The 115343-nt window shown below is 41.4% G+C and carries 101 protein-coding genes, 2 tRNA genes and 3 pseudogenes (1 of these 106 running past the window's edge); 52 read left to right on the top strand and 54 right to left on the bottom strand.

Going from position 1 to position 115343, the window contains the following annotated elements; translation table 11 throughout:
* From groL to V7K35_RS20295, 9 genes and pseudogenes are all read left to right on the top strand, one after another.
* Positions 1 to 150, top strand: partial view of a chaperonin GroEL gene (gene groL / locus V7K35_RS20335; RefSeq protein WP_335081025.1) — the end only. The gene continues 1485 nt to the left of window position 1, outside the view; 150 of the gene's 1635 nt are visible here — the last part of the coding sequence; the start codon falls outside the window, past its left edge; the stop codon is at positions 148 to 150.
* Between the two features lie 77 nt (positions 151 to 227).
* Positions 228 to 545, top strand: a pseudogene (locus V7K35_RS20330) (DUF4351 domain-containing protein); the annotation flags it as partial.
* A gap of 178 nt (positions 546 to 723) precedes the next feature.
* Positions 724 to 1377 (top strand): ParA family protein, encoded by a 654-nt coding sequence (locus tag V7K35_RS20325; protein ID WP_335081023.1) that lies wholly within the window; start codon positions 724 to 726, stop codon positions 1375 to 1377.
* Between the two features lie 111 nt (positions 1378 to 1488).
* Positions 1489 to 1797 (top strand): hypothetical protein, encoded by a 309-nt coding sequence (locus V7K35_RS20320; RefSeq protein WP_335081021.1) that lies wholly within the window; start codon positions 1489 to 1491, stop codon positions 1795 to 1797.
* 315 nt (positions 1798 to 2112) lie between these two features.
* Positions 2113 to 3051 (top strand): SPL family radical SAM protein, encoded by a 939-nt coding sequence (locus tag V7K35_RS20315; RefSeq protein WP_335081019.1) that lies wholly within the window; start codon positions 2113 to 2115, stop codon positions 3049 to 3051.
* Positions 3044 to 4147, top strand: coding sequence for a photosystem II assembly protein (locus V7K35_RS20310; RefSeq protein WP_335081017.1), 1104 nt, complete (start codon positions 3044 to 3046; stop codon positions 4145 to 4147). Before V7K35_RS20315 ends, V7K35_RS20310 begins: the two co-directional genes overlap by 8 nt.
* A 257-nt stretch (positions 4148 to 4404) precedes the next feature.
* Positions 4405 to 5241 carry an urease accessory protein UreD gene (locus V7K35_RS20305; RefSeq protein WP_335081015.1) on the top strand — a complete coding sequence of 279 codons (837 nt, stop codon included), beginning with the start codon at positions 4405 to 4407 and terminating at the stop codon, positions 5239 to 5241.
* A gap of 42 nt (positions 5242 to 5283) precedes the next feature.
* The gene (ureA, locus tag V7K35_RS20300) at positions 5284 to 5586 is read left to right on the top strand and encodes an urease subunit gamma (protein ID WP_196520369.1); all 303 of its coding nucleotides are present in this window, start codon (positions 5284 to 5286) and stop codon (positions 5584 to 5586) included.
* Between the two features lie 14 nt (positions 5587 to 5600).
* The gene (locus tag V7K35_RS20295) at positions 5601 to 5906 is read left to right on the top strand and encodes an urease subunit beta (protein ID WP_335081013.1); all 306 of its coding nucleotides are present in this window, start codon (positions 5601 to 5603) and stop codon (positions 5904 to 5906) included.
* Positions 5907 to 5951: 45 nt separating this feature from the next.
* Here the strand turns inward: V7K35_RS20295 and V7K35_RS20290 are convergent, their stop codons facing one another.
* Positions 5952 to 6365, bottom strand: a complete 414-nt coding sequence (locus tag V7K35_RS20290) for a hypothetical protein (protein WP_335081011.1) — start codon at positions 6363 to 6365, stop codon at positions 5952 to 5954.
* Positions 6366 to 6370: 5 nt separating this feature from the next.
* Positions 6371 to 6583 (bottom strand): hypothetical protein, encoded by a 213-nt coding sequence (locus V7K35_RS20285; RefSeq protein WP_335081009.1) that lies wholly within the window; start codon positions 6581 to 6583, stop codon positions 6371 to 6373.
* A 229-nt stretch (positions 6584 to 6812) separates the two neighbouring features.
* Here V7K35_RS20285 and ureC point away from each other — a divergent pair, with 229 nt between their 5' ends.
* Both ureC and V7K35_RS20275 read left to right on the top strand, forming a co-directional pair.
* Positions 6813 to 8528 (top strand): urease subunit alpha, encoded by a 1716-nt coding sequence (gene ureC / locus V7K35_RS20280; protein ID WP_335081007.1) that lies wholly within the window; start codon positions 6813 to 6815, stop codon positions 8526 to 8528.
* 35 nt (positions 8529 to 8563) lie between these two features.
* Positions 8564 to 8740: a hypothetical protein gene (locus V7K35_RS20275; RefSeq protein ID WP_335081005.1), complete on the top strand. Its 177-nt coding sequence runs from the start codon at positions 8564 to 8566 to the stop codon at positions 8738 to 8740.
* 37 nt (positions 8741 to 8777) lie between these two features.
* On the opposite strand, the gene V7K35_RS20270 is transcribed toward V7K35_RS20275, so the two are convergent.
* The 3 genes from V7K35_RS20270 to V7K35_RS20260 form a co-directional block, all read right to left on the bottom strand.
* Entirely contained in the window at positions 8778 to 11465 is a 2688-nt protein-coding gene (locus tag V7K35_RS20270) for an ABC transporter substrate-binding protein (RefSeq protein WP_335081003.1), read from the bottom strand.
* Positions 11466 to 11564: 99 nt separating this feature from the next.
* A complete protein-coding gene (locus tag V7K35_RS20265) occupies positions 11565 to 13130 on the bottom strand; it encodes an AAA-like domain-containing protein (RefSeq protein ID WP_335081001.1) in 1566 nt (521 codons plus the stop codon).
* A 9-nt stretch (positions 13131 to 13139) separates the two neighbouring features.
* A complete protein-coding gene (locus V7K35_RS20260) occupies positions 13140 to 13484 on the bottom strand; it encodes a CU044_2847 family protein (RefSeq protein WP_335080999.1) in 345 nt (114 codons plus the stop codon).
* 187 nt (positions 13485 to 13671) lie between these two features.
* Here V7K35_RS20260 and V7K35_RS20255 point away from each other — a divergent pair, with 187 nt between their 5' ends.
* Positions 13672 to 14811, top strand: coding sequence for a hybrid sensor histidine kinase/response regulator (locus tag V7K35_RS20255; RefSeq protein WP_335080997.1), 1140 nt, complete (start codon positions 13672 to 13674; stop codon positions 14809 to 14811).
* 192 nt (positions 14812 to 15003) lie between these two features.
* Positions 15004 to 16383 carry an aldehyde dehydrogenase gene (locus tag V7K35_RS20250; RefSeq protein WP_335080995.1) on the top strand — a complete coding sequence of 460 codons (1380 nt, stop codon included), beginning with the start codon at positions 15004 to 15006 and terminating at the stop codon, positions 16381 to 16383.
* A 69-nt stretch (positions 16384 to 16452) separates the two neighbouring features.
* Here the strand turns inward: V7K35_RS20250 and V7K35_RS20245 are convergent, their stop codons facing one another.
* The 3 genes from V7K35_RS20245 to V7K35_RS20235 all read right to left on the bottom strand — a co-directional run bounded on the left by V7K35_RS20245 (position 16453) and on the right by V7K35_RS20235 (position 18204).
* Positions 16453 to 17058, bottom strand: a complete 606-nt coding sequence (locus V7K35_RS20245; RefSeq protein WP_335080993.1) for a sulfite oxidase-like oxidoreductase — start codon at positions 17056 to 17058, stop codon at positions 16453 to 16455.
* A gap of 312 nt (positions 17059 to 17370) precedes the next feature.
* A complete protein-coding gene (rpmF, locus tag V7K35_RS20240; protein ID WP_334797080.1) occupies positions 17371 to 17544 on the bottom strand; it encodes a 50S ribosomal protein L32 in 174 nt (57 codons plus the stop codon).
* Positions 17545 to 17712: 168 nt separating this feature from the next.
* Positions 17713 to 18204 carry a hypothetical protein gene (locus tag V7K35_RS20235; protein WP_335080991.1) on the bottom strand — a complete coding sequence of 164 codons (492 nt, stop codon included), beginning with the start codon at positions 18202 to 18204 and terminating at the stop codon, positions 17713 to 17715.
* Between the two features lie 198 nt (positions 18205 to 18402).
* On the opposite strand from V7K35_RS20235, the gene V7K35_RS20230 reads away from it, so the two are divergent.
* Positions 18403 to 20283, top strand: a complete 1881-nt coding sequence (locus V7K35_RS20230; protein WP_335080989.1) for a caspase family protein — start codon at positions 18403 to 18405, stop codon at positions 20281 to 20283.
* Between the two features lie 95 nt (positions 20284 to 20378).
* Here the strand turns inward: V7K35_RS20230 and V7K35_RS20225 are convergent, their stop codons facing one another.
* A complete protein-coding gene (locus V7K35_RS20225; RefSeq protein ID WP_335080987.1) occupies positions 20379 to 20756 on the bottom strand; it encodes a Mo-dependent nitrogenase C-terminal domain-containing protein in 378 nt (125 codons plus the stop codon).
* A 527-nt stretch (positions 20757 to 21283) separates the two neighbouring features.
* Here V7K35_RS20225 and V7K35_RS20220 point away from each other — a divergent pair.
* Positions 21284 to 22480 carry an anion transporter gene (locus V7K35_RS20220; protein ID WP_335080985.1) on the top strand — a complete coding sequence of 399 codons (1197 nt, stop codon included), beginning with the start codon at positions 21284 to 21286 and terminating at the stop codon, positions 22478 to 22480.
* Positions 22481 to 22498: 18 nt separating this feature from the next.
* Here the strand turns inward: V7K35_RS20220 and V7K35_RS20215 are convergent, their stop codons facing one another.
* From V7K35_RS20215 to V7K35_RS20200, 4 genes are all read right to left on the bottom strand, one after another.
* Positions 22499 to 23059 (bottom strand): Uma2 family endonuclease, encoded by a 561-nt coding sequence (locus V7K35_RS20215; protein WP_335080983.1) that lies wholly within the window; start codon positions 23057 to 23059, stop codon positions 22499 to 22501.
* A gap of 148 nt (positions 23060 to 23207) precedes the next feature.
* The gene (locus V7K35_RS20210; protein ID WP_335080981.1) at positions 23208 to 24980 is read right to left on the bottom strand and encodes a ribonuclease J; all 1773 of its coding nucleotides are present in this window, start codon (positions 24978 to 24980) and stop codon (positions 23208 to 23210) included.
* A gap of 232 nt (positions 24981 to 25212) precedes the next feature.
* Positions 25213 to 26097, bottom strand: coding sequence for a 4-hydroxy-tetrahydrodipicolinate synthase (gene dapA / locus V7K35_RS20205; protein ID WP_335080979.1), 885 nt, complete (start codon positions 26095 to 26097; stop codon positions 25213 to 25215).
* A gap of 132 nt (positions 26098 to 26229) precedes the next feature.
* Entirely contained in the window at positions 26230 to 27273 is a 1044-nt protein-coding gene (locus V7K35_RS20200; RefSeq protein ID WP_334796985.1) for an aspartate-semialdehyde dehydrogenase, read from the bottom strand.
* Positions 27274 to 28129: 856 nt separating this feature from the next.
* Between V7K35_RS20200 and tig the strand changes: the two genes are divergently transcribed.
* From tig to V7K35_RS20180, 4 genes are all read left to right on the top strand, one after another.
* The gene (gene tig, locus V7K35_RS20195; protein WP_335080977.1) at positions 28130 to 29566 is read left to right on the top strand and encodes a trigger factor; all 1437 of its coding nucleotides are present in this window, start codon (positions 28130 to 28132) and stop codon (positions 29564 to 29566) included.
* A gap of 336 nt (positions 29567 to 29902) precedes the next feature.
* Positions 29903 to 30601: an ATP-dependent Clp endopeptidase proteolytic subunit ClpP gene (clpP, locus tag V7K35_RS20190; RefSeq protein ID WP_334796988.1), complete on the top strand. Its 699-nt coding sequence runs from the start codon at positions 29903 to 29905 to the stop codon at positions 30599 to 30601.
* 9 nt (positions 30602 to 30610) lie between these two features.
* Entirely contained in the window at positions 30611 to 31951 is a 1341-nt protein-coding gene (clpX, locus tag V7K35_RS20185; RefSeq protein WP_298911523.1) for an ATP-dependent protease ATP-binding subunit ClpX, read from the top strand.
* 138 nt (positions 31952 to 32089) lie between these two features.
* Complete coding sequence (locus V7K35_RS20180; RefSeq protein WP_335080975.1) at positions 32090 to 33007, top strand: alpha/beta fold hydrolase; 918 nt, start codon at positions 32090 to 32092, stop codon at positions 33005 to 33007.
* Positions 33008 to 33022: 15 nt separating this feature from the next.
* Here V7K35_RS20180 and V7K35_RS20175 read toward each other — a convergent pair whose 3' ends face one another.
* Both V7K35_RS20175 and V7K35_RS20170 read right to left on the bottom strand, forming a co-directional pair.
* Entirely contained in the window at positions 33023 to 34222 is a 1200-nt protein-coding gene (locus V7K35_RS20175; protein WP_335080973.1) for an FAD-dependent monooxygenase, read from the bottom strand.
* Between the two features lie 54 nt (positions 34223 to 34276).
* Positions 34277 to 35260, bottom strand: coding sequence for a GntR family transcriptional regulator (locus tag V7K35_RS20170; RefSeq protein ID WP_335080971.1), 984 nt, complete (start codon positions 35258 to 35260; stop codon positions 34277 to 34279).
* 269 nt (positions 35261 to 35529) lie between these two features.
* Here V7K35_RS20170 and V7K35_RS20165 point away from each other — a divergent pair, with 269 nt between their 5' ends.
* The 4 genes from V7K35_RS20165 (at position 35530) to V7K35_RS20150 (ending at position 40563) form a co-directional block, all read left to right on the top strand.
* Positions 35530 to 36270 carry a dienelactone hydrolase family protein gene (locus V7K35_RS20165; RefSeq protein WP_335080969.1) on the top strand — a complete coding sequence of 247 codons (741 nt, stop codon included), beginning with the start codon at positions 35530 to 35532 and terminating at the stop codon, positions 36268 to 36270.
* A 194-nt stretch (positions 36271 to 36464) separates the two neighbouring features.
* Entirely contained in the window at positions 36465 to 37367 is a 903-nt protein-coding gene (locus tag V7K35_RS20160) for a S1 RNA-binding domain-containing protein (RefSeq protein ID WP_335080967.1), read from the top strand.
* A gap of 628 nt (positions 37368 to 37995) precedes the next feature.
* On the top strand, positions 37996 to 38871 hold the full coding sequence (locus V7K35_RS20155) for an SDR family oxidoreductase (protein WP_335080965.1): 876 nt from the start codon (positions 37996 to 37998) through the stop codon (positions 38869 to 38871).
* 195 nt (positions 38872 to 39066) lie between these two features.
* A complete protein-coding gene (locus tag V7K35_RS20150) occupies positions 39067 to 40563 on the top strand; it encodes an HlyD family efflux transporter periplasmic adaptor subunit (protein WP_335080962.1) in 1497 nt (498 codons plus the stop codon).
* A 273-nt stretch (positions 40564 to 40836) separates the two neighbouring features.
* On the opposite strand, the gene V7K35_RS20145 is transcribed toward V7K35_RS20150, so the two are convergent.
* The 4 genes from V7K35_RS20145 to V7K35_RS20130 all read right to left on the bottom strand — a co-directional run bounded on the left by V7K35_RS20145 (position 40837) and on the right by V7K35_RS20130 (position 48059).
* Positions 40837 to 42552, bottom strand: a complete 1716-nt coding sequence (locus V7K35_RS20145) for a S8 family peptidase (RefSeq protein ID WP_335080960.1) — start codon at positions 42550 to 42552, stop codon at positions 40837 to 40839.
* 785 nt (positions 42553 to 43337) lie between these two features.
* The gene (locus tag V7K35_RS20140) at positions 43338 to 46085 is read right to left on the bottom strand and encodes a peptidase domain-containing ABC transporter (RefSeq protein WP_335080958.1); all 2748 of its coding nucleotides are present in this window, start codon (positions 46083 to 46085) and stop codon (positions 43338 to 43340) included.
* Positions 46034 to 46816, bottom strand: a complete 783-nt coding sequence (locus V7K35_RS20135; protein WP_335080956.1) for a peptidylprolyl isomerase — start codon at positions 46814 to 46816, stop codon at positions 46034 to 46036. The genes V7K35_RS20140 and V7K35_RS20135 overlap by 52 nt, the downstream gene beginning before the upstream one ends.
* Positions 46817 to 47261: 445 nt before the next feature.
* On the bottom strand, positions 47262 to 48059 hold the full coding sequence (locus tag V7K35_RS20130; protein ID WP_335080954.1) for a TIGR00297 family protein: 798 nt from the start codon (positions 48057 to 48059) through the stop codon (positions 47262 to 47264).
* A gap of 506 nt (positions 48060 to 48565) precedes the next feature.
* On the opposite strand from V7K35_RS20130, the gene V7K35_RS20125 reads away from it, so the two are divergent.
* Entirely contained in the window at positions 48566 to 48997 is a 432-nt protein-coding gene (locus tag V7K35_RS20125) for a VOC family protein (RefSeq protein WP_335080952.1), read from the top strand.
* Between the two features lie 124 nt (positions 48998 to 49121).
* Here the strand turns inward: V7K35_RS20125 and V7K35_RS20120 are convergent, their stop codons facing one another.
* Positions 49122 to 49826, bottom strand: a complete 705-nt coding sequence (locus V7K35_RS20120) for an esterase/lipase family protein (RefSeq protein ID WP_335080950.1) — start codon at positions 49824 to 49826, stop codon at positions 49122 to 49124.
* A gap of 404 nt (positions 49827 to 50230) precedes the next feature.
* Here V7K35_RS20120 and V7K35_RS20115 point away from each other — a divergent pair, with 404 nt between their 5' ends.
* On the top strand, positions 50231 to 50776 hold the full coding sequence (locus V7K35_RS20115) for a hypothetical protein (protein ID WP_335080948.1): 546 nt from the start codon (positions 50231 to 50233) through the stop codon (positions 50774 to 50776).
* A gap of 54 nt (positions 50777 to 50830) precedes the next feature.
* Here V7K35_RS20115 and V7K35_RS20110 read toward each other — a convergent pair whose 3' ends face one another.
* The 6 genes from V7K35_RS20110 to V7K35_RS20085 all read right to left on the bottom strand — a co-directional run bounded on the left by V7K35_RS20110 (position 50831) and on the right by V7K35_RS20085 (position 56496).
* Positions 50831 to 51124, bottom strand: coding sequence for an after-VIT domain-containing protein (locus V7K35_RS20110; RefSeq protein ID WP_335080946.1), 294 nt, complete (start codon positions 51122 to 51124; stop codon positions 50831 to 50833).
* Positions 51125 to 51493: 369 nt separating this feature from the next.
* Positions 51494 to 52558, bottom strand: a complete 1065-nt coding sequence (locus V7K35_RS20105; protein WP_335080944.1) for a tetratricopeptide repeat protein — start codon at positions 52556 to 52558, stop codon at positions 51494 to 51496.
* Positions 52559 to 52622: 64 nt separating this feature from the next.
* Positions 52623 to 53330 (bottom strand): 16S rRNA (uracil(1498)-N(3))-methyltransferase, encoded by a 708-nt coding sequence (locus V7K35_RS20100; protein ID WP_335080942.1) that lies wholly within the window; start codon positions 53328 to 53330, stop codon positions 52623 to 52625.
* Between the two features lie 13 nt (positions 53331 to 53343).
* Complete coding sequence (locus V7K35_RS20095; protein ID WP_335080940.1) at positions 53344 to 53988, bottom strand: Uma2 family endonuclease; 645 nt, start codon at positions 53986 to 53988, stop codon at positions 53344 to 53346.
* A gap of 112 nt (positions 53989 to 54100) precedes the next feature.
* A complete protein-coding gene (sir, locus tag V7K35_RS20090; protein ID WP_335080938.1) occupies positions 54101 to 56017 on the bottom strand; it encodes a sulfite reductase, ferredoxin dependent in 1917 nt (638 codons plus the stop codon).
* A 59-nt stretch (positions 56018 to 56076) separates the two neighbouring features.
* Positions 56077 to 56496 (bottom strand): hypothetical protein, encoded by a 420-nt coding sequence (locus V7K35_RS20085; protein ID WP_335080935.1) that lies wholly within the window; start codon positions 56494 to 56496, stop codon positions 56077 to 56079.
* Positions 56497 to 56943: 447 nt separating this feature from the next.
* On the opposite strand from V7K35_RS20085, the gene V7K35_RS20080 reads away from it, so the two are divergent.
* The gene (locus V7K35_RS20080) at positions 56944 to 57885 is read left to right on the top strand and encodes an ADP-ribosylglycohydrolase family protein (RefSeq protein ID WP_335080933.1); all 942 of its coding nucleotides are present in this window, start codon (positions 56944 to 56946) and stop codon (positions 57883 to 57885) included.
* 55 nt (positions 57886 to 57940) lie between these two features.
* On the opposite strand, the gene V7K35_RS20075 is transcribed toward V7K35_RS20080, so the two are convergent.
* The 3 genes from V7K35_RS20075 to V7K35_RS20065 all read right to left on the bottom strand — a co-directional run bounded on the left by V7K35_RS20075 (position 57941) and on the right by V7K35_RS20065 (position 60618).
* Positions 57941 to 58945, bottom strand: coding sequence for a transposase (locus V7K35_RS20075; protein WP_335080931.1), 1005 nt, complete (start codon positions 58943 to 58945; stop codon positions 57941 to 57943).
* A 21-nt stretch (positions 58946 to 58966) separates the two neighbouring features.
* Positions 58967 to 59818, bottom strand: coding sequence for a hypothetical protein (locus tag V7K35_RS20070; RefSeq protein ID WP_335080930.1), 852 nt, complete (start codon positions 59816 to 59818; stop codon positions 58967 to 58969).
* Between the two features lie 140 nt (positions 59819 to 59958).
* Complete coding sequence (locus V7K35_RS20065) at positions 59959 to 60618, bottom strand: Npun_F0813 family protein (protein ID WP_335080928.1); 660 nt, start codon at positions 60616 to 60618, stop codon at positions 59959 to 59961.
* A 358-nt stretch (positions 60619 to 60976) separates the two neighbouring features.
* Here V7K35_RS20065 and V7K35_RS20060 point away from each other — a divergent pair.
* Positions 60977 to 61049, top strand: a tRNA-Arg gene (locus tag V7K35_RS20060).
* A 375-nt stretch (positions 61050 to 61424) separates the two neighbouring features.
* On the opposite strand, the gene V7K35_RS20055 is transcribed toward V7K35_RS20060, so the two are convergent.
* The gene (locus V7K35_RS20055) at positions 61425 to 62726 is read right to left on the bottom strand and encodes a dihydrolipoamide acetyltransferase family protein (protein ID WP_335080927.1); all 1302 of its coding nucleotides are present in this window, start codon (positions 62724 to 62726) and stop codon (positions 61425 to 61427) included.
* Between the two features lie 564 nt (positions 62727 to 63290).
* Between V7K35_RS20055 and V7K35_RS20050 the strand changes: the two genes are divergently transcribed.
* On the top strand, positions 63291 to 63812 hold the full coding sequence (locus tag V7K35_RS20050) for a hypothetical protein (RefSeq protein WP_335080926.1): 522 nt from the start codon (positions 63291 to 63293) through the stop codon (positions 63810 to 63812).
* Positions 63813 to 63982: 170 nt separating this feature from the next.
* On the opposite strand, the gene V7K35_RS20045 is transcribed toward V7K35_RS20050, so the two are convergent.
* Both V7K35_RS20045 and V7K35_RS20040 read right to left on the bottom strand, forming a co-directional pair.
* The gene (locus tag V7K35_RS20045) at positions 63983 to 64432 is read right to left on the bottom strand and encodes a YlqD family protein (protein ID WP_012412623.1); all 450 of its coding nucleotides are present in this window, start codon (positions 64430 to 64432) and stop codon (positions 63983 to 63985) included.
* A gap of 42 nt (positions 64433 to 64474) precedes the next feature.
* Positions 64475 to 66451: an AMP-dependent synthetase/ligase gene (locus V7K35_RS20040; RefSeq protein WP_335080925.1), complete on the bottom strand. Its 1977-nt coding sequence runs from the start codon at positions 66449 to 66451 to the stop codon at positions 64475 to 64477.
* Between the two features lie 256 nt (positions 66452 to 66707).
* Between V7K35_RS20040 and V7K35_RS20035 the strand changes: the two genes are divergently transcribed.
* The gene (locus tag V7K35_RS20035; RefSeq protein ID WP_335080924.1) at positions 66708 to 66953 is read left to right on the top strand and encodes a hypothetical protein; all 246 of its coding nucleotides are present in this window, start codon (positions 66708 to 66710) and stop codon (positions 66951 to 66953) included.
* Between the two features lie 572 nt (positions 66954 to 67525).
* On the opposite strand, the gene V7K35_RS20030 is transcribed toward V7K35_RS20035, so the two are convergent.
* The 4 genes from V7K35_RS20030 to V7K35_RS20015 form a co-directional block, all read right to left on the bottom strand.
* The gene (locus tag V7K35_RS20030) at positions 67526 to 68716 is read right to left on the bottom strand and encodes an MFS transporter (protein ID WP_335080923.1); all 1191 of its coding nucleotides are present in this window, start codon (positions 68714 to 68716) and stop codon (positions 67526 to 67528) included.
* An 11-nt stretch (positions 68717 to 68727) separates the two neighbouring features.
* The gene (locus V7K35_RS20025; RefSeq protein WP_335080922.1) at positions 68728 to 69300 is read right to left on the bottom strand and encodes a Uma2 family endonuclease; all 573 of its coding nucleotides are present in this window, start codon (positions 69298 to 69300) and stop codon (positions 68728 to 68730) included.
* A gap of 416 nt (positions 69301 to 69716) precedes the next feature.
* The gene (gene recQ / locus V7K35_RS20020) at positions 69717 to 71876 is read right to left on the bottom strand and encodes a DNA helicase RecQ (protein ID WP_335080921.1); all 2160 of its coding nucleotides are present in this window, start codon (positions 71874 to 71876) and stop codon (positions 69717 to 69719) included.
* A gap of 461 nt (positions 71877 to 72337) precedes the next feature.
* On the bottom strand, positions 72338 to 72583 hold the full coding sequence (locus V7K35_RS20015; RefSeq protein WP_335080919.1) for a hypothetical protein: 246 nt from the start codon (positions 72581 to 72583) through the stop codon (positions 72338 to 72340).
* 356 nt (positions 72584 to 72939) lie between these two features.
* On the opposite strand from V7K35_RS20015, the gene V7K35_RS20010 reads away from it, so the two are divergent.
* Entirely contained in the window at positions 72940 to 73161 is a 222-nt protein-coding gene (locus V7K35_RS20010; RefSeq protein ID WP_335080918.1) for a type II toxin-antitoxin system HicB family antitoxin, read from the top strand.
* Positions 73162 to 73263: 102 nt separating this feature from the next.
* Positions 73264 to 73404: pseudogene (locus V7K35_RS20005) on the top strand (type II toxin-antitoxin system HicA family toxin); the annotation flags it as partial.
* A 32-nt stretch (positions 73405 to 73436) separates the two neighbouring features.
* Here the strand turns inward: V7K35_RS20005 and V7K35_RS20000 are convergent.
* The 5 genes from V7K35_RS20000 to V7K35_RS19980 form a co-directional block, all read right to left on the bottom strand.
* Entirely contained in the window at positions 73437 to 73577 is a 141-nt protein-coding gene (locus tag V7K35_RS20000; RefSeq protein WP_335080917.1) for a hypothetical protein, read from the bottom strand.
* 394 nt (positions 73578 to 73971) lie between these two features.
* On the bottom strand, positions 73972 to 75588 hold the full coding sequence (locus V7K35_RS19995; RefSeq protein ID WP_335080916.1) for an eCIS core domain-containing protein: 1617 nt from the start codon (positions 75586 to 75588) through the stop codon (positions 73972 to 73974).
* Between the two features lie 214 nt (positions 75589 to 75802).
* Positions 75803 to 77365, bottom strand: coding sequence for an AAA-like domain-containing protein (locus tag V7K35_RS19990; RefSeq protein WP_335080915.1), 1563 nt, complete (start codon positions 77363 to 77365; stop codon positions 75803 to 75805).
* Positions 77366 to 77495: 130 nt separating this feature from the next.
* Positions 77496 to 78878, bottom strand: a complete 1383-nt coding sequence (locus V7K35_RS19985) for an AAA-like domain-containing protein (protein WP_442939749.1) — start codon at positions 78876 to 78878, stop codon at positions 77496 to 77498.
* A 319-nt stretch (positions 78879 to 79197) separates the two neighbouring features.
* On the bottom strand, positions 79198 to 79860 hold the full coding sequence (locus tag V7K35_RS19980) for a class I SAM-dependent methyltransferase (protein ID WP_335080913.1): 663 nt from the start codon (positions 79858 to 79860) through the stop codon (positions 79198 to 79200).
* A 716-nt stretch (positions 79861 to 80576) separates the two neighbouring features.
* Here V7K35_RS19980 and V7K35_RS19975 point away from each other — a divergent pair.
* Positions 80577 to 82589 carry an alpha-amylase family glycosyl hydrolase gene (locus V7K35_RS19975; RefSeq protein ID WP_335080912.1) on the top strand — a complete coding sequence of 671 codons (2013 nt, stop codon included), beginning with the start codon at positions 80577 to 80579 and terminating at the stop codon, positions 82587 to 82589.
* A gap of 109 nt (positions 82590 to 82698) precedes the next feature.
* Here the strand turns inward: V7K35_RS19975 and V7K35_RS19970 are convergent, their stop codons facing one another.
* On the bottom strand, positions 82699 to 82932 hold the full coding sequence (locus V7K35_RS19970) for a hypothetical protein (protein ID WP_335080911.1): 234 nt from the start codon (positions 82930 to 82932) through the stop codon (positions 82699 to 82701).
* Between the two features lie 276 nt (positions 82933 to 83208).
* Here V7K35_RS19970 and V7K35_RS19965 point away from each other — a divergent pair, with 276 nt between their 5' ends.
* Together V7K35_RS19965 and radC are read left to right on the top strand one after the other, a co-directional pair.
* Positions 83209 to 84147, top strand: a complete 939-nt coding sequence (locus tag V7K35_RS19965; protein WP_335081198.1) for a phosphoribulokinase — start codon at positions 83209 to 83211, stop codon at positions 84145 to 84147.
* A 353-nt stretch (positions 84148 to 84500) separates the two neighbouring features.
* Positions 84501 to 85232: a RadC family protein gene (gene radC / locus V7K35_RS19960; RefSeq protein WP_334797051.1), complete on the top strand. Its 732-nt coding sequence runs from the start codon at positions 84501 to 84503 to the stop codon at positions 85230 to 85232.
* 561 nt (positions 85233 to 85793) lie between these two features.
* On the opposite strand, the gene V7K35_RS19955 is transcribed toward radC, so the two are convergent.
* Positions 85794 to 85866: transfer RNA gene (locus tag V7K35_RS19955), tRNA-His, on the bottom strand.
* A gap of 124 nt (positions 85867 to 85990) precedes the next feature.
* Here V7K35_RS19955 and V7K35_RS19950 point away from each other — a divergent pair.
* The 3 genes from V7K35_RS19950 to cobA (V7K35_RS19940) all read left to right on the top strand — a co-directional run bounded on the left by V7K35_RS19950 (position 85991) and on the right by cobA (V7K35_RS19940) (position 88069).
* On the top strand, positions 85991 to 86374 hold the full coding sequence (locus V7K35_RS19950) for a DUF4359 domain-containing protein (RefSeq protein ID WP_335080910.1): 384 nt from the start codon (positions 85991 to 85993) through the stop codon (positions 86372 to 86374).
* 151 nt (positions 86375 to 86525) lie between these two features.
* A complete protein-coding gene (locus V7K35_RS19945) occupies positions 86526 to 87293 on the top strand; it encodes a sirohydrochlorin chelatase (RefSeq protein ID WP_335080909.1) in 768 nt (255 codons plus the stop codon).
* Positions 87290 to 88069 carry a uroporphyrinogen-III C-methyltransferase gene (gene cobA, locus V7K35_RS19940; RefSeq protein WP_335080908.1) on the top strand — a complete coding sequence of 260 codons (780 nt, stop codon included), beginning with the start codon at positions 87290 to 87292 and terminating at the stop codon, positions 88067 to 88069. Before V7K35_RS19945 ends, cobA (V7K35_RS19940) begins: the two co-directional genes overlap by 4 nt.
* Before the next feature lie 76 nt (positions 88070 to 88145).
* Here cobA (V7K35_RS19940) and V7K35_RS19935 read toward each other — a convergent pair whose 3' ends face one another.
* Positions 88146 to 88766, bottom strand: a complete 621-nt coding sequence (locus V7K35_RS19935) for a hypothetical protein (protein WP_335080907.1) — start codon at positions 88764 to 88766, stop codon at positions 88146 to 88148.
* Positions 88767 to 89043: 277 nt separating this feature from the next.
* On the opposite strand from V7K35_RS19935, the gene V7K35_RS19930 reads away from it, so the two are divergent.
* The 6 genes from V7K35_RS19930 to V7K35_RS19905 all read left to right on the top strand — a co-directional run bounded on the left by V7K35_RS19930 (position 89044) and on the right by V7K35_RS19905 (position 95221).
* Entirely contained in the window at positions 89044 to 90000 is a 957-nt protein-coding gene (locus tag V7K35_RS19930; protein ID WP_335080906.1) for a homogentisate phytyltransferase, read from the top strand.
* 3 nt (positions 90001 to 90003) lie between these two features.
* On the top strand, positions 90004 to 90480 hold the full coding sequence (locus V7K35_RS19925; RefSeq protein WP_335080905.1) for a tetratricopeptide repeat protein: 477 nt from the start codon (positions 90004 to 90006) through the stop codon (positions 90478 to 90480).
* A gap of 248 nt (positions 90481 to 90728) precedes the next feature.
* Positions 90729 to 91811 (top strand): tetratricopeptide repeat protein, encoded by a 1083-nt coding sequence (locus tag V7K35_RS19920; protein WP_335080904.1) that lies wholly within the window; start codon positions 90729 to 90731, stop codon positions 91809 to 91811.
* Between the two features lie 26 nt (positions 91812 to 91837).
* Positions 91838 to 93478 carry a uroporphyrinogen-III C-methyltransferase gene (gene cobA, locus V7K35_RS19915; protein ID WP_335080903.1) on the top strand — a complete coding sequence of 547 codons (1641 nt, stop codon included), beginning with the start codon at positions 91838 to 91840 and terminating at the stop codon, positions 93476 to 93478.
* Positions 93479 to 93491: 13 nt separating this feature from the next.
* A complete protein-coding gene (gene coaE / locus V7K35_RS19910) occupies positions 93492 to 94088 on the top strand; it encodes a dephospho-CoA kinase (RefSeq protein ID WP_335080902.1) in 597 nt (198 codons plus the stop codon).
* A gap of 830 nt (positions 94089 to 94918) precedes the next feature.
* Positions 94919 to 95221: a hypothetical protein gene (locus tag V7K35_RS19905; protein ID WP_334797064.1), complete on the top strand. Its 303-nt coding sequence runs from the start codon at positions 94919 to 94921 to the stop codon at positions 95219 to 95221.
* Positions 95222 to 95415: 194 nt separating this feature from the next.
* On the opposite strand, the gene V7K35_RS19900 is transcribed toward V7K35_RS19905, so the two are convergent.
* The 8 genes from V7K35_RS19900 to V7K35_RS19865 all read right to left on the bottom strand — a co-directional run bounded on the left by V7K35_RS19900 (position 95416) and on the right by V7K35_RS19865 (position 104522).
* On the bottom strand, positions 95416 to 95781 hold the full coding sequence (locus V7K35_RS19900) for a DOPA 4,5-dioxygenase family protein (RefSeq protein WP_335080901.1): 366 nt from the start codon (positions 95779 to 95781) through the stop codon (positions 95416 to 95418).
* A gap of 230 nt (positions 95782 to 96011) precedes the next feature.
* Positions 96012 to 96545: a universal stress protein gene (locus V7K35_RS19895; protein WP_335081196.1), complete on the bottom strand. Its 534-nt coding sequence runs from the start codon at positions 96543 to 96545 to the stop codon at positions 96012 to 96014.
* A gap of 704 nt (positions 96546 to 97249) precedes the next feature.
* Positions 97250 to 97522 carry a type II toxin-antitoxin system RelE family toxin gene (locus V7K35_RS19890; protein WP_335080900.1) on the bottom strand — a complete coding sequence of 91 codons (273 nt, stop codon included), beginning with the start codon at positions 97520 to 97522 and terminating at the stop codon, positions 97250 to 97252.
* Entirely contained in the window at positions 97489 to 97716 is a 228-nt protein-coding gene (locus tag V7K35_RS19885; protein WP_335080899.1) for a hypothetical protein, read from the bottom strand. Before V7K35_RS19885 ends, V7K35_RS19890 begins: the two co-directional genes overlap by 34 nt.
* Positions 97717 to 97967: 251 nt before the next feature.
* Positions 97968 to 99701 carry a DUF262 domain-containing protein gene (locus V7K35_RS19880; RefSeq protein WP_335080898.1) on the bottom strand — a complete coding sequence of 578 codons (1734 nt, stop codon included), beginning with the start codon at positions 99699 to 99701 and terminating at the stop codon, positions 97968 to 97970.
* A 158-nt stretch (positions 99702 to 99859) separates the two neighbouring features.
* Positions 99860 to 102520 carry a bifunctional aconitate hydratase 2/2-methylisocitrate dehydratase gene (gene acnB, locus V7K35_RS19875; protein WP_335081193.1) on the bottom strand — a complete coding sequence of 887 codons (2661 nt, stop codon included), beginning with the start codon at positions 102518 to 102520 and terminating at the stop codon, positions 99860 to 99862.
* 361 nt (positions 102521 to 102881) lie between these two features.
* Positions 102882 to 103790 carry a DUF4351 domain-containing protein gene (locus tag V7K35_RS19870; RefSeq protein ID WP_335080897.1) on the bottom strand — a complete coding sequence of 303 codons (909 nt, stop codon included), beginning with the start codon at positions 103788 to 103790 and terminating at the stop codon, positions 102882 to 102884.
* A 336-nt stretch (positions 103791 to 104126) separates the two neighbouring features.
* Positions 104127 to 104522 (bottom strand): hypothetical protein, encoded by a 396-nt coding sequence (locus tag V7K35_RS19865; protein ID WP_334797074.1) that lies wholly within the window; start codon positions 104520 to 104522, stop codon positions 104127 to 104129.
* Positions 104523 to 105580: 1058 nt separating this feature from the next.
* Here V7K35_RS19865 and V7K35_RS19860 point away from each other — a divergent pair.
* From V7K35_RS19860 to V7K35_RS19830, 7 genes and pseudogenes are all read left to right on the top strand, one after another.
* Complete coding sequence (locus V7K35_RS19860) at positions 105581 to 106291, top strand: Uma2 family endonuclease (protein WP_335080895.1); 711 nt, start codon at positions 105581 to 105583, stop codon at positions 106289 to 106291.
* 288 nt (positions 106292 to 106579) lie between these two features.
* The gene (locus tag V7K35_RS19855) at positions 106580 to 106900 is read left to right on the top strand and encodes a 2Fe-2S iron-sulfur cluster-binding protein (RefSeq protein WP_335080894.1); all 321 of its coding nucleotides are present in this window, start codon (positions 106580 to 106582) and stop codon (positions 106898 to 106900) included.
* A 443-nt stretch (positions 106901 to 107343) separates the two neighbouring features.
* A complete protein-coding gene (locus V7K35_RS19850; protein ID WP_335080893.1) occupies positions 107344 to 107532 on the top strand; it encodes a hypothetical protein in 189 nt (62 codons plus the stop codon).
* 255 nt (positions 107533 to 107787) lie between these two features.
* The gene (locus tag V7K35_RS19845; RefSeq protein WP_335080892.1) at positions 107788 to 108858 is read left to right on the top strand and encodes a DUF3326 domain-containing protein; all 1071 of its coding nucleotides are present in this window, start codon (positions 107788 to 107790) and stop codon (positions 108856 to 108858) included.
* A gap of 111 nt (positions 108859 to 108969) precedes the next feature.
* The gene (locus tag V7K35_RS19840) at positions 108970 to 109566 is read left to right on the top strand and encodes a CPBP family intramembrane glutamic endopeptidase (protein ID WP_335080891.1); all 597 of its coding nucleotides are present in this window, start codon (positions 108970 to 108972) and stop codon (positions 109564 to 109566) included.
* A gap of 632 nt (positions 109567 to 110198) precedes the next feature.
* On the top strand, positions 110199 to 112775 hold the full coding sequence (locus tag V7K35_RS19835) for a GAF domain-containing protein (RefSeq protein ID WP_335080890.1): 2577 nt from the start codon (positions 110199 to 110201) through the stop codon (positions 112773 to 112775).
* A 47-nt stretch (positions 112776 to 112822) separates the two neighbouring features.
* Positions 112823 to 112972 (top strand): annotated as a pseudogene (locus V7K35_RS19830) (carboxyvinyl-carboxyphosphonate phosphorylmutase); the annotation flags it as partial.
* A gap of 6 nt (positions 112973 to 112978) precedes the next feature.
* Here V7K35_RS19830 and purN read toward each other — a convergent pair.
* Positions 112979 to 113638, bottom strand: a complete 660-nt coding sequence (purN, locus tag V7K35_RS19825; protein ID WP_335080889.1) for a phosphoribosylglycinamide formyltransferase — start codon at positions 113636 to 113638, stop codon at positions 112979 to 112981.
* An 804-nt stretch (positions 113639 to 114442) separates the two neighbouring features.
* Between purN and V7K35_RS19820 the strand changes: the two genes are divergently transcribed.
* Both V7K35_RS19820 and V7K35_RS19815 read left to right on the top strand, forming a co-directional pair.
* Entirely contained in the window at positions 114443 to 114667 is a 225-nt protein-coding gene (locus V7K35_RS19820; RefSeq protein WP_096541670.1) for a ribbon-helix-helix domain-containing protein, read from the top strand.
* Complete coding sequence (locus tag V7K35_RS19815; RefSeq protein WP_335080887.1) at positions 114654 to 114992, top strand: type II toxin-antitoxin system PemK/MazF family toxin; 339 nt, start codon at positions 114654 to 114656, stop codon at positions 114990 to 114992. The genes V7K35_RS19820 and V7K35_RS19815 overlap by 14 nt, the downstream gene beginning before the upstream one ends.
* A 130-nt stretch (positions 114993 to 115122) precedes the next feature.
* Here V7K35_RS19815 and V7K35_RS19810 read toward each other — a convergent pair.
* A partial coding sequence (locus V7K35_RS19810; RefSeq protein WP_335080886.1) for a hypothetical protein occupies positions 115123 to 115343 on the bottom strand: 221 nt, incomplete at its 5' end.

The following is a 115343-nucleotide window of genomic DNA, read 5'->3' as shown; positions in this document are numbered from 1 at the left end:
CCTGCAAAAGTGACTCGTTCTGCTCTGCAAAACGCTGCTTCCATCGCTGGTATGGTGTTGACAACCGAATGTATCATAGTTGACAAGCCTGAGCCTAAGGATGGCGCTCCTGCTGGCGCTGGCGCTGGCGGCGGAGACTTCGATTACTAATACTTTGTAATCACATAATTTGTGAGAACAGCTGCTTCCTGATGGAGGCGGCTGTTTTTTCGTTTGAACTGCCTTTAGATAGCGAGGAGCGACAAAATATTGCGGGTTGTGTGGAAATTCTGGCGGGTTTGCGATTTGAAAAAGATTTGGCTCGGCAATTTTTACGGGAGGATATTATGAAAGAGTCTGTAATTTATCAAGATATCGTTCAAAAAGAAGCGTTTAAATTAATAAGTCGTCTACTTAAACGGCGTTTTGGTAATATTGATGGATCATTAGTTGAGCAGGTTCGGAATTTATCTGCTGAACAGTTAGAGGAGTTGGGAGAGGCATTGTTGGATTTTTCGGAAGTTGATGATTTAGTAGCTTGGTTAGAGCAGCAGAAGAGAGACTAAAATTTTTCCAGAAGGATATTATTAAATAGTCTGTAATTTATCAAGATATTTTGCAGCAATAAAACTAGGTTAATAAACTATAACCCGATATCGACTAAATCAGCATTTTGGAGAAATTGACGCATCTTTAATATAACAAGTATAATCAGGTACAAAACACTAGATTAGAGTAGAAAATATGACTAGCAATAAAACTAAAGTGATTTCAATTTTTAACAATAAAGGCGGTGTTGGGAAAACTATAATTACATGGAATTTAGGAGATGCGCTTGCACGAAGAGGCAAAAAAGTGCTGTTAATAGATTTTGATCCCCAATCAAATCTTTCAATAGCAATGTTAGGTGATCGATTTACAAATATTTTACCAAGCCCAGAAAATCCTTATGGAACTACTAGAAGAGCATATTTACAAAGGTTTTTACAAAATGAAGGTACATTACAGTTATATAAACATAAAGGACACAGAACTAGCAATAATGTTGATTTAATTGCTAGTGATGCTTGGTTGAATGTCTATTCAGAATCACTAAGTGTTGGGTCGGATTTACTCACTGGTAATGGGCTTGAAAAATATTCAATAATAAGCAGGCTAATACAAGAAGCTAATAGTACCGAAAGTAAGGAGTATGATTACGTATTAATTGACTTACCACCCTCATTTAATAATTTGGTTAGAACTGCACTATATTCTTCTAACTATTTTATTGTTCCTTGTACATCTGATATTTTTTGTTCGTATTGTGTTGGACTAATAGGAGAAACATTACCAAGGTTTATTAAGGAATGGCAAATAGGATGTCAACTACATGACACTAATAACCCTCATACTTAAAAATATATAAATCTTGGTAAACCTGTATTTGCAGGTTGGGTTTTCAATGGATATGACACAAGAAAGCCTAAAGATGAGACAAATAAGAAAATAATTGCAGCAGATAACGCAATGGGACTACAGATTATACAGAAGGTTAAAGAACTTGTAGAAACACTAGAAAATAAAATAAAGGAACATCCTTCTGTTTTGAAAAACACCTCCTTTAAATATTTCCAGCTAGGTGGAATAGAAGATATGAACATTCTTGTACAAAATAGTATGTGGCTAAACTGCCCTATCGCAACACTAGATCGAATGGAACCAGTAAGAAATCTTCAAGATCGAGTGCAATGGTCGCCAAACCAATTAGATCAAATCCAGGCATTAAAGAATAGCTTTCTAACAATAGCTGATAGAGTAATTAAGCACTGTATTTAAAAAAATAAATTTACATCTATATTTATTTGCAGGCTTTGTATCAACGTTTTCATAAGGACTGTGATTTTGTCTACATGGTTTATTGATTTGGCATAGACTTTGAGAGGTGATCGCGTACCACTTTAATTCTTATTGTATCGCTTTTCTGAACTACAGCGATCGCACGATATTCTACTTTTACATAAAAACCTATGAGCCAAATTAATCCTGAAATAACTCCCTTACCCTATTTTCTGACAGAGCATTTAGAAATAAAAATGGGAATTATAAGAAGTAGGGTGTGTTAATTGACTCTCAATAAATATCAAGATTCACATGGCACAACCAAAATATGAAGGTTATTGCGAATGCACTCCTACCAAATTAGTCCGAGAAAAGTTTGGAGATGTCAATGTTTTTGCACAAAATGCTAAATCACTCTTAACAAAAGCTACTGGTTTTATTGGTAATTATGATTTTACTTTAAATCCTTACAGAGGATGTCAATACGGTTGTAGTTATTGCTATGCTGCTGCATTTACCCCTAATGCTCAAATGCGCCAAGACTGGGGTAAATGGGTAATTTTTAAAGAAAATGCTGCTGAGATTTTAGCCAAAGAATTAAAAAAATGGTATGAAAAAAATCCCCAGATTCCTCCTAGTATATACATGAGTAGTGTTACTGATCCTTATCAACCACTTGAGTCTAAACATCAACTGACTCGTCGGTTGTTGGAGGTAATGCTAGATGTGGGGATTGATGGTTATCCAACTCCAACTTTGGTGATTCAAACTCGTAGCCCAATTATTACTAGAGATATTGATTATTTACAACGATTTAAGCGATTGCGAATTAATATGAGCATTCCCACTGGTAGCGAATTAGTGAGAAAAGATTTTGAACCGCGATCGCCCAGTATTAAAGCCAGATTAAATGCTATCACTAAAATTAAACAAAGTATTGATTATTTCAAAGGTTTTCTTCCCAAAATTTCTATCACTATTACCCCTCTACTTCCTACTTTAGCAACTGATGAAGCTACTTTTATTGACAAATTAGCCATCGCTGATAGAGTTGTAATTCAAGCTTTTCATCCAAGCCAGAGTCGTTCTCTTATGGCATCAACTCGCCAAGAAGCTGAAAAAATTAAGCAAAAATACGCTTGGTGGTATGAAGATGAGAAATTAAGCTATATGAAATTTAAGGAAAAATTAGTTTCTCGGCTTCCAGGTGTAGAAATTATGGAAGGGAAAGAGGGATTTGGTTATGAATAATCCTATCGTAAATTGGTGGGGAAGTCAGCAGTTAAAATTATCTTTAAAACGCGGGGATATCCCACGTGCAGTCCAACTATTGCAAGAGATTCAAAAATCAGGTGCAACATTCTCATGGTTAGAAAAACTATTTAGGGATAAACTTCAACTTGAACGTTATTCCCAAGAATACAAACGACAAACAGAAATTTTAGGTAAACAACTAACAGAAGTATCCCAGGAAAAAGCTAATCTCATATTAATGCCAGATGAGGAATTTGTTAAATATATCTATAAAGTTTTTAATTTAATACAACACGATGAATATAAACTGCAATCTACTAATATTGATCAACGTATTTTTGATAATTTTGAATCAACGCTAGTTGAATATCTCAAAGAAGAATTTAGTAAGATTCATGATAAAAAGTTATTTATTAAGCTTGAAGATGCTCTTGAAGATATTAATAACTTAAAAATTGGACAAGACCCAGACTACCGTTTTAGTCTAACCCCTCATGTCTACTTTATGAAGTATTTTTTAGAAAATGTATATTGCATATATTTAGCTTGGTTTCTCATTTATCAGGATGCTTTACTACCAAGTAAGGTTAATATCCTTGATATTGCAGCAGGGCCAGGAACAGTTGCTTATGGTTTAGCTTTATTTCTCCAAAGTAGTAGCGGTTTTTTTAATATCCCGCAAATGCACATATCTTACTACTCTTTAGAAAAACAAGATGCTTTCCAGTTTCGTGGACTTCAGTTTTGGCGACGATATATAGAGTCGCGTCTAACCACAGTAAATGCTTACTTTCGCTTTGTTACTACTGATATTTTTAGTTGGGAAACTCAATCGAATAATCTACCCAAAGAGTTTTTCGACTTTATCGTAATTTTCCACTGCTTCTTTATAGATAAAGCAAAAAGGGTTGAAGCAAATAATACTTACAAACAAATATTTGCCACTAGCTTAAAAAATTCAGGCTATATTTTACTAATTTTGCAAGATAAGAAGTTATTCAAAATATACGATGTTCATCAACTTGAAAATCAAGAACACGAAAAAAATGTAGTGGAGAAATTTCTGGCAGAATTGGGATTAAAGTTAGTCTGATATAGATATCTTACCTCAACAGGTTCAAGAACATCTTTGCCCAGTGCTGAATTTGCTAAGTTTGCTCAAGACAAATTACCAAAAAAAGTGTATATGAGTCCAATACTGCAACAGTATTTTGGTCAGAAGCATCAGTAAAATTATGCATTAGATGATTATGTAATCTTGGCGAAAAAATCATGATAAATTGCAGGAAAAGTAGCAGAGAATGTATTAAATAAATATAAAGTATGTGAACTTTAAAGTTGAATTTATAAATGACCTGCAATCCGCAAATAGCAGAAGGTTGGCATGGCAAACTTAATTTAGTCTATGCCGATCGCCAGGGTAAAACCCAGTTAATTTACAATCACCAACAAGCGCCCCTGAAGGTACAACGCCCATTTTACCCAGAAGGGGAAATTTGTCATAGCGTCATTTTACACACGGCTGGGGGAATGGTGGGAGGCGATCGCTTATCGTCTAACATCCACCTCCAACCCCAAGCCCAAGCTTTAATCACTACAGCTGCTGCAAGCAAGATATATCGCAGTAACGGCTTACAAGCTAGACAAACCATCCAAATGCAAGTTGACGTTGGTGCTTGTTTAGAATGGTTGCCGCAAGAGACAATTTTATTTAACGGTGCGATTTATCGGCAAGATTTACGGGTAGAATTAGCAACCGGGGCTAGTTGGTTGGGGTGGGAAATTACCCGATTTGGTCGCAGTGCTAGAGGAGAAAAATTCTTGCAAGGAGAATGGCGATCGCATACGGAAATTTGGCAACAAGGTATTCCCTTATGGATTGATCGGCAATGGTTACGGGGTAGCGAAGATATTTTTCACAGTCCCCACGGCTTGGCTGGAAAACCAATCGTCGGTAGTCTAGTTTGGGTTGGTGGTGTAGTTTCAGCAGAAATTGTCGAAAAAATGCGAAATTTATGGGATGGGGAGGGAGAAGTGGGTGTTAGCAGGTTACAACATGGATTATTGTGTCGATATCGCGGTGCTTCTACATCTGAAGTGAGAAACTGGTTTATTGATGTTTGGCAGTTGCTGCGAGTTTCTTTTTTGAATCGTGGTAATTGTATACCAAGAGTTTGGCAGGTTTGAACGAACCGCCAAGACGCCAAGAACGCCAAGAGGAAAATAAGAATGCAACTTACGCCGCAGGAAAAAGATAAGCTACTAATTTTTACTGCTGCTTTATTAGCAGAAAGACGTAAAGGAAGGGGTTTAAAACTGAATTATCCTGAAGCGATCGCTTATATTTCTGCTGCTATTTTAGAAGGGGCGAGAGATGGACAAACTGTAGCTGAATTAATGAGTTATGGTACAACACTATTAACGCGAGATGATGTCATGGAAGGGATATCAGAAATGGTACATGAAGTACAGGTAGAAGCAACTTTTCCTGATGGTACAAAGTTAGTTACAGTACATAATCCAATTCGTTAACTTTTAAATTTATTATGATTCCTGGGGAAATTATCACACCAGAAGGTGAAATTGAGCTAAATGTTGGTCGTCCAACTATAAAATTGCAAGTATCAAATACAGGCGATCGCCCCATACAAGTAGGTTCCCATTATCACTTTTATGAAGTCAACGCTGCCTTAAACTTTGACAGAGAACAAGCGCGAGGAATGCGCCTCGATATCCCCGCAGGAACCGCAGTTCGCTTTGAACCAGGCGACGAAAAAGAAATAACTCTAATCCCCCTCGTTGGTACTCGCCAAGTCTACGGCTTCAACGCCAAAATTAACGGAAACCTCTAAAAACCCTCCGCGAACCTCTGCGCTTCCCTTAGCGTCCCTTTGCGTTTAAAAAAGCTTATTGAATAGGTTTAATTTCCAACTCCAATTTGGAACGATAAAAACAAACATCGAATTCCAAAAAAAATTAGTTTGTCCAAGAATTAAGGGAGCATAAAGACTACCCACCCACGCAAATACTAACTCTACTGGTGTAAAATCACTGATTTCAGCCCTTGCGAAAAAAGGCATCGCAGGTTGAGTGCTAAGATTTCCTGCCAATTGAATGATAGCTTTAGGCTCATCCCAAATCCCACCCAACTGAAGCCCTAGCTCATAGGGCATAACATTGACAGTAGCACCGCTATCAACTAAACCATTTGCTTCTATCCTGTGATTTTCTCGAATTAAAACTAGGGGGATTCTAGGTAAGCTATCAAATTTGTTTTGGGTGGAACTTGTAGTGGAATAATTGAACCGCATACAGCTTAATCACTGGAATCCTTTTGTTGGACTGCTTCCATTAGAACTGCACCAGCCCCGAAGCTATTATAAGGAGTAGGTAAATCGTAGGTTTTAAAGGGTTCCAATGGAGAAATATCCTCAACTGTATCTAAATCTTCTGCAAGGACGTGAATCAGCTTGAGTTTTTCTGACGGAGAAAGCTTTCGAGCTATAGGAATTATGTCTGCTAGGGTCATTTTGTCTAAGCCTCCAAGAATCCTCATTCACAGCATAAACCTAAATTATTCGAGTTGTGGAGAAAATACGAACACTTAGCTTTAAAAGCAGTCACTACGAAACTAGCTGATTTTAAATATGAAATTTCAGGCAAAATTTTAAAGACGCACAGTGATTCCCAGCGCCTTTATATTTTTGCGTCACTTTGCGTTTAAACTCGATTTTAACCTCGATTACTAAAAGTGCATTATGAGTTACAGAATGGATCGCCGCGCCTACGCCGAAACCTATGGCCCAACAGTAGGCGATCGCATCCGACTTGCAGACACAGAATTATTTATTGAAGTTGAACAAGATTTCACTACCTACGGCGATGAAGTAAAATTCGGCGGCGGTAAAGTCATCCGAGATGGGATGGGACAATCCCCCATTTCTAACGCCGATGGTGCTGTAGATTTAGTAATTACTAATGCTTTAATCCTCGATTGGTGGGGTATTGTCAAAGCAGATATTGCCATTAAAGATGGCAAAATTTTCAAAATTGGTAAAGCCGGAAATCCTTATATTCAAAATAATGTAGATATTATTATTGGCCCCGGAACTGAAGCCTTAGCTGGTGAAGGAATGATTCTCACTGCTGGCGGTATTGATGCCCATATTCATTTTATTTGCCCCCAACAGATTGAAGTGGCGATCGCTTCTGGTATTACCACCATGATCGGCGGCGGTACTGGCCCCGCCACAGGTACAAACGCCACTACCTGTACCCCAGGCCCTTGGAATATTTACCGAATGCTGCAAGCTGCTGATGCTTTTCCCGTCAACTTAGGATTTTTGGGTAAAGGTAACGCCAGTCAACCCCAAGGACTTGTAGAACAAGTAGCCGCAGGTGCAATGGGGTTGAAACTACATGAAGACTGGGGAACCACACCCGCAGCAATTGATACTTGCCTCAGCGTTGCCGATGCTTATGATGTGCAAGTAGCGATTCATACTGATACCTTGAACGAAGCCGGATTCGTTGAAGATACGATCGCTGCTTTCAAGAATCGTACCATCCACACCTACCACACTGAAGGCGCAGGCGGAGGACACGCACCAGATATCATCAAAGTTTGCGGCCAAGCCAATGTTCTGCCATCTTCTACTAATCCCACACGTCCTTACACCCTCAACACCTTAGACGAACACCTGGATATGTTGATGGTATGCCATCACCTCGACCCAGCGATCGCTGAAGATGTCGCTTTTGCCGAATCTCGCATCCGTCGGGAAACCATTGCTGCTGAAGACATTTTGCACGACTTAGGCGCATTTAGCATGATTTCTTCTGATTCCCAGGCAATGGGAAGAGTAGGCGAAGTGATAATTCGTACTTGGCAGACATCTCACAAAATGAAGGTGCAACGGGGAACTCTTAACCCACAAGGAACTGAGCAACAGGCAGACAACTTTAGGGCAAAAAGATATGTTGCTAAGTATACTATCAACCCAGCGATCGCTCACGGAATTGCTCAATATGTGGGTTCAGTGGAAGAGGGAAAATTAGCAGATTTATGTTTGTGGCGTCCCGCATTTTTTGGCGTGAAGCCAGAGATAGTAATTAAAGGCGGAATGATTGCATGGTCGCAAATGGGCGATGCCAACGCCAGTATTCCCACACCGCAACCAGTGCATATGCGACCGATGTTTGGTAGCTTTGCAGGTGCGCGTCATGCCACATCATTAACTTTTGTTTCCCAAGCAGCTTTAGAGAAAGAAATTCCCAGCCAGCTAGGTTTACAAAAGGCAGCTGTTGCAGTTTCTGGGACACGCCAATTGAGTAAGCGGGATATGAAGCTGAATGATGCACTACCCCACATTGAAGTTGATCCAGAAACCTATGAAGTCAGGGCAGATAGTGAGTTGCTGATTTGTGAACCTGCGACAGTTTTACCAATGGCACAAAGGTACTTTTTGTTTTAATTTATAACCGAGCAATCTACTGATTACGATAGTCCTTGAAAAGAATTGCAGTTCTCGAAACACGATTTGGAGAAGTGCCAAGCTTTATTGTGAAAGTTATCAATGGGATAGAAGAACCATCTGTACTCAAAATACTTCTCAAAAGCGCGATCGCAATTCCTTCCACAGCAGAATTCCAGCAAGTTTTAGATAATATCACATCTGGAGAATGAGCGATCGCTTATTTTTGAGTTACGATAAATTTCTTCGTTACTTAACTTGTTCAAATTTAAACAGACCGTCGTTGCCTTCAACTACTTTGACAAGAACAGGTTCTTGTTGGCGATCGCCTTTATCATTAAAACGAAGTGTATACCCTGAAGTTTCGTTTGGTGGAAGAGAAAAATCTCGATATTTGAGATTTTTTAAAACCGTTTGATGTGTGGGATTGTTAGACATAGATATAGCTTTAATAAAAGCCTGAGTTGCATCATAAGCTGTAGCTGTGCGCCAGCTAATCCGTCCTCCCCACATTCCCTTAGCGTCCTCTGCAAATTTTGTTGATTTTGTTGAGTTTTGCTCTTCTGCAAACCAATCTACAGATATAACCAAACCTTCAAAAGCGCCTCCACCTGATTTCAAAGTGTCTGGATTGTACAAAGAATTTCCTCCTAGCAGAGGCAATTTTTTGCTACCTTGAGCGCTGGCAATTGCAAGTGCCACAGAAGTTAACTCTGTATTCGGAAACAGAACAATTGCATCTGCTTTATCTTCTTGATTAATTTTTTGAATTTCGGCAGATGTATCCAATGAAGCATTAGCCAAATCTATAGTACGTATAACTTCCTCATTCTTATCTTTAAATAAGCTTTCAAACTGTTCTTTTACGTTCTTACTATAACTATCATTAGGATTGTAAAAAATAACTACTCTTTTATAGCCCTGATTCCTAGCATAACCTGCTAACTTCCCAGCATTTACATTAGTAGAAAGTACTGTTCTAAAAAATACTTTGCTATTTAGCGAGGTAATTGTACTCCCAGGAGATATCATTGCTATATCAGCGCTTTCATATTTAGATAGTGCCGCTTGACTACTTGGACTAGTATAGTGTCCAATAACTCCTAGAACATTTTGGTTTTTAATTAGCTCTCCAGCAACTTTTTGAGCTTGAGTTTGATCGTTGCCATCATTAGCAATTACTATATTTAAAAATCGCTGATTTACTCCACCTAAACTGTAAAATTTATCTTGTGCCTGTGCAACTCCTCGCAATAGTTCTTGAGAAATATTTGATTCTTTATTAGTATTTGGTAAAACCACTGCCAGAGTAAGTGGATTACCTTGTTGATATGCTTTAGCATTGTTGTAATAAATTCGCAACTCTGGGTCAAAAGGAAAGGCTTGTCTAGCTTTTTGAAAATAATTAACAGCATCAGTATATATTTTGTCTTGAAAAGCTTTAAAACCCTGAGCGCGACTTGGATTTTCACTTCCACTAAACAAAGTACGTTCGCCTTCACTAAGGAATGGTGATACTAGATGTTGTTCTGGTAGTTTCGTTATTGACGGTGTTGGGACTGGCTCATTGTTAACAAACTGAGGTTTTTGTAGCGATTTCCAGTATAACCACCCAAGTAATGAAATTGAAACTAGTATTATTGGAGCAAGCATTGAGACAAGGCGCTGCTGCTTTCGTGTTGCCGATTCTTGGCTAGCATATAAAAACTGATAATCTTCTACAAGCAACTGTTTATTTTCTGCCCATGCTTGAGCTTGTCGTAATTTCTGCCCGTGTAAGAGATGCGATTTATTCTGACGATTAGACTCTAGCCATGCTTCTAATTCCTTTGCATAAGGTCTCAAATTTGCTAACGCCTCATTAACCCACTTGTTATTAAAAACACACTCATAAATGCGATTATAAACTCTTAACTTGCCATTTTGTTTAACTACCAATCCCGATAAGCGCAATTCTATTTGCCCCGGACTGTTATCTTCTTCAATTTCTCCTTTTCGTAAAATTTGGTCACATAATTCAAGCAACAGATCCGCAGGTTGCTTATTACTGAAAATCCGATCGCGTATTGTCCTCAAATGCTCTGGATCATCCTGAGATTGCCAATTTTGGATAATCCGCGATCGCATTAATTCTTCTACAGATAATCTTTGCTCATCATCTAAAATAAATTGACAAAGCTTTTGGGTAAGAAAAGGTTGCCCACCAGTCCATTCCAAAACCTCTTTTAGCTTTTCTTGGGTATTACTGACTTTACCTACTAATCCTTTAGCTAAAGGCTCTGCTTCATCTAGATCAAAACCTTTGAGTTCAATTGCTTGACCAATATTAAAAGGTGTACGCTGTTTATCTTGAATCAAATCAGAGGGAGTTGCTACTCCTAAAAGACAAAATGTCAGGCGTTTATATTCTGGTTTATCAGCACGTTGGTTATGGCAGGCTCGAATCAAAGCGAAAAAATCCTCAGTTGAAAAATTCAGGCTGAGAACGCTATCGATTTCATCAACAAAAATGACAATTTTTTTAGGAATAGCAGCTAGCATCTCTTCTTCAAGAAACTTGCCCAATCGCCGCAATGGAGGCAGTAATCTTTGCACCCTCCACCAACTTTCTAAATCAAAATTATCGTTTAGTTTTAGACTCTTAACCAGACTGTCAATTACACCTGCATACCATTGATCGGGGGTGACATCCTGAGTGCCGATCGCAGTAATATCAATCTCAGCACAAGCAATTCCTTCTTGCTGCAACCTTTGCATGGTTCTTACCCGCAAACTCGATTTACCCATCTGCCGCGAATTCAGGACATAACAGAATTCCCCCGCCTTCAACTTTTTGTATAAGTCGTCATCTGCCTGCCGGGTAACGTAGGTAAGAGAATCTGAAGGTAAAGTACCCCCAACTTGGTATTCGTAGTTTGGGTTAGGCGATGGATTCATGAGTTATGTCCAATGCAGTTGCACACTAATCATTCTCCGTCTCCTCTGTCAACTTGCAAATAGGTACTGGGGCAAATTTCGGGGAATTTGAAATCATCACTATACATTTAAGCGATCGCAAAAATATAGGCGATACAAATTACACAAAGGCAGAACATTATTGCCTGTGTATTTCACAAGTCTCATATTGCGTAACTTAGATGCTTTCTCAGCGTCTATTCTAACTGGGCTATTGGCAGCAACTACTTGCTTCATGGCTTTCAGAAGTTCTGGATTATCCTGCAAGATTGACCAATGGCACAGCAGGTAGTCGCTGTATAAACCTTCTTCAGTGGGAGCAATTTCCAATAGTTCTTCTAACGCCAGTTCGCGTCGTGCAATTTTATACAGTGCCTCTTTCACCAGCCAAGGATGCCCACCAACCATCGCCATTAATCGAGTAACTTCTTCTCCATTCCAAGGGAGTTGGAGGCGTTGTGCTAAATTTTGCACCTGTAGCTGATTTAACTCTGGTATTTCGATACCCTTCCCCACATTGAAGGGCGATTTATGTTTATCTATAGGAATAAAATCTTCTTTGGAGTAAGCAATAATTAACCGTAATTTTTGCCAAATAGTGTTATTTCTGCCCTTCTCATACCAAGAGCGTAATAAGGGAAGAAAGTCACGAGCGATCTGATGGGAGAAAATTACATCAACGTTATCTAATCCTAAAATTAGGGGACTATTGATTGCTGGCAACAAATATTGTTCAAAGTAGTTTGTACAGTCTTTGTTCGCACTTAGTGTACCTTTCCAATTCTCAGCCAGGTTATCTGGTATCTTCAATTCCTCGGCTATGCTGCTAGAAAGCCACTGTAAGAAATGTTTCAGCGAACTGAACACTGTTGTTTCTGGCTCTTGAAAATCAACACGTACTGCTTTATAGTCTTGCTTCTTCCCATAATCCAGAATCTGGTACATTAAGTAGGTTTTGCCCCATTGCAAAGGCGCTCTCAACCGAATTAATCCCCCTGGACTCTTTACCACCTTGTAGCAATCATCATAAAAAGCCTGCTCGAAAAACGGAAATTCCAGTTCTGGGGATGGTTCTGGATCTAGCAACCCTGTCAAATCAGACCAATATTCTTGAACTGTCGTCAGTGGTACAGCCAGTCCCCCTTGGGTATTGTCGTAAGCAGCAATCATCCCAACTACCGCTTGAACTTGAATATCAAATACAGGGGAACCACTATAGCCACCGATGATTTGTTGCGAGTCTGCCATTACCCGCAACCGCAACATTAATAAGTTACTAAAACCTGAATGACGGTTAGCATCAGTGATATTGCCCTCAATTGTCCCTCCTTCTGGAAAGTCCAAACGCCCATAGCCAATAGACAGGAATTGATTCTTTGGCTCAAAGATTAGCGATAGAGGTACAGCGTTGCCTTGATAACCGGATAATTGCAATATGGCGAAATCATCGCGGGTGCGATCGCCTAAATAAACCAACTCAACCTCTTGCCCATTGACTCGCACTTCTTCCCAACCCCCTACCGACTCAACTACATGGGCGCAGGTGAGTAAATGTCCTTTGGGTGAGATAAAAAAGCCCGTGCCTTGGATGCAACCTTCTGAAGTAGCGATCGCCACGGTACAAGCTTTAACTAATTCCCAATTCATGAAAATTTATTACTTGTTTTCTTCGAGTGCCAGTTTCCAAGTTATTTTCACCTTCAGTGATGCCTGCCCAGTGGATTCAACCACATAAACCGAGCCTTTGGCGGTAAAATTTACTCCAAACTCAACTTCTCCGCTTACAGGTTGCGATTCTTGCTGCAAGGTACGAAACGCCTTTGTAATTGGGCGACACCCGCGAACAATCAATTCCTTAACTGCATCGAAGTTAGCCTCTACTTTTTCTATAGGTAACTCACCAGTGAGCGATACACGACCTACTGATGCATCTGGTAGCTCAACTGCTACCAAAATCGTGCCGCCATCTTCTGTATTCAGTTCTAGAAGTTTACGAACCATAATTTAATTAACTAGTGGCTATATCTGAAAAAGGTAAGTAAAGTTGTTTTGAAAGTAAATTTATATAAATTTCTAGGTAAACAATTTTTCTTCAAAGAAAGTATATCTAAGGGTGATATCTAAAAAAACTATACCAAATAAACCAGTTTTCCTAAAAATTTACTTTTATCCCGTACCTTGCATCTATATGACTTCTCAATCTTCTCGCTCTGACAAAATTCTGGTTGTTGATGACTCTCCTGATAACGTATTTTTGATCAAAACTATTTTGGAGGAAGAGGGTTACACGATCAGCACCGCAGAAAATGGGATTTCGGCCTTGGCAGAATTAAAAGCTTCTCCTTGTGACTTGGTTCTGCTGGATCTGATGATGCCAGGTATGGATGGGTACGAAGTCACCAAGCACATTCGGGGAGAGATGAAATTGCCGCAATACATCCCCATATTGCTGATCACTGCCCACGATGCGCCTAACGTCGCCCACGGTTTAGACTTGGGTGCTGATGATTTTATCCGCAAACCTGTAACTGTAGATGAATTGCTGGCACGAGTGCGATCGCTCCTGCGCTTGAAGCATAGTATGGATGAACGTGATGAAATTGCCCGTCAGCGAGAAGATTTTGTCTCCCGTCTCACCCACGATTTACGTACTCCCTTAGTGGCAGCCGATCGCATGTTAATCCTATTTCAGCAAGGCGCTTTAGGAGCATTATCATCACAAATGCAGGAAGTAATCGCCATCATGGCCCGTAGCAATATCAACCTGCTTTCTATGGTCAATACCTTATTGGAAGTTTATCGTTTTGAAGCCGGTCGCAAAACTTTGGCGTTTCAACCAGTTAATCTGAGCGGATTGCTAGAGGAAGTGACTGGAGAATTAGCACCTCTAGCTCAAGACAAAACACTGTCGCTAAATTTAGATTTTACTGAAGAGTCAAATACAGTGATGGGCGATCGCTTAGAATTGCATCGTCTATTCACAAATCTTATCGGGAATGCGATCAAATTTACCGACTCTGGGTCTGTGACTATTCGTCTTACTTCTCAACGCCAGTTAGACAAAAGTAGCCAATCTCAATTTTCGGAAAAATCTAATTCCGTTGAATATATTAGTATTGAGATAGCGGATACTGGCCCAGGTATTCCCCTTGAAGAACAAGCCACCATATTTGAACGATTTCGCCAAGGCAACCATAAGACTTCTGGTAGTGGCTTAGGACTATACCTTGCTCGGAGAATTGTTGAAGCACATCAAGGCATCATTCTGCTTAATTCGGAGTTAGCGAAAGGTAGTGTATTTATTGTCCTTCTACCCACCAAAGCATGAAAAAATTAGCAATTATAAATTATGAATTCTCAAATTTTTACCATGATAATTCATAATTTATAACTTTACTACTCTCTACCAATAATTTAAATTAATTATTCCAATTAGAAATCAAATCCTTAAATCTGATGAATCAAATATGCTGATCTAGCAGCGCTAACATTAAACAAATACTTTTTGACAGTAAAAAAAATGATTACCACTGAATTATCTAACGTTGGCAATATTATCCAGAATCAACGAGAGTTTTTTCAAACTGGCAAAACTAAAGATGTCACTTTTCGCATTGAACAACTTAAAAATCTCAAACAAGCAATTATTGAGCATGAACAGTCAATAGTCGAGGCATTACAAGCGGATTTACGTAAACCAGAAGTGGAGAGTTACCTAGAAATCGGCGTAATTAAGGAAATAGATTACGCCATAAAACATCTTCAAAACTGGAGTAAGCCCAAAAAAGCAGCGGTTTCCTGGGATTTTTTTTCCTACTCAGCCCGAATTTATCCAGAACCGTTAGGGGTTGTCTTAATTATCGGCCCTTGGAACTATCCATTTAACTTAATTATCTCACCGTTAATAGGTGCGATCGCAGCTGGTAATTGTGCAATTATCAAACCTTCAGAAATTGCTTCTCATACCTCCCATATCATCACTGAAATTTTTGCCCAACATTTTGACCAAGCTTATATTGCAGTAGTTGAAGGAGGCGTTGAAAAAAGTCAAAAACTACTAGCAGAAAAGTTTGATCATATCTTTTTTACTGGTGGCACAGCCATCGGCAAAATCATCATGGCAGCAGCGGCCAAATATCTCACACCAGTTACTTTAGAATTGGGTGGTAAAAGTCCTTGTATTGTAGATACTGACATTAATCTTGAACACACTGTTAGACGAATTACTTGGGGTAAATTTATTAATGCTGGACAAACTTGTATCGCTCCTGACTATCTTTTAGTTGATAAAAAAATCAAAAAAGATTTAATAGATGGGATGAAAAAATGCCTAAAAGAATTTTATGGCGATAATCCTGTAACCAGTCCTGATTACGCTAGAATTATTAGTCAAAAACACTTTGATAGATTGGTTAACTTTCTCAAAGATGGGGAAGTTATCATTGGTGGAGAAAATCAACCTTCAGAGCGTTATATCGCTCCCACAGTGATTGATAATGTCGCTTTAGAAGATTCTTTAATGCAGGAAGAAATTTTTGGCCCCATTCTACCCATTATTGAATATACTGATATTACCGAAGCGATTGCCTTGATTAACTCTAGACCTAAACCCTTGGCGCTATACTTATTTTCTCAAAACAAAAACCTGCAAAAGCGAGTTTTGCAGGAAACCTCATCTGGTGGAGTCTGTATCAATGACACAATAATGCAGTTTGGTGTCTCGTCTTTACCATTTGGTGGTGTGGGAGATAGCGGTATTGGCAACTATCACGGCAAAGCTAGTTTTGACACCTTTTCCCATCACAAAAGTGTGTTGCAAAACTCATTTTGGCTAGATTTAAAATGGCGATATGCTCCCTATGAGGGCAAATTGCCGCTAATCAAGAAACTTCTGGGTTAAAAGTTATGAGTTATTTGAATTTTGGATTGAAGGAAAATCTAAAATTCAAAATTGAATAACTCCTAACTCTTAAAACCCAAAAGCGTTACTGTAACGCTCCTCAGCCCAAGGTTCACCACGGCGATGGTAGCCATTACGCTCCCAAAAACCAAGTTCTTCACCAGCTAAAAACTCTAAACCATTAATCCATTTAGCACTTTTCCAAGCGTAGAGGTGGGGCACAACTAGCCGCATCGGCCCACCATGTTCAGCTGGAAGGTCTTCACCAAAGACTTTAAAGGCAAAGAAGTTTTCTTCGCGCATAAAATCTTCTACAGAAATATTGGTAGTGTAGCCGCCGTAGCAGTGTTCCATAACGTGGGCTACTTTGGGGTCTAGCTCAATCAGACCCATAAAATCTGTCATTTTTATGCCAGTCCATTTGACATCGAGTTTAGACCAGCGCGTTACACAGTGGAAGTCTGCTGTGAATTCGTGTTGAGGTAGCGCCATAAAATCTGACCAACTAAAGGTAGCAGATTTTGCTAAACCCCAAACTCGAAACTCCCATTCCTCAATGCTGACTTGGGGAGTTGCACCGTAAGTTAATACGGGAAAACCTTTAGCTAAGTGTTGACCAGGAGGGACACGTTCCCCCTCTTCCTTTCCTGGTTTCTGAAAAAATTTTCCTAGCATAGTTGGAGAGAAATAAGTTTTCTCAAGGTATTTACAAGCTTTTTTGCTGAGTTGCCAACAGCACCAGATGTTTTACTCTTTATATAATTACTTGATCATTACTCATGAATGATCGGTAATGGGTAATGGATGTTCCCAATTACTCACTACCAACTTTTCTCGATTCAATCAGCTTGTGTAGAGGATCTATAATCCATAATGCAATCAGAAAAGCTAAGAAAAAGCGTTTATCCAGTGGTAAGAAGCTTGATTGGTTATTTAATTGCCAATCATAATCTTTGGGTGCTGTTCATGCTTTTCCTGACTGGGGAATTATGATTCTTCTTCCTCTTCTTCAGCAGTTGGATACACAAATGTAGAACGTCCAGTCAAAATTGACTTGCCCATAGATAGGGCTTTCTGAGCTTCGACGACGGCTTTGTGCCTCCAGGTAGCTCGACGTTTATCTCGTTTTGATTTGGAAGTTTTCTTCTTAGGAACAGCCATGTCAGCAGATATCGCGATTCTTGACAACCTTCTTATTCTAGGCCATCCACTGACGACAAGGACAACAGGTAAGTTGAATTGAGAGGTTGAGACTGAAGTAGAACACAAAGACGCTGGCACAGACAGAGGAAATTCTAAGAGTGACCTCTTTGTGTCTAACTCAATCCGTCATTTTTGGGTTGACACACCGCTAGCTGCTGGAACTGGATTAGAGCTATTTTCAAAGAAAAGTAATGATCGCGCAGTTTTGAAGTAAGTGGCCCAATTTTGAGCATCGGGGCGCGATCGCCATTGAGGACGACTGACTTCTAATGTCAGGACTGGTGCGATCGCGCCATAATTTTGTACGGTCACAATGATTGAAACATCTGTCACCAAGATATCTTGGTCGAAACTTCGTTGAGCAGCTGCCCTAGCGGCTGCTTCCGCTTTCCGGAGAACGGTTTCATAGTTTTCTTCCGGCAGGCGGTCAATAGTTAGATCAACTCTAGCGGTGTAAGCTCGCACAACCTGAGGTGCGATCGCTTCCATTAAAAACCACGCAGGAACGGTAGATATGAGCAAAACTATTAAAGGAACTATCCGGATTCTTCTGGCAATTTGACTAATAACTGAAAAGGGAGTGATCGATGATGGTAGGTGAGCAGAAATCTTGCTCATGACCTTCTATCTCCTTAGTGATGATCTGTTATTGAAATTAGGTGAAAGTATTTTCCGGTCTATTGACGTAATAAAAATTACATTTTAACTTAAGATTCGATCAGAATCACCTAGACAGAAAACATCGGTTAGCTTTGTTTTTTTGGCAAAGCTGACCGCAATTTTAAGACCAGCAAACAATAACTGACAAAGAGCGGGATGGCAAATTACTGGGCGATCGCGATTGGCATCAATCAATATCAGTTATTTCAACCTTTAAGTTGTGCCCAAGCAGATGCTGAGGCACTAGAGGATTTTTTGGTGACAGAAGGAGGTTTTGTCTCCAAACACTGTCTAGTCATGACAGATACTTCGCCGCCTATTGAGGATAGGTCAACTTACCCAACTAAGGAGAATATTTTGCTGCTGCTTGAGGATTTGGCAGCGACAAGTTGGCAACCAGAAGATTATCTATGGTTATTTTTTAGCGGTTATGGGGTCAACTACAAGGGCAAAGATTATTTAATGCCAGTGGAAGGTAACCCCGAACTCGTACAAGAGACTGGCATAGAATTGCGATCGCTAATGCAAAGTCTCCAACTTGTTGAGATGAATGTATTGTTACTGCTCGATATCAACCGCGCTTTTGGTACCCAAGCAGATGCTCCCGTTGGCGAAGAAACAATAGAACTAGCCCAAGAACTACAACTCGCTACAATTCTTTCTTGCCAACCAGAGCAATTTTCCCATGAAAGTAGCGAACTAGGTCACGGATTCTTTACAGCAGCTTTATTAGAAGCTTTGCGTTCTGGTAATGGCAGCAACTTGGCAGATTTAGAAAGCTACCTAAGTCTGCTGATGCCAAAATTATGTCAACACCACTGGCGTCCTGTCCAAAACCCTGCCACGATCATTCCATCAAGACCGCAGGTAATCTTGCCACAATTGGCAATGGAAAGCGACTTTGAAGCAAATCCGGTGATTTATCCAGAAGAATCCTTTGCTGTTGCCCTTGCGGCTCCTCCCCTGGACGATTACCCTAAAACTTCCGCAGAGCGGGGCAGATGGGGAGAAGCTACTGTGAACTCCTCCCAACAGGTGAAGGCTCACAAGGTGGAGAAGTCTAAGAATCAACCAGTCCAGGAGTCAGCTACTAGCTTAGTTTCCCAGCCAATGCCGGAAACTTCTTTAGGAGTGAATACAAGGGGAAGATTTATCCCCAATTCCTCCAAAGGTTACGTCTCTCGATTGCCATCGAATCAGCCAAGTATCCCTTTTTGGAAACAGTTTATCTTGTGGGGCGGAGGTAGCCTGCTGGTAGCAGGTTTAATGGCCGTAGTTTTTCTCCGTAATCAAGAAACTTTTAGAATTAAGCAAATATCAAACACATCACCTAATGCTACTGCTAGCGATCGCCAGGTTATCCAGAATTTACCAAACGCTCGCACTCCAACAGTTAGACTCAAAAACCAATCTAGCGCCCAAATAATTTCTAGTTCCGAGTCGAAAAAGCGAAATCAAGCAGTATTAGACTTGGCCAAAATGTCGCTCAGACAAACTCAGGCTAGCGATTTGAGCTTGGCGATAGCTACAGCCCAAAAAATTCAACCCGGTGAACCACTGTACGAGCAAGCTCAGGAGAATATTAAGATTTGGAGTCGGATGATTCTAGATTTAGCAGAGGGTCGTGCTAAACAAAGACAGTATGCTAGTGCTATTGCTGCTGCACGATTAATCACCAAAGATGAAGCCCTCTATGCCAAAGCACAAGCATCAATCAACCTGTGGCGGCTAGAGGGTAAGCAGTATGTGACTAACAAAACTCTTTTAGATGCAGCTAATGCCTTAATTAAGTCTGAACAGGCATCTACCTACAATCGGGCGATCGAAGTTGCTAAGAAAGTACCATCAGATCAACCAGGCTTCGATACTGCCCAAAAATCGATCAATAAATGGAGTGAGAAAATTTTAGACCTGGCCAAGCGTCGCGCCGCCGAAGGAGACAGCAATGCCGCAATTGCGACCGCTGCTTTAGTACCAGAGGAGACAGCCACTTACGAAGATGCTCAGGATGTCATCCAAAAATGGCAAAAAAAATAGTAAAAAAATAGTTAAAAGTTAGAAGTTAGAAGTTAGGAGTTATAAGTTTTAATTCCTCACTCATCACTCCTGACTCCTCACTTTTCCCCCAGCATTCAGCAGTACTGCGACACATCTTCGCCGCATTCGTCCGCTAGATAGCACATTGCTCGGAAACGTAAACCAACCACTTCTTCATATAAGGGGTTGAGCTTACACATGGGCGGAATGTGAAACAGGGTTTTCCCAAATAATTTCACATCTCGCTCAAATGGACATTGAGATGGAATCAGTTTGCACAAGCGGTGAGCTAGTTGGCGATCGCGGACTTGAATGCTATCTACACGCTGCCGTAGGGGTTGGAGAATATTCCAGTAAGATTTGGAAGCAGAGCGGGCTAGCTGGGTTACTTTATGGTCACTAGTCTCTGCTTGATTGACTGATATCCAGCTTGCAAGAAAAATCTTTTTTGTGGTATTATCAGATACCTTCATGGTTAATCCCCTGTGTTATTGAGGCTGTTCGTCTTTTTGATGAATATATACAACGTGGCAACGAACTTTACCGGAAAAATCGCGTTCTGACTGCGATATAATGTAATACCTAATTAGCCACTTAAGTCAGAACCTAATTTATTACTACGTCAAGTTAATCGCAAATTTTTGGGGATCGGTAGTGTAATATGATCATCTTGTTCATAACTTGATATAGTTTAAATTTTAATAAAGACATCCGTCATTGGATAGGTTTTAGTGTAACATTTACAGAACTTAATATAAGCTCTTCTTAAAAGTATTTTTGCTAAGTATAAATATTGGTAATATCCAAGTAGGCGTGTTTCCTCTGAGTATTCCCACTTCCCCACGTCAAAGCGTCCTGTTCATTGCTGGCTGAATGCCGTAGAAGTAAAGAGAAGCCTGTAGACGCGGCTGCGGCTTAAAGCCAGGTGGGTTGGCTTTGTCAGTAGATGCAGAGCGGCTAGTCATGAAACATCGGTCGTGGCAAAGTCTCGGTAAAGAAAGTGATTCTTCTCCAATTTGCAATCTATAGCGTCTTAGGGCTAACTTATCTGGGATTAGCATTGGGCTACATTCCTGGTTTACGCATGAACCGCGCCACCATCGCTTTAGTTGGTTCTGCCTTTTTAATTGCTTTAGGTGTTCTGAATTTACAGGAGGCATGGCAGGCCATTGATGCCAATACCATCGTATTTCTCTTGAGCATGATGGTAGTTAATGCCAACCTATCCTATGCAGGGTTTTTTAGGCGATCAATCTCAGTGATATTGAGTATCACTCGCAGTCCTCTAGGTTTGTTGATTGCTTTAACTTTTGGTAGTGGTATCCTCTCCGCCTTTTTTCTCAATGACACTATAGCGTTGATTTTCACACCCTTAACTTTGAGCCTGACACTAGCTTTGGGCTTAAATCCGATTCCTTATTTACTAGCGATCGCAGGTGCAACTAATATAGGCTCGGTAGCAACTTTGAGCGGTAATCCTCAAAATATCCTGATTGGCTCCTTTTCAGGCATTTCCTATTTAGATTTTCTGCGTATATTGGCCCCAGTTGCCCTAATAGGTTTAGTAATTCAGGTAGGATTACTGTGGCTACTTTATCCAGATGTGCGCTTAGTCAAACCTTGCGAACAGGTAATAGTTGGCAACCAACGGATTTTTAAACCCTTATTTAAAAAAACATTAGTCATTACAATTGGGCTGCTAATTGCATTTACTGTCGGCTTACCCTTAGCGGAGTCTGCTCTAGTTGCTGCTAGCTTGTTGCTAATCACTCGGCGGATTAAACCCCAGCGCATTTTGCAAAAGGTGGATTGGAATCTGCTGGTAATGTTTTCTGGATTGTTTATTCTGACGCGAGTCACGCAAAAGTTGAATTTGCTTCAGCCATTTACCCATGCAATCAACTCTGCTGCGAGTTTTTTGGGTGTAACTGTTGTTTTATCTAACTTAATTTCTAATGTGCCTGCTGTACTTCTGCTGCATCCCCTGGTTCCTCCAGGTGACACTAAGTATTGGCTATTGTTGGCAGCCGGATCAACTTTGGCTGGTAATTTGACTTTGTTTGGTTCAGTCGCCAACTTGATAGTTGTAGAAGCTGCTGCTGATTTAGGCTACAAGCTAACTTTTTGGGAACACCTGCGTTTTGGAGCGCCTTTAACAGTGTGTACTTTATTTCTAGTATACCTCTGGGTTCATTGAGGATATGTAGCAACAACCCTAAGCTGAAAACACCTGCTGGGCTGTCAGGGTTAGTTCTGCGAATGTTTGAGAAATAATTTGCTGGTTTCCAGTAAACATAGTTTGCTTGTAACTACCATTGTTTAGCAAACACACTGTCACCTGATTTTTTAAGGGGTCAACAATCCAATACTCGACCGCACCAATAGCTGCATACTCAGAGGTTTTTTGATTATAGTCCCGCTCAATAGATTCAGGACTTACCACTTCAACTAAAAGGGGTGGAGCAGTTTTGAGGATAGCGGAAGTACTCTCAATACTTTTTGCCTGTTCGTTGGTAATCACACAAATATCAGGTCTTCTAAGTTGTTTATTAGTCAGCACCTCTGTACCGTTAGGACGCGGTTGTAAAGGCAGTCCCATTTTTTGAATTTCTAAAAAGAAGCGAACTAAGAGTAAGGTGATAATCGCCTCATGCTTACCAGTACCAGGAGGCATTTCTAGCAGCACCCCATCCTCAAGTTCATATTGCTTGTCTGTGCCATCATCAAAATTGATGTATTCCTCAAGAGTACTAATTTTTATTGGTGTTTTAGTCATAGCGATCGCTTCCAAGAACTATAGGCAAGTACTATTTACTGTAATTTCTATACCCATAATAAAAGACTATATCTCACGCCAAAGCGCAAAGACGTTAGAAAAACTCTGCGTCTCTGCGCTTTAACGTGAGATTTTTATCTTAAATTCTCTATGATGCTACCTGAGCAGCAGTCCGAGTGCGGCGTCTTCTCCCATCAGCAACTTTTACAGGCGGCTCATCAGGGATTTGCATCAACAAAGTCACAGATGGCTGACATTGCAATTCCCGACGGATGGAACGTTGCAATTCTCGTTCTAAAGTACCTTGCAATCCACCCCAGTCTATATCTGCTGCTTGACCTTCGCCAGGAGCAAATTCTGTCCAGCGCACAGTCAGGATTTCTTCAATGCGTTGTTTTACCCAGGTTTGTAGGAGCGATCGCTCTACACTTGTAACTACACCCCGTAAGTGAATTTCTGGTTTTGCCAACAGTTTACCATTCCAATCAATGGCAGCTGCGATCGTAATAATGCCTTCTGAAGCCATGCGTTGCCGTTCTTGCAGCACTTTTGCACTTACCATACCCGAACTAGTAGTATCCACCAATTCGATACCAGATGGCACTTTACCAGCGACGCGAATAGCATCTTCAGTTAGTTCGACAATATCACCATTTTGAATAATGATCATATTTTCTGCGGGAATGCCCATACTCTGAGCCGTTTCTGCGTGCTTCACTAGCATCCGATGTTCGCCGTGAAATGGCACAAAGAATTTGGGTCGAGTTAAGGCAATCATCAGCTTTTGTTCTTCCTGACAGCCGTGACCAGAAACGTGAATCCCTTTATCCCGACCATAGACTACTTTCGCACCTTGAATCATCAATTTATCAATGGTATTGACTACTGCGATCGTATTTCCAGGAATTGGGTTAGCAGAGAATACTACTGTATCTCCTTCGCGGATTTTGATGTGAGGATGTTCTTTGTTGGCAATGCGGGTCATTGCTGCCATCGTTTCACCCTGAGAACCTGTAGTTAAAATTAATACTTTTTCATCAGGTAGATTGCGGACTGCGTGCAATGGTTGCAGCAGGTTATCGTCACACTTGATATAACCTAAATTGCGGGCATGAGCAATCAAGTTCAGCATTGAACGCCCCACAATCGTCACTACACGGTTTTGCTTTTTTGCGATATCCAAAATCATGTTGATGCGATGGACGCTGGAAGCAAAGGTAGTGACAAATAATCGCCCAGTAGCTTGACTAAATACTCTTTCCAGATTTGGATAAACTGAGCGTTCCGAAGGTGTAAACCCTGCTATCTCGGAGTTAGTGGAATCACTTAGCAAGCAAAGAACGCCTTTTTCACCATGTTCTGCTAACCGTTGCAAGTCAAACTTTTCCCCATCCACTGGGGTGTGGTCGATTTTAAAATCCCCTGTGTGAATGACTACACCGAGAGGAGTATGAATGGCAACAGTGAAACTATCAGCGATCGAATGGGTATTACGGATATATTCAACTAAAAAGTTTTTCCCAATCCGCACTACATCACGTGGTAGAACTGTTCTGATTTCCGTGCGATCGCGCACTCCTGCTTCTTCTAATTTACCCTCTAGCATTGCCATTGCTAGTCTGGGCCCATAAATCACGGGGATATCAAATTGCTTGAGATGAAAAGCAATCCCGCCGATATGGTCTTCATGACCATGAGTAACGATCATCCCTTTAATTTTGTGGCGATTTTCCCGCAGATAGGTCGTATCTGGCAAAACAATATTTACTCCATGCATCGCCTCTGTGGGAAAAGCCAATCCTGCATCTAACAGAATAATTTCATCATCATACTCAAAAAGACAGGTATTTTTCCCAATTTCGTGCAAACCGCCCAAAGGAATAATTTTCAAGGCGGAATTATTAGCTTCGTTTTTAGCCATTTTCTCCTTAGATTGTTACTTGTGGTTAATTTAGTTGATAGGTAACTTTCTTTGTATTTAAGACAACATCATCTGTCTTTTAAGTTAGTCCCAAAGCAATCAAGTTTTAATTGAAATCTTCAATTTTTTATTCAATAAAATGGATTTAAATTGCAACTTATGAACAATTCTGGTCATTGTTTATATGTATCTTAAGAAAGCAGCAGATTATCAGCGCTTAACCAGATGGTGGCTAGATTAAACTAAGTTCTTTCAGAACCGCTTCTAACTTTTGACTTACTTCTAAGTCAGCTTCACATAGCGGTGGACGAGTTGAACCAACCTCCCAACCTTGAAGTTTCAGTGCTTTTTTCACTGGAATGGGATTTGAAGTGAGAAAAAGAGCTTTAAACAACGGGAAGAGTTGGAGATGAATGTCGCTTGCTACCTCTATTTTTCCCGCACTAAAAGCTTGGATCATCTGCTGTAGTTGGTTTCCTACCAGATGAGAAGCCACACTTACTACACCCTTTGCCCCGATCGCTAACAAGGGCAAAGTCATGTAATCATCACCAGAGTAGATGTGGAATTCTTTTGGCGTCAAGCGACGAATTTCGCTTGCCTGATCTATGCTACCAGTGGATTCTTTAATCCCGACAATATTGCTAACCTTAGCTAACCGGGCAACTGTTTCTGGCTGAAGGTTTTGTCCGGTACGACCTGGGACATTGTATAACAACAAAGGCAGGTCGGGACAGGCTTGTGCTATTGCCTGAAAGTGCGCTTCCAATCCCGCTTGTGGCGGTTTGTTGTAATAAGGAACAACTTGTAAGGAACCATGTACTCCTATTTTAGACGCTTTTTGGGTGGCAGCGATCGCTTCTTTGGTCGAATTTGAACCACAACCTGCGATCACTTTGGCTTTTCCTGCCACGGACTGCAACACCTCGACAAACAACTGGTATTCCTCATCCCAACTTAGAGTAGGGGATTCTCCTGTTGTGCCGCACATCACCAATGTATCTGTACCGTTATTAGCTAGATGTGCTGCCAGTTCTGCCGCTAGATCATAATTTACACTACCATCTGCTTTAAACGGCGTAATCATAGCGGTTAAAACATTGCCAAAATCTCCCACCCTGTTTTCACTCCTGATTACCCATGTTTTTGTATCTTGGTGGTTTTCTATTGTAATAACTTACCTGCATATTGCTTTCAACAGTGATTCGCACATTTGCTCTTTGTCATTAGTTTTTATTTTTACTAATAACTAGCTTGAAACGTAAGCCTTAGCAGGTTTTAGTAGATTTTTTTCTACCAACAATTCGGCGATTTGTACTGCATTCAATGCTGCGCCTTTGCGGATTTGGTCGCCACACAACCATAATTCCAAGCCACACGGATGAGAAATATCCTGACGAATTCTTCCCACTAAAACTTCATCTCGACCAGTTGCTTCAATTGGCATCGGAAAATGATTAGTTTCCCAATCTTCTACCAATTTCACTCCAGGGGAGCAATTTAAAATTTCTCTAGCTTCCTCTGCACTAAAGGGAGTCTCAAATTCTAAATTAATGGCTTCTGAATGGGCGCGGAGTACGGGAACCCGTATACAGGTTGCAGTGATTCTGATTTGCTGCGTACCAAATATTTTTCGGGTTTCATTGACCATTTTCATCTCTTCCTCACAGTAACCCAAATCGTTTAATGGTGAGTTATGGGGGAATAAATTAAATGCCAGTGGGTAAGGCAATACCTCAGCAACTGGCGGCTGTCCTTGTAGTATAGCGCTTGTTTGGGTTTTGACTTCTGCTATTGCTCGAGCACCAGCACCACTAGCAGATTGGTAGGTTGAGGCGACGATCCGTTGCACTGGTTTTACTTTATGCAATGGCCATACTGCCAAAGTCATTAAAATTGTTGTGCAGTTGGGGTTGGCAATAATGCCTTGGTGATTAGCTGCGGCTTTTGGATTCACCTCTGGTACTACTAAGGGAACTTCCGGGTTCATCCGAAAGGCACTGGAGTTATCAATTACCACTGCGCCCTTTTCGATAGCAATTGCTGCCCAGGTTTTGGATGTGGAACCACCTGCACTAGCCAGTACTATGTCCACATTTTCAAAGGCGCGATCGCGAACTTGCTCTACTAGTATATTTTCCCCTTTAAACCGCAGCGATCGCCCTACACTCCGCTCTGATGCCAATAGCTTCAAGTCAGCAATGGGAAAATTACGGCTTTCTAATAATTCCAGCAACTCTGTGCCAACAGCACCAGTTGCTCCCAAAATAGCTAAACGATAGGATTTAGACAAACTCACTTCCTCCTTTAAGAGGTTTCTTTGCAATTTCTTGGAACAATTGAAAATTTACTTATATTTAGATGGCGATCGCAATTAATCTTAAAATACATTTTGAATAGATTTAGATTTTTCTCTAATTTAGTCGATTTTTATAGATTTAATACATTTATTTTATTGGCTATTTAATAAGTTAAGTGATGTTGCATTTTACAACAATGGCTATTTAATTTTTACATCTATTTAAACTATAATATACATTATTATACAACAAAACGCCATTTAGTAGAAAAATGGAGATATCTGCACTTAGACCTTTAATAGGCATCTCACCAGTAATGTTAACAAATGTCTTGGTTGCAAAGTTGCTTACCAACAGGATGAATATACTAAGAGCGAAATGCATAAAATCAGCACAGCATAAAACTGGGCTATGCAGCTAGATAACAGATGCGCTCTCGGACTACAACTTAATAATAGCTAGACTCAATACTATAACTTTAACTTGGGAGTACTAACCACTCGCTCAGAACCAGGATATCACAGCATTAGTCTGCTAAATAATTAATTCCTAAATTTAGAGTGACTGGGGACTGGGGACTGGGGACTGGGGACTGGGGACTGGAGAAGAGTTTTCCAATGTCCAATGCCCCGATTAACTAATTGTTATGAAGGTAAAATGTCAAGTCCTTGGTCATTGGCAGTAAACTGGATCTTTGCCCCAGGACAAATATCCATCCTTGGATGTCATAAAGCCTTGTGGCAACATCCCATTACCCTTAAGAGACATCAAGCCATAAACGCAAACAATTATTTTATTGCGTCTTGTGTGTACTCCGAGTTTAAAATATCAGCAAACTAGAGACGAAGCATGAAAGTTACCCAGGAAAGACTCCCCGCCAGCCAAATTGGTCTGGAAATAGAGATTACGCCGGAAATTACCAAGCAAACTTACGAACAGGTGATTAAAAACTTAGCGAGTACTGCCAATATTCCTGGGTTTCGTAAAGGCAAGGTGCCTCGACCGATATTGCTACAACGGTTGGGTACAACTCGAATCAAGGTAGCAGCGCTGGAAGAACTAATTCAAGATGGCATTGAGCAAGCAGTCAAACAAGAAGCTATCCCGGCAATAGGTCAGCCACAACTGCGCTCCTCCTTTGAGGATTTGATTAAGAATTATGAACCTGGAAAACCCCTGACGATTTCGGCTGCTGTTGATGTAGAACCAGAAGTGAATTTAGTGCAGTACACTGATTTGCTTTTCCAAGCTGAAGAAGTCAAGTACGATCCAGAACGAGTGGACAGTAGCCTCGACAAGGAACGTCAAGAATTGGCGACATTGATTCCTGTGGAAGGACGTCCAGCCCAAATCGGCGATATTGCTGTAGTCGATTTTAAAGGTTCATTCGCCAGAGGGGAGGGTGAAGAAGAAACAACTGAACTAGAACCGATTCCTGGAGCCGAAGCGACTGATTTTCAAGTTGAATTGCAGGAAGATAAGTTCATTCCAGGCTTTATTACTGGAATAGTGGGGATGAATCCTGAAGAAACTAAAGAAATTGCAGCGCAGTTCCCAGATCCATATGCTAATGAAGATTTAGCTGGAAAAGCGGCAACTTTCACAGTAACGCTCAAAGAACTGAAGGAAAAAGAGTTACCAGAATTAAATGATGACTTAGCCCAGGAAATCAGTGATTTTGAAACCTTAGAAGAGTTACGTGCTTCCTTAGTAGAGCAATATCAAAAAGAGGCGGACGACAAAACAGAAACAAATAAGCAGGAAGCCTTGTTAACGGAACTGCTCAAGCATGTAGAAGTTGACTTACCAGCAACGTTGATTGAGCAAGAAGTGGATGCAATGCTAACGCAAACAGCAATCCGCCTGTCTCAGCAGGGATTAGATGTGAAGAAGTTGTTTACTCAAGATATTATTGTTCAACTGCGGGAGCGATCGCGCACTGAGGCAATTGAACGCATCAAACGCTCCTTGTCTTTGCGAGAAATCGGTAAACGCGAATCTATCGAGGTAACACCAGAAGAAATTGCATCCAGAGTCACAGAACTTTTGGAACAGTATTCGGAGGAACAAGAGGTTGATGAAGATAAACTGCGCTCAATCGTGCAAAACGAACTATTAACCGAAAAAATCATCGATTGGCTCTTAGAACACTCCTCAGTTGAACTTGTACCCGAAGGCTCCTTGAGTCCCACAGAGGAAACGGAAGCCACAGAATTAGATGCTGATGCTGATGCACCTCAGACAGAGGAAGAAAGCAGCGATTCCACAGAAGTCACAGAAGGATAATAAAAAATTCCACAGCCATGAGTTCACCAGTTCTGAGTTAAAGTACTGGTGAAATGGGTAAGGTAAAGGAGATGAGGGAGCAGGAGGAGATGAAATACCACTGCCTCTTAACTCTTGGCTCCTCAAAACTCAGTGCTCAAGTCAGAATAATTAAAGAATTAATGAATTTTCGGCAAATAGTGACACATGTTATCGCCTGAGCTTGATACTGTGTTACACGAGAAGAAATTATATGAGGCATAATGGTTAACACGTAGCTGATAAAAATTTCATTCGTCGAAAAGGCAGCACATGCTGCGGAAACATTTGTCCTAAATTATCGTCAAATTTGATTGTATGCTTGGATCGCAATCGGGAAATTCCCCCATCAGCAACTTAAGTCGAATAAACATTAACTCCCAGTTGAGCAGCCCTAGCAACATTGTGCCGATGGTGGTAGAACAATCTGGGATGGGAGAAAGGGCTTTCGACATCTACTCCCGCCTGCTGCGAGAGCGGATTATCTTTTTGGGAACGCCAATAGATGATGCTGTTGCCAACTCGATTGTGGCTCAGTTATTATTCTTAGACGCCGAAGACTCAGAAAAGGATATCCAACTGTATGTTAATTCTCCTGGTGGCTCGGTCTACGCAGGGATGGCAATCTATGATACAATACAGCAAATTCGCCCTGATGTTGTTACCATCTGTTTTGGATTAGCTGCGAGCATGGGGGCGTTTTTATTGACAGCAGGAGCTGCTGGGAAGCGCATGTCTCTGCCCGACTCCCGGATTATGATTCACCAACCACTTGGTGGCGCTCAAGGTCAAGCCATTGACATTGAAATTCAAGCCAGAGAAATTCTTTACGTTAAGGCTAAGTTGAATCAGTTAATGGCTCACCATACTGGTCAACCCCTAGAAAGACTTGAAGCAGATACAGAACGCGACTTTTTTATGTCGGCAGAAGAAGCGAAGAACTACGGTTTGATTGATCAGGTCATTTCCAGGCAAAATCTTCCCGTAGCAGGGGAAAACGTCACCATTCTGAAATAAGAGGCTGGTATGTCTAAGTACGACTCCCATTTGAAATGTTCATTTTGTGGCAAGTCTCAAGAGCAGGTGCGTAAATTAATCGCGGGGCCGGGAGTCTACATCTGCGATGAATGCGTTGACTTGTGTAATGAAATACTAGACGAGGAGTTACTCGATACAAATGGTGCGGCAGCACAACCAGCACCAAGAGCAGAACCACCTCAAAAACGCCGTACCCGATCTTCTAGTATTTCGTTTAATCAAATACCCAAGCCAAGAGAGATTAAAAAGTATCTAGACGAACACGTCATTGGTCAAGACGAAGCCAAGAAAGTGCTGTCAGTAGCCGTCTACAATCACTACAAGCGACTGGCGGTTATTCAGTCTAAAGCTAGTGGTAAACCTGGGGCGGATGATGCTGTAGAACTGCAAAAGTCCAACATTTTGTTAATCGGCCCGACTGGTTGCGGCAAAACTCTCTTAGCGCAAACCCTAGCGAAAATCCTGGATGTACCGTTTGCCGTCGCCGATGCTACGACACTGACGGAAGCGGGGTATGTAGGAGAAGATGTGGAAAATATCTTGCTGCGACTGTTGCAGGTGGCAGATTTGGATATAGAAGAAGCGCAGCGGGGAATTATCTACATTGATGAAATTGATAAAATTGCTCGCAAGAGCGAGAACCCGTCAATTACCCGCGATGTTTCTGGGGAAGGCGTACAGCAAGCCTTGCTGAAAATGTTAGAGGGAACGATCGCCAATGTACCACCCCAAGGAGGGCGCAAGCATCCCTATCAAGACTGCATCCAGATTGATACAAGTAATATTTTGTTCGTCTGTGGTGGTGCCTTCGTAGGTTTGGAAAAAGTTGTAGATCAGAGAGTTGGCAAAAAAGCAATCGGCTTTGTGCAACCGGGAGAAGGCCAATCTAAGGAAAAACGGGCAGCAGATACTCTTCGCAATCTAGCACCGGATGATTTAGTAAAATTTGGCATGATTCCAGAATTTATTGGGCGCGTGCCAATGGTAGCAGTAGTAGATCCGCTAGATGAAGAAGCGCTGATGGCGATTCTCACCCAACCACGCAGCGCCTTAGTGAAGCAGTACCAAAAGCTGCTGAAGATGGATAATGTCCAGTTAGATTTTAAACCAGATGCTTTGCGAGCGATCGCTCAAGAAGCCTACCGCCGTAAAACTGGTGCTAGAGCGCTGCGGGGCATTGTCGAAGAACTGATGCTGGATGTCATGTACGAATTACCGTCGCGTAAGGATGTAACTCGCTGCACAGTAACACGGGAGATGGTCGAGAAGCGATCAACTGCCGAACTCATAATACATCCATCTTCATTACCGAAACCAGAATCAGCGTAAATCAATGCTGTTAGCGGATAGCTATGGTTTAGCCCAGAAAGTTAGGAGTCAAGAGTGGAGAACGAGTAATTAACTCAAAACTCCAAATTCAAAATTAAAAACTCCTAACTCCTAACTCTTAACTCCTAACTCTCAAAAATGCCTTATATTAATATTCGTGGCGTTGAGCATTACTACGAATGGCTGAAAAAACCATCTGGTTCTTTGGTAAAACCAGTGATGATTTTCATGCACGGTTGGGCTGGTTCGGCTAGGTATTGGCAAAGTACCGCCAATGTCTTATCAGAGCAATTTGATTGTTTACTCTACGATATGCGGGGATTTGGTCGTTCTGGTGGGAAGCCAACCATAGTCCAAGCAAGTGAAGCTGTTGCCGCTGAGTCCCCTCAGGAAGAATCAGAGGCAATCAGAGAGTTAACCTATGAATTAGAGGAATACGCTGATGATTTGGCAGCTTTGTTAGATGGGTTGCATCTTCAGCGTGTTTATATCCATGCTCACTCAATGGGCGCGTCTGTTGCCACTTTATTTTTTAACCGCTACCCCCAACGAGTAGAACGGGGAATTTTAACTTGTAGCGGCGTTTTTGAATACGACGAAAAATCTTTTAGTGCCTTTCATAAATTCGGTGGCTATGTAGTGAAATTCCGTCCCAAGTGGTTAAGCAAAATCCCATTTGTTGATCAGATGTTTATGGCCAGATTTCTGCATAGTTCCATACCACATTCTGAGCGTCAAGCTTTTCTGCAAGATTTTCTCGAAGCAGATTACGATGCGGCATTAGGGACAATTTTTACTTCAGTCAGTAAGGCTCAAGCTGAAGTGATGCCGCTTGAGTTTGCCAAGCTGACAGTACCGACTCTGCTTGTGGCGGGGGAGTATGACAAGATTATTCCAGCCGAGATGGGGCGTAAAGCAGCTGCACTGAGTAACAAAGTGGAATTTGCGATGATTCCCAACACAGCCCATTTCCCAATGTTGGAAGATGCACCAACTTACCTACAACGGGTGCAAGAGTTTTTACAAATTAACACCCCAAAATTAGAAGTGGGATAAATGATAGGGGTTTTTTTAAACAGTTAAGTGTACTTGTGTGATACCTTGACGCATTTTATATTGTCGCTTTAACCAAGACTTTTTAATTATTTTACGGAGCAAGGGAGCAAGTTGAATCAACAGCGAACGCAGCAGTGCATTTTTTCGCAATAGTTCACCTTGTTTAGCTTCTTCTAACTGGAGTTGCTGGGCGCGGATAATTTCTGGCTCACGTTCTGCTTGAATGTGCGATAGTGCCATATCAATATCCTGGTGTCCAGTTTTTTTCTGCAACAGTGGCACAAGATGATTAGCAGCGACAATCACATCACGGAATGCGAGATTAATTCCTTGAGCACGCACAGGAGACATTGGGTGTGCAGCGTCACCTAGAAGCAGTACCCCTGGTGCGTGCCATTGTGGACAATAACCAACCACAACAGAAAGCCGAATGGGGGATTCGATGGTTTCTGCATGATTACGGAAATGCTCTGCTAGCCATGAGGGTGATAGGGAAGCAAAAATTTCTGCCCAGTTGGCTTGCTTGGAGTCAATGTTTTCGGTTGCGGACATCACCCAAGCCAGATGCAGTTTTCCTGACTCTGCTCCGTGAAAGATAGTAAATACGCGATCGCCATTTACAATAGTACGAAATACATTATCGGCTGCAAACTCAGGACTGGCGGCAAGTTTAAACCAGAGAATATCAATATTTTTGGGCTGGCGTACCAATTCCAATCCTATACGTTGTCGCACAAGAGAATTTCGACCATCTGCCCCAATCACTAAGTCAGCAGTTAGTTCTCTCCCATCACTTAGTACTACACCTGCGACACGTTGATTACTCCAGCGCAAATCTTTGACTGGAATACCCTGGATAAATTCAAACCCATCATTGGTTTGAGCTTCCGAAATCAGTGCATTGAGTAACGGTGGTTGTGAAACCAGTGTACAGGGTCGGGTTGCTCCCATTGGTTCATCAACTCGAAACAACTGTTTATCCCCTAGAATAAATTCCCATGCGTCGAGTTGTCGATGGGGAATATGCTCCAACAACGCCGATAAACCCATTTGCTCTAGTGCATCTAAGCCACTAGGCATTAATCCTTCGCCGCGAAAAACACGATGAAAGTCTTTTGCTGCTTCAATTAACGTTACAGCAATACCACGTTTTACAAGGAGCAGGGCAAGTGTTACACCTGTTGGACCTGCGCCCACAATCACAATCTGCACCATCTCATTCCTCGTGTATTAGTTGCTCTCAAAGATGTTGGTCGAATTATTTTGAGATTAACCTAAACCCAGTTCTCGTTTTAGCAAGTTAATCGAGTTTGTCCCGATATAATTTTCAACCTTAATCAGCTTTGGTGGACGAATAATATCTTCATCAAATGCTTGCACGGCTGCTTGCACTGCTGCAAAACTGGCTTGATCACTTATTATTACCTCAGCCCGCTTAACCATTGCCTGAAGTTTATAAGCATCTTTTGGTTGCGAAGTCATCACCAGTAGTTCATCCCCACGTAGTCCGTGCAGGATGACTTCTGCTGCTCGTGCAATCCCGGAACTGAGGCTAACTATGCCTACACAGTTTTGTTTTGGCAGGGTTTTCAATAAGTTGAGTTCTTTGGTGTAGTCGTAGATATCCAAAGGAATCACCCGTGCAGCTTTAGGAGCAGCGATCGCTTCCACATTACTGATAAAATACCGACTTGTGACTACTGTCGCAGAGGTAGTTTTATCTAACGCAGCTGTTAATTCTTCCATTGCTACCAACTGGACTGGTATTTTCAAAGCTCGCTCTAATTCATACACCATCAACTCACCAGCACCCATGTCATAAGATGGTACTGCAACCAGTACCCGCGCACTACAACGCAAGCGCCAGTCAATTTCCGCTAAAAATAGCTCTCTAGCTTGATTGAGTGAACATCCTTGAGAGAGCAGCTCGTCAAGTGCTTGCTGGACAACTTGATATGCATCAGGATGTTGTTTAAGAATTGGTGATTGCAGCCTGCTACCGCCCTCATGACCTTGGGCACGAACATAAATTCCCGAACCAGCCATACTTTCAACAAATCCGTCTTCTTCCAGTTGACGGTAAACTTTGCTAATAGTGTTACGGTGTAACCCAGTTTGCATTGCCAGCGCCCGTGTACTTGGTAATTTGTAAGCAGGTGGATATTGCCGAGAAGCGATCGCAAACCTGATTTGATTAAACAGTTGGGTTGATGCGGGAATTTCGCTGTCTGACTGAATACGGAATTGAATCATCACCAAACCTCCTAAATACTAAGTGCTGTTAGCGGATAGCTATGGTTTAGCTTATGCTGAGTGCTGCTTTCCTACTCAGGACTCCTTTAGTAACCAGCTGCATTTGCTACGTGTCAAATATTTTATTTACACATGAAGTTTTTCTAGGAGAAATTTCTAATGCGCTCATTATTAGTAATTGATAATTTAATTACAAAAAACTTAGTCATACTGGCATAGTTATATCAAATAAACACACGGCTAATCACATAGCACTGGTAAAAATTATTATGACAGAGCAAGCAATAATTACCACAACGGTTAATCTTTTGCAAGATAATATTCAAGTGGCTGCATATCTTGCAGAGCCAAAAGAATCTGGATTTTACCCAGGAATTGTGGTATTACAGGAGATTTTTGGTGTCAACGTTCACATTCGGGATGTTACAGAACGGATTGCAAAACTTGGGTATGTAGCGATCGCACCTGCACTTTTCCAACGGACTGCTCCTGGCTTGGATATCGGGTACACACCCGAAGATATTGAAACGGGCAGAGGCTACGCCATGCAAACTCAAGCATCAGAGTTATTGAGCGATATTCAATTAGCAATTGACTACCTCAAAAGTTTGCCCCAAGTGAAAAAAGATGGCTTTGGCTGTATTGGCTTTTGCTTTGGGGGTCATGTCGCATATCTTGCAGCCACCTTACCAGATATAAAAGCTACGGCTTCCTTCTACGGTGCTGGAATTGCCACCCGCACACCAGGAGGTGGCGCTCCCACTATTACTCGCACCAAAGAAATTCCGGGTACTCTCTATGGCTTCTTTGGTAGAGAAGATACTAGCATCCCACCCGAACAAGTAGATGAGATTGAAGCAGAGTTAGAAAAATATAAAATTCCTCATCGTCTGTTTCGCTACGATGGAGCTGATCACGGATTTTTCTGTGACCTTCGTGCCAGTTATAATCCTAAAGCTGCTGCTGATGCTTGGGAGCAAGTGAAACAACTCTTTAGTCAACTGAACTGAAGTCTATACAGCCAAGTTCGTTTTTTGTCATTTGTCATTGGTCATTAGTTAGAACCAAAGACAAATAGAGAAGTCTGAGCGCTGGATAAAGGTAACGGCTTTGCCGACGCTAAAGACAAACTAGAACTTTGAGGACAAATGACAATCTAAACTCCAGTGGAACCATCTCAAATAACAATTAATCTTCAAAAGTCATGAATTCCGAATCGAAACTTTCTCAAACAGCCAATTCGTCGTTTACGATGGACGATTTTGCCAAAGCACTAGAAAAACACGACTACCAGTTTCAAAAAGGACAGGTTGTACATGGCAAAGTATTCCAACTTGACCATGATGGAGCTTATGTCGATATTGGTGGCAAGTCGTCAGCTTTTCTACCGCGCGATGAGGCTTCTTTGAGAGCAGTGACCGATTTATCGGAGGTGCTGCCATTGCAAGAGGAAATGCAGTTTTTGATTATCCGAGATCAGGATGCAGAAGGTCAAGTCACCCTTTCTCGAAAGCAGTTGGAAATTCAGCACATCTGGGAACGACTGGCCGAAATGCAGGAAAATGCCCAGACTGTGCAAGTACGGGTTATGGGTGTAAATAAAGGTGGTGTCACCGTCGATATTCTTGCCTTGCGGGGATTTATTCCGCGATCGCACCTGGCAGAGCGTGATAATTTAGAAGCACTCAAAGGTCAAAATCTGACTGTGGGTTTTTTGGAAATTAATCGTAACACCAACAAACTCATCCTTTCCCAGCGGTTAGCAACTCGTTCTAGCAACTTCAGCTTATTAGAACTAGGTCAACTGGTGGAAGGCAAAGTTACGGGCATCAAACCTTTTGGTGTATTTGTCGATTTAAATGGTATGGGGGCTTTGCTTCATATCAAGCAGGTAAGCCAAAAATTCATTGAATCTCTAGACAAGGTATTTCAAGTTGGTCAGCCAATTAAAGCTGTAATTATTGACTTGGATGAGGGGAAAGGACGGGTTGCTCTTTCTACCAGAGTTTTAGAAAACTTCCCTGGCGAAGTGTTAGAGAATATGGATGAGGTGATGGCTTCAGCTGAGGCGCGTGCTAATAGGGCTAATAACAAAGCTGCTGAATAGTTTTAGAGGTGGGTGGCTTGCACAAAGCGTTTAAATCCCCGTCTGAAACAATTTTGAATTGTTAATACTCCCCCTGTATCTACAAAGATGTGGGGGGATTTTAAATGGGGAAAACTTTTTCCAGACTCCTTTCTAGCCTCTGGATGGAAATGCGGGTAAAACAAGAATTTCACTCAGCTTAAGAGGATGTTTGAAAAGTCTATAATGATATATCAAATATTTTTATACCCCTCCCTAATCCTCCCCGTATGTATTGGGGAGGGAACCGGATTTTTCTTGTTTCCCCCCTTTATAAGGGGGGATAAAGGGGGGTGATAAAAATCACAGTCAAACACTTTTCAAACATCCTCTAAGATGTCGCTTGAACAAGCTATTGACTTGTTGATCCAGTAAAACTAATCCCATTTACCCTATGCCCTGCATCTACAAAGATATGGGGGATCATTTGTAGAGTATTAAGATAAATAAGGTGTGATCTATTGGCTTAGTTGGCGTGAGGATATCTTGAGCATAGTAAAAAAGTATAAAGATATGCTCACGTTGTTTAAGTATTGCTCAACGGGTTTTGAGCATATATCGAGCATTTCAAGAACTATAAACGCTGAAAGTATTCAATTTAGGTATTTATATGTTTCTAGTAACTGGAGCAACGGGAGGAATTGGTCGCAGAGTTGTGCGACTCCTAGGGCAACGAGAGCAGTCTGTGCGGGCATTTGTCCGCCTTAACTCGCGCTATAGCGAGTTAGAACACCGGGGTGCAGAAATTTTCATCGGTGACTTGCTAGAGGAAAAAGATATCCAAAAAGCTAGTCGGGATATCCAGTATATTATCAGCGCCCACGGTTCTGATAGCGATGCCCTATCTTTAGATTACCGCGCCAATGTTGAACTGATTGACCAAGCAAAAGCCAATGGCGTAGAGCATTTTGTCTTCATTTCCGTATTGGGAGCCGATCGCGGATATGAAGACGCTCCTGTGTTCAAAGCCAAACGAGCAGTAGAGCGATATTTGGCAGCTAGTGGCTTGAATTACACAATTTTACGCCCAGCTGGATTAGCATCTAACTTGTTGCCATTAGTAGAACGATTTCGGGAAACGGGATTGTATTTGCTGATTGGCGATCGCAAAAATCGTACCTCAATTGTAAGTACCGATGATTTAGCAAGGATAGTGGTGGATTCTGTGACAGTTGAAGGTGCTCGCAACCAGATTTTACCAGTGGGAGGGCCAGAGATTTTATTACGAGAAGATATTCCCCGAATTTTTGGTCGGATCTTCGCCAAAGAGCCAGTAATAATTAACTCACCACTATTTCTCATTGATGGGTTACAAGGTGGATTGGGTTTATTTAATCCCCAAATCCAGAAAGCTTTGGGAACCTATCGCACATTGCTAGCAAATGAATTTTTCTGTACAAAAGATGAAATTGCCAATTTAGAGGCGATTTTTAACTTCCAGTTGGAGACATTAGAAAACTTTTTGCGGCGCTATCTAGCTGTTTAAATTAAGTAATGGGGCATGAGGCATGGGCATAGGGCATGGAGCATAAGCAGAAAAACTAATACCCAATGCCCAATGCCCAATACAACTCTTGGAGAGGCTGCGCCCTAAGCGTAGCTACGCTTAGGGCTTTACGGCTTACTACGACTTCGCTACTTCAACGCCACTCAGTACAAGTGCCCAATAATCTAAAATTCTATGAAATCTTCCCTAGCTGCAAATGCTGCTCAAGCCCGTCAGACAAAAGAGCGATTCGCTCAACCAGAAGAACAACTCACCTATGAATTGGGAAAGGCGGTACAGGAATTGCCACCCCTGTACACTAGATTATTAGCGGGAACGATGAGCGTCATTGTATTTGGGGCGATCGCCTGGGCGCACTTCTCACAAATAGATGAAGTAGCAACAGCACAAGGGGAATTAATTGCTTCCACACAGGTAAGACCGGTGACATCCTTGGGTGGGGGGTCAATTGTCGCCGTCAAAGTGCGAGAAGGCGATCATGTTACCAAAGGTGAAATTCTGATTCAAAAAGATCCAGACTTGCAAATAACTGATGTTTCCCGCCTAGCCAAATCTACTAGATTGATTCAAGACGATTTGCAACGTTTGGATGCAGAACGCACCGGAGGCAAAACTACTGGGACGAAAGTGCAAGATGAACTTTTAAATTCCCGCCTGCAAGACTTCCAAGCTCGTCAAGCAGCGGCGGAAGCAGAAGCAAATCGCCAAATAGCACTCATCAATCAAGCCAAAGTCCGCTTGACTCGATTGCAAGACAACTTAGTTAATGCCAAAAGCAGCGTTGGCAATGCCAAAACCAACCTTGTGAACGCAGATAGCATCAGAATTAAAATTGAAAGTAATTTGGTACTTGCTCAACAAAGGGAAAAAAGCCTACGCACCCTAATTACTCCTGGCGCTGTACCTCGTGTCGATTACTTGGATGCCCAAGAAAGATTAACTCGTGCAAAGACAGAAATAACTAAAGCACAAGATGATGTTACCAATAGCCAGAATAAAATCACGGAGGCTCAAGATAAAGTCACATCATTAGAAAAAGATATTGCTGCCCAAGTCCAAGAAATTCACCAAGCAGAACAAGCTTACAACGCTGCACGCAGTCAGACAGAGCGTGTATCGTCAGAACGCCAAAGTGAAATTTTGACCCAGTTAAACAAGCGTAAAGAAGAACTGACAACAGCTCAAGGTCAATTAGAACAGGCGAGGAAGCAGCAAGCTTTAGAAACGATTGAGGCTCCCGTTGCTGGTACGATTTACAGAGTTAAAGCCACTAAGGGTCCAGTGCAATCTGGTGAAGAATTACTGTCAATTTTGCCGGAAGGGGAAGAAATGCTCCTAGAGGTGAAAGTTCTCAACCGTGATATTGGGTTTATTCGTCAAGGAATGAAAGCAAAAGTGAAAATGGCGACTTTCCCCTTTCAGGAATTTGGCACTGTAGATGGCGAAGTCATACAAGTCAGTCCGAATGCAATTGTTGATAAAGAATTGGGGTTAGTTTTCCCCACCAGAATTAAGGTAAATAGACACTCAGTGAACGTGCGAGGACAAGAAGTAGAATTTACACCAGGAATGGCTGCTACAGGTGAAATTGTCACTCGTAAAAAGTCAATTTTGACATTCATTACTGAACCTGTGACACGACGATTCAGTGAGGCATTTTCTGTTAGGTAGTTATTCCAAGCAAGAGAAAGGCGATCGCTATCAATTAACTTCTGTAAAAAAGAGCGATCGCCTCTTTTCTCTCATCCTGTGATAGCTTTTTATCAAATATATTTTATCTGAAATATATGTTTTTTTCGTCTGGTATACTTATCGGGTAAGGATTATTAGCAATAATTATAAAAATGTAGAGACGCGAAATTTCACATCTCTACAAACTTTTTCAGTTGATTAATTTTCTTAAGCGAGCAGTATTAAACTCAACTGCAAACCGTTAGATAATTTTCAAGCGATACCCAAGTATTTTTTAGATTGCTCTATTTGTTTTTGGATTCCCTCTAGTAATTTGCCAAAATCAGGATTATTCTGATCATCATTATTATCATCATTGCTATCCACATTGATGCTGCTCATAACCTTCTCAGAGTTTTGGAATTGCGACCATAATTCTGGATTGGCTAATCCGTTATTACCTTCGGTTGATGTCTGATAGTTTGTCCTTTCTGTAATTGCCTGATCTGTTAGAGAACTGACATCAGAATTATTAAAACTAGAAATTGTCTCTGGTGTCAAATATTTTGTCGTTTCTGTAATTGCCTGACCTGTTAAAGAACCGACATCAGAATTATTAAAACTAGAAATTGTCTGTGATGTCAGATAATTTGCTGTTTGTGCGTTGATGTGTAGCAGGTTATCGTCAGACATTGCCTGCCTTGCCAAAGAATTGACATTGGAAAGATTAAAACTAGAGCTTGTATTTTGTGTACTATTTATTGCTGTGTTTGCAATCACCTGATTCGCTAAAGAACTGACATTAGAAAGATTAAAACTAGAGTTTGTAGTTTGTGTACTATTTCCTGCCGTTTCTGTGACAATTTGACGGACTTGGGCATCAGTCAGGTTGGGGTTAGCACTAAGCATCAGAGCAACTACGCCAGCAACGTGGGGAGCAGCCATAGACGTGCCGCTATAAGTGGCATACTGATTATTCGGAACTGATGAGTAGACCTTGACTCCTGGGGCTGTGACATAAGCGATTTCATTCGTTCCAGAGCGATTAGAGAAGTCGGCCATATTATTATTTCTATCTACTGCCCCAACGGCAATTCCCGATTTGTATGCATGGCGAGCGGGATAGTCTGGTAATGAGTCACCATCATTACCTGCTGCCATGACGACAATTACTCCTTTGCTGCTGGCATAGTCAATGGCTGACTCTAAAGTCTGATTGGTAGATGGGCCTCCTAAACTGAGGTTAATCACATTAGCTCCATTATCCACAGCATAATCAATGCCCTTAGCGATGGAAGTGTAAGAACCGGAGCCAGAGTCATCTAAAACTTTGACGGGCATAATCTTGGCATCATAAGCAATACCAGTGACACCGTAGTTATTATTTTCTCCTGCGATCGTCCCGGAAACATGAGTGCCATGACCGTTGTCATCTAGGACATTATTAGTATTGTCAACAAAGTTCCAGCCATGGATATCATCAGCATAGCCATTGCCATCATCATCTTTACCATTGCCAGCAATTTCCTTGGGATTCGTCCAGATATTATCTTTTAAATCCTCGTGGTTATAGTCAACCCCAGTATCTACAACAGCGACAACAACACCTTTACCTGTGTATCCATGTGCCCAGGCTTCCGGTGCTTTAACTAGGTCTGCTCCCCAATTATTGCCACCAAGATCAGGAACATCAGCAAAGGTATTCTGACCAGCAGCTTTAGCCACTGCTGCTGCTGCATTAATCAAGCCATAGCCATTGGTAGAGTTATAATTCGCAGTGCTAAAAGCAGTAGCAGTAGCGTTACTGCTATTTTTATAGTCACTCCTATTTTGCAATTGCACATCAGCATCGGCTGAGTTGTAGCTACTACGTCTGATTGAGTTGAGGCTGTAGTCATCCTTCGTATTAAAGCTATCTAATGAAGAGATTGAAGTGACATTGAGCCGTTTATTTGACAACACATTGTTATTAACATGATCAATGCTCATAGTATTTTTTCTCAAAGATAGCAATCTTTTTTTGACAGCTTGAAGCGTTAAAACCTTTTGTCAAAGGTTTTAATGTGTGAATAAACTCCATTGTCAATAATTACTATGGAATTTCATAAAAAATTGCTAAATTTACTACCAAAGAACATTCTAAAAATAGTGCTTTTTCTGAAGATTCAACTTATCAAGTCAATTTTAAATTATTAATAGTTAATTAATCGAAATTAGTGCCGGATAAAAATTGCATTATATTTATAAAACTAGAGTTTGCAGAAGTTTTTAATGCACTATCTTAACTGTGTCATGCCAGTAGGGTGCGTTACACTCCGTTAACGCACCTATTTTTATACCTTAAAAAGAATTGTTTCTAATTCCCTTTCCAGTGATGCAAGAATAAGACGACAAATACCTGATTTAAAAGCACACCATTCTGATCACACCTGATCTGTCATAGGGGCGCAAGACCTTGCGCGTCTGGTAGAGTTGCCCCCGAATGAATTAAAACGCGAGAATAATTCTATTATCCAAAATTCTTGCATTAATTGACTTTTCAAGTAACTTGATTGCTGGGGTCAATCTAAAATCTAAAATCGTTCGACTGAGCGACTTGTGCCGAGTTTAGCTTGAGCATCTCGGCTTCTCTACGAGACGCTACGCGAACGCTCGATGGAGCCGGCGTCGTAAAGCCTGCGGCATAGGTACGCTTAGGGCGCAGCCTCTTCAAGAGTTGGGCGAAACCGAGGTAAGCAAAAAGAAGCCAAAGTCCAAAATCCAAAATTGCTTGACTAGATATTTGCCTGCTGCCGTTGATATAGTGACCAGTACAAGCCCTTTTGTTGCAACAACTGGGAATGAGTACCACGTTCGGCAATCACGCCTTGCTCTAATACTAAAATCAAATCAGCACGTTTGAGGGGGGCAAAGCGGTGAGCAATGAGGAACACAGTACGATTAGCGGAAATTTTTTGCAGGTTATGCAGTACCTGCTGTTCAGTTTCACTATCCAAAGCGCTGGTAGCTTCATCCAAAACTAAAATCGGTGCTTGGGAAAGAAATAGCCTTGCTAGGGCAATACGTTGTCTCTGTCCACCAGATAAAGCTGTACCGCGTTCACCAACATTGGTTTCGTAACCGTAGGGTAATTGACTGATAAAGTCGTGGGCCACTGCTAATCTTGCCGCCTCTACTACTTTCTCTGCGGTAATGTCAGGACTACCAAGAGTGATATTTTCCAAAATGGAACCGTTGAATAAAAAGTCTTCTTGAAGAACTACACTAACTTGTTGCCGCAGTGAAGCTAAATCGGCACTTTTAATATCAAAACCATCAATAAGGATGCGTCCTGATTCAATTTGATAGAGGCGTTGCAATAGCTTAGACACCGTACTTTTACCAGAACCGCTGCGTCCAACAATGCCAACAAATTGCCCTGGTTCGACATTGAAAGATATTCCCCGCAGAATTGCTTCAAAGTTTGGCCGGTAGCGGAAAAATACTTGCTCGAAGGTGACTTGACCTTTCAGGGGTGGTAAAACTAGGCCAGTTCCCAGTTCAGCTTCTGGAGAGACGTTAAGAATATCACCAATGCGATCTACAGAAAGTAGCACTTGTTGGAGATTTTGCCACAACTGTACTAAGCGCAAAAGTGGCCCTGTGACTCTGCCAGACAGCATTTGAAAGGCAACTAGCTGTCCGATTGTGAGCTTTTGTTCGATGACTAACTTGGCTCCAAACCAGAGAATCAGCATGGTGGAAAAATTAGTGAGAAAGTCACCGATGTTGCTGCTGATATTGGAGGTGGTAGAAGCTTTAAAACCTGTGCGAATGAAGCGAGCAAACAAACCTTCCCAGCGATCGCGGGCTACTGGTTCTGCTGCATGGGCTTTAACAGAGTGAATTCCTGTGATTGTCTCTACTAGAAACGATTGACTATCGGCACTACGGTTAAAAGTTTCGTTGAGCCAGTTACGCAGAATTGGTGTTGCAACTATCGTTAAAGTTGCAAATAACGGCAGTACTGCTAAGGCGACAAAGGTGAGTGGGATATTATAGTAAAACATCAATGCTAGGTACACCACAGCAAAGATGCTATCCAAAATCACAGTTAATGCTGTACCTGTGAGAAACTGACGAATCTGTTCGAGTTCCTGGACTCGTGCTATTGTGTCTCCGACGCGCCGCGATTCAAAATAAGCCAAAGGCAGACGCATTAGGTGGCGAAATAGCTGTGCTGATAAACTCAAATCCAGACGACGGGCTGTATGAGTAAAGATGAATAGCCGCAGAATACCAAGTATGGACTCAAATATGGCTACGAACAAAAGTGCGATCGCCATCACATCGAGAGTCGGCAAACTCCCCTGCACCATCACTTTATCAATGACAACTTGCGTAATTAGTGGTGTTGTTAACCCCAAAAGCTGCAAGGTAAAAGATGCTAACAATACTTCTGTTAGCAATCCTTTATACTTCCAAACTGCTGGGGTGAACCAACTGAGGTTAAATTTTTCTTGCTGAGATATTAGTTCTACTTGCCACAATTGTCCATCCCAAGACGCCTCAACTATCGACTGCGGTAAGCTTTCGCAAATCCGATCGGGATTTAGAGGGTTAGCGATAATTAGGCGATCGTTCTTAACTCCATAGGCTACCACCCAAGATGGACTCTGAGGTGAGTCAGAATTCCACAGCAGTAAGGCTGGAAATGACAGCTGTCGCAACTCACCCCAATTCACTTGTAACCGCCGCACCACTAACCCTACCTTTTCTGCTGCTTCCACAACCTGTTTTGGGCGTTGTCCTCTGAGTTGGCGCTGCACCCATTCCAGTTGCACAGAATTTTCTAACTGTTGCGCTACCATTGTTAAACAAGCAGCAGCGGTGTTCCAGCTGGCAACAAACGGATAATTTGAGACGATTAGATTGGCGGCTGGGAGTCCTCTTTGGGGTTGGAGGCTGTGGGGGCTGGAAGTTCCCTCTGAGGCTGGCGCTAATGAACGAGTGGAAGAAAAGGAAAATGTCTCGCTTTCTCTCTCCATACCCACTGGTAATACTTGCCAGAACTCCTGAATTTGTGGGTTAGAAAATTCTGCCCACAACGCTGTATCCCAATACACTACTACCACTTCTTTACTAGCAGCTACAGCTTTAAAATCCGCAGACAGCTTTTGTAAGTCACCAAACCAATCCCCTACATCTAGGGCGGCTATTGGTTTGCCGACGCCCTCTTGAGACAGCGGGTTGGGTAACTTTGCCGACTTGTCGCGATTGTCGTCTCGCAAGCGAACTTTTCCAGCCACAATTAAGAATTGGTAACCGCCGACATCGTTTGACCAGATTTTTTCTCCAAGACGATACTTACGGGTTTGGGACTCATTTTCCAATCGGGATTGTTGTTCGGGAGTCAGCCAGCATAGCGGTGGCTGATTCCAAGGCAAAGAAGCTAGCACTTTTAATCGTAAAGATTCATTATCCAGAATATTTAACTCACTTGTAATTTGACTGTCAGTTTTTGAATTTTCTCTGCTAGCCATTTTTCAAATAACTCATTTTGTAGTGCAAGATTTAGTTGAGTATCTTCTGAAGACGCTGGCAGAAATTGTTCTACTCGAAACAAACCATAAGGTCCTTCTCCTGGGGGAGAGTCTTTGCCAACGATTTCTATTGGTCCTACTAATTGTCCAGGACTCGCCACATCAATAGCTGCCCGTAATATATCCGGCATACTTCCTCGGCTGACTATTCCCATCATGCCGTTCACAATTCGGTCATCTGAAAGTGAATATTCTTTAGCTAGTTGCTCAAAGCTACCTCCTTCTTCAATTTGGGTTTGTAGTTCGTCTGCCAATTCTTGATTATCAACAACGATCCGGGAAAGTACTACCCGATCCAAAAAAATTTTGCGTTCAATAAAATATTCTTGGAGTTTTGGTTGGGTAACTACAGCTTTTAGCTTTTCTAACTTGTAACCAAAAGCAACCGATGTGTGAAAGGTAGCGTAATCTGTATTATTAGTCTTTAACCATTCTTGAAAACTTTGGGAGTCAGTCAGTTGATTTTTCAGCCTAAAGTCAATAATTGCCTGTTCAGTTATTGCTGTACCAATCTCAACATCATCTCTGGTTCTGATTTCTTCCTCAATTACGTACTGGCGAAGAATATCCCCAATGAAGTGTCCCAATTTTCCAGAGGCTTGCAGGTACTTTATTGCTTCCTGAAGAGAAATTATTTGGTCATTGATTGTCAAAAATGATAAAGGTTCCATGAATTAATTATGTTAATATGGTTAAACATTTATAGTACTTTTAAATTAAATTATATAGAACATATATAAATTATCTTGTTATTGATGGATCAATATGATAAATATTCCATGAACTAATTACATCTCAATGGTTAAAAAATTATATACCTAGTAAATAAAATAATTTCCCATGATTACTTTTACGGTCTAGTGGGGACAAAACAGGATTGAAAATATTAGTTGTAAAGCAAAGCGAGTTGTTTAACCAAATCTTTATAGATTCAGAGAAATAATCAGGTAGGCGAAAATAAAGCAAAACATATTAAGAATTGTTTCTTGCCAGTTTTCTATGCCAGTTGCTAAAAGTTGAGCCACTGCGTTACTCAAGTGACAAAAGTTGTCGCAAGTGGTGCAAAAAACCCATACTATACCCGATATTAACGAGTAATTATTTATTCTCACCGAGCTACTTAATGATGGTTATCCATGTCCAGGCAAGTAGTACAGCTGCGATCGCACCGATTAAAGTATTAAAAATATTAACTACTTCATTAGTCAGCCAAGTATACTTAGATTGCAGTGTCGCCCCAATCACACTTTCTAAGTTGGTGGCAATAAATGCTGCCAGTATACACCAAGCTACTCCCAATAGATCAATTAAACCAACTCCCCAACCAACAAATGCGATCGCTATAGAAGCCACAATACCAGCTAAAGTTCCTTCCAGGCTTACCGCCCCTTCGGTACCGCGAGGTACTGGTTGAAATGTGGTAATTAGAAAGGTGCTTTTACCATACGCTTTACCGACTTCGCTAGCAGTGGTATCAGCCAGCTTGGTACTGAAACTCGCTACATAGCCTAACAAAAGTAGGGACTGGAGATTGGGGACTAGAAATTGAGGACTGGGTACAATAAATCCTGAATTTATTATCCCTACTCCCAAAGCACACAGCGCCCCAGTCAAAGCCGAACCCCAAACATTTTCTGGGCCTCTTGCCCCAGAACGCTTTTCGGCAATTCCTTCAGCCTCCTTCTGCGCCATACCGATGCGGGTAACCCCAGAACCAACCAGAAAATAGAACATTACTACTGCATATCCTTGCCAGCCTAAAGTTACCCAAATTAAGATGGCCAGAAACCAGGCGTGGAATAACCCTGCTGGAGTAAGGAGCTTTTTCGGCGCAATCCAAGCTAAACCCAATAGAATTGTGTTTAATCCTACTGCCACCAACCAGGGATTAACAGAATCAATTAAGGATGACATCAGCAATTAATCATGAGTAATTTTGTCTGAATATCAACAGAATAACGAATTTATCACCCTTAGTGCTTAATTTCTGACACCTCCCCAGTTTAAGTAATACGTTTGTATTATTACTTAGATTGCGTAAATATCACTCTGAAAGTTGAGTGTAAAACTACAAACAATGTCTTAGATATACACTGCAATATTGACTAAAGAACCTGGATTAAACAAAATGCAAAACTTCTGTTTAGTTAGGTAGACTCTTCAAGTGCGTAACGCACCCAACACATCCTAAGAAAGTTTTAAGTTATTAAATCTACGTTCCTAAGTGTGTGCTCATGCAAACCTAAATTAGTATAGCTGCCTGATGCAGCGGCTGAAGTGGTATTCAGTCCCCAATCTTAGTCATCACGATAAAGAATATAAGTTAATGTCAATTAAAACTGTGTTCAAGTTGACCACAATCAAGACTTAACAGCATAAATTGTAGATAGCATCAACGATTAGTTTTTTCCACACAAGCTATGAGCCAAACTTTATTCCATCTTGCTTTCCCTGTGACTGACGTTGCCCAAACAAAAGCATATTACGTGGATGGCTTGGGCTGTATTCCTGGCCGGGAAAACCAGCACGCCCTGATTCTCAATCTCTACAGTCATCAACTAGTGGCTCACGTCACCAAAGAAACCTTGGCACCGCAACGCACTATCTATCCCAGACACTTTGGGCTAATTTTTACTCAAGAACGTGACTGGCAGGATTTACTAGAAAGGGCACAACAGCAACAGCTACTTTTTCGCGAATCAACCAAAAACCGCTTTGTTGGTTCTCCTCTTGAGCATCGTACTTTCTTTTTAGAAGATCCTTTTTATAACCTAATGGAGTTCAAATATTATCGTCACCCAGAGGCAATTTTTGGGAGTTACGAACATACACAAATTGGCGATAGAACTTAAGCAATTCAAAATTAAAAATAAAAGAATGCAAATGTAATAAGTATTCTGGCTACTAACTGGATGCTTTCTTAAGGAAGAGCAGTTTAATCTGTTTTCAATCCGCTTGGGTTAAGCGGCACAATCTTTAAAGATCCCCCTTAATCCTCATTAAAAAGGGGGGGATAGAGCCATTCTGAGCAAGCTTTTTTAACGAGGGTTGAGGGGATCGAGCCTTATCCGAACCGGATTGAATCCGCTCTGCTAAAGCTGCTGTGACTACTGCTAAACTCTTGGAGTCTGTCAGCATCCAAGGGTGGAAAGAAACTGGCACAACTACCTCTTCTCCTACGGGCATTTGTGAACTATTCGCTGGGACAATCATCAAATCATAAGGTGTCCAAATAGATGTAAAGTTTAGCTGTCTTAACATATCAGCATCAGAATTCAAATCTTTGAGAAAAAGGCTGTTAGGGCGCATTTGTATACAACCAGGACGCTGGGAAGCATGAGCAACTACAGTTCCATGATGGGGCGAAGAAATTGTGATAAACCTCTGTACGCGGTTAATTCCTCCCAATCGTTGAACATAGTAACGGCTGACAATTCCTCCCATGCTAAAGCCTACTAAATCTAAGTGTTGTTCTGACGCAAAGCTGGCCGTAACATAATCGGCTACTTGCTTTGCCAACTCATCAAGAGCCACATCACCATTATTAGGAACCAAATTCAAGCTATATACAGACCAACCCCGTTGTATTAGGTATGCCCTCATTTTATGAAAAACTGCCTCTGTGTCGTCAATCCCGTGTACTAATAACACGGGATTGCGCTGCTGATTTTCAGTGTTCATCTACAAAATCCGGCTGAATTAAGTCTGTAGAAAATGTAACTGAGTACCGTTGCTATCTGTTAACAAACTATGACACTCCTCCCACTGGTTGAAAGTAAACCGCTTGCTTTTCTCCAATCAGTAATTTTCAAACAAAGAAATGTTAATTATTATGAAGCCTGCTTTCAGGATCTTGCTCTTAGTTACAGTAAAATTTAATAATTAGTTCTCGGTGATACAGGTCGCAAGTGCTTGCAAGAAAACATTTGCCCTCTAGTTTTACTACAATGTTGATTAAGCACAAACCCATAACGGTTGTCACCAAAATGGGGTGACGCAAAGCATAAGATGTAACATTTTGTCGTAATTGTTAAAAATTACGGTTGAGTTTCAAATATAAAAGGTAAAAGGCAGGAGCAATTGTAATGGGTTTTATCAAAAAGTCAATTTCGAGTATTCAGGGTTTTCTTAACGGTATTCTGGGTTTTATTACGGGACTCTTACCAGGGAAGAAGAAAAGCAACGGCTACTTCTTAGAATTGGACGAAGCCAAAGATGCTGTGACAGATGCTGCTAAAGATGTAGCATCGAATGTGAAGAAAGTAGCAGAGACAGTTGGAGCAAATGCTAAGAAAGTAACGGCATCAATTGGATCAGAAGCACCAGAGCCATCCAAGCCAGATTCATTGAACGGTACAAAAACTGCCACAGGTAAGGGAAAGGCAAAATCAGCCAAAAATCCCAAACCAGCTGATGTTACACTAGTTCAGACTGCTGAGGGTCTTAAAGTTGAACCTGGTAAAAATGCAAAAGCCGCAGCAGCCAAAGTACTTAAAGAGGAGCCAAAAGAAACAACGTTTGCGCCTAAATATCTCGCTCCTTCGGCTAGTAGCTCTAATGGCCGGCGGCGTCCAGGAGCGAATATGAGTGCTTACTTAGACATGGCACGTCAGATACAAAAGCCTGGTTAAGTCACAGAGACGCGGAATTTGGCATCTATCTAGTGTATTTATAGGAATGATGAGTTAAGTGTGAATACGCAAGATTAAGATAAGTTTACCAGTTGTAGATGGGAGAATCCAAACTAAAAGCGATCGCTTAATTTTCTCCACTACAACTGCATTTTTTAGGGTAGAGGCTTTTTCATCCAACACTACCCGTTCTACCCGACCTTTGTTGAGAGTGAACTCAAAGACGATTTGACCACTGAAGCCAAAAGGCAAGTTTAATTGTTGAAGGTGTTGGCTAGGGATTGAACGTACAAACCGCCTAACTGTTGATTTTGGTTGGCTACTGTATTCATAGGTTATATATGGCACTCCTATTTTATTTTTAAACTTACTTTTAAGGTAGGCAATACGTAATAGTAAACTTACAGCATTTTGCATCTAAATGAAGTACATCCTTACCCCCCTTAATCCCACGCCAGTTGCTACAACGGAGGGAACCTCCCTTCGGGTTCAGCAGTTCCTCATGGGGGAAACCCCCAAGACTGGACTGCCTCACCGCAACGCAGTGGCTCCTCGATGTATTGGGGGGAAATTCCCAATCTAGTTCCCTCACGCCACATGCTTCAAGTCGGGCATTGCCCGCCCAACGCAGTGGCTCCCCAATCTATCGGGGAGGGTTAGGGAGGGGTATTTTTGTACTTCATTAACTTGCAATCTGCTGTAATTACGAATTACGAATTATTTAACAAACACTAGTCCACTATATAAATGGAAAGCTGAGTCCCAATTAGTCTCTTCCCTGCGAAATAGATGAATGTGAGACTTGATATTACCCAGCATTTCTGTCTGATCTAATGTTGTATTTGCAAAGGATGTGAAATCTGACCAAATTTTGACTTGAGGTAGTTGCTGGTCAATCCAACTTGATAAACTATTCCAATTAATTCTGATTGTATTTTGGCTAGCTTGGGGAATGATTTCTAAACCTTGCTGAAATTCATAGCCGTTGTCATGAAATCGGAGAATGCAACCTCTACCAGGTAGATGTAAATCACAAAACTGGGTATAGTCTTGTGTTTGAGTTTTCCGTTCCAGTTTCCGGTAAGCATCAACATCTACAACTTGTTCAAAAATAGGCAAAAGTCCCACTACTCTTGCTGTGATTTCTGACCAATCAAAGGTGAGAGAACCGAGTTGATTTGCCTGGTTGCAGCAAACAACAGTAACTTGTGGGGTAGATTCCTGGAAATATTTGACTTGATAAATTTGAATTTGCTGAATTTGAGCTATTGTTGCCCAAAAGCAAGGAATACCAGCCTGCTGTAACTGTTTCCCGTAAAATTTAAGTTCTCCTACTTGGCCAGTGCGGTACAACCTCCAGCCACGACTTGGCAATACTAGTCGTGCAGTATAGGGGTCTAGCTGCATAATCTGGGCGAATTTTCGAGATGCTTCTGTTTTCATCTCGTTACTGAGAGGCTCTAAGACTAGTACGCCAAGTTCGGTGTTATTAGGTTGAGATGTTGCTTGGGAAATGGCTCTTTGTCTTTCTTCTAGCTCCATTTCTTGCAGTCGTCGCAAACCTTGACGTGCTAACGTCACTATTTTAGTATTTGTCGTATCTCGCAGCAGTTGCCGATAAATTTTTTCTGCATCCTGATGCTTTCCAGATACTTCATGCAACCGACCAAGATAAAATTGCACCCAAGGATTGTCTGGTGATTCTTTTCGCAGCTGTTTGAGTAATTTAGCAGCTGTTTGATAATCTTTATGCTCAAAGGCGATCGCAACTTGCTCTATCATCACTTTAAATACACGCTGGAGTGATGTCTCGCGCAAAAGGAGATTTGCGTGAGCTATAAATCATTTATACTTCACAAATTGCGGTAATCAAGGATAATGCTACTACCGGGGCTGTAACTGCTCTCAGGATGCGCCGACCAAGGGAAACAGGTTGAAATCCAGCTGACTTCGCATTTTCAATTTCTTGTGTTGTCCATCCTCCCTCTGGCCCAGTAGCAATGACAATCTCCTCACATATGCTACTCAGCACTTTGTTTAAATGGGGATACTCTCCACGAGCCTCACAAATGTAGCGGTGACTTGTCTGATTCGCGGTGACAGCAGTGTTAAAAGCAACAGGCTCTAAAATTGTCGGCACGAATGAGCGCTCTGATTGCTCGGCGGCTTCTGTTGCGATGCGCCGCCAGCGTTCGAGCTTTTGAGGACTAGGATCAAGCAAAGTGCGATCGCTCAATATTGGTGCAATACAAGTTACCCCTAACTCCGTACAACACCGCACAACTTCATCAAATCCATTGCCTTTAGGCAACGCCACCATCAGCGTAACTAATATAGGTAATTCTGTTTCTACTAAAAGCGATTCTAAAACCTGTGCCTGCTCCCCTGCTAGCTGCGCTAACCACCATTTTCCCCTACCATCCATTGCAATAAAGCGATCGCCCTCACGCAAGCGCAACACACGCCCTAAATAATGTTGCTGTTCTTTAGTGAGCAAAATTTGCCCTTGTTGGAATTGGGAGTGTGCGATCGCAATTCTTTGCAGTTGAGACATTTTTCTTAATAAATTATTGCCCTGCTGTAGACATCTGCTGTCTAACCCAGGTGCGGAAAGCACGGGTTGTTGCTATTTGTCCAACTTTCTTGCTTTCTTGGATAAATCGGGGAATCTCCGTCACCAGCACAGGTGCAAAAGTTGGACTGCGATCGCTTTGTGAGTATTGCCCACTGTTAAGGGTGTAAATTATCAACACATTTCCGTTATACCGCCAGAATTCTAAGACTCCCATTGAAGCATAAAGGGTCAACTTGTCTATCTTGGGTCTGGAATATTCCACTTCCAGTACTATGTCTGGTGGTGGATCTATATTTAGGTCAATATTTTCTTTATTGCGGACTAAGAATTCATTTTGGATATAGTAACTACTGTCCGGTTCGCCTCCTCGCTCCAAATCATCCCGCGTCATAGTCAACGAGCCAGCGCTTTTAACTTCTAAACCAAATTCTTCACACAGCACAAGAACAAAACCTTCAATCAGACGGTTTGAGTTCTCGTGTGGCATCTGCGGCGTCATAATTTCTACTATTCCGTTGTCATAAGCTAGCCTTTTGTTTCGCTCACATCCCATATCTGCCAGCATAGCTTTAAATGTCTGCCAGCTAATGTTTTGCAGCACATCCCTAGTTTCTGCAAATTTTGCTGTTGTTACCATAGTTGAGTTTTCCTGTGGATGTGTTACCTAACGGCGTTAGGACTTACGCCAGAGAGACACAGATGGATTTATCTGTGTCTCTCTGTAGTTTTATTATCTTCAATTTTTCGGCTTACGAAAGATTTTGGAAGTAAACCTCTAAGGCTTCAGTAACTAACTGAGTCATCGGCTTACCTTGACTTTCTGCTACTTCCTTCAACTTGCTATAAACCTCTTCTTTCAAATTTACCCGATGGCGCGATTTATTTGCACCATTGGCTGTTTGGGGTTCGTATGTGGCAGCAAATTCGCGGATGGTATCAAAACCAACGCGATCGCAAAAATCACCAAAGCTTTCCTTCGATTTGCGAGACTTCTTAAAGTAAACAAAAATCGGCTCTAGGAAACTTTCCAAGTCATTATGGTGCAGCTTATCTGTGTAAGGTTGCGCTAATCGAGTCTGATTTGGCGAACCCCCTAACCATAATTGGTAAGATTCTGGGGCGCTACCGACAAAGCCCAATTCTGCTAGGTACGGACGAGCGCAACCGTTGGGGCATCCTGTCATCCTTACCACAAAATGTTCTTTTTGTAAACCTAATTTATCCAACAGAGCGCGAATCCGCTCCAAAATCCCCGGTATTGCGCGTTCTGATTCTGTAACTGCCAAACCGCAAGTAGGCAAAGCCGGACAAGCCATTGCATACCGTACTAAAGGTTCGATTTTAGTGGGGTCGTCTCCGACACCGTGACGGCTGAGAATGTCTTGAATAGCTTCCTTGCTATCTGGTTCGATATCGTAAAAAATCAGGTTATGGTTCGGTGTCAAGCGGATGGGTAAGTTGAATTGCTCGACAATTTCCCGCAAGGCGGTTTTTAATTGAAACGAACCTTCATCCTTGATTCGACCATTGTCAATGGAAATTCCTAAGAACAGCTTGCCATCACCTTGTTCATTCCAGCCGAGGAAGTCGTGATATTTAAACTCTGGCAGTGGTTTGAAGGCTTCAACTGGTTTACCGAAATATTCTTCAACTTGGGTGCGGAATTTATCTACGCCCCAATCGTTGATTAGATATTTTAATCTGGCGTGACGACGATCAGTGCGATCGCCATAATCTCTCTGGGTAGCAACAATCGCTTTCACTACATCGTAAACATCATCTTTGGCTACATACCCAATCTGGTCTGCTAACCTAGCGAAAGTTTCTTCTTTACCGTGAGTTCTACCTAAACCACCACCAGCAAAGATATTAAATCCTTCTAATTGTTTCTTTTTATTAGTAATTACTACCAACGTCAGGTCTTGGGAATACAAATCAACCGAATTATCACCTGGCACTGTCACGCAAATTTTGAACTTGCGGGGCATATAGTAAGTGCCATAAATCGGTTCTTCGTTGTTATGGATAATTGTGCCATTGCCATTGCGTTGTCGCGCTGCCTTCACCTCAGGATCTTCTTCAGCACTAATTGCTTTCTCCCCATCTAGCCAAATTTCGTAATAAGCACCTGTTTGCGCTGAGAGCAAGTCAGCAATATTTTGGGCATATTCCCAAGCATACTGATACTCTGGGCGATTCTTAAAGGGGGCTGGTGGTGCCATCACGTTACGGTTAATGTCGCCGCAAGCTCCCAAAGTCGTACCCAGATTCTTGACAATTGTGGCAATTGATGCTTTAAGATTCTTTTTTAAAATTCCGTGCATTTGGAAACCTTGACGAGTAGTTACTCGTAAGGTGTGGTTGCCATACTCATCAGCTAGTTTATCTAAAGCCAGATACAGCTGCTGTGGCACCAAACCACCTGGATTTTTTGTCCGCAGCATAAACTGGTAATCTTTTTCCTGTCCCTTGGTGCGGTTGTCACGGTTATCCTGCTGGTAAGAACCGTGATACTTCAAAAGCTGCACCGCATTTTCGGTAAAATGGGTAGTATCTTGAAGGATCTCAGTTGCTACAGGTTCACGCAAAAAATTACTATTTTCCTTGATTCCTTCTAATTTGGAAGGCTTACGGTTAGTGATGGGGGAAGGAGCAGATTTAACCATTAGACTTGTATAGTATTCTCAATAAAGCATTATGTAGACGCCGAATCAGCACCCTTCGGCTACTTTATCCCCGGTAATCCGGCCGGAATAATGAGGAATATTTTAATTTTACCACGGCAAAAGCCGACTTTCTCAGTGATGTAACACTTAACAAAATCAGCTTTTTGGAGTAGTGAGTGAAGAAGTGCTAAGTCCTGAGTACTAAGTAAAGTATAGAGTGAGTGAGGACTCAATAATATTTTATTTAAAGCTATAGCCAATACCACCATTGATGCTAATAGCGAAGCATCGCTATTTTGGTAGGCACCAAGCCCTACCTTGGCATTAGTGTAGACGAGGAAATTGTTAGCAACTTGCGATTCAACACCAGCATCTATCACTACTGGAATCTCTGTTACATATAGGGTTGGTGAACCATTTTTTTTTACAAAATAATAACCACCAGTTAAATAAACATTAGTTCTATTAGCGATAGGCACATCCACAGAAAATTATAGGATGATGGCACATCATCTTATTACTCCAGAGGACATTACCGCGTGCAGAAAGTTGCATATTTACTAATTTCACGAGCTATCATAATTACATTTCAATATAATCCTAGTTCTTTATCTCAAGATAGACGCTTTTTAAACTAGTATAATAATTGAAACTCAAACTAATACTAATTCTCTGAAAACTTGCATCTAATGATTATTCCTTTTCCTTGGCGTACTTGGCGTACTTGGCGGTTCGTTAAATAAAAATTAAGTGCATCTTCAGAGAGAATTGGTATAAGTCGGGATATGGTAAATAAAATACCCGATTAACAACTTTTTACTGAGCTTTTCACATAGGATGAAAAAGTAGGCTGTAGCATCTGTTGCAACAAGCTATAGAGGGAATCTATAAAGTTAATTTTGAGCAATTATTGTGGAGATAGAATAATGCTAACCGCTGCAAAAACGTTGTCTGGTTTGATGGGTTTATGTGTCGGTGATGCGTTGGGTGTGCCAGTGGAGTTTACTAGCCGTGCTGAACGAGTGAAATCTCCAGTGACAACAATGCTGGGTTATGGCACATGGAATCAACCACCAGGAACTTGGTCAGATGACAGTTCGTTAAGCTTTTGCTTGGCAGAATGCCTTTGTAGAGGGTACTCGTTGGATACTATAGCTAATTCCTTCTGGCGCTGGTACAAGGAGGCTTACTGGACTCCTCGTGGCGATGTCTTTGATATTGGTCAAACTACCCACACAGCAATTATGCGCCTGAAACAGGGAGTTGTTCCCCATCAGGCGGGTGGCAAGGTTGAAAATAATAATGGCAATGGTTCGTTGATGAGAATCTTACCAATGGCTTATTGTCACAGAAGCTTAACTTTAGGCGAATTGCTGGCGCGGGTGCATGATGTTTCGGCGATTACTCATGCTCATGCGCGATCGCAAATGGCTTGTGGCATTTATATTAGTATTGCAGTGGCGCTCTTGGAAGGGGCTGACCTGCAAACAGCTTATTTACAAGGATTACAAGATATCCAAACAATTTATTCTGTGCGGGAATTTTTGTTAGAAAAGCCCCATTTTGGCAGAGTTTTCAGTGGTGAGATTGCCAAAGTACCAGTAGAAGAGATTAATTCTGGTGGTTATGTGATTGATACCTTAGAGTCATCCCTATGGTGTTTATTAAATAGCTCGTCTTATTCTGAAGCAGTATTGAAAGCTGTTAACTTAGGCGGAGATACTGATACTACCGCCGCCGTCACCGGTGGGTTAGCGGGAATTTATTACGGAGTGGAAAATATTCCTCAAAAATGGATGAACCAAATTGCTCGTAGACAAGACATTATTTACTTGGCAGAGCGTTTTACAAAGGCTGTCTATACTTAGAGTTAGGAATTAAAAGTTAAGAGTTAAGAATTATGAAATTCCTAACTCCTAACTCCTAAAGTGTAGATAAAGAGTAGACCTGACCATCAATTAACAGTCGTGTAATGCCCTTGGCTTGAAGATGGGTACGAGCCTTATGAAGCATTTTACTATCAGGAACTTTAATCACGCGATCGCGCTTAGTAGAAAAGCGCTTGGCGACACGATGGTTATCAAACACCGGCAAAGTTCTTTGCTGAGTTTCGAGGCTGGGAATTTGCCCCAAGTCACCAAAGTCCTTGAGAGGACGGGTAATTAATTCTGAGGAACGGTCAATCACCAAATAGCAGGTTTTCGGCAAATTGGCTACCGACAGAGGTAAAACTTGAACTGATGCTTCACCTGGTCTTCGTTTTGTGACTAAAGGTCTTTGCTCATCCAGGTCATCGTCATCAAAGTCTTCTTCCTCAAAGTCATCATCTTCTAAATCATCATCTTCTAAATCGTCCAAATCCTCCGATTCATCTAGCAAGTCTTCACCCAGCATCTGCGCTATGACGGCCGCTCCTGGATGTTCATTCTTTAGCGGTGGGATGGGGATGCTAACTATTTCCGGCGGCTTTTGCTCTGGAGTTTCTAATCTCTCTGTAACTCGGAGCTTCGGTTTTTCCGACGCCGAGGGGCGTCGCCGCACCCGTCTACTAGCGGCGATTGACTCCGCCGTTTCCTCTGAGTAAAGTTCCTGCTCTAGATGAATTACCCGGCGCGGCTGTGGCTCTACTTTTGGTATCTCCAAGGGTTGACTTTCACTTTCAGGGGGTGGAGCTTCTATCTCAGGCTCTGGTTCAATCAGCAGGGGTAACTGCTCGTAGCTTACCTGCGCCCTACCCTCAGGAGTTCTAGCAGCCCGCTTTAAGGAGACCAAGTATTCATACTCATCTTCTGGCAAAGTGCTTTTGAGCAGGCGACTAATTGTCGAGTTACTCACACCATAGCGGTCTGCCAAAGTTGAGGTTGTTTCGGCAGTCTCTCGATATAACTTAAGAATTTCTTGCTTGTCAGAGTCTGTTAATTTTCTCACGGTAGATACCAAAAATCTTTACTAAGCTCGTTTTCGTCCGCTGGTACGCCGCGTTCGTCTTAATGATGCGTCATATTCTAAGACAGCGCCCATGCTAAATAACACTCCACTAAATACCCAAAACACTTCTAATATCTCCCCACTTTGATAATTGGGACCTTGGGCGTATTTAAACCACATATCTGCAATGTAAAGCGAAAAGGCCGCCGCTGCAATCATTCGCCAAGACTGGGAAACTCTTCCCCCCCAAAAGGCTAAAAGCAGAATAGTAGCAATAATTAATAGAAGCACATCACTAACTACGTAAAACCAATTCAAAATAGCGACTAGCAGTTCTGAGGGTGTCTCCTGTTGCATAGAAATCCACCATGCCAATAAACTACCGGACATTGCGATTGCTAACACAATTAGCCACTGCCATTTTTCCAGATTGATTCGCCTGGAAGCCACAGCGAAAATCATCCCTGCGCCAAGTAATAGATAAGTGAGTACAAAAAATATATCGCCTAAAGACACATCCGGTTCATTTTTTAAAACTATTTCGGTATATCCGAAAATTATCCCCCCAATTAAATAGGAAAGCATACCTAAGCCAATTAAAAGCCAAACATTCCGGCCACTGACGATTTGTGGACTCAGCCAGTTCCTCAAGCATAAGATACCGGCACTCAAATAAGCTAAACCTTCAAAAATATTTGTGCCAATCACATACCACTCGGCTCGGCTTTCTATGCCATCTGCTCCGGGAACTTTGGCACTAAACAACAAATAGTATAGCAGTGCCAGTACGGCCCAGCCAATATTAGCTAAGACAATGTTCTGAGTGGTGAAAACGGATTTAGAAAGGAACGAATTATCGTAAGAGTTATTCATAAGACTTGACTATGTAGATGCACTCTGACAGTATTTTGAGTTAAAAAACTGTATATCTAGTACTGTGTCTGCCAAGCAATGCACAATCAGATACAAAAAGCAAGTACCAGTAGCAGGAACTTTGTTGAAAAATTTCCATGCTACTGCCATAGTTTACCCAGTGGCGATTGATTTAGCCAACTGATAAACAGCGATCGCTCCCCTTCTGGCATATCTTCTAGCTTATAAATCACTTGTTTGGTAAAATTAGCGTTGCCAAAGTACGCCTTTCCTAGTCGATGCAGTTCTTCCAACAGGATAACTACATGATTTTCTTGCCAATTAGGTATTTTGGTTGTCGGCAAAGGATTTGTCGATACCAAATATTTAACTGCTTCTAGAGAAGATGCCTGCGGAAATTGCTTCTGCCGTAATACCTCCGCAATATCTTTCTCAAATAATGCAGCTTGCCTAGCACCTAAAAACTCTTCAATGTCGATAGAAACACCTTGCAACAGCAAAATACTGGCTTGAATTAAAATTCCCGTTTTACTATGACCAGCTGTGTCATTACCCAGATGCTCTAAACGGATTTTACCCCAGACGCTAAAACGTTCCGGTTCCTCCAGCAAAACACAGGCTTTACCCCGATTATCCGTTAATTCTCTCCATAAGGCTCTAGCTTCTTCTTCTTGACTAGCTTTGAAAACACTAATCAAGCGAAAAGTCTGCCCTTGATAATTGAGGATCGGCACCTGCTGATCCCGTTTTGGGTGCTGAATGCTTGAGATTTCAACATCCTGCCGTTTGAGAATAAACATGGCACTAGCAAATAACTCCTCACAGGGGCACTCTTAATATGGAATATATAATGGCATTTGGCAGCATCGCCAAGGCTGAAATTACCTAGCGTGCTGTGGAAATGAACCTAGCGATCGCTATATACTTCTCGAAGGTAACTGCCCAGAGGGCGTTAGCGTTAACAGGCAAATAACCCCTTGACAAGACAATATATCTAAACCAATACCCCATCTTTTTCGTTTTATAGTGTAAATTGACTAGCTAGCGACTAGCATCTTAGCCTTGCTAATGGTGAATCTGCAATTTTCGATTGCTTCTTGGTAGGTAGGAACGATATAATAATGCAGGTGACTCCTTTGGGAGCCATAATTTTGTTTTGGGCGCGTAGCTCAGTGGATAGAGCAATTGCCTTCTAAGCAATCGGTCGCAGGTTCGAACCCTGCCGCGCTCGTTCTAAATAAATATCAACCCTCAAGCACTGAAACGTGATCTGATGATTTCCTCATTGAGGGTTTAAGTCCCCCACCCCTGCGGGAAAGTCACTCATTCAAAAATCAAAAATCAAAAGTAATTATTTTTGACTTTTGACTCTTAACTTTTGACTTCGAGCGTAGCGAGCGTCCCCGTTACAAAACGTAATTGCTTTAGCGAAGCCTTGAGCGTCATTGCAAATCGGTTTAATGGACAGATGGTGTCCATTGTGATATTAAATTATGTGCATAAAAATTTAAGTGTAGGTATTGTTTGTTGTTAGCGCTACTCTTCGACTTAGTGCTGCTCGCTGATAGCGCTAACATTTAAATTTGGTAAATTTGGTGTCTCAAAACTACATTGTCAAAGATTGAGGATTCGTCTCAATCAATTTCGCTAAATCTTGCAAGAACGCCGCAGCATGGGCACCGTAAATAATCCGATGGTCGGAAGTAATATTGACTTGCATTTGTTGTCGCACACCAAACAAACCGTCTGCTGTTGCTACCACTTGCGGACAAGATGCCCCGATCGCTAAAATTGACCCTTGTCCAGGCGGTAAAATCGCATCAAATTTGTCTACGCCAAACATCCCTAAATTTGACAGGGTAAAAGTACCACTGTTGTATTCTTGGGGCTGTAGTTGTTTTGCCCTAGCTCTGTCTACCAAAGACTTCCAAGTACGTGATAGAGAATATATATCCACTGCGTCGGCATTTTGCAGCACAGGCGTAATCAATCCGCCATCATCCATCGCTACTGCTACGGAAATGTTGATATCAGAATGATAGACGATGCCCTGGTCTGAGTAGCTAGCATTTAACAATGGGTGTTTTTGTAAAGTCACTGCGACAGCTTTTGCCAGCAGCGCTGTCATTGTCACGCCTTTGGATTTAATTTGTTTATAAAGCTTGTCTAAACCATCGGTGGTAATTGTATAACCGACGCGGAAGACGGGCACGGATATGGTGGCTACCATGTTCCGCACTACGGCATTTTGGAAGGTAGTTAGAGGCACGATTTGACCAGCAACAGCCGCTACTGCTGGCGTGGGTGCTGGTGTCCGAGGTGCTGGGGGTGCAACTGGGGTGCTGCTTGGTACAGGTGCTGGTGGGGCAACTGGGGTAGTAGCAAGTTGCTTGCCCTGATTGGACAATGCTTCTATATCTTCGGCGACAATGCGGCCGTGGGGACCACTGCCTTGGAGAGTAGTCAAATCAACTTTGAGTTCTTTGGCTAATTTACGGGCCCGGGGTGAAGCTACAAGCCTTCCTTCTTTGTGGTTAGACCCGTTTTGAGAGACTAAGGCAGGTGTTGCAGCTGAGGCTGTGGCGGGGATTGGTTCGGGAGATGACGTAGCATTAGCAGCCACGCCGCCTGAATTGGCAAGAGATTTCGCCTGTTCAATTTCAGCTTCCGTTTCTGCAATAAAGGCGATCGCAGATCCTACCGGGGCAGTTTCACCAGCTTCAACTATGATATGAGCAAGAAATCCCTCATAAAAGGTTTCTACATCCATATCTGCCTTATCTGACTCTACAACCACCACTGTTTCGCCTTTTTCCACTTTGTCACCTGGCGATTTCACCCAGGAAACGATTTTGCCTTCGGTCATAGTAGAACTCAGCGCTGGCATAAATACTTCGTGAATGCTCATAGGGTGGTTTGGGAATCAATGGTTTATGGACTTTAACAGCTTTTATCAGATCGAATTGTATCTTGTTGACACTCCCCGGACTGAACAAATCTCGCTGCGCTCATATGTTCAGTCTGGGGATTCTTAGGGACTTCCAGCAATCGATAACGGGGGGATCTTTACCGAACTGGGGCGGGATGTCGGGTGAGCGCGATCCTTTGACTCTTACAAGAACAATTTTGGATTGGAGATTTTATATTTTAGATTAGGCATTGGGTATTGGGGAGTGGAGGAGATGAGGGAGCAGGGGGAGAGTTCCTAACTCCAAATAGGAACCTAAATATAACTTAAAGGTCTATAATACAGAGCTATCCTCAATGGTTAGCCAATATCTCGATCTAGTTTTAGTAGTTGACTAGCAAAAACCACCATGAGTTGTTCACAGATTAAATGGGATTGCTATTTATATTCCTTATAACCACTGCTTAAGATATAGGAGCTTCTCACAGGTAGAGGATATGGGATGCAGTTCAATCTAGAATTCAAAATTGGTAATAAACCTATTTGAAATTCCTGTTTACTTTTATGCCGGCAAAGCTGAAATTATTTTTGATTGTGATACTAAGTATCTTTGCCACTACTGGCGCTGGAATATATATTACCCAGAGTCAGCAATATGCACCGATTGTTGAGACTAATAAGGAACTTGCCCAGCAGGTGGGGGCAATACATCAGTCTCAGGAGGTTGTGGCATACTTAGAACGTTCCGATTATAAAACTATACCTTTAGTAAATATTAACTCATCGCTCCAAGGTAGTGATCCTGCTACCCTTGCGCTGAATGCTTTTGACGACATAGCATCAGTGCGAGGAACGCGAAAGGTAGAGGTAGCTTATCCGCAACGAAATCAGGCTTTTGTAACGATTACGCAAATCAAGCGGGGTGATGATTCTGTTGGTATTAAATATCGAGTTGAGATGACAACCTTTGGGCGATCGCTTTTTATTAGCTCACCTCCAGTGTGGGAAATTGTTTGGGCTGGCTCCCAGGTGGAATGTTGGGCTGGGAGCCGCTCCAAACTCAAGTTAAATCACATCTGTCGATAATTAAAAGTCTGCCAATTTTAAATTTTGGATTTTGGTGAAGCAGCACAGTCTTTTCCCTTAGCGTTAGCCTCTGCCAATGTGAGAAGGGGAGATAATGCCGCGCAATGAGCGTCAAGGATTAGAGGAAAAACCTAAAATCCAAAATCCAAAACTGAACGACTCATAACTTTCTAAATGTCGCCGCGAATTTCTTCTACAACGCCATCACGCAGAACGATTTCGACCTGCATTTTACTAATCAGGTTATCACCGATTTCTACCCGGAAAAAGCCTTCCATTTGGAATTGGTTAACTTCCTGATCTTGCTGGAGAAACTGCACTTGCTGGAGATTTTGTAGCAACTGATTTTTCTGCTCTAGAAATTCACTTTTCTTTTGATTGACTTGGAGTTGGATATTGTCAATTTGTTGGAGAGTCTGGGGGCCAGGTGGTTGTAAACTCTGCTTTTGAATTGCAGCGATCGCTCTTTGTCCTTCAACATCTAGCTGTTGCAGTTGTTGGTCAAGTTGATTGATCTGCGTTTGCAGCTGCTGTTGTACTTCCTCTTTCCAGAGGGGAGTAACAATGACTTTGACGTTAACAACGCGTTTTAGGAGCAAATTAGATTTGGAGACATCCATAAATATTTCACGTTCACTCTTACTAGTTGGCAGGTGGAATTATCAGGCAAACATGCCGTCAATAATATCGTGATAGCGTTCCATGACGACCTGTCGTCGAACTTTTAGTGTCTGTGTCATCATGCCATTTTCGATGGAAAACGGTTCCAGAATGAGTTTGAATGTCCCGATGCGGTCATCCGGTCGAAAGCCTGGACGATTTTGCACTTCCCGATTCAATTCTTGCCGAAATAAATCCTGGATCATTCTACTCCCCAAGTCAATTTTTTGACTATCTGTGGAAGTAACTTGATCATTCTGTGTATCCAGGATCAGATTCTGACTTGCTGCCCATTTTTCTAGGGCTTCGACATTGGGGACAATTAAGGCTCCCAAGCTGCGCTGATCTTGGCCAACGAGCATAATTTGATCGATATATGGTGATCGCAAACAGGCATCTTCGATCGGCTGCGGCTCGATGTTTTCCCCATTAGTCAATACAATCGTATCTTTTGCTCTGCCAGTCAACACCAAGTCGTCTTGTGGTGTCAGCCAACCCAAATCGCCGCTATCAAACCAACCTTCGGCGTCAATTGCTTTCGCTGTCGCTTCGGGATTTTGGTAATAGCCTTGCATAATCTGTGGTCCCCTCAACAATAGCAAGCCTCGCTTCTCTATTGGTAGAGGCGCTTTTGTCTCAGGATCTACAATTTTAGCTTCTGTAGCCGGAAGTGGTAGCCCTGATGCACCAATCAAATTTCGCCAAGGACGCCGGACATGGGTAACAGGAGAAGTTTCTGTCAAACCATAACCTTGCAAAATCTGCACACCAATAATTTCAAAGAAGTTATCTATGTGTCTGGGAAGCGCACCGCCACCACTAATCATCTGCTTAACTTGTCCTCCTGTGGCTTCTCGCACTTTGGCATAAACCAGTCGTTCTCCCAAGGCATGGAGAGGTAATAAAGCAGATGCTTGGATCTTAGCTGTTAATCGTTCCACAGCTGAGGTATGAAGATTATTTAAACTCAATCCCTGAACAATTCGCCGCGCTTTGATGTATTTCTCACTAATGCCCAATAAAAAGTTAACTAAGCGTTGCTTATTCGCCGGTTGTTCGCGGAATTGTTTTTGAACTCCTTCATAAATCGATTCCCACAGCCTGGGTACACCCACCATGTAGTTGGGTTTAAATTCTCTTAAATCACCTTTGACAGAGCGTAAGTTAGTATAAACTTGCGTGCAACCTTGAGATAGTAAATAATACTCAACAGTTCGTTCGTAACTGTGCCACGAAGGTAGGATACTGAGAACGATATCACCCGCGTTTGGTTGTAATACTGTGCCAAAGGTTGTCACTTGGTGCATCAAATTGTTATAAGACAGCATTACACCCTTGGGTTTACCTGTGGTTCCAGAGGTATAAATTAGGGTTGCTAAAGCATCACGATTTTGCTTAACTGGTACAAAACTATGATTTTTCCCAATTTCGATCAACTGGGCAAAGTTCAACACCTTTAGGGTTTCCTCTGTTGGTGGTGCTTCATCCGAAAGTAATATTACCACCTGAATTGGTAAATCTTTGAGGCGATCTTGCAGTTTTTTAAGTGTCTTTAAATCCTCAATTACTATTGCCGTGCTGCCACTATTAGCGATGATAAACAGCAGTTCTTCTTTTTCGGCTTGGGAGCTACGCACCGCATCAACTCCACCAGCAGTCATGATACCTTGATCGGCAATAAACCAGCGAGGACTGTTGTCAGAAATTAAGGAAATGCGATCGCCAACTTTTATTCCCAACGCCTGTAACCCAGCAGCAAATAGTTGCATTTGCTCTGTTAACTGGGTATAAGTAATCACTACTTCTGGTTTAGCGTGAGGGCTGCGGAGGGCGACAACATCACCAAATCGTTCAGCTGCTAAAGGCCAAATTTCTGGCAACGTTTCCACATTTGTGTAATCTACCAACCGCTTTAATGCCTGGCGTTCTCGCTCACTGATGTTAGATAAAAAAGAAGACGCAGTTTGGGTTTTTGACATAACACCTTACCTAAATATCGTAACTGATAGTTTTCCAGTTTATTTGTTATTTTGCTACAATCACCATCCTTATTATCCACATTCCCTTCTGTGTATGATAATTCCAGGAATTCCACGTTTATATTTACAAAAATTTATGTTAAACTTAGTTTACATAGATTGCAAGCAATAGATTGACTGAACATTAATCCTACACATATATTATGCTTGCATCTAAGAACAGCGATCACCTATTTTTGACAGGGGATGATTACCTATGAATTTGATAGAGGCTATACTGGTAACGTTAATCAACACTGCTGCTTGCATGGTATTTCCTAAGCTTGTAGCTATCCTTCTAGCTGATAAAACCAAACCTACTGAAGCGTTGCTGAATGGTTCAGAATTACAAACAGCCAAAGTTGAACTGACGAGTTTTCCTTATTGTACAGCTTACGCACTAACAGGCAGTCAATTCTGTAAATTTAGTCCTGATTTTTGTCCCAAGTGTTCTCTAAATTGATGGGCTATTTGCCACTAAAAATTACTCGGTACTTCAGTCCAGCTTTGTAGATATTTATATTGGGGAATTGGAAAAATTTATTTTTTCTGACACCTATATTTTGCGTTTCAAGTAATAATTTATGCGTCTACTTAGTTAAGCGACGCCGAATAGGCCGCACTTCTCTACGTTCGTGCAGCGTGTTGCAGACAGACGCTGTTGCTAGCAAGATACCCGTAGGGAAGGACAAGCTACTTCTCTGCGAGAGGCTGCGGCATAGCTACGCTTAGGGCGCAGCCTCTCGCAGAGAAGCAAGCCGAGATGCTCAGTACAAGTCAGTGACGATCGTAGACATCGCTCATTCTACTATAATCGCTGAAACTCATATACTGTAAGCATTTATAATTTTTAAATAAGTACATTGTCCACTGCGTACATACTTTCACAGTGGCATCCTGTCGGTGATTATAGCACCTACTCATGAGCATGTGATTAAGCTGCTACGCAGAATTTCTTAGTCCCTAGCATAGACATAGCAAGTAAGATTAAGTAAGTAGGCAATAATAAATCAAAAACGAGAGTTTGATTATTTATTATTTATTTGTTTTTGCTGTAGTTATTTTAGGTCTGACGATAATAAAAAATGCCAGTAAAGTAAAAATTAACATTTGCCAAGTCACCAAATTCCAGCCACCAAGATGCCAGCATAATAGACCAATGCTAGTACCTACAGCACCGCCCATAAAATAGGTAGTCATGTAAACTGTGTTGATGCGACTATTCGATTGAGCATCAAGAGTGTATATCGTTGCGACATTAGTGACCTGCGTTGCCTGTACACCTATATCTAGTAACAATACAGCAACAGCGATCGCAATCGCTGAACTAGAAGCAATTTTAGCAATTACTAAACCTGTAATCACCATTGATACAGCAATAGTCAAGGAACGTTGGGAGTTACCTTGATCGGCTAATTTACCAAAAACTGGTGCCATCAATGCACCTGCGATCGCCACAAAGCCATACATCCCAATTGTGTCAGATTGAAAATTAAAAGGCGCTCCGCTTAAATGGAAAGTCAGCGTTGTCCAAAATGAGCAAAAGACACCAAACAATAACCCACCAATTAAAGACGTTTCTCTCAAGAGTGAAAAACGTTTTAATTGTTGAAGCGTTGAGTTTAATAAATCTAAATAATCACCACTATATTCATTTTTGACATTAGGCAAGTATATCTGTAGTAAAATAGTAACAATTAAAATCATTCCTGCTGAAAATCCATATACATAACGCCAACTCAACCATTCAGCAATATATCCACTAAAAACCCTTGCTCCTAAAATTCCGATCAATATACCAGTAAAAATGTTGCCTACAGTTTTGCCTGTAGTTACTCTATCTATACTCGCTGCTAAAGGAAGAATAACCTGGGCTGAGACTGTTGCAATCCCAATTGCTACGCTCAATATCCAAACTTCGACGATGTTTTGTGAAAACGTCATGAGGATCAACAAACAGAACAAACATGTCAGTAAGCAAAGAATTAATTTTTTCTTGTTGATTTTATCGCCCAAGGGGATTAGGAAGAAAAGCCCAAAACCGTAACCAACTTGCGTAAGCACAGATATGCTACCCGCTTCGCCTTCACTGACTCCAAAAGAAGATGCAATATCTTTAAGGATTGGCTGATTATAATAAACGTTGGCAACACAGACACCAGCTGCGATCGCCATAATCATTACCTGGACTTTAGTTAATCCGTTACTTGAGATTTGTTTTTGCATTCAAACTAAATTTATACAGGAAAAAACTGGTTTACAGTACAGCCAAAACCAGGTAATAAAGGAGAAATTATAATATCGCTACTAAATAGGGTTTCTACCAATTTAAGTTGATTTTCTTGGCGCCGATAGACCTCTAGTTTACGCGATCGCCAATCAGCAATCCAATATTCTTTTACTCCTCTGGAAGAATAAAGTTTAAGTTTAGCTTCCTTATCCCGTCTTTGGTCTGACTTGCTAAGAGACAAAACTTCGACTACTAAATCTGGTGCGCCAGTTAAATGTCCCGCTTCATCCAATGTTAGCGCCAAGGTTTCTTTAGTAGCCCAAACTACATCAGGAATCACATTATCTGATTCTGAAAACAAAATACCAGGGTTGATTACAGCTTCCCCTAAACCAGTAGAATCTGACCAAACATCAAGTTGTCGGAAAATTCGGCCACAAGTTTGCTGATGTTTAAAGTGAGGTGATCTAGTCACAAATAATTCTCCATCAACTATCTCGTAGCGCGTCCCTTCATTTTCTGCGAAGAGTTCCACATCGTGAATTGTCCAGCGTACTCCTGTATTAAGCATCTGACTCATCGGCTAACTCCTTTAATCTTGCTCTTGTATTTTAATCATAAAATTTAAGTTTAGCTTCCCTATCTAAGCTTTCAAAAAACATATATATGAGTAAATAATAAGACTTAAACAAAATGCACCAAATAAAAGGCAAAACCAACCAACCAGTATGAGAGGGTTAGAGTTCTCTTGAATGAGTGAAAGAAATTCCTTTTGATAATCGTTTTAATAAAAAACTCTCTAATACTAATTTTTTCTGAGGGTACATAGACTATCAAATGTGTATTAGTAAATTTTTCATTAACTTTTAATAAATAAATATACATCCAGAAGTGTTGATATGCTAAATGGAACTCGTGCCCTTGATTTTATCTTAGTCCACGGAGGTGGACTTTGCATGTGTAGCCGCTTTGAAAATATCCTTTAAAATCTAATCATCATTTACGATTTTCGCGCCGCCACTTACCCCGAACTAAGCGAATTTCATCAAAAGTATAGCTTTCGCCTAGTTGTTCTCGAATTGGCGTTAAAGAAATATCACCAAGCACTTCTAAAACTTGCCAAATTTTTTGTTGATGTTCCACAGATACTAACTGATTTAAATCTACAGGCTGATTTTTTTCAATTAAATCTGCCAAATGACGAATGATTGTAGTAGGACGAATGTTGCGTTTTTTGGCAATTTCATTAACACTCAAACCTTGTTTATGCAACTGAAACGTGAATATTTCAGTGTCGGAAGGTAAGCTAAGAGAGGGTGTAAAATTAACCTGTGGTGGATCTACCAAACCTTTTTCTTGGCGGTAGGCACGAATTTCGGTGAGGAACTTATCGCCATATTGGGAAAGTTTATGACTACCTACACCGGAAAGTTTACCAAATTCGGTTAGTGTTTTAGGTTGTACCTGTGCCATCAATTTCAGGGTAGAATCTTGAAAGACAACGTAAGGTGGAACAGATTGTTCATCAGCAAGTTGTTTACGGAGCGATCGCAACCTCTGCATTAATATCTCTGCTTCAGCAGCTTTTTCACTCCCTTCTTCCCAAGTAATCTTCTGTGCTACAGGAACAGCAAGAGAAACTGTGTGCTGTCGCCGCATCACTTCCCAACTGAGGGCATTAAGCTTCAAAACTGAGTAACCATCGCTAGTCTGTTCTAGCAACCCTTGATGTAAAAGCGATCGCCCCAGCATCCGCCACTCATCTACACTCTTATCTTTGCCAATACCATAGGTAGAAAGTTTATCGTGTTCGTTTTGGGTGATTTTCTGGTTTTTTGCCCCCCGCAACACATCAATAATGTGCAGCATCCCAAATCTTTCTTTACAACGCGCCACACAAGATAAAAACTTCATGGCTTCAATTGTCCAGTCTTGCATTGGTTTGGGATAACGGCAATTATCGCAGTTACCGCAATTCCCACCAAAACGTTCCCCAAAATAACCTAGCTGAATTGTCCGCCGACAAACAGTACCTTCCGCATAGTCAATTACTTGACGCAGCTGTTGTTTAGCAATCAACTGTTCTTGAGGATCAGTTTTTTGGTTAATACTCCATTCAATAGTTTTAATATCACTGAAACTGAAAAAAAGTGTACAACGTGAAGGTTCACTATCCCTTCCCGCCCTACCTGATTCTTGATAATAACTTTCCAAATTACGCGGTAAATCAAAGTGAATTACTAATCGCACATCTGGCTTATTAATTCCCATACCAAAGGCAATTGTTGCCACCATGACGCGCACATCATCTCGAATAAATCGAGTTTGATTGCTGCTGCGTTCTTCATCAGTTAATCCGGCATGATAGGACAAAGCAGAAATTTTATCATTTTGCAGTTTAAAGGTGAGTTCATCAACTTTTTTGCGCGTCAGACAATAAATAATTGCTGAACCCTCATTTTCCCGAACGAGTTCTAACAATTCAGCATAAGCAGACTTGGTTTTAGAACGAACTTCGTAGTAAAGATTTTGGCGGTTAAAGCTAGCAAGGTGAATACTGGGTTGCTTTAGCCCAAGTTGTTGGATAATATCAGCACGGACGCGATCGGTTGCTGTGGCGGTGAGGGCGAGGGTAGGGACATCAGGATAGCGTTTCCGCAGAGATTTCATCTGCCGATATTCTGGACGGAAGTCGTGTCCCCACTCAGAGACGCAGTGGGCTTCGTCAATCGCAAAAGCTGCAATCCCAATTTTTTCCTTGACTAAATCGAGAAACGGCAGAAATCTTTCACTCAACAGACGTTCTGGGGCGACGTAAAGTAATCTAACTTTACCGCTGAGGATGGCTTCTTCCCGCGATCGCACTTTATAGGGATTCAGACTACTATTCAGAAATGTGGCAGCAATATTATTATTTCGCAGTCCTTCCACTTGATCTTGCATCAAAGCGATTAATGGCGACACCACCACCGTTAAACCTTTTTTGATCAATGCAGGTAACTGAAAGCACAGAGATTTTCCCCCGCCCGTAGGCATGACAATCAATAAATCCCGATTTTGCAGCGCATCTTCGATAATTTGCCGTTGTCCGGGGCGGAATTGGTCGTAACCGAAGTGATATTTTAGCGCTTGTTCGAGATTGGGGTACTGAAGCATAGCGATCGCTTTTTCCGGGGCTGTCTGCGTGAGTAGTTATTGAAGATATCAGGATTTTAACTCACATCATCGGCAGCTTTGAGAAGACCTGCGTTTCTGTTGGCGATGTCTAGGACGGGCTATTCGGCGTCGCTTGACTTTCAAGACAGTTCCTACAAAATCAGCAATTTTACTTGTATTGAGCTAATAAACGTCGTCATGAGTACCAATGTCTAACAAAAGAACAACTTGTTCCCCACTCTCCTCATCAGTTTTCAGTGAGAAAACAATGCGACAATCATATCCACAAGAGCATGAAAGTAACCCTGATAACTTTCCCTCTAACTTGTGAGTGCCCAAGTTAGCTTCAAATATATCATTCTCCATAGCACCAATAGTTTCTTCTATTCTGGTTTGCAAGTCAGCATTACGACGAGCAAATTTTCGGAGAGCTACTTTTAAATTTGCTAGTGATAACCAACCTATACATCGGCTGCATTTGGGTTATTGAGATATTCCCGTAATTCTTGAATTGCTTCACTAGCAGTCTGGACTTTGAGCCTACCTGCTTGGAATTCAGCAATGGAAGCTGCTGCATCTGACGCAATATCATCTCGCCGACTTTCAATAATTCGGTTTTTGAGAATTTGTACCAGCATTTCTTGCTGCTCTAAAGTAAGCTCCATTGCGGCATCTAGAACTCTATCTAGGTTACTCAATTGCTTCATCCTCTGAATTATTTGGGTTGATAACAGAACTCGTAAAATATAAACTTACAAGTCTTACCCTCATCGCTTTTTTAGCTTGATCGAACTCATGTTAAATTATTGCACTAAATCAATATTGGCGTCGGGACACACGGGATTGTAGGGGCACAAGACGTATGATTTTATATATTGGTGCTGTACCTTTTAACACATCCTACAAGATAGGCGATGTCTACGACGGGCTATTCGGCGTCGCTTGACTTTTAAGATAGATGCTACATCGGTGATCGCACTGCTTTACCAACATAACCTAAAAGCCTTTATTATGAAATCAGTCTAAGTTAAAAGTAGGTAGATCACAAACAAGTTGAAAATATATGGACAACAATAAACAAATTTACAATTACACAGTTCTTCTTGAAAAAGAATCAGATGGAGGTTATCACGCTTTTTGTCCTATTCTAAAAGGTTGTCATTCTCAAGGAGATTCTTTTGAAGAGGCCATCGAGAATATTACAGAAGCTATTGAATTATATATTGAAAGTTTAAGGGCTGATAATCAGTCAATTCCTAGAGATGATTTAATTGTTAAGCCTTGAAGTATCTTGGCATGAGTAATTTTCAAGCGTGTCAAAGCTAAAGAATTTATCAAAGTCATCGAAAATTTAGGTTTTTATCTTGACCGTTAAAAGGGGAGTCATGCTATTTACAAGGATAGTTATGGACAAAGGGTTGTTGTTCCTATTCATTCGGGAAAAGACCTAAAACAAGGGACTTTAATGGGTCTGATTCAGGATATTGGTATTGATAAGGAAACTTTCTCTGAGTTATTGGGAAAATAAATTAGGTGTAATTTTATTGTTTGATGTCGGTACTAAACCCAACCTACAAGATAGGCGATCGCACACTCATCAACCTTCATGCTAGGAGCGATCGCTTTTATTATTTGACTCTCGTTATCAGATAGGCCATCGCACTTGGAAGATGAGGCGATCGCAGCTTCATCAACATTCATATATGAGCGATCACTTTTATTATTTGACTCTCGCTATCAGATAGGCGAGCGCACTTGGAAGATGAAGCGCTCGCACGCTTATCAACTATCATACATGAGCGATCGCTTTTTCGGGGGCTGTCTGCGTGAGTAGTTGTGAAGATCTCAGGATTTTAACTCACATCATCGGCAGCTTTGGTCAGACCATGCTTTCTGTTGGCGATGTCTACGACGGGCGTAGCTGCGGCACGCTCATCAATCATCATAAATGAGCGATCACTTGACTTTTAAGACAGTCGTTACAAGATCGGCGTACGCTAAAATTAGATTTGAGATCCGATTGCTCCTAAGGCAGGCTTATAATCTTTTGATGGCACAAGATGGGGTCTTTCTGCGGATTGAGCTAGTGCATACCTTACTGCTTGATTTTAGGACCAGATTCCTTGCTTATATCCCACTTTTCCTCGTTGTATTCGTAGGGTTGTTCCCTTTTCATAGCCTTTTTTAGACATTCGATCACAGAATTAAGCGCTTCTAATCGCGGCGATACTGCGCCCTCATCTACCTGTGGCAGCGCTTTGTTTTTCTTCTTGCCCGGTGAGGAAGCTTTTGTTAACGCCAATTTTTTATACTCTTCCATTTTCTGGTACATTGTCTTCAGATTCTCAAAGTCGTTGGCAGGCAGTAGCTTGTCCGCGTTATCCTCGAATCTGTTTCCAGGATCGTCTTTGCGTCCGCCCGGCCCGATGACGAGGTTACCGGGAAACCATTGATACATCTTCTCAATTATTTCAGCAGCCTCGGAGTCCTTTGGACCAGCATGTTTCTCATTATCTTTAGAGACCAAGTTTTCGATCTCATTGTGTAGCTCCTGCTCAGTTCGTCCACCTGCATCTTTCCAGTCCTCCTCTGTGGCTTTTGCATGCTCACCGGGACGCTCCTTCTTCGCAGCTTGGAATTGTTCAAAGGTTACATTCTTAAAACCGTAGTTATTAAGGCTGTTGGTTGCGAGCTCCTTAAGCTCTCCTTTAAGTTGAGCGAGGTCGCCGCTGCTATGCACGGCGTTGTAGAAGTTCATCAGCGTGTCTTTGGGAACAATATGGTGTCGCGTCCTGTCGATCTCACCGAGCTGATTTATCTGCTCATAAAAGTCGGGAACACTGCCGATCTTCTCCATCTTGCCGTTATCTTTGAAACGCTGCACAGCCCCCCCATTCTGCTGCACCACATGAGTCAACTCATGGGCAATCAACTCCTGCCCCCCTCGACTCCCCGGCTCATACGCCCCCTGTCGAAAGAATACATCTTGCCCCGTCGTAAACGCCTTCGCCTGTATCGACCGATTCAACTGGTCTGCCTGAGTATCAGTGTGAACCTTCACCCTACTGAAATCAGCCCCAAATCCTTGCTCCATCGGTTCACGGATATTGTTTGCTAATGGCTGTCCCCCACCCCGTGCCTGATTGATGGATGCTTCCAAATCTTGTGTTGCTGCCATACCACCGTCTGACACACGACGCTGCACCATCGGCTTCATTTGGAATTCTTCCTCATCAGGCAATGACTCGCGTTGAAGTTTATCGCTCTGTGGCTGATGAATCCGTTGCACAACCTGACGCGCTGTTTCGTCAGCTTCCTGCTCATACTTATCTCCAGGCTCCCCAATTGTCAGCTTTGCCTGAATTGGTGTATCTGGTCTTCTTAGTGGAATATTGGCAATATTATGACTAAATCGCCTCGCGTGTTCCAGTTGAGAAGACGAGAAGCTAGCCATCTTGGCTTGCAGCACAGTCAGCCGTTCCTGCCCCTCTGGCGTAATCTTGCCATATTTGGCTTGTAATTCCAGTCCAAAAGCCTCCATCTTTTGTTCTGCAAAGGCAACATCTTCTTTTGTACTTTGTGTCACTGGTGCAGCTGATGCTTTTTGAATTTGGCTACCAAAGGGTCTATACGCCAATTGGGGGTTTTGTTCTGCTGCTTGGGAATTGCTATTAATGGATGAGGAAGTCTTTGACAATCTTTTATTGTGCATTGTTTTTACAAGTTATCTATTTGCAGTTAACCTGACATTAAGTTTTCGGTCTACTAACTTTGGGTAATATCTTTATCGAAAGAAATATATATATAGTACTGCATAGAATTATTTGTTTGGTATAAAATGTATTCATCTATCTTCAGGTAGAGATTCATATTCAAAGAATGTAACTTTTAATTAATTCTGCAAAAAGTAAAATCTCAAATTCGCCTCAGCATCCACCTAAGCGAGAATTTGCAGTTATTACTTTGCCCTGATGCCCTATCTGGGTACATTTTCTCTGTGATTCTAAAGCATCAATCTTTCGTAAAAGCGACATTCCCCACATTAGAGAAATCACCAACTTAATCGTCATGCCCAAGAGCAAAAGTGTGACTATTCTGGCAAATTTCTTTTCTTGAGCCAGCCTTTTTTCGTGTTCTGCAAGTCGTGCTTCAACTTCTTTAGCACGTTCGGCTTCTAACGCTTGCTGCATTTCTCGCCGATCTAATTCTTCACTAGCAGCTAAAAATCGATAATCTAAGTTGCTCAAGCTTTTACCATTTGCCCAAGTTTGGGCATCAATCAAGGCTTGTCCATGCAATAAGCGAGATTCGTCCTTTTCTTTTGAGGCTACCCATGCATTGAAGGTTTCGTAGTAGGGGCGCAAGTAAGCTAATTTTTTTCCAGCCCACTCTAAATTGAAAACTTCTTGATAAATTCGGTTTTTGATTTGGAGAAAACCTTGCTTTTTGATCACCAAACCAGACAGCAATAGTTCTACCTGTTCTCGACTGTCGTCGGCTGGTACTTCCACTCCTTGGAGAATTTGCTGATAAATTCCCAGCAATCTAGCGGCAATTTGTTCGTTTCTGAGGATGCGATCGCGAATTGTCCGCAAATGCTCTGGTTCATCAAGTGATTCCCATTTCTCGATAATGTGCGATCGCACCACATTTTCTATCCAAAATTCTTCTGTGCCAGGGGGAAATTTTAGCTTTCTACCCACATCATCTTGAGATAAACTGACAAGTAGCCGACACAGCTTTTGAGTAAGAAATGGTTGCCCTTCTGTCCAAGCTAATACTTCTTTCAAAACTTTCTGAGGATGATTGTCTTTAATATCCAGTCCCAATGATAGTGGTTGAGCTTCTTCAAATGTAAAACCATTTACTTGTATAGCTTTTCCAAAATTAAACGGTGTAGAATGATTTCGATATAGAATTAATTCTGAAGGTGTCGCAACACCGAAAATTGCAAATGTAATCCGATGATACTCTGGATCAACTGCTCGTTGGTTGTAGCAAAATCGAATTAAGTTAAAAAAGTCATCAACAGAGAAATCAAGGTTGAGAATACTATCAATTTCATCAATAAAAATAAATAATCTTTCGTTAGGAAATTGAGCTAACAGATTTTCCAAAATAAACAGACTGAGTTTCTGAACTGAAGAAATGTCATTTTGTTGTTCACACCAACTTTTTAAATTGACTTTTCCTAACAGTTTAAAACCTAACCATAAGTCCCCGATAATTCCCTTATACCATTGCTCTGGAGTAATATTTTCGCAACCAATATTAGTCATATCAACGGTTGCACATCTAAAGCCTTCTTGTTGCAAGCGATGCTTTGTTTTGACCATCAGTGAGGATTTGCCCATTTGCCTACAACTAAGGATGTAGCAAAATTCACCCTGTTTCAAGGCTTCGTAAAGTTCTACATCTGCCCTACGCTCAACATAGCTAGGAGCGTCACTGGTTAGAGTGCCGCCAACTTGGTATCGGTAATTGTTCATTTGATTTAAAATTTAAAATTCGTTCACATTCTTAATAAATGAATTAATATCGGGACAATTGATAAAATTCATATTAAGAATGAGAATTAGTTATTTTGATTATTTGTCTTTCAATAGTCTACCAGAACCATTAGTACCCTGAGTGTCCAAGTTGTTGGCTAAAATAAAGGCGATATAACTCACACATCGTGTGAGCTTGATTGCCGTTTAGTTGAACCAAACCCATGCTTTCTAGCTTATAAGCAGCGATCGCGTCTAGCTCTACTTTTTCATCTGTTGCAATTACCTGTTGCATAGCTGACATTAATTCTGGTTCTTTTTGGAGTAGGTTCAACAATTCTCGTAAATGCTGACTGTAAATTCCCACTGGTGTAGATGCGGTTTCTAGTAACTCCTCTAATGTTATTTCCTCCTGACATAGATGATAAAGCGCAAGGCTCACTAAATAGGGATGTCCTCCTACCATTACTTGTAGGGGTACAAGGCGTTTTGTCCCTTCGGAATCTGCTGCCCAATGTAGTCCGTAACATAATGCTAAATTCTGTATTTGATTGAGAGTAAACGGTGGCAGGGTAATTGTTATTCCTACATTGAAAGGCGATTGGTTGAGGTTGAGCGGAATATAAATTTCTGTTGTGTGAACCACCACCATCCGCAGTTTTTGCCAGATTTGATCCTGCTTTCCTTGTTCATGCCAAAATCGCAGCATTGGCAGAAAGTCTTGGGCAATATTCGGATGTTCAAAAACTCGATGGACTTCATTCAAAGCCAAAACTACAGGATTTTGATCAATGTATTGCAGCAGATATGCTTCAAAATAGATTTTGCAGCTTACCTTGCTGCCCATTTCCGTATCCCAAAAATCATCTAGACTTGGAAAAAGATTTAACTGCCTGCTGACATTGACACAAAACCAACGCAAAAATTTATCAATACAAGCAAAAACGTCTTGGTCAGCTTCTTGAAAGTCCAAATAGACAATTTGATAACCTTGCTCTCTAGCATAAGCAATCATCCGGTTGAGCAGTGAACTTTTTCCCATTTTTCTAGGTGCTTTAATCCGGATTAAGCAACCAGGGTGTAAAATCTCGCTACAAACAAGTTCTTCTAGAGGTGGGCGATTGATGTAAAAAGGAGAACCCAGTGGTACAGGGCCGCTAGGAAATTCTATCTTGCTTGCTGAAAAAAAGTCTGGAGATATTTCTAAGCTAGATACTTCGCCGAACTGATGTTGACTTTGATTCTCCCGATCGCCTATTTTGTCTTGCAAGTATTTATTCAAGGCTAAATGCAGATTTTTTTTCGTTACTCTTTTTCCAAGTGCAACGGAAAGGTCTTGCCACAACTCAGAGCCAACTTCCTTGATGTAATTGTTGCGGTAGCCTGATGCCTCTGCCATTTCACTGTAACTTTTGCCCAACCACGATTGAGAGAGCACAAACCACTGAATGGAAGCAAGAGGCTTGTCTTGCAAAATTCTTTCTACTGCTTGCTGAATATCTTCCACGGATATTAAAGGTTAAACAATTAGTAGATGCATTTATCCACTTTGGTCTAGTAATAATATATTACCGAATAAATACTTAAAAAAAGAAAAAAAGTATGTATGGGTAGAAAAATTGTCCTCTTTATTAATCTTCAAAGAAAGAAAATTATTATTGTCACACTTCAGAGTAGCAAAAGTGGATTTTAGTGGGAATTAGCTGCTACAAATGGTCTTTTTCTCAAGGGTCACAGATGAAAGTAACTTATGGAACCACTATTTTTATGTCAAAGCGACACTACGCCGCTTCTGCCTTCGTAATAAATGGATAAATGGGGATTCAAAGATATTACTTCTTCAGTGCCAGAGTCAAGCCATCTGCGATCGCTACTAAACTAAGACTAACTCGCTGGTCTTGATGCAGCTTTTGATTAAAGGCACGAATTCTTTTAGTTCTATTATCTTGCACTTGGGGATCGGCAACCCTACCTGACCAAAGGACATTATCGATCGCAATCAGTCCTCCCCGTCGCACTAATTGCAGCGATCGCTCATAATAGCCATCATAGTTGCTCTTATCTGCATCGATAAAGGCAAAATCAAAAGTTTCCGCTTCTCCTGTTGCCAATAGCCGATCCAAAGTCTCCAAAGCTGGGGCGATGTGCAGTTGAATTTTATCCGCCACTCCTGCTTGCTGCCAGTAACGCCGTGCGATCGTTGTAAATTCCTCACTCACATCACAGGCTACCACCTGACCGTCGCTCGGTAACGCCAATGCCACCACTAAGGCACTATAGCCTGTAAATACCCCAATTTCCAAAGTTTTCTTCGCTGCCAACAACTGCACCAGTAACGCCAAAAATTGCCCCTGTTCGGGAGCAATCTGCATCCTGCCGATTGGATACTGGGCTGTTTCCTGTCTCAGTTGAGTTAAAATCTCTGGTTCTCGTAGAGAGATTGATAGTAAGTAGTCATAGAGGTTTTGTTCGAGTCCTAGTGTTTGAGTTGTCATAACGTGCCTTCCTGCAATCCATAACGTTCACGCAGCGCTTGCAGTTTCAACTTCAACAGCGAGTGGGAATCTGCACCTGTGCGTAAGTCCTGATCTAGTTAGCGATCGCCAACTAAACACTACACTTAGTACAGTATTTCATTAATTTGTAGCGAATTAATAAAATACCCAGCAATGCCAATGCGTCGCTTTACATTGTTAATGCGTTGGCTTGTAATGCTAATGTGTCAGTTTACATTGTTAATGCGTCGGCTTGCAATGCCAATGTGTCGGTTTACAATGCCAATGTGTCGGTTTGCATTGTTAATGTATCGGCTGCATTGTTAATGTGTCGGCTGCATTGTTAATGTGTCGGCTTGCAATGCCAATGTGTCGGCTTGCATTAACAATGTTACGCTTTTACGCAAAGCTGTATTTAGTCCTGAATGTATAGTCTTTTTCTTTACCGTTGCTCATCAATATGCAGAAAACCCCAAAATGCAATTTTCAAAACCGAAAAACTTTTGAGGATTGAATGTCTTTTAACTCAAGGATGAAAGCCAATAACAGTAAATATAAAGACCTTGATATAGATAAAGTTAACTTCCTATTACCAGTAAAATACTCAATCCACTGCCTAAAATTGACACTTAAAAGAAATTCAACCTATCGTCTGGAATAACACTCGGCTGTTGTGTAAGAACTTCATAACTGAACTTTGATCAGAGGTTATTGTAATGCCTATCGATTTATTGAGCCGCAAAAAAACTCATTTTGTCTTGTGGCGTCCCGGTGCTTCAGAACTAGCTCCCACTCTTTACATTGGCAACACTGCTCCCGAAAGTCCAGACAGGTTAGCTCAATTCAGAGAAGTTCCGCTTCGTCAATCAACAGAATTTCCAGAATTGTGGGAAGTTTCGGCTAAAGAATTTAGTCTGACTGAAGGACAGGTCTACTTTTATTGGTTTAAAGTCCGTAACTCAGACCCCTACGACTCTGCCAATGCTAACCAAATTCTTTACTGCACAGATCCAACAGCAACGACTGTGGATCGACGCTTACGCGCACCAACGCCGTCAGAATTGGGAGGTGTTGCTAGCTTCGATCCAGCAAGCGTCGTACTTTATCAAAATGAGACGCTAATTCCCTGTGATCCTGAAGGGCAAACTGTAAATTGGGAAGGCGATGCTGCTTTAGAGACGCTGCCAACCAATAATCAACTGGTGATTTACGAATTACCAACTCGCTGGACAAAGATTAACTCAAATGGATTGATTGAAGAAGGAAACGGCACATTTCGTGACGTACTGGCACTGTTGATTCCAGAAGCGATCGCTCCTACTTTTCCCATACTCAGCGCCTTGAATAACCGCGCTCATCTTGTGGAACTGGGAATCAATGCTTTAGAACTTCTGCCACCAGAAGACAGTGATGATAATCTCAATTGGGGCTATGGTACAGCAAATTATTTTGCAGCAGATTTTGATTTAGGAAGTCCAGATAGCGAGTCAGCACCTACTGCTTCGACTGATTTAGCTAATCTAATCAAAGTTTGTCATCAGCAAGGGTTGCGCTTTTTTGTGGATGTGGTGATGGCATTCTCGCGGAATAACCCTTACCATAACGTTAATTTTTTGGAATTTTATATCAAATGGGCTAGTGGTGATCCAGAACAAGGGTCAAGAGATGGCTTTGGTGGGGATTTATTTAAGTACGACTATTGGGTAGAGGGCTATAACCCAATTACTGGGCAAAAGTCCTGGCTTGTCCCAGCCCGTGAATACTTAAAAGCTCATATTGCCCACTGGTTAGAATACTATCGGGTTGATGGTCTGCGGTTGGATAGCGTCAACAATATTGCCAGCTATGATTTTTTGCAGGAATTCAAAGATTTTGCCCGCACCCTTTGGGACAAAAGAGGTGGAACCGGCGATCGCTTCCTCGTAGTTGGCGAAGAGTTGAGTGTACCCTTATCTCTCATCCAACAAAATCGTCTGGATGGACTTTGGAATGAAAAGTTCAAGCAAATCATCCGACAGGTGATTTTAGGTAAGAACGCCTGGGATGAACCTAGCTTTGAGTGGAGTATCCGCAAACTAATTGATTGCCGAAACTTAGGCTTTACAGATGGTTCTCAAGCGGTAAACTATATAACTTCCCATGATGTTGGCGGTTATGGTAACGAGCGTTTCTTCAGCTACCTGGTTAGTAATGGAATTGATCATACTGAACCGCGCATTAAATTAGCATTTGTCTCCCTCCTTACTGCTGTAGGAATTCCCATGATCCTTGCCGGAGACGAATTTGCCGATCAGCAGGATTTGTCTCCAACAGATGATCATAAGCAGATTGACCCTGTTAACTACAGCCGTGTGAAAGATGATTGGCGGCAACGCATTTTCCAATACGTTGCCAGGTTGATTCGCTTGCGTAAGACTTCCGGTGCTTTAGCTGTAAATGATACTCAATTTCTGCATGTTGACTTTAATGATGGTAAACGAGTTCTAGTCTGGCAGCGTGGTAATAAAGCCGATCAATTAGTAGTTGTAGTGGCGAATTTCTCTGACTACGGCACTCCTGTTGGTTCTGAGTACAGAGTCCCGAATTGGCCTGCAACCCCAGTTGGCAAGCAGTGGCAGGAAATTACTCAAGAGCGGATAGTTCCATCAGAATGGGTAGGCAGAGAAAGTATCTTCCCTTGGGAAGCAAAAGTGTACACTCTAGTTTCGCTTAGTACAGCATTTCATTAATTCTAGCACTTACGCACACTGTACGAATTCTCGGCGCTCTTGGCGTCTTGGCGGTTCGATAAATTAAGCTTTTTGGCAATTTTTGCGTAAGTCCTAAATTCGTACCGAATTAAATTTGGCAATACCCTGCAATGCCAATAGACTCGTCCAACAATGCCAATGCATCAGCTAACAATGCCAATGCATCAGCTAACAATGCCAATGCATCGGCTAACAATGCCAATGCATCAGCTAACAATGCCAATGCATCAGCTAACAATGCCAATGCATCGGCTAACAATGCCAACGCATCGGCTAACAATGCCAACGCATCAGCTGACAATGCCAATGCATCTCCTTGCATTAAAAACGTTACGATTTTACGCAAAGCTGTACTTAGTCAAAGATAATGTTAAGTCAATCTGAAACTTTGCGGCTACATCCATCATTATGGGTACAGACGACTCAATCAGCCATGTAGTTTGTAATTATTATGCAAGAAACCAGCGTACAGACATTCTATATGTAGAGATATTGCATACCAAAGCCTTTAGTTGAGTTACTTGCCTAAACCCTTCTAGAATAAAAACTATTGTAAGGAAATTTTATTACTAAACTTGTTTTTATTCTGGGAGGTATGATGAGCCGTCCAATAATTCTTGGTATTGTCGGCGACAGCGCTGCTGGGAAAACAACACTAACGCGAGGAATCGCTCAGGTACTCGGCCCAGAAAATGTCACAATCATTTGCACAGACGATTATCACCGTTACGATCGCCAACAACGTGCAGAGATTGGCATCACCGCTCTCCACCCCGACTGCAACCACTTAGATATTATGCAGCAACACTTGTCGTTGCTACGCACAGGACAGCCAATTCTTAAACCAGTTTACAGCCATAAAACCGGCACATTCGAGCCACCGCAGTATATCAAGCCCAATAAATTCGTGATTATTGAGGGATTACTCGGTTATTCTACCCGTGCTGCTCGTGATTCTTACGACGTGAAAGTTTACCTTGCACCACCTGAAGAACTACGCGCTAAGTGGAAAGTCAAGCGGGATACGCAAAAGCGCGGCTACACAGATGAACAGGTATTAGCAGAATTAGAAAAGCGCGAACCAGATTCAGCACAATTCATCCGTCCACAACGACAATGGTCTGATATAGTTATTAGTTTTTACCCACCCATTGAGGAAGCTGATGAAACCAATGGACATTTAAATGTGCGTTTGGTACTACGTCCGACAATTCCTCACCCAGATTTTACCCCGATTATCAACTCTAGCTACGGTAATTCTGACTCAGCAATCCGCCTGGGGCTAGATAGGGATATGAGTAAGCCTGTGGATGTCTTAGAAGTTGATGGCCATGCAACCTTAGAACAGGTAAATAAGCTAGAGCATATTATTTGTTCTGATATGCCCCATTTACGAAGTATTTGCGATCGCGAAAGTAATCCAGAACTGGGTAGAATTGCTGGTACAACTGGGGAGACATTGCAAAGTTACCCCCTCGCTCTTACTCAGTTGATCATTACCTACCACATGCTCAAAGCAACGCAAATTCATCAGTAATCAGCGAAGATGAAGGGGTTTAACGAGTTTGCCCCTAAATCGTTACAAATGTGACTAGTCAAATTTACTTTATCCAACTCAACGCTCAACTGTTCACTGACTATATCTAGAACTTTAACAAAAAGAGCGGACATACTCTTGTCTCTTCTCTGCCAGACGCTACGCGTTGGCGGAAGCCTCTCCAAGAGTTGGCGGTTCATTAAAAAATTGACTTTTATTCCTCCGAAAACATGATGTGCAGAAATAGATAAAATTTCCCAAGATTAAAGATTTTCTCTAGTTAAGGATAATTCCGATCGCAAACAAGGGATAACTAAGAATAGTTTGATGTGTGGTGACGATTACCTTAGTTTATGACCTATTGCCTTAGAATTGCCGACCTACCTACAAATGAGCGTCCGCGTGAGCGATTAATGACGCATGGTGCTAAAATTTTAGCCACAGCAGAGTTAATTGCAATTCTTCTAGGCACTGGTCAAGGCCCGGGAAAATTATCTGCTGTGGGTTTGGGACAATATATCTTGAGCGAATTAGGCAAACACCAACGTGATCCTTTGGTAGTTCTGCGAGAAGTTACCCCCGCTGAGTTGATGCAAATTTCTGGTGTTGGGCCAGCCAAGGCGACAAGTATCTTAGCAGCAATTGAATTGGGCAAACGCGCCTTTCAATCTCGACCTTTAGATGGCACATTAATTGATAGCCCACTTGCTGCTGCTGCCACCCTCAGTCAAGATTTGATGTGGCAAATACAAGAACGTTTTGCAGTGGTGCTGTTAGATGTCAAGAATCGTTTGCTGGGTACGCAAGTAATTACCATTGGTACTGCAACCGAAACCCTAGCCTCTCCCCGTGATATTTTTCGAGAAGTTATTCGTCAAGGTGCAACGCGGGTAATAGTTGCCCACAACCATCCTTCTGGGAATCTTGAACCAAGCCACGAAGATATAGAGTTAACGCGTCAGTTGTTAGCAGGGGCGCAGCTTTTAGGCATTCCAGTATTAGATCATCTGATTTTGGGCAATGGCAATCATCAAAGTTTACGCGAACTGACAACCTTGTGGAATGAGCATCCGCAGGGGGATTAAAGCAATTCGCATCAAATCCAAAAGGTTTTTTCTTTCTTTGTATGAAACCACCCTGCTCTCCCAAGTAGGGAGAGGAATTTAGGGAGAGGGCAAAAACTACAGTTCTCAACATAGATGAGGTTTACAGCATTTTGCATTTAAATGAAGTACATCCTTACCCCCCTTAATCCCCCCGATGTATTGGGGGGAAATTCCTAATCTAGTTCCCTCCCCAATCTATCGGGGAGGGTTAGGGAGGGGTATTTTTGTACTTCATTAACTTGCAATCTGCTGTAATTAAATTATGATTAAAACAAAGGCTTTCACAGCGCAAACAAGCAACCTACACATAGCATCTTGTAGATAAGTGGACATCGCCCACTTAATTTTTATTTGGCAAGTAGATTTGCTTATATACACCAAATTATTTATAAGCTAATCTGATGAATCATGGTGGATTTGCGGCCTTTCCCAGTCCATGAACTTGGAGACGGCAGATCCTTGCTAAAGTAATGGTTATGAATATTCAGAACCACAACCCATCTTCTATAAGAATATATGAAGAACTATGAAATTATCTAGGGCGAACGATGGGAATTGAACCCACGAATGGTGGTACCACAAACCACTGCCTTAACCACTTGGCTACGCTCGCCATTCAACAATTTGAATTATAGCAATAATTTGGCAAGCAATCAAGAGTTTTTGTTCCAGGAACGGACTCAATTGATTTAGAGTCTCTGAAATCTAACGATTACAAGGAATTTTACTTAGCAAACATGAAACCTTTAACTATCATTGCATATACTGGAGCAGCAGCAGGACTCGCCGCCTTGGGTGTGACAATGGCGAAGACTAATCCCAGTCAGGTTGAATATGAAGAATATGCAGTGCAACGGTTAACAGAATACTTAAAAACTGATGTATGCAAAAAAACCACGAATATTATCGAAAATTTAATCCGTTTTAATTGTGATAAGTTGGTTGACTCGGCTAACCCGCAAATCCAAGAAATTGTTGCCAGGACTACAGAAAGACAAGATTACATGATTTTTAGCATTTACCATACAGATTTAAAAATAAATTCTTGGATGCCTTCTTACAAATTTGAAACGGTGGGAGCCTTTGATAAATTTTATACTTACACTGCCAAAGAAGAATAATATAAGTAGGAGTAAAAGAATATAAAAGTGATTAATAATACTTGTATTTAGTAATTGAGAATAGTTTCAATAATTACCAGAGTCCTTATAACCACCAGCTTAATATTAAGTAAGATATGAGAATTAGTAACTGAGAGTTTAAGCTTTGCCGATGTCATCTGCCTATCTGCTAGTATCTCACGGAAGTCGCGATCCGCGCCCAGAAATTGCTATGCAGCAACTAGCAAAGCTGGTATGCAACAAATTACCAAAAAACCACAACCCATCAAATAGTGAACATCTGGTTGGTATAGCTGCTTTGGAAATGAGTTCTCAGCCTTTATCCGAGCAGATTCAACAATTTGCCAAGAGCGCTTTTTGCGATGGCTGCGGCGAACTACGCCTACGCAAACTATCTGAAAACGAGAATAGCCTGAAAATTGTACCGCTATTTCTGCTGCCGGGAGTGCATGTTATGACAGATATTCCAGCCGAAGTAGCACTAGCACAACAGGCTCTTGGTCAAGATATGATCATTGAGTTGCAACCATATTTAGGCTCTCACCCAGATTTAGAAAAATTACTGGCAAAGCAAATCGCTACTATCAAAGCACAAGCATGGATTTTGTTAACTCATGGTAGCCGTCGCCCCGATTCTGAAAAACCAGTTCAAGCAATAGCAGAAAGTTTGGGAGCAGTGGTTGCTTATTGGTCTGTACCTCCTAGTTTAAAATCACGAGTCAAAGAGTTGGTAGCTGCTGGTTATCGGGAAATTGCAATTTTGCCATACTTTTTATTCGCTGGTGGTATAACCGATGCGATCGCCGCCTCAATAGAGGAGTTAAAATTACAATTTTCTGCGGTGAATTTCCAATTGGCAGAGCCACTAGGAGCAAGTGCAGAATTAGCCGAGCTAATTTGGGATTTAACAGATAAATGAACCGCACAATGACAGAGAAAAGCAAGTATTTGGGAAAGGTTTATTTGGTAGGTGCGGGGCCAGGAGATCCAGGACTAATTACCTTGAAGGCGAAAGGTTTATTGGAATGTGCAGATGTAGTTATCTATGATGCCTTAGTGAGTCCGGCAATTCTAGCAATGATTAATCCCCAAGCAGAGCAAATTAATGCTGGTAAGCGTGCGGGGCGACATTCGTTGTTGCAGTCAGAAACAACCCAATTGCTGATTGATAAAGCGCAGGATAATGCAATTGTGGTGCGGCTAAAGGGTGGCGATCCGTTTATTTTTGGTCGCGGTGGCGAAGAGATGGAAGAATTAGTCAAAGCGGGAATATCAACGGAAGTTGTGCCTGGTATCACATCGGGGATTGCAGCCGCAGCCTATGCAGGTATCCCTTTGACTCATCGGCTATATAGTTCATCCGTAACATTTGTGACTGGTCACGAGGCGGCAGGTAAGTATAGACCGATAGTGAATTGGAGTGCGATCGCCCACGGTTCCGAAACGATTGTAATTTATATGGGAATTCACAATCTGCCTTATATTGTGGAACAATTAAGTGCAGCTGGGTTGAATTTAGAAACACCCATTGCTTTGGTGCGCTGGGGTACACGCCCAGAACAAGAAGAATTGATTGGCACCTTAGAGACAATTGTCAAACAGGTGGAACAAACTGGATTTGGTGCGCCTGCGATCGCAGTCATTGGACAAGTAGTAAATATGCACAGTATTTTGTCTGGTTGTCGTCCAGTTTGATGGTTTGCACAAAAAAAGAAAAATCAGAAGTGTAGAGAAAGCCCTTTAGATGGTGGGGGTTTTCTCTCCCATGTTTTTAACTTTCTCGAATCCAAAATGCCAATCCTCCTGCACGACCGCGAGCTGCAATGAAATCTTCCGTCTGTAAAAAGAAGCCGAAGAAGGGTAGTTTAGCTATGGGCAGGTTGTAGAAATCTTCTGTTTTAATTTTACCAAAACGGATTGGTCTGTTGTAAACGACACGACCAAACAGACTGATAAACATGTGGTTAAAGTCAAATGCCAATAAATTTTTCTTACTTAAATATTGCACTGGTCCGGTGAGTTTCAACAAAAGTGGGCCATATTCAACCTGATTAACAATTTCGCCTCTGCCTAAATCCTGTTCTAAAGTAGTATTAAAGGAAACATGGATTGTTATAAACTTGGGTACATACAAACCCTTGCCTAATACAATTCCCCCGCGCTCTCTAACTTTCTTAGTGCCAGTGACAAAGCAAAGTTGCCATTTACCTAAAAGAGACTCAAACGGATAAGTTAACCGTTGCTGCTTGACAGATTTTTCTGCTTGTAGCAAGGCATTTACTAATATTTCCGGATTAAGACGTGTGGCTTTGGGTACTCGATACGCAGCCGCAGCCTGGGATAGCACGGTCACAAAGTCAAATATCGCTGTAGATGTCAAATCAGCGGTCATGAAGGCACTCTGGATTTAACTATTTCTTTGCTTTTCTGATAGATTGTAGCGTTATAGGGAGCAGGGAAAAGGTCTTTTGATGGTTGGTTGTGAGATTTTTTCGGGATTGAGTGTCTTCATGAGCTAGATTGATTCTCTTGTAGGGTGGGCTGCACCAACGGCGGTAGCCATCCCTCCCCGATGAAAATGCAGTGTGTCTAGACCTTTGGCTCTTGTTAATGACCAAATTCTGTGACAATGGTTAACAATAAGCCGGAATACTGAATCTAAGCTACTCATGAGCCAGAGTTATCAAAACAGCCCTTTGCCAGATAAGCCCGTTCAATCATATTTCCATTGGTTATACGCTTTCTGGAAATTCTCTCGCCCTCACACGATTATTGGTACAAGTCTGAGTGTGTTGGGTTTGTATTTAATAGCCATTGCTGTTTCCTCGACTGGATTTTCTGGTATTCCACTGAGTCGGGTTTTGGGTGCGTGGATTGCTTGTCTGTGTGGCAATGTTTACATTGTGGGGTTGAATCAATTAGAAGATGTTGATATTGACAAGATTAATAAGCCTCATTTACCGTTGGCATCAGGTGAGTTTTCTCAACAGACGGGCCAATTAATTGTGGCTTTGACTGGGATTTTGGCGCTAGTTGTGGCGTGGCTAACTGGGCCATTCTTATTGGGCATGGTAGCAATTAGTTTGGCCATTGGTACTGCTTATTCTTTACCGCCAATTCGCTTGAAACAGTTTCCATTTTGGGCAGCACTGTGTATTTTTTCGGTGCGCGGCACGATTGTTAATTTAGGATTGTATTTGCACTATAGCTGGGCGCTGAAACAAAGCCAAGGAATTCCGCCTGTGGTGTGGGTGCTGACGTTATTTATCTTGGTGTTTACCTTTGCGATCGCTATCTTTAAAGATATCCCAGATATGGAAGGCGATCGCCTCTATAATATCTCTACTTTCACTATCAAACTCGGTTCTCAAGCTGTATTTAATCTGGCTCTTTGGGTGATAACTGTCTGCTATTTGGGGATAATTATAGTTGGTGTGCTACATGTTGCCTCAGTTAACCCCATATTTCTGATAATTGCTCATTTAGCGCTGCTAGTTTGGATGTGGTTGCAGAGTTTTGCAGTAGACTTACAAGATAAAAGTGCGATCGCTCAATTCTATCAATTTATTTGGAAACTATTTTTTATCGAATATCTGATTTTTCCTCTCGCCTGCCTTTTGGCTTAAACAATGTTAGAAACCTTTCCCACTAGTTCTATTATCCCTGCTCTTGTAGTTGTTATCAGTCTATCAATTCTTGGCTATTTCGCTTGGAAAACTTTGATTATCTCAGACTTGTTTCAAAAAGGAATCAATCTTACTCAAGCAAAAGATTACCAAGGTGCAGAAGCAGCATTTCGCAAAGTGATTTCCCTTAACTCTACCAATGATGTGGTGCGCTTGTTTTTGGGAGATGTTTTAAACCAGCAAAGTCAAGTAGAGGAAGCAACAGAATTATTCCGGGAAGTGATTCGCCGCAGTCCGAAAAACCCTGATGCTTACTTGCGTCTGGCGAATATTCTCATGCAACAAGAGCGAGAAGAGGAAGCCAAAACTAACTTGCTACAAGCTAAAAATTTATTGCAAAAACAACGTCAACCTGAAAAAGCTAAAAAAATCACTCAACTGTTAGATAAAATGAGTACTAAATCAAGTCAATCAATCTGAAGTTAAGTGAAAACAAACTATTGATCCAACTTCAGATTGACTACTTTTACGCCCTTATACGTCAACTCCCCAAGTTATTGCCAACCCTGCGGCAATCCTCTTCTCTACGATAGGCTGCGCCAACGCGTCTACATTTTATCATGATTTTGCATAAATCCTGAAATTTTTAAATTATATAATATTAATAGAAATAGAAATAATAAAAAAAGTTTTTGCCATATCTAAATAGTTGAATAAAGTGTGTAAAAATGGAAAATTATATTCAATTCCAGTTACTTGTCAACTCAGTAATTAAAGTAACAAAAATGCTGAAAAGCAAGAATATACTAGCAGTAGCTATTATCTGCTTGTGTTTGAATAATGATAATACTGCCTTTGGTAAAGATGTTGGCGTTGTTTTATCAAAAATTCCTGGCTCAAATCAAGCAGCAGTTCCTCAGAAAAAAAATGCAGTTGCTAACTTTGAACAAGGAACCAATCTCTACAAACAAGGAGATTTAAAAGGAGCAGAAGCGGCTTTTCGCAAAGCAATTGAACAAGAACCCAACTTTGCACAAGCTTATATTGCTTTAGCAAATACTCTCAACGATCAAGGTAAACCACAACAAGCGATCGCACAATACAATAAAGCCATCAGCTTCGATCCTAAAGACTCTGGAGCCTACTTAAATCTGGGTTTGACTTTAGCAAAACTGAATCAGTTAGAAGCTGCGATCGCCCAATATAAAAAAGCCCTCAGCCTTGATCCTAACTATGCAGACGCTCACTATAACTTAGGAAATGCTCTCTACGCTCAAGGAAAGCCAGCAGAAGCAGTCGCCGAATATACAGCAACCATCCGCCTCGATGCAAAAAATCCAGCAGGTTATAATGCCTTGGGAAATACTCTGTACGCTCAAGGCAAACTAGAAGAAGCGATCGCCCAGTATAAACAAGCCATTAGCTTCGATCCCAACTATGTAGACGCTCATTATAATTTAGCAAGTGCTTTTTACGCCCAAGGCAAGCTAACAGAGGCAATCGCCGACTATACCGAAGCGATTCGCCTTGATCCCAAACATGCACAGGCTCACACGGGTTTGGCAAATGCGATGGATGATCAAGGTAAATCAGAAGAAGCGATCGCACATTACAAAAAAGCCATTAGCCTCGTACCCAACGATGCATACACTTACTATAATTTGGGAATCACTTTGGGAAGAGAACAACAGCTACAAGAAGCGATCATTAATCTCAAAAAAGCCAAAGAGTTATTCCAAGCTGAGGCAAACAAGGAGATGGTTGAGCAGGTTGATCAGCTAATCCAAAAAATTAATACCCAAACGAATTGAATAAAGGGCATTGGACACTTGTACCCATGACTAAAGAAAGGGGCAAAGTCTACCTCGTAGGTGCTGGGCCTGGAGATGTGGCATACCTGACGGTAAAAGCTTACAATCTCTTGGCTGCTGCTCAGGTTTTAGTCTACGATGCCTTAGTAGATGCTCAATTATTGCAGTGCGTACCACCTGATTGCTTGAAGTTGGATGTCGGGAAACGCGGTGGTAAACCCAGTACAACCCAAGCACAGATTAATAACTTACTAGTAAAGCATTGCCAGCAAGGAAAACAAGTTGTGCGGCTCAAATCAGGCGATCCGTTGATTTTTGGGCGTTGCACTTCCGAAATTGAAGCGTTGAAAGCATCTAGTTGTGATTTTGAACTAGTACCGGGAATTTCCTCAGCCCTTGCAGCACCTTTGTTAGCAGGAATTCCCCTTACAGATCCGGTGTTGAGTCGCACTTTTGCAGTGCTTACAGCTCATGAACCAGAGGTTTTAGACTGGGAGGCACTCTCACGCTTAGATACACTGGTAATTTTGATGGGAGGGCAACATCTGCCAGAGATTATCCATCAACTAGTGCGACACGGGCGATCGCACTTAACACCCATTGCCATCATCCGTTGGGCAGGAACTCCTCGTCAACAAATTTGGACAGCGCAACTGGGCAATATTCTGGAACAAACCACCGAATTATCCCTTTCCCCGGCAGTAATTGTGATTGGCGAAGTTGTTGGGCTACGCAAGTACTTACAACCTGAGAATATATATTTAGATGAAATTATCAGGCAGGAGCCTGGAGAAACGCATTCCCAACTTCTGCCTGGGAACGAGAGTACTCCCACACCGCAACCTATGTTAAGTAACTTCCCCCCCTCATCTCCTCTTCCCCTGACTGGCAAAACAATTCTGGTGACGCGTTCAGTAGGACAGTCGAGCCAATTTAGCGATCGCCTCATTGCATCAGGTGCAACAGTGATCGAAATGCCTACCTTAGAAATCGGCCCGCCCTCCAGTTGGGAAGCTTTGGATGATGCGATCGCTCATTTATCTGACTTTGACTGGTTAATTCTCACTTCTACCAATGGCATAGACTACTTTTTTGCAAGGCTAATCGCCCAAGGTAAAGATACCCGTGCCTTAGCAGGCGTCAAAATTGCCGTTGTTGGTGAGAAAACAGCCCATAGTCTCAAACAACACTCTCTCCAACCAGATTTTATTCCCCCCAACTTTATTGCCGATTCTTTAGTGGAAAATTTCCCAGAGAAACTGGATGGTAAAAAGGTTTTATTTCCCAGAGTTGAAAGCGGCGGCAGAGAAGTTTTGGTTAAGGAATTAACTCTCAAGGGAGCAAAGGTGATAGAAGTTGCTGCATATCAATCTTGTTGTCCTAGTGGTATTCCACTTGAGGCAGAGTTAGCTCTCCAAAACCGCAAGGTAGATGTGATTACCTTTGCCAGTTCTAAAACTGTACAATTTTTCTGTCAACTTACTAACAACATATTTCCCAGCTACTTTGATATTAGTCAATTATTAGAAGGAGTTTCTATTGCCTCTATCGGGCCTCAAACCTCCACAACTTGTAATGTTTTATTCGGACGCGTGGATATAGAAGCTGAAGAATATACTTTAGATGGTTTAACTCAAGCAATGATAACATGGGCGACAAATTCTTAGTATTAAATGACCAATGTTTAAACGTATAATCGGCTTAACCGGAGGTATTGCTACAGGCAAAAGCACTGTCACCAATTATTTAGCTAGCGCTTATAACCTGCCAATTTTGGATGCAGATATTTATGCTAGAGAGGCAGTATCTTTAGGTTCGCCTACTCTTGGTGCGATCGCTCAACGTTACGGCGAACAAATTTTACTACCAGATGGCAGCCTCAACCGCCAAAAGCTAGGTGAAATTATCTTTAATCGTGAAGATGAACGCAACTGGGTAGAGAATTTAATTCATCCAGATGTGCGCGATCGCTTCCTCAAAGCAATTGCCCAATCTTCCTCACAAACACTAGTGTTAGTAGTGCCTCTATTATTTGAAGCTGGGATGACTGATTTGGTTACAGAAATCTGGGTAGTAGGTTGTTCCCAAGAGCAACAACTACAAAGATTGATACAACGAAACCATTTAAATAGAGAACAGGCACGAGCCAGAATCAATAGCCAATTATCTATCGAAGAAAAAATAGCTCATGCAGATGTCGTTTTAGATAACTCCTCCACCTTAGAAGTACTACTGAAGCAGGTAGATGTCGCCAGAAAAACCATAAGTAGGGACTAGATCGTATTTATCTTAAAAAATATATATATCCGACATTATAAAGACATAAAAGGTTTATAAACTGAATATTCTTTAATTAAAGAAAATACTTATATCTAAACCCATATTGTCCAAGAATTCGGTGATCTTACAGTTGAAACTGCGGTTGATTGTACTATAAATTTAAGTAGTTAGTCAATCAATAGCTGCTATACACCTCTGATATTGTACGGGATAATATGATTAGCATGATGCTCAAAATTCAAGGTAATAAACTAATCAATAGTATTATCAATAGTGAACTTTTACCTGATATATGCAATATGATCAATGACCTCAAAGGGTAATTGGGCAAAATATGTCATTTGAGAAAAATTAAACAATAATAATTTAAAATTATTTTATAAGTACTTTATCAAAGAACTGCTTGTAATTTAGTTTTTGCTAATTATAGGTGCAGACGCTTAATTAGACATTGGGTGATTCATTGGCAATACTTGCTCTCAATGCGGTTGATTCCTAACTAGTAGATTGTGGCGATGCTTTGCCTACAAAACTTGGGGCAAAATTCCTTGTTAATCCCCAAGTCTTGTTAATTGAGATAGTAGGTGGATTTCCGCGCCTGCTGTACTAGATTCTCCACCTATTCGATTCTAGATTGGTGATTGAAAGGAATTGAGATTTACCTAGTACAGCACGGCGTAAATAAGCAGACCATTGAAAAGTCCTAAAGAGCTTATTCCATAATACTTTGAACTTTTGACTTCCGCCTTGCGGTACTAGAGTCCAGAACTCTTCGTTATAGATTTCTTCTTTGGGAGAACTCACTTATGTCTTTGATCAGGACAAGTATGAACTTAAATTTTAGTTTTTTAAGTAAGTTAGCCTTAGTTAGCCCAGCAAACGAATTAAAAAAGAAGAATAAAATACACAATTACAGCCAACAAGTTTGGGGAAACGACTACGTATTTGAGCGCCTCAATGAAGGAATGAGCGGGTACATGACTGGAGTCGGGAAAGGCATCAAACCCGGCGATCGCATTATTTTACGACAAGGTTGTGAATCTTATCAATATCAAGTTGAAGAAATTGATTACTACTCCGAGCCATCTGATATGTGGATAGCTTTACTCAAGCAAGTATTGGTTGAGTAAATGTTAAAGTAAACCAGTTGTTTCAATTCCATTCTTGTGATGCCTGCGGCAAGCCGCTAAAAGCTTCTAAGCATAGGCTTAAACCTTTATTTATCAAGATATTGAACTTTCTCAATTTCACCAGAATTAGTCACAAAAGAAAAAGTTTCCCGCCTCAGACCAGAACTTTTACACCATAAATTGGGCTACTTCTCTTAATTGGATAAAGTCGAACTAAGCTGTTGAAGAAACTTAATATTCAAATCAAGCTTTTCTCCCAACCATAGGCAATGAACCGCGTGGTCTGCGACAGCATCGCCTGTGTCAGGGTGGACGAGAATATCCAATCCCTCACGATTAAGCATTAACCAAGGAACAACTTTATCAAACTGATTCGGTAAGAAAGCAACTTGATACATTCCTTTTGGGTGAGGCCCAATGGGCTTGTCAAACCAGCGTCCAAGTTGCACATCAAACCTAGCGCCCAATCCTTCACGTACACGCGCAGCTACATCGCGACTCGCGGTATCGAAGTAAACATGAGCATGAAAACCAGTGATCTCGATAGTATCTTCTTTCATAGATCCACTTTTCGCTCTCAACTCTAATTTTGGGTAGCGGACTTTTTCTTTTTTACTGAAGTTGTCTACGACGAGCTACGCCTACGCTCAATTTTAGCCTAATACCGTGCAGTTAAGGAGCGTTTGTGGAGATTGACTCTACAGAGGTCATCGATTCAGGTAAGAGGTAGGCGAGAATAAACCAAATTCAAAATTTGGTTCGCTAAGATTTATGCAATGTTAGTAGTTAGTTAACCCTGAAAGTTGCTTGAAGTTTTTTTTATAATTTCATCTGTTATCGGAGTAGCTGAAAGATGCACAACATGCACTGAACAAGGAGCATGGTGAAGAACATAGTTACTCACACTACCGAGAAATAGTTCCATCAGCCCAGAACGACCCCGACGCCCCATGACAATTAGGTCAGCACCATAACTATGGGCTAAATCACAGATGATGCGACCAGGATTACCAATATTTTGTGTAAATTCCGTAGCTACACCTGCTGTGTTAGCTTCGGCAGAGAAAGATTGCAGCATCTGGATTCCTTGATCTTTAAAGGTATCCCACTGCTTTTGGTATAACTCAAAGCTTTGACTGCTCAATCCCGGATAGTAGTCCAAATTAGACAGCGTAGGGCTATAAGGACTACCGTCTTCTTCGGGAGATAGGACATGCAGTAACATTAAGCTAGCTTGTGTTAACTTTGCTAAACCCAACGCCTTCTCAAAAACTTGTTGCCCTATTTCTGAGCGATCTAATGCAACTAGAATCTTTTTAAACATCATATAGACCTCCGATTTCATTAGTAATTTGTCTTTACGGTTTCGGGTTTCCAGATGTTGGATTGTCAAAAATGACCAATCCCTCAACTATGTTTAGCAACTTTTGAATTTTAAAGTTATTAAAGGTTTTCACCCCATATTTATATATACAGCAAAATAATTTGAGAAACTTGTAAAAAAGTAAAGATTTATCTTTGATTGTTAAGGAGCATCCCGTTTTAGAAAAAACATCTTTGGATCCTCAGACTAAATTCCTCTCTCAAAATTGGGAGAGGGACTTTAACCCTGGCTTCCCCTTGTGGCAAACTTGCTAGAACAAGCTAGGAGATGAGGACGAATACCTGTTCTCAGTCAATAATCGCACTTGAGGAATGAGAGGTGCGATCGCTTCATTAAGTTGCTTGACTGCTGCTTCTTGATTTATCCCTTGTCCTACAAGTCCATTTTCTAAGCATAAAGCAACCTAATAACCTGCACTCTTTCGCAAAACTGTTGTGTAGAAGTCTATAAATATTTATTAGTGAGAGAATCGCTGAAGTAATATTTAATTTTGGCAATTATTCATGCTCCAAAACTAGCCACTTCTACAGGAAGTTTATAGTTGATTTTTTATGATTATTTTTGATGGATTCAATTTTATCAAGAATTTTAGTATTTAAATAACTTTTGCGATCGCCCCTAATTTTAATATTATAGTATATACTTCAATGGAAAATTCTGTAGATGTCTTTGCGGTAAGTAACTCGTTGGCAGATTAATGTTTTTGTTGTTTGATCAAGAGTAATACCAATGCGATAATCACCAACTCGAATCTTATATTTATCACTATAGCCTTTCAGTTTTTCAATATATCCTAATTCAAACGGATTCTCTGATTCCAGTTCTTGAAACACGATAGGTTCTATGCGGCTTTGAATCTCAACTGGTAACGCGGCAAGTTCTTTCAAGAACCTTTTGGTATATTCAACTTGCCACATTTTCTTCTTTTAGTGATTGATAATATTGTATCATCTTTTGATAATGGTTTTTCTTCCTCTACTTCCTCCATGAGTTTTGCTAAACCATAATCCTCAAGGATTTCTTCAATCTTTTCAAATTCAGCGATAGGAATTTGTACGGCAATAGGTTGTTGATTGTCATCGATAACATAGCTTTTGTGAAGCTCAAGCATTTTAATAACTCCTATGTGTAGAAATCCATTGGTGTTCACCTGTTAAAATTTTAGTGTCAGGTAATTTGATTTTAACAGTTTCTCGCGATCGCATGGATTGACCTCTCCCCCAGCCCCTCTCCGTTGGCGTCAGCCTGCCGTTAGGCAAGCGGAGAGGGGAGCTAGATTTCTCCCCCTTCCCTCGTAGGGAAGGGGGTTGGGGGGTTAGGTCTGTGTGCGAAGTGCGAAGGTGCGATCGCATACAATTTCTTTTATCGAGGCCATACTTTTATCGCTATATTAGCTAAATATTCAGCACGACTTTTGATTTTCTCTTCATTCCAAACATCTATCTTTCGGAAATACTGATTCAAAGTCACATTACTAGCCCTTAAAATTTTCAATTTTTCCTCAAAGGGTTTGTTAGACAATTCAGAGTTATATTGTGTTAGGGTGAGATTACCTAAAGTGTGAAGCCATTCCTTATGCGCCTTGTTATAATCTGCGCCTAACATTTCTTGCCATTCTTTACGTAAAGGGTATTTTTGGGGCATAATATGCTCAAGGCTCATAGGCAGAGTATCAACACGCTCCTTGCTTAAAGATTGTTCTATACTTTCTAATAAAAACTTCACGCGTTCATTTGCTGTCGAGCTTTTACTATTATATAAAGGTTCATTAATGATATGCTGAGAGAATAAATTGTCGTCAGGAAATATTTGAGTTTTATCAAAGCTGATTAGAACTTGGCGTAATCCATTTACTAAATCTTCAGGATTTTTTTCCTTTACTTGCTTATACAGATTGCTAAAGGTTGTGCCTAAAGCTCTAGTAGGAATTCCAACAATCCAACGGCGTACAAAATAAGATTCTAAATATTGCAGAATTTTCTCAAAATCTTGAATAGATAAGCGTTGTGATTCATATTCATAATAAATATTCAGGAGAAATATATGACAAGTAGTAAAATCCAATTTTTTTAACCGATGAAACCAATACTTTAGTTTTGGTTCTTGTTCTTCCTCATCAAAATTAAGACGTAGATAGTAATTAGTAAATTTTATAAGGTTATGTAACTCAGCCTTGATACCTAATTCAGGTTTTTCAAAGCGTTTAGCCGATTCATCAAAACGTTGTTTAATTGATTTATAAACGGCTTTTTCATTAACTGCCTCTCCATCTTTTCGCAGATAAAACCAAAATGCCTTAGTTAGTTCTTCTGCATATTCCTTTTGCTTCATGTTTAACTTAAAACTTTCTTGAAGAGGCAACCATTTGCTGTTGTAAACTTCATCCCTTTCTTCAGAAGGTAACTTCATAAATATATAGTTACGAACTAAGTCTGCCTGGGTTAATTCTTCTCCTTTATTATTTAAACTTTCAAAAATAAGATATGGGTTATCGTTGTTATCAGAAGTAATATTTACTAATACTAAACGCTCTAGAATAATATTTTTAAATTTTGCAAAGTCTAACAAAACATCCTCATCTACAAAAGGCTTTTTCAGCTTGCCATCAAAAAATTTATAAGCTTCATGTATTGCTCCTGATTGTGATTCTTTATTTTTAGCCTTAGGTATCTTATTGTCGATAATGCTTTTATATGCGTCGCAGTCATCCTGAGTAGGCAGCACTTTATAAAAATCATCATTCTTTTGATACTTGTTTATTAAAAAAAATTCATGTATTTGTTCTGCTATTTGTTTATCCGACTTCTTGAGATAATTTCTTAATGCTGCCAAGAGAATACTAAGGGTTGTAAAACGTTGTTGTCCGTCTATAACAATATATCGACTTATACCGTCAGCGGTTCCTAGTTCAGCTTGGGTTACTATAGGCCCAAGAAAATAAAAGCCTTTTTCATCATCATTATAGAGACTTATCAAATCTTCCCACAGAGTCTCCCAGTTCTCCTTTTTCCAAGAGTATGGTCGTTGAAAAAGAGGTATTTGAAACTGTTTACCACCTTCTAATAAGTTACGGAGACTTGTTTCTGATGCTTTCATACTTGTTATTTGCTTTATGTATCATATACGATAATAACTAAATTTTTGGATTATCAAAGACTTACGTGTGATTGATTTGCATTAAAAAGCCCACACCTGTGGGCTTAGTTCGCAACGCCCCAGGCTAAAGCCTGTCGGCATAGAATAACAGTTATTACCTACCTCGCTGCCGTAGGCATACCCAAAATATCCTCAAGCCTTGGCATATCTTCCAACGCAATTACGCGCCCTTCATCCTCAAAACCAACGATTTGATCGAAGTTCAAATACCGATACAAATCATCAGCAAAAGGATGAATTTTCCTCGCTACAATATCCAAATATTCCTGCACTGTCGGAAGCCGTCCCAGCAGCGCACAAACTGCGGCTAATTCTGCTGAACCCAGATAGACTCGCGCATCTTTACCCATGCGATTATTGAAGTTGCGGGTAGAGGTAGAAAACACTGTTGTTCCATCAGCAACTCGCGCCTGATTACCCATGCACAAACTGCATCCTGGTATTTCTGTTCTAGCACCCGCAGCCCCAAAAATGCTGTATACACCTTCTTCTTTAAGTTGGTGTTCATCCATGCGCGTTGGTGGTGAAATCCACAGGCGAGTTTTCACTTCACCTGCACCTTCCAAAACTTTCGCTGTTGCCCGATAATGACCAATATTCGTCATACATGAACCAACGAATACTTCTTGCACTGGATCATTAGCAACTTCTGATAATAACTTAACATTATCGGGGTCATTGGGAGCAGCTACAATTGGTTCTTTGATTTCGTTTAAATCAATTTCAATTATTTCGGCATACTCAGCATCGGCATCACCTGACAATAACACGGGATTTGCTAACCATTCTTCCATGTTTGCCACACGGCGCAACATGGTACGTGGATCATGATAGCCTCGTGCAATCATATTTTTCAGCAGCGCTACGTTAGAACGCAGATATTCAGAAATTGTCTCTACACTCAGCTTAATTGTACATCCTGCACAAGAACGCTCGGCACTAGCATCGGTGAGTTCAAAGGCTTGTTCAACTTTTAAATCTGGCAAACCTTCTATTTCCAGAATTCGCCCGGAGAAAACGTTTTTCTTATTTTGCTTCTCTGCTGTCAGCAAACCCTTTTTAATTGCTACGTAGGGAATGGCATTTACAACATCCCGCAGGGTGACACCTGGTTGCAATTCACCTTTAAATCTTACCAATACTGACTCTGGCATATCTAAAGGCATGACACCCAAAGCTGCTGCAAAGGCTACTAATCCAGAACCGGCGGGGAAGGAAATACCCAAGGGGAAGCGGGTGTGAGAGTCGCCGCCAGTTCCCACGGTGTCGGGTAACAACATCCGGTTTAACCAAGAGTGGATGATACCATCACCGGGACGGAGGGCGACTCCGCCACGGGAGGCAAAGAAATCGGGGAGTTCGTGATGAGTTTTGATGTCTACTGGTTTGGGATAAGCAGCAGTGTGGCAGAAACTTTGGATAACTAAGTCTGCACTGAAACCAAGACAGGCGAGTTCTTTCAATTCGTCGCGGGTCATGGGGCCTGTGGTATCTTGGGAACCAACGGTAGTAATGATGGGTTCGCAGGATGTGCCGGGACGCACACCAGGTAATCCGCAAGCTTTACCTACCATTTTTTGGGCTAGGGTGTAGCCTTTACCTGTATCAAAGGCTTGCTGGGGACGGGTGAAAACGGTGCTGGGTTCTAAACCGAGTGCAAGACGAGTTTTGTCGGTGAGGGTACGTCCGATAAGTAGGGGGATGCGTCCACCTGCGCGAACTTCATCGAGGATGGTGTCAGGTTTGAGGGTGAAGGTGGAAATGACTTCGCCTGCTTCATTAGTGATTTCGCCTTTGTAGGGATGGATGGTAATTACCATGCCGGTTTCTAGTTTGGTGACATCGCACTGAATAGGCAAAGCACCGGCATCTTCTGCTGTGTTAAAGAAGATTGGCGCGATCGCACTACCTAAAACATAACCCCCAGCGCGTTTGTTTGGCACAAAAGGTATATTATTTCCCATGTGCCACAATACGGAGTTGATGGCAGATTTACGCGAGGAACCTGTACCAACTACATCCCCAACGTAAGCTACAGGATGCCCTTTTTCCTTCAGTTCGGCAATGGTTGCCAAACTTCCCGGTTGCCGTGACTCTAACATCACTAAAGCGTGTAAGGGAATATCTGGGCGAGTTGTGGCGCTTTGGGCGGGTGATAAATCGTCGGTATTGGTTTCGCCAGGAACTTTAAAAACGGTGACAGTGATAGCTTCTGGTACAGTTGTACGAATCGTAAACCACTCAGCTTCCGCCCAAGAGTCAATCACCCGCTTGGCGAAAGGATTGGTTTTAGACAACTCCAAAACATCGTGGTAAGCGTCATACACTAAGAGGATTTTGCTTAAGGCGTTGGCGGCATAAGCGGCGATGGGTTCCTTTCCTTGTCCACCCATTACCAGAGGCGTTTCAGATGAGTCTGAGAGGGATACGGTGGGCGATTGCAGCAAATCGATTAAAGATTGCACGTTGTAACCACCTATCATCGTCCCTAACAATTGCACGGCTTCTATGCGTGAAACCAAGGGACTGGTGATTTCCTTTTTGGCAATGGCGGTGAGAAATCCAGCTTTGACATAAGCTGCTGGATCAACACCAGGAGAAACGCGATCGCTCAATAGATGTAATAATATCTCCTCTTGACCCTTTGGCGGATTTTTCAGTAATTCACATAATTCTGAGGTTTGTTTCGCATCCAATGGTAAAGGGGGAATACCGAGTGCTGCTCTTTCGGCAACGTGTTTACGATATTGTTCTAGCATTTTTATGTTCTCCATTGGGCTTTTCTATCTTTAATTATGAAATATTTTTAGTCAATACTTGGCTATAAAACTTTAGCTTACTTTTATGATCAAAGCCTTACTGGTAATCGGTTATTAGCAAGTTTCTTTTATACTGAAAGTTTAAAAAGTATTGGGCGAATAGAATTTGTTACTATACAAACAAAATCTACCTCCGTGGACTAAGAGGAAATCAAGAATTTTTAACCCACGGAGGTAGGTTTCGTCTGTATAGCCAAGCCAGTGCGTTGGGCGGGCAATGCCCGACTTGTTCGCGCAGCGTCTCCCCTTGGGAGAAGCACCTGGCGTGCGACTTCTAGTCGCCAGGTGTAGTAATAATAAATTAGATTGATTGTTGGTTCAACCAAGTTTCTAAATCAGCAACACTAAAAAAATCTAGCAATGCCTCTCCTAAATTCTCTAATTGTTCAATGGATAAACTTTTAATTTGCCCGATTAATGATGCATCAATTTCACCAATACGGCGATTTAGTAGACGCAGTATTAAGTCTTCTTTTCCTTCTTGCCTTCCTTCTTGCCTTCCCTCTTCTTTGGCTTGTTCTCTGTCTCTTTGGTAAAGTGGTTCTAATCGCATAATTAACTCCCTATCATCTGCTTCTAATTCTTGGTTTACTCTCAAGTTTTCGCGCAAGTTGTAAACTAATTCAAGAGTTGCTTTTTGGTATGGATGATCTAATGGTAACCCTTGTAACTCGATAATCGCTTGTGACTGCACACTTCCCCTACCTAAAAGCCTCAACCATAATGTCTCTGGTGTTTGGGGTAGTTGGTGTATCGCTACAATTGCTGTTCGCAAGGCATCTGGTAGGAAATGTACTCCTGATAACCAACCTGCTTTTTGCATAGTTCCAAAGCTAGACAATCTAGTTTCAGATATGGTTGGTGTAAGAACCCACAATTTGGTAATTTCTGAGTCCTGAAGTTTGGTTTTATTGGCCTTTGCTTCTCGTCGTAAGAGAGCCTTGATTTCTAATAATTTGAGAATACAGTCGCATATTTCATCGGTAGAAGCTGGATTGCGGTATGGTTCTATAATTGCAGGACATTCGGCAAATCTTCCTAGCAAACCCAGTATTTGTATATTAGAACTTTGCTGTTTATCAGGAGTGAATAAAACATCTATTTCTTTAATCTCCCCTGAGACTTTTTCTGATGCTTTGACTTCTCCGTAATCTTTTAATAATTCTTCTAAATAGTCTTTGGCAAATTTATCATGTATAAACCGGGTCATTCAATTTTAAGATTGCGGAAGTTCTGGGTTAATGCAAAGTCTTATTATATAGCAATCATGAATCATTCGTAATTAAATAGATCCCCGATTTCTTAAAGAAGTCGAGGATCTGGACACCTTTAATTTTCACAGATATCATTCTAAAAAAGTTAAAAGCAGTAGAACTCACACAAAAATCGCCCAAAAGCTTAATTTGTCGAACCGCCAAGACGAGGCAGTGCGTTGGGCGGCTCTGCCGACTTGAAGCAACTGCCGTGCCAAGAACGCCAAGAATTTGTAGAGTGTGCGTAAGTCCTAAGCAGATTATATAAGCCTTTTGACTTTTGCGTAGCGGTATTAGGCGGTTATTGCATTTTCATCTGATGTTTTATCTGTGTTAGATTTCAAGCGTGTCAATCTGCTTTTACGGATACGTTCGCTGTCTCGAACGCCGCCTGCAAGTTCATATTCGTTGCTGTTTTTGCCATACTTGCAACCAACCCACGTCAGCATTTTGTCTGAAACCTGATTTAATGTTTTTTCCATCTCATCTAACTTTGTTTTAGAAGAGTCAATCATAGCTATATCAGCGTTATAACGATCAAGTGTATTATGAAATTGTTCTATTAATTGAGTCAGGTTTTGCAAATTATAAGTATCATCAAAATTGATATTTTGATCGATAGCTTTCAGTCCGGCAACTCTAAACTCAGCTTTTTCTACAATCCGGGAACTACGTTTTTTTCGAGACATAGATTTATACAGATTTTAAAGCTTTACAGACCTATTTTGTCTCAATTAATCTATATGCTGGATCAGCAAAAAGCGCAGTCTTTTAAATAAAAAATTTTAATTATGTCCGTAATTTCTCGGTCTTTAATCACCAAGGGTTGATTTTCAAGAAAATAATATTATGTTTAAGTTGCACGAAAACTACAATATTGTTGCATAAGCGTAGGCATAGCCCGTCGTAGACATCGCACCTTTACTTCTAGTCAACTGCGATCGCTTTAACTTTAAGCCTTAATGTTGTAACCTTAAGGCTTAATGTTCTAGCTTTAAGGCTTAATGTTGTAACCTTAAGGCTTTATGTTCTAGCTTTAAGGGTTAATGTTGTAACTTTAAGGGTTAATGTTGTAACTTTAAGGCTTAATGCTGTAACCTTAAGGCTTAATGTTGTAACATTGATGACCAAAGTTCGTTGGTGAGTGCAATCATTGCTACATAGTGTATATTGTTGATTTATAGCGATCGCAGAGCTTGAAAAGATTCCAATATGGAAGCTTCACTAAAGGAGATCAGAAGTTATTTAAGCGTTAATGGTATAAATCCTTTCTCTGAGTGGTTTGACTCTTTGCGCGATATAAGAGCAAGTGATGATGCCTAAAAGTACAAGTTATCATGAAAAACTGATTCAAGCAACTTTCCAAGCCATCGAACCAATGCCAAAAGGCAGACTTACAGATACAGTCTCTAAAGAAACGCGATGCCTACGGTGGGCTATGCCTACGCGCATATTTATAGTAAGCAAATTTAACTAATTCTTCTGTGATTATTATAGAACTCTCGTGAAATTCCCGAACACAAGGAAATTAAAACCAGTTTTGGGATGTTTTGTTTAAAATGCGATGACCTCCGGTCGGTCGTAGACCATCGCATTCTGGATTGAGCAATCAAAATGCGTAGGTATCACCTTTAATTAAGACTATGGAAGTTCTAAATATAAATCAGCAAGATTATGATAGTAATTACATCTGTGCATCCATCCGCAGCCGTTCATCTGAACATCTCACCCCTAGCCCCAAGAAGTTATGTCAGTTGCCCAAGAATTAGAACCAGCAAAAGATATAATATTTCCATCAGGAGATATATACAGTGACGAACCACCATTGGAAAGTGATTTACATCTACGCCAAATTATTCTGTTATTACAATGCTTAGAATTGTGGTGGCAAAACCGCAATGACTTTTATGCGGCGGGAAATTTGACAATTTATTACAGCCAACGTCAGCTTAAATCAGAAGAATTTCGCGGCCCAGACTTTTTTGTGGTGCTAGGATGCGAAAAAAAACCGCGTAAAAGTTGGGTGATTTGGCAAGAAGATGGTAAATATCCGAATATCATTGTCGAGTTGCTTTCGCCTTCCACAAAGGCTACAGACAAAGGCTTAAAAAAACAAATCTACCAAGATATCTTTCGTACACCAGAGTATTTTTGGTTTGACCCGAATGATTTAGAATTTGTGGGGTTTCATTTAGTAGACGCTCATTACCAACCAATAGAACCGAACCCCCAAGGTTGGTTATGGAGTCAGCAGTTAGATTTATATTTGGGTGTGCAGGATAATCAATTACGCTACTTTACTGCACAAGGGCAGTTAGTGCCGACACCGCAAGAATTAGCAGAGCAGGAAAAGCAGCGTGCAGACGAAGAAAGACAGCGTGCTGAACAGGAGAAGCAACGCGCGGAACGTTTAGCCGCTAAGTTGCGAGAATTAAATATTGACCCGGATCTTCTATAAAAATTAAATAAATTTTGACTTTTAACTTTTGACTTTTGACTTTTGACTTCCCGTTAGGGCGTGTTACAGTTTACAAGTCTCTAAGGAAACGCGGTCGTGCATATATATTTATAGTAAATTTCACTAATAATTCTAATTATAGTAATTAATGTTACTAGTCTATAAATTGTTCAAAATTAGTGACTATAATATCAGGATTTAACCTAAACTTTTATGGAAACATCTAGATATTTTTAACTAATTCAGATAAACTAATAAATTTGTCCGTAGCATCACCTTCCTTTGTATATGCCCAAAAGTTACACCGTAGAAATTCATCACCAAGGCAAAATTCATACTTTGCAAGTTACCGAAGATAAGACGATCTTATCAGTTGCCGATGCTGCTGGTTTGGAACTGCCAAGTTCTTGTAATGCAGGTGTTTGCACAACTTGCGCCGGTCAAATAAGCGAGGGGACTGTGGATCAAGCTGATGGTATGGGCGTTAGTCCAGATTTACAAAAGCAAGGTTATGTATTGCTTTGTGTTGCCAAACCCCTTTCTGATTTGAAACTTGAGACAGAAAAGGAAGACATAGTTTATCAGTTACAATTTGGCAAAGGCAAATAATCTGTGAGCAGTTATCAGATAATGTTTGTAAAGCCCTGGCGACTAAAAGTTGCGGCTACACAGACAAAACCTGCCTCCGCAGGTTAAAAACCCTTAATTTTTTCTTAGTCCACGGAGGTGGACTTTGTTTGTGTAGTAGCAAATTCTATTCGCCCAATACTTTTAAAACATCCTCTAAGTACTTTTTGAAGAAGAATTCAGAAGTCAGAATTCAGGAGTCAGAATCAATCAGTCAGGGATTAAGACCGCGCAGGAATTGAAGACCACCAAATTGAAAATTTGGTGGGGGTTTTAAACCCGATTATTCATCCGCTCTTATCATCAGAAAACATTGCTGAATTCTGACGACTGACGCCTCTATTCTGTTCGATAAATAACATAAGGATTTTATAGCAACTGATATCAGCTATTCTAGAAACTACAAATCAACAGGATTTACCAAAATGACAACTCATTTTATTACCGCAGAAATTGATTTACAAGAAACTCCCGCAGAGTTGCTAGAAGTTATTGAAACAGAGTTAAAGAAACAAGGCGAACCTCTGCGTTGGGCAATTACCTCTGTGGACGCTGATAAACAAAAAGCTACAGTTGAAGCCGTTGTTACGACAGTTACAGCACTTTGCAAGTAAATGAAGTACACCCTTCTCTTGCTTATGGCTGCTGTGAATTACCCCCCTTAATCTCCCTGTTTATTGGGGGGAAAAATAAATCTAGTTCTCTCCCCTTTATATCGGGGAGGGTTAGGGTGGGGTATTTTTGTACCTCACCAACTCGCAATCTGCTGTAATAGTTAGGAGAAGAGACGCGATTAATCGCGTCTGTACAAAAGTTAGGATTTGATGGCTTCTAATTCATAACTCATAACTCCTAACTCCTAACTCAATATGCGTCCATACACTGCGATCTTAATTGTGCCAACTGGCGTTGGGGCTGCCATTGGGGGTTATGCCGGAGATGCTTTACCTGTTGCAAAAGTTATAGCACAGGTTTGCGATCGCCTAATTACTCACCCCAATGTCCTTAATGGCGCAAGTTTGTATTGGAATCTTCCAAACGCTTTTTATGTTGAAGGTTACGGGCTTGACAAATTCGCTTCTGGATGCTGGGGTTTGCGTCCAGTCCGCACTAACAAAGTAGGTTTGCTTTTAGACCAAGCAATTGAGCCAGAGTTGCGACTACGACATATACAAGCCGCAGATGCAGCTAGAGCAACTTTGGGATTAACTTTAACAGATTATGTAATTACTGATGCACCATTAAATGTAGAATTACGGACTACAGCATCGGGAGCTAGTTGGGGAACAATTGGCAACCCAGATAGTTTGTTACGAGCAGGTGAGATATTAATTAAAAAAGCGGGGGCAGAAGCGATCGCAGTTGTTGCCCGTTTCCCCGATAATATGGATGAGGAAGCAGTACAGAAATATCGCCACGGCGAAGGCGTCGATCCTTTAGCGGGTGCAGAAGCTGTAATTAGCCATTTACTAGTGCGAACCTTTCAAATTCCTTGCGCCCATTCTCCTGCCCTTTTGAGCGAACCTCCACAACCTGATTTATCTCCCCGTTCCGCCGCCGAAGAATTGGGCTATACCTTTTTGCCTTGTGTGCTTGTAGGATTAAGTCATGCTCCACAATTTATAATAGAGAAAAGACTGATCCCATCAGAGCCAGAAGATATTTGGGCAGATCAAGTCGATGCTGCGATCGTACCTGCAACTGCTTGTGGTAGCAGTGCCTTACTGAGTTTAAGCCAAAAACGATGCCAAATAATTACAGTAGAAGAAAATAAAACTCTGATAAAAGTTCCTCCCCAACCCTTGGGAATCAAAACTATACAGGTAAACTCATATTTAGAAGCAGTGGGTGTATTAGCAGCACACAAAGCAGGCATTAATCCCTCTGCTCTTTGTCCCAATTTATTACCTTTGCAGCCAGTAGTTAGGAGACGCGATTAATCGCGTCTGTCTGTACAGGAGTTAGGAGTTAAAAATTATAAGTTATTTCTCCCCCTGCTCCCCCTGGTTACTGAGCGCAGTCGAAGTATGCCCCACTCCCCTTAAAAACCCGTGGTTGAACAACACAAACAAGAGCCAGAAATTCCATACCTGACGCGCATCCAAATACTTGGGGCGATGGGAGCGACTGCAATCATTTTGTTGATAGTCGCCAAAGTTTCGTTGCACTTGGGCAACTTTTCCCTATTTTCTTGGGACTTTAACCAAAGAAAGCTGCTGTTGGGTGTAGGGTTAGGGTTCGTCATCACCGCGTTAAGTGGCTTAACTTATCGCCTTTGGACTGCCTATCGTAAAAGTGCAGATTATTACCTAGAAGTGGTACTGAAACCCTTAGCCTTACCAGATTTAATTTGGCTGGGGTTACTACCGGGGTTGAGTGAAGAATTATTATTTAGAGGTGTGATGCTGCCAGCTTTAGGCTCTGATCTTACAGCTGTAATTTTATCCAGTCTGTGCTTTGGTATCTTGCATCTCAGCGGTTCCCAACAATGGCCTTATGTGATTTGGGCAACAATTGTCGGGATGATATTGGCATATAGCGCCCTGCTCACAGGCAACTTATTAGTGCCGATTGTCGCTCACATTATTACCAATTGGATTTCTAGCTATTTCTGGAAAATGTCGCAATTGTCGGCAATTAAAAAATAAATTTTGAGCTTGTAGAAATTAGCGCGAACGCTCAAGGCTAAAGCCAATTACCATAAACTTCTAGCAGAGGGCAGGGGGAAACAATTCTCTCCTTTTCTCCCTGCTAGAAAGCCCCTTGTCCCCTTCTCCCCCCAGCTAAGAGATCCCATCCAAGAGCCTCTTTTTTAATGCCTACGCAAACCTAAGGAATCACTACTAAACTTATCTTTTGTCAAGGACTTAAAGGCTTATTTTCGCATTATTCCTTCCCTTTCTTATGGGAGAGGCTAACTGTGAGAAGTCTGTATAAGTTCTGTATAAGTTCTGTATAAGTTCTGTATAAGTTCTGTATAAGTTCTGTATAACTATTGTTGAAAAAGAAAGATTGTTTAACTGTCTTGCAAAAAACCGCAACACCTGATGAGAAAATAAGACATTAAAACAAAGCGATCACCATGTTATTGTTAACAAGCCCGTTAATTAGACCAGATTTTTTTGAGGTTAAAGCCAATAAAAGTCTTATCAAGGATGGCGTAAAAAGTTAGTGTTTCAAAATACTCCTGAAAGCCAGTCCTTATTTAAGAAGTTTTGTGTAGAATTTGGTGGTGAGGTTATTTACTTGATTCTGAATTGCAGCAATCCAGGTTTCATTTATGAGTCAGTCTTTTTCTCAAACCCAAGCAAGACAAAATCGTCAACAAAAGCTGTGGCAACAAAAATGGAGTTTAAAGACTAAAGCAATAGTTTGGGCACTAAGCATCAGTGTCCTTCCTGTGGTTGCAATTGGAACAGCTACTTACTACTACGGCATTAATTTAATTACCAAACAAATTCCGCAAGTCAAACAAGAGAGTTTGAAAAGTTCAACACAAACTGAACTTGCTCTACAAGGACAACTGTCACTCTTGTTAACTGCTATGGGGGGAACAGCAGTTTTGGCAGGTGCGATCGCAACTTTTATGGCTAATCGAGCCATTAGTCGAGTTAGCAAGGCTGCTGTAACTTCTAATATTATCAAAAATAAGCTACGTCCAGACAGTGACTTTACTAAAACTTTCATCGCTAGCGAAGATGAATTAGTGATGTTAGAGAGAAACATCAACTTATTCACAGAGTTGCTTTCGGTTTTGGGACAGCAGAAAGAAGCCGAAGCTGATTACTCCCAACTATTGATGAAAATTACCCGTTGGGTTCGAGAATCATTCAATGAAGAAGATGTTCTCAAAACTACATCAGAGGAAATTCGTAAAGCTTTAAGCGTTGATCGCGTAACCATCTTTTGCTTCAAATCCAACACTAATGGAACCTTTATGGCGGAATCAGTAGCAGTTGGGTTACCGAAAATGTTAGGGGTTACAATTTCTAACCCTTGGTTCGAGGCAGGGTATATAGAAAAATACCAGAATGGTCGCATCCGTGCTATTGATGATATCTATCAAGCCGATCTTAATGATGGTGATATTGAGTTGCTGGAGCAATTTGGTGTCAAATCTAATTTAGTAGCACCTATTCTCAAAGGCAAGCAGCTATACGGTTTATTGATTGCACATCAGTGTTCTAGACTTCGCTATTGGCAGCAGTCTGAGATTGATTTGTTTGCTCAGATAGGAATGCAAGTGGGATTTGCCCTTGATTACGCCAAGCTTCTAGAACAGGTAGATACAAAGGCAGATAGAGCTGAGGTATTTATCGAAATTACCCGCAGCATTCGCCAATCGCTCAACGAAGAGGATGTGCTCAAAAGCACTGTTGATGAGGTTCGCAAAGCACTGAGTACTGACCGAGTACTGGTTTATAGTTTTGATGCTAATTGGGTTGGAACTGTGATTGCCGAATCAGTGGTTCCAGGTTATCCCAAAGTTTTGCGAGCTGAAATCCAAGACCCATGTTTTGCTCAGAGCTATGTAGAAAAGTATCAGTCTGGTCGTGTCCAAGCTACAAACAACATTTATGAAACCGATTTAACTGATTGTCACATTAACCAACTCGAATCCTTTGCTGTCAAAGCAAATTTGGTTGCCCCCATTCTCAAAGATGAACAGCTATTTGGCTTATTAATTGCACATCAATGCTCCAGATATCGTGATTGGCAACAATCTGAGATTAATTTATTTGCCCAGATAGCGATGCAAGTGGGATTTGCTCTCGACCATGCAAGACTCCTGCAACGAGTCGAAGCTGAAGGTGTGCAAAGTCAGTTTCTGGCGGATACTATCGGCAGCATTCGCCAATCGCTCAACGAAGAGGATGTAATCAAAACCACTGTAGAAGAGGTTCGCAAAGTACTGGGTACTGACCGAGTACTGGTTTATAGCTTTAATGCTAATTGGTCTGGAACTGTGATTGCCGAATCAGTTGTTCTCACCTACCCAAAAGTTTTGCGAGCTGAAATTGAAGACCCATGTTTTGTTGAAGGTTATGTAGAACAGTATCGGTCTGGTCGCGTTCTGGCAATAAACAACATTTATGAAGTGGGTTTGGCTGATTGTCACATTAACCTACTCGAATCCTTTGCAGTCAAAGCAAATTTAGTAGCCCCCATTCTCAAGGACGAACAGCTATTTGGCTTATTGATTGCACATCAATGCTCCAAACCCCGTGATTGGCAACAACCTGAGATTGATTTATTTGCCCAGATAGCTATACAAGTGGGATTTGCTCTCGACCATGCTAGGCTGCTGCAACGAATCGAAGCTGAAAGGATGCGAAGTCAGTTACTAGTGGATATTACCCGCAGCATTCGCCAATCGCTCAATGAAGAGGATGTAATCAAAACTACCGTAGAAGAGGTTCGCAAAGCCCTGAGTACTGACCGAGTACTGGTTTATAGCTTTTACGCCAATTGGTTGGGAATTATAATTGCTGAATCAGTGGTTCCAGGTTATCCCAAAGTTTTGCGGTCTAAAATCCACGACTCCTGTTTCACTGAAGGCTATGTAGAAAAGTACCAGTCTGGTCGGGTTGTCGCAATCAACAACATTTATGAGTCCGATTTGGCTGATTGTCACATTAGCCTGCTTGAATCCTTTGCTGTGAAAGCAAATTTAGTAGCACCCATTATCAAAGATGAGCAGCTATTTGGCTTGTTAATTGCACATCAGTGTTCTGGGCCCCGTGATTGGCAACAGCCTGAGATTGATTTATTTACCCAGATAGCCATGCAAGTAGGATTTACTCTCGATCATGCTAGGCTCCTACAAGCGTATGAAGCTACTGAAACTAATAATTAATAGCTTTGTGAGAGAGTAGCAAAAGTACCGCAGTTATCAGCGAGAATTCTATTGAAGAATTAAAAGCGATCGCCGCAGCTTTCCCAGATGTGCCACTAGTAGCTAATATCGTTGAAGGTGGTAAAACTCCTGAAGTTTCTGTGGCAAAGTTACAACAGTTGGGCTTCAAAATTGTGTTTTTCCCTCTCTCGTCAATTGAAAATTTACGTTAGGCTTAGTGTACCTTTTGACAAAGAGGCTGCCAGAGCGATCGCTTGTGGTAAAATCCGATGCTCCTGAATTTGAATCCTGGCGTGGAGTGTTTCTGCTGTATCGTCCGGTAATACTGGTACTGCGGCTTGGATCAATATTGGCCCACTGTCCATTTCTAAACAAGTTATATGCGCTGTACAACCAGTGATTTTTACCCCAGATGCCAAGGCTTGTTCTACGGCATGGATTCCTTTGAAACTAGGTAACAAACTTGGATGGATATTAATAATCCTCTCAGGAAAGGCATCAATGAAAACTGACGTTACCAGTCGCATCCAACCTGCCAAAATCACCCATTCCACATTGTAGTGGTGCAATGTCTGCACAATTTTTTCATCAAACTTTTCTCGACTTTGATAGTTGCGGTGATTCAATAAAACAGCTTCTACACCTCTATTGGCTGCTCTTACGGCTGCTTTCGCCGAGGGGTTATTATAAATTAAAACTTGAATTTGGGCATTTAGCTGCCCATCTTGGATAGCTTGGGCAACTACATCAAAATTGCTGCCATTCCCAGAAGCCATAATTCCCAGTTTTAGACGGGCGACTTGTTGGCAATCGCTAATGCTGGGAGAAACCAAGCTAAGGGTAGAATCAGGGCACAGGGTCATAACAGCTAAAAGGGAAAATTATAGATGTCAAAAATATATACTAAGTCGTGGTTGGATAACGATACAGTAGCGGCCTGGATTTTTCTCACATAAATATAGGACTTACGCACACTCTACGAATTCTCGGCGCTCTTGGCGTCTTGGCGGTTCGATAAATTAAGCTTTTTGGCAATTTTTGCGTAAGTCCTAAAATAGATAGAATTTCATCCTTTGATTTAGCGATGTCTCCTTCCATGTTGCGATGTCTACGACGGGCTACGCCTGCGCTTGATTACAGTTTTCATATAATTTGAACCACATCTGTCGTAAGGGCACAGCATTCCTGTGCCCCTACCGCGTAGTCTATTTACCTAAAAATAGCTGTAAATTTTGCTGTAAAAATTTAAACAAAACTAGTCCGGTTGATATACAGCAGATTGCAAGTTAATGAAGTACAAAAATACCCCTCCCTAACCCTCCCCGATAGATTGGGGAGGGAACTAGATTGGGAATTTTCCCCCTTTACAAGGGGGGTAAGGATGTACTTCATTTAGATGCAAAATGCTGTATGTGATATTCTAAAACTTGGTATAAAGGAATAACAGCGCTCTCAACTAACGCAACGTCATCAAGGCTTGTTTGGGTTTCGTTCCTCAACCCAACCTACAATTATCGCTAACTGAACCGTATTGCTATATAGAGATAATTATGAGCCAAGAGCTTACCCAAGCGATCACCTGTGGAAAAGTGCGAACGCACCTGCTGGGCTTTGAGATTAAGCTAATATATTAGTAGGAATTATTTTTGCTACTAGATGGTAGGAATATGAATGTAGAAAAACTCTCTATTTCCTTGCCACCCTCTTTAGTGGAGTTTGTCGAAAATTACAAGCGTAATAAAGGATGTAAATCTCGTTCTCAAGTAATTGAAGAAGCATTAGAATTACTGCGAAACCGAGAATTAGAGGCAGCTTACCGAGAAGCATCTGCTGAAGTTGATAACGATTGGGATGTGACAGTGGCAGATGGTTTAACAGATGAAACGTGGTGATATTTATTACGCAAATCTTAGTCCGGTGATGGGTTCAGAAATGGGTAAACGTCGTCCAGTACTAATTGTTAGTAATGATATAAGTAATAGTGTTGCTCCCACTGTAACAATTTTGCCGCTTACTTCTAATGTGAGCCGTGTTTATCCCTTTGAAGTTCTGCTTAATCCAGAGATTAGTGGTTTAACGAAGCCTTCTAAAGTACAGGCACAGCAAGTACGAACAATTTCTAAGCAACGAATTACTGGTGAAGTATTAGGTAATTTAAACGAAGAGATGATGGTACTAATTGATGCGGCGTTAAAATTGCATTTGGGATTGGTTTGAGTTTGCAGAAAAATAGCGATGCTTACGGCTGTAAACTACGCAGTAACTGGGAAAATACATGCTTGATCGAGTACGCGCAAAACTTAGTTTAAGCAAAGACTCCAAGTAGAGATAATTATGAACCAAGAGCTTACCCAAGCGATCGCCTCATAAGTTCAGCTATTCCACAGCATACAGATACCTCGAAGTCATGTTGAGGTACTCCAAAGTCGTTTTGAGGTACTCCAAAGTCGTTTTGAGGTACTTCAAAGTCGTTTTGAGGTACTCCAAAGTCGTTTTGAGGTACTCCAAAGTCGTTTTGAGGTACTTCAAAGTCGTTTTGAGGTACTCCAAAGTCGTTTTGAGGTACTC

Origin of the sequence: Nostoc sp., assembly GCF_036917275.1 — a bacterium.
Taxonomy (GTDB): domain Bacteria; phylum Cyanobacteriota; class Cyanobacteriia; order Cyanobacteriales; family Nostocaceae; genus Nostoc.
Note: the sequence above shows the minus strand (reverse complement) of the source record. Positions and strands in the feature narration are given on the sequence as shown.

Coding starts and splice junctions, on each gene's coding strand:
- V7K35_RS20325 (WP_335081023.1), top strand. CDS start 724: ATGACTAGCAATAAAACTAAAGTGATTTCAATTTTTAACAATAAAGGC.
- V7K35_RS20320 (WP_335081021.1), top strand. CDS start 1,489: ATGGGACTACAGATTATACAGAAGGTTAAAGAACTTGTAGAAACACTA.
- V7K35_RS20315 (WP_335081019.1), top strand. CDS start 2,113: ATGGCACAACCAAAATATGAAGGTTATTGCGAATGCACTCCTACCAAA.
- V7K35_RS20310 (WP_335081017.1), top strand. CDS start 3,044: ATGAATAATCCTATCGTAAATTGGTGGGGAAGTCAGCAGTTAAAATTA.
- V7K35_RS20305 (WP_335081015.1), top strand. CDS start 4,405: ATGACCTGCAATCCGCAAATAGCAGAAGGTTGGCATGGCAAACTTAAT.
- ureA (WP_196520369.1), top strand. CDS start 5,284: ATGCAACTTACGCCGCAGGAAAAAGATAAGCTACTAATTTTTACTGCT.
- V7K35_RS20295 (WP_335081013.1), top strand. CDS start 5,601: ATGATTCCTGGGGAAATTATCACACCAGAAGGTGAAATTGAGCTAAAT.
- V7K35_RS20290 (WP_335081011.1), bottom strand. CDS start 6,365: ATGCGGTTCAATTATTCCACTACAAGTTCCACCCAAAACAAATTTGAT.
- V7K35_RS20285 (WP_335081009.1), bottom strand. CDS start 6,583: ATGACCCTAGCAGACATAATTCCTATAGCTCGAAAGCTTTCTCCGTCA.
- ureC (WP_335081007.1), top strand. CDS start 6,813: ATGAGTTACAGAATGGATCGCCGCGCCTACGCCGAAACCTATGGCCCA.
- V7K35_RS20270 (WP_335081003.1), bottom strand. CDS start 11,465: ATGAATCCATCGCCTAACCCAAACTACGAATACCAAGTTGGGGGTACT.
- V7K35_RS20265 (WP_335081001.1), bottom strand. CDS start 13,130: ATGAATTGGGAATTAGTTAAAGCTTGTACCGTGGCGATCGCTACTTCA.
- V7K35_RS20260 (WP_335080999.1), bottom strand. CDS start 13,484: ATGGTTCGTAAACTTCTAGAACTGAATACAGAAGATGGCGGCACGATT.
- V7K35_RS20255 (WP_335080997.1), top strand. CDS start 13,672: ATGACTTCTCAATCTTCTCGCTCTGACAAAATTCTGGTTGTTGATGAC.
- V7K35_RS20250 (WP_335080995.1), top strand. CDS start 15,004: ATGATTACCACTGAATTATCTAACGTTGGCAATATTATCCAGAATCAA.
- V7K35_RS20245 (WP_335080993.1), bottom strand. CDS start 17,058: ATGCTAGGAAAATTTTTTCAGAAACCAGGAAAGGAAGAGGGGGAACGT.
- rpmF (WP_334797080.1), bottom strand. CDS start 17,544: ATGGCTGTTCCTAAGAAGAAAACTTCCAAATCAAAACGAGATAAACGT.
- V7K35_RS20235 (WP_335080991.1), bottom strand. CDS start 18,204: ATGAGCAAGATTTCTGCTCACCTACCATCATCGATCACTCCCTTTTCA.
- V7K35_RS20230 (WP_335080989.1), top strand. CDS start 18,403: ATGGCAAATTACTGGGCGATCGCGATTGGCATCAATCAATATCAGTTA.
- V7K35_RS20225 (WP_335080987.1), bottom strand. CDS start 20,756: ATGAAGGTATCTGATAATACCACAAAAAAGATTTTTCTTGCAAGCTGG.
- V7K35_RS20215 (WP_335080983.1), bottom strand. CDS start 23,059: ATGACTAAAACACCAATAAAAATTAGTACTCTTGAGGAATACATCAAT.
- V7K35_RS20210 (WP_335080981.1), bottom strand. CDS start 24,980: ATGGCTAAAAACGAAGCTAATAATTCCGCCTTGAAAATTATTCCTTTG.
- tig (WP_335080977.1), top strand. CDS start 28,130: ATGAAAGTTACCCAGGAAAGACTCCCCGCCAGCCAAATTGGTCTGGAA.
- clpP (WP_334796988.1), top strand. CDS start 29,903: ATGCTTGGATCGCAATCGGGAAATTCCCCCATCAGCAACTTAAGTCGA.
- clpX (WP_298911523.1), top strand. CDS start 30,611: ATGTCTAAGTACGACTCCCATTTGAAATGTTCATTTTGTGGCAAGTCT.
- V7K35_RS20180 (WP_335080975.1), top strand. CDS start 32,090: ATGCCTTATATTAATATTCGTGGCGTTGAGCATTACTACGAATGGCTG.
- V7K35_RS20175 (WP_335080973.1), bottom strand. CDS start 34,222: ATGGTGCAGATTGTGATTGTGGGCGCAGGTCCAACAGGTGTAACACTT.
- V7K35_RS20170 (WP_335080971.1), bottom strand. CDS start 35,260: ATGATTCAATTCCGTATTCAGTCAGACAGCGAAATTCCCGCATCAACC.
- V7K35_RS20165 (WP_335080969.1), top strand. CDS start 35,530: ATGACAGAGCAAGCAATAATTACCACAACGGTTAATCTTTTGCAAGAT.
- V7K35_RS20160 (WP_335080967.1), top strand. CDS start 36,465: ATGAATTCCGAATCGAAACTTTCTCAAACAGCCAATTCGTCGTTTACG.
- V7K35_RS20155 (WP_335080965.1), top strand. CDS start 37,996: ATGTTTCTAGTAACTGGAGCAACGGGAGGAATTGGTCGCAGAGTTGTG.
- V7K35_RS20150 (WP_335080962.1), top strand. CDS start 39,067: ATGAAATCTTCCCTAGCTGCAAATGCTGCTCAAGCCCGTCAGACAAAA.
- V7K35_RS20145 (WP_335080960.1), bottom strand. CDS start 42,552: ATGAGCATTGATCATGTTAATAACAATGTGTTGTCAAATAAACGGCTC.
- V7K35_RS20140 (WP_335080958.1), bottom strand. CDS start 46,085: ATGGCTAGCAGAGAAAATTCAAAAACTGACAGTCAAATTACAAGTGAG.
- V7K35_RS20135 (WP_335080956.1), bottom strand. CDS start 46,816: ATGGAACCTTTATCATTTTTGACAATCAATGACCAAATAATTTCTCTT.
- V7K35_RS20130 (WP_335080954.1), bottom strand. CDS start 48,059: ATGTCATCCTTAATTGATTCTGTTAATCCCTGGTTGGTGGCAGTAGGA.
- V7K35_RS20125 (WP_335080952.1), top strand. CDS start 48,566: ATGAGCCAAACTTTATTCCATCTTGCTTTCCCTGTGACTGACGTTGCC.
- V7K35_RS20120 (WP_335080950.1), bottom strand. CDS start 49,826: ATGAACACTGAAAATCAGCAGCGCAATCCCGTGTTATTAGTACACGGG.
- V7K35_RS20115 (WP_335080948.1), top strand. CDS start 50,231: ATGGGTTTTATCAAAAAGTCAATTTCGAGTATTCAGGGTTTTCTTAAC.
- V7K35_RS20105 (WP_335080944.1), bottom strand. CDS start 52,558: ATGATAGAGCAAGTTGCGATCGCCTTTGAGCATAAAGATTATCAAACA.
- V7K35_RS20100 (WP_335080942.1), bottom strand. CDS start 53,330: ATGTCTCAACTGCAAAGAATTGCGATCGCACACTCCCAATTCCAACAA.
- V7K35_RS20095 (WP_335080940.1), bottom strand. CDS start 53,988: ATGGTAACAACAGCAAAATTTGCAGAAACTAGGGATGTGCTGCAAAAC.
- sir (WP_335080938.1), bottom strand. CDS start 56,017: ATGGTTAAATCTGCTCCTTCCCCCATCACTAACCGTAAGCCTTCCAAA.
- V7K35_RS20080 (WP_335080933.1), top strand. CDS start 56,944: ATGCTAACCGCTGCAAAAACGTTGTCTGGTTTGATGGGTTTATGTGTC.
- V7K35_RS20070 (WP_335080930.1), bottom strand. CDS start 59,818: ATGAATAACTCTTACGATAATTCGTTCCTTTCTAAATCCGTTTTCACC.
- V7K35_RS20065 (WP_335080928.1), bottom strand. CDS start 60,618: ATGTTTATTCTCAAACGGCAGGATGTTGAAATCTCAAGCATTCAGCAC.
- V7K35_RS20055 (WP_335080927.1), bottom strand. CDS start 62,726: ATGAGCATTCACGAAGTATTTATGCCAGCGCTGAGTTCTACTATGACC.
- V7K35_RS20050 (WP_335080926.1), top strand. CDS start 63,291: ATGCCGGCAAAGCTGAAATTATTTTTGATTGTGATACTAAGTATCTTT.
- V7K35_RS20045 (WP_012412623.1), bottom strand. CDS start 64,432: ATGGATGTCTCCAAATCTAATTTGCTCCTAAAACGCGTTGTTAACGTC.
- V7K35_RS20040 (WP_335080925.1), bottom strand. CDS start 66,451: ATGTCAAAAACCCAAACTGCGTCTTCTTTTTTATCTAACATCAGTGAG.
- V7K35_RS20035 (WP_335080924.1), top strand. CDS start 66,708: ATGAATTTGATAGAGGCTATACTGGTAACGTTAATCAACACTGCTGCT.
- V7K35_RS20030 (WP_335080923.1), bottom strand. CDS start 68,716: ATGCAAAAACAAATCTCAAGTAACGGATTAACTAAAGTCCAGGTAATG.
- V7K35_RS20025 (WP_335080922.1), bottom strand. CDS start 69,300: ATGAGTCAGATGCTTAATACAGGAGTACGCTGGACAATTCACGATGTG.
- recQ (WP_335080921.1), bottom strand. CDS start 71,876: ATGCTTCAGTACCCCAATCTCGAACAAGCGCTAAAATATCACTTCGGT.
- V7K35_RS20015 (WP_335080919.1), bottom strand. CDS start 72,583: ATGAAGCAATTGAGTAACCTAGATAGAGTTCTAGATGCCGCAATGGAG.
- V7K35_RS20010 (WP_335080918.1), top strand. CDS start 72,940: ATGGACAACAATAAACAAATTTACAATTACACAGTTCTTCTTGAAAAA.
- V7K35_RS20000 (WP_335080917.1), bottom strand. CDS start 73,577: ATGAATGTTGATGAAGCTGCGATCGCCTCATCTTCCAAGTGCGATGGC.
- V7K35_RS19995 (WP_335080916.1), bottom strand. CDS start 75,588: ATGCACAATAAAAGATTGTCAAAGACTTCCTCATCCATTAATAGCAAT.
- V7K35_RS19990 (WP_335080915.1), bottom strand. CDS start 77,365: ATGAACAATTACCGATACCAAGTTGGCGGCACTCTAACCAGTGACGCT.
- V7K35_RS19980 (WP_335080913.1), bottom strand. CDS start 79,860: ATGACAACTCAAACACTAGGACTCGAACAAAACCTCTATGACTACTTA.
- V7K35_RS19975 (WP_335080912.1), top strand. CDS start 80,577: ATGCCTATCGATTTATTGAGCCGCAAAAAAACTCATTTTGTCTTGTGG.
- V7K35_RS19970 (WP_335080911.1), bottom strand. CDS start 82,932: ATGCAAGGAGATGCATTGGCATTGTCAGCTGATGCGTTGGCATTGTTA.
- V7K35_RS19965 (WP_335081198.1), top strand. CDS start 83,209: ATGAGCCGTCCAATAATTCTTGGTATTGTCGGCGACAGCGCTGCTGGG.
- radC (WP_334797051.1), top strand. CDS start 84,501: ATGACCTATTGCCTTAGAATTGCCGACCTACCTACAAATGAGCGTCCG.
- V7K35_RS19950 (WP_335080910.1), top strand. CDS start 85,991: ATGAAACCTTTAACTATCATTGCATATACTGGAGCAGCAGCAGGACTC.
- V7K35_RS19945 (WP_335080909.1), top strand. CDS start 86,526: ATGTCATCTGCCTATCTGCTAGTATCTCACGGAAGTCGCGATCCGCGC.
- cobA (WP_335080908.1), top strand. CDS start 87,290: ATGAACCGCACAATGACAGAGAAAAGCAAGTATTTGGGAAAGGTTTAT.
- V7K35_RS19935 (WP_335080907.1), bottom strand. CDS start 88,766: ATGACCGCTGATTTGACATCTACAGCGATATTTGACTTTGTGACCGTG.
- V7K35_RS19930 (WP_335080906.1), top strand. CDS start 89,044: ATGAGCCAGAGTTATCAAAACAGCCCTTTGCCAGATAAGCCCGTTCAA.
- V7K35_RS19925 (WP_335080905.1), top strand. CDS start 90,004: ATGTTAGAAACCTTTCCCACTAGTTCTATTATCCCTGCTCTTGTAGTT.
- V7K35_RS19920 (WP_335080904.1), top strand. CDS start 90,729: ATGGAAAATTATATTCAATTCCAGTTACTTGTCAACTCAGTAATTAAA.
- cobA (WP_335080903.1), top strand. CDS start 91,838: ATGACTAAAGAAAGGGGCAAAGTCTACCTCGTAGGTGCTGGGCCTGGA.
- coaE (WP_335080902.1), top strand. CDS start 93,492: ATGTTTAAACGTATAATCGGCTTAACCGGAGGTATTGCTACAGGCAAA.
- V7K35_RS19905 (WP_334797064.1), top strand. CDS start 94,919: ATGAACTTAAATTTTAGTTTTTTAAGTAAGTTAGCCTTAGTTAGCCCA.
- V7K35_RS19900 (WP_335080901.1), bottom strand. CDS start 95,781: ATGAAAGAAGATACTATCGAGATCACTGGTTTTCATGCTCATGTTTAC.
- V7K35_RS19895 (WP_335081196.1), bottom strand. CDS start 96,545: ATGTTTAAAAAGATTCTAGTTGCATTAGATCGCTCAGAAATAGGGCAA.
- V7K35_RS19890 (WP_335080900.1), bottom strand. CDS start 97,522: ATGTGGCAAGTTGAATATACCAAAAGGTTCTTGAAAGAACTTGCCGCG.
- V7K35_RS19885 (WP_335080899.1), bottom strand. CDS start 97,716: ATGCTTGAGCTTCACAAAAGCTATGTTATCGATGACAATCAACAACCT.
- V7K35_RS19880 (WP_335080898.1), bottom strand. CDS start 99,701: ATGAAAGCATCAGAAACAAGTCTCCGTAACTTATTAGAAGGTGGTAAA.
- acnB (WP_335081193.1), bottom strand. CDS start 102,520: ATGCTAGAACAATATCGTAAACACGTTGCCGAAAGAGCAGCACTCGGT.
- V7K35_RS19870 (WP_335080897.1), bottom strand. CDS start 103,790: ATGACCCGGTTTATACATGATAAATTTGCCAAAGACTATTTAGAAGAA.
- V7K35_RS19865 (WP_334797074.1), bottom strand. CDS start 104,522: ATGTCTCGAAAAAAACGTAGTTCCCGGATTGTAGAAAAAGCTGAGTTT.
- V7K35_RS19860 (WP_335080895.1), top strand. CDS start 105,581: ATGTCAGTTGCCCAAGAATTAGAACCAGCAAAAGATATAATATTTCCA.
- V7K35_RS19855 (WP_335080894.1), top strand. CDS start 106,580: ATGCCCAAAAGTTACACCGTAGAAATTCATCACCAAGGCAAAATTCAT.
- V7K35_RS19850 (WP_335080893.1), top strand. CDS start 107,344: ATGACAACTCATTTTATTACCGCAGAAATTGATTTACAAGAAACTCCC.
- V7K35_RS19845 (WP_335080892.1), top strand. CDS start 107,788: ATGCGTCCATACACTGCGATCTTAATTGTGCCAACTGGCGTTGGGGCT.
- V7K35_RS19835 (WP_335080890.1), top strand. CDS start 110,199: ATGAGTCAGTCTTTTTCTCAAACCCAAGCAAGACAAAATCGTCAACAA.
- purN (WP_335080889.1), bottom strand. CDS start 113,638: ATGACCCTGTGCCCTGATTCTACCCTTAGCTTGGTTTCTCCCAGCATT.
- V7K35_RS19820 (WP_096541670.1), top strand. CDS start 114,443: ATGAATGTAGAAAAACTCTCTATTTCCTTGCCACCCTCTTTAGTGGAG.
- V7K35_RS19815 (WP_335080887.1), top strand. CDS start 114,654: ATGAAACGTGGTGATATTTATTACGCAAATCTTAGTCCGGTGATGGGT.